105 protein-coding genes, 8 tRNA genes, 2 pseudogenes and 1 riboswitch are annotated in these 115343 nt (G+C 52.4%); of the genes and pseudogenes, 59 read left to right on the top strand and 56 right to left on the bottom strand.

The window, feature by feature from the left end; all coding sequences use genetic code 11:
* Window positions 1-488 precede the first annotated feature (488 nt).
* From ACIDEJ_RS11190 to ACIDEJ_RS11180, 3 genes are all read left to right on the top strand, one after another.
* Entirely contained in the window at window positions 489-1778 is a 1290-nt protein-coding gene (locus ACIDEJ_RS11190; RefSeq protein WP_411988149.1) for an NCS2 family permease, read from the top strand.
* A 136-nt stretch (window positions 1779-1914) separates the two neighbouring features.
* The gene (gene proB / locus ACIDEJ_RS11185) at window positions 1915-3033 is read left to right on the top strand and encodes a glutamate 5-kinase (RefSeq protein ID WP_411988148.1); all 1119 of its coding nucleotides are present in this window, start codon (window positions 1915-1917) and stop codon (window positions 3031-3033) included.
* On the top strand, window positions 3030-4289 hold the full coding sequence (locus ACIDEJ_RS11180) for a glutamate-5-semialdehyde dehydrogenase (protein WP_411988147.1): 1260 nt from the start codon (window positions 3030-3032) through the stop codon (window positions 4287-4289). The genes proB and ACIDEJ_RS11180 overlap by 4 nt, the downstream gene beginning before the upstream one ends.
* 84 nt (window positions 4290-4373) lie before the next feature.
* Here the strand turns inward: ACIDEJ_RS11180 and ybaK are convergent, their stop codons facing one another.
* Both ybaK and ACIDEJ_RS11170 read right to left on the bottom strand, forming a co-directional pair.
* A complete protein-coding gene (ybaK, locus tag ACIDEJ_RS11175) occupies window positions 4374-4850 on the bottom strand; it encodes a Cys-tRNA(Pro) deacylase (RefSeq protein ID WP_411988146.1) in 477 nt (158 codons plus the stop codon).
* Window positions 4851-4900: 50 nt separating this feature from the next.
* Entirely contained in the window at window positions 4901-5818 is a 918-nt protein-coding gene (locus tag ACIDEJ_RS11170) for a DMT family transporter (RefSeq protein WP_411988145.1), read from the bottom strand.
* Between the two features lie 282 nt (window positions 5819-6100).
* Here ACIDEJ_RS11170 and dnaK point away from each other — a divergent pair, with 282 nt between their 5' ends.
* Entirely contained in the window at window positions 6101-8029 is a 1929-nt protein-coding gene (gene dnaK, locus ACIDEJ_RS11165; RefSeq protein ID WP_411988144.1) for a molecular chaperone DnaK, read from the top strand.
* Window positions 8030-8121: 92 nt separating this feature from the next.
* Window positions 8122-9258 carry a molecular chaperone DnaJ gene (gene dnaJ / locus ACIDEJ_RS11160; protein ID WP_411988143.1) on the top strand — a complete coding sequence of 379 codons (1137 nt, stop codon included), beginning with the start codon at window positions 8122-8124 and terminating at the stop codon, window positions 9256-9258.
* Window positions 9259-9338: 80 nt separating this feature from the next.
* Here dnaJ and ACIDEJ_RS11155 read toward each other — a convergent pair whose 3' ends face one another.
* The 3 genes from ACIDEJ_RS11155 to pepA all read right to left on the bottom strand — a co-directional run bounded on the left by ACIDEJ_RS11155 (window position 9339) and on the right by pepA (window position 15308).
* Window positions 9339-10502, bottom strand: coding sequence for a pyridoxal phosphate-dependent aminotransferase (locus ACIDEJ_RS11155; protein WP_411988142.1), 1164 nt, complete (start codon window positions 10500-10502; stop codon window positions 9339-9341).
* 269 nt (window positions 10503-10771) lie between these two features.
* A complete protein-coding gene (locus tag ACIDEJ_RS11150; RefSeq protein WP_411988141.1) occupies window positions 10772-13048 on the bottom strand; it encodes a TonB-dependent receptor in 2277 nt (758 codons plus the stop codon).
* A 751-nt stretch (window positions 13049-13799) separates the two neighbouring features.
* Window positions 13800-15308, bottom strand: a complete 1509-nt coding sequence (gene pepA, locus ACIDEJ_RS11145) for a leucyl aminopeptidase (protein ID WP_411988140.1) — start codon at window positions 15306-15308, stop codon at window positions 13800-13802.
* Between the two features lie 314 nt (window positions 15309-15622).
* Here pepA and lptF point away from each other — a divergent pair, with 314 nt between their 5' ends.
* Window positions 15623-16735, top strand: a complete 1113-nt coding sequence (gene lptF, locus ACIDEJ_RS11140; protein ID WP_411988139.1) for an LPS export ABC transporter permease LptF — start codon at window positions 15623-15625, stop codon at window positions 16733-16735.
* Window positions 16735-17790: an LPS export ABC transporter permease LptG gene (lptG, locus tag ACIDEJ_RS11135; protein ID WP_411988138.1), complete on the top strand. Its 1056-nt coding sequence runs from the start codon at window positions 16735-16737 to the stop codon at window positions 17788-17790. The genes lptF and lptG overlap by 1 nt, the downstream gene beginning before the upstream one ends.
* Window positions 17791-17948: 158 nt before the next feature.
* Here the strand turns inward: lptG and ACIDEJ_RS11130 are convergent, their stop codons facing one another.
* From ACIDEJ_RS11130 to ACIDEJ_RS11115, 4 genes are all read right to left on the bottom strand, one after another.
* Window positions 17949-18458 carry an RDD family protein gene (locus tag ACIDEJ_RS11130; RefSeq protein WP_411988137.1) on the bottom strand — a complete coding sequence of 170 codons (510 nt, stop codon included), beginning with the start codon at window positions 18456-18458 and terminating at the stop codon, window positions 17949-17951.
* Window positions 18458-18703 (bottom strand): DUF2960 domain-containing protein, encoded by a 246-nt coding sequence (locus ACIDEJ_RS11125; RefSeq protein WP_411988136.1) that lies wholly within the window; start codon window positions 18701-18703, stop codon window positions 18458-18460. The genes ACIDEJ_RS11130 and ACIDEJ_RS11125 overlap by 1 nt, the downstream gene beginning before the upstream one ends.
* A 304-nt stretch (window positions 18704-19007) precedes the next feature.
* Window positions 19008-20171 carry an NHL repeat-containing protein gene (locus ACIDEJ_RS11120; RefSeq protein ID WP_411988135.1) on the bottom strand — a complete coding sequence of 388 codons (1164 nt, stop codon included), beginning with the start codon at window positions 20169-20171 and terminating at the stop codon, window positions 19008-19010.
* Between the two features lie 82 nt (window positions 20172-20253).
* Window positions 20254-20327: riboswitch (cyclic di-GMP riboswitch) on the bottom strand.
* A gap of 369 nt (window positions 20328-20696) precedes the next feature.
* Entirely contained in the window at window positions 20697-21188 is a 492-nt protein-coding gene (locus ACIDEJ_RS11115; protein WP_411988134.1) for a GNAT family N-acetyltransferase, read from the bottom strand.
* A 431-nt stretch (window positions 21189-21619) separates the two neighbouring features.
* Between ACIDEJ_RS11115 and ACIDEJ_RS11110 the strand changes: the two genes are divergently transcribed.
* Entirely contained in the window at window positions 21620-22234 is a 615-nt protein-coding gene (locus ACIDEJ_RS11110; protein WP_411988133.1) for an OB-fold-containig protein, read from the top strand.
* Window positions 22235-22258: 24 nt separating this feature from the next.
* Here ACIDEJ_RS11110 and ACIDEJ_RS11105 read toward each other — a convergent pair whose 3' ends face one another.
* The 12 genes from ACIDEJ_RS11105 to leuS all read right to left on the bottom strand — a co-directional run bounded on the left by ACIDEJ_RS11105 (window position 22259) and on the right by leuS (window position 35525).
* Entirely contained in the window at window positions 22259-23557 is a 1299-nt protein-coding gene (locus ACIDEJ_RS11105) for a DEAD/DEAH box helicase (RefSeq protein ID WP_411988132.1), read from the bottom strand.
* Window positions 23558-23747: 190 nt separating this feature from the next.
* Window positions 23748-24887 carry a serine hydrolase gene (locus ACIDEJ_RS11100; RefSeq protein WP_411988175.1) on the bottom strand — a complete coding sequence of 380 codons (1140 nt, stop codon included), beginning with the start codon at window positions 24885-24887 and terminating at the stop codon, window positions 23748-23750.
* A gap of 213 nt (window positions 24888-25100) precedes the next feature.
* Complete coding sequence (locus tag ACIDEJ_RS11095; protein WP_411988131.1) at window positions 25101-25910, bottom strand: septal ring lytic transglycosylase RlpA family protein; 810 nt, start codon at window positions 25908-25910, stop codon at window positions 25101-25103.
* Window positions 25897-26883 carry a lytic murein transglycosylase B gene (mltB, locus tag ACIDEJ_RS11090; RefSeq protein ID WP_411988130.1) on the bottom strand — a complete coding sequence of 329 codons (987 nt, stop codon included), beginning with the start codon at window positions 26881-26883 and terminating at the stop codon, window positions 25897-25899. Before mltB ends, ACIDEJ_RS11095 begins: the two co-directional genes overlap by 14 nt.
* A 10-nt stretch (window positions 26884-26893) precedes the next feature.
* On the bottom strand, window positions 26894-27994 hold the full coding sequence (gene rodA / locus ACIDEJ_RS11085; RefSeq protein ID WP_411988129.1) for a rod shape-determining protein RodA: 1101 nt from the start codon (window positions 27992-27994) through the stop codon (window positions 26894-26896).
* Entirely contained in the window at window positions 27981-29822 is a 1842-nt protein-coding gene (gene mrdA, locus ACIDEJ_RS11080; RefSeq protein ID WP_411988128.1) for a penicillin-binding protein 2, read from the bottom strand. Before mrdA ends, rodA begins: the two co-directional genes overlap by 14 nt.
* A gap of 44 nt (window positions 29823-29866) precedes the next feature.
* Window positions 29867-30337 carry a 23S rRNA (pseudouridine(1915)-N(3))-methyltransferase RlmH gene (rlmH, locus tag ACIDEJ_RS11075; protein ID WP_411988127.1) on the bottom strand — a complete coding sequence of 157 codons (471 nt, stop codon included), beginning with the start codon at window positions 30335-30337 and terminating at the stop codon, window positions 29867-29869.
* A gap of 5 nt (window positions 30338-30342) precedes the next feature.
* Window positions 30343-30666, bottom strand: a complete 324-nt coding sequence (rsfS, locus tag ACIDEJ_RS11070; protein ID WP_411988126.1) for a ribosome silencing factor — start codon at window positions 30664-30666, stop codon at window positions 30343-30345.
* Between the two features lie 72 nt (window positions 30667-30738).
* Window positions 30739-31395: a nicotinate-nucleotide adenylyltransferase gene (gene nadD, locus ACIDEJ_RS11065; protein WP_411988125.1), complete on the bottom strand. Its 657-nt coding sequence runs from the start codon at window positions 31393-31395 to the stop codon at window positions 30739-30741.
* Window positions 31395-32426 (bottom strand): DNA polymerase III subunit delta, encoded by a 1032-nt coding sequence (gene holA, locus ACIDEJ_RS11060; protein ID WP_411988174.1) that lies wholly within the window; start codon window positions 32424-32426, stop codon window positions 31395-31397. Before holA ends, nadD begins: the two co-directional genes overlap by 1 nt.
* Window positions 32426-32935, bottom strand: a complete 510-nt coding sequence (locus ACIDEJ_RS11055; RefSeq protein ID WP_411988124.1) for an LPS-assembly lipoprotein LptE — start codon at window positions 32933-32935, stop codon at window positions 32426-32428. The genes holA and ACIDEJ_RS11055 overlap by 1 nt, the downstream gene beginning before the upstream one ends.
* 10 nt (window positions 32936-32945) lie before the next feature.
* Entirely contained in the window at window positions 32946-35525 is a 2580-nt protein-coding gene (gene leuS / locus ACIDEJ_RS11050) for a leucine--tRNA ligase (RefSeq protein ID WP_411988123.1), read from the bottom strand.
* A gap of 122 nt (window positions 35526-35647) precedes the next feature.
* Between leuS and ACIDEJ_RS11045 the strand changes: the two genes are divergently transcribed.
* A complete protein-coding gene (locus ACIDEJ_RS11045) occupies window positions 35648-36148 on the top strand; it encodes a zinc ribbon-containing protein (protein WP_411988122.1) in 501 nt (166 codons plus the stop codon).
* 127 nt (window positions 36149-36275) lie between these two features.
* Here ACIDEJ_RS11045 and ACIDEJ_RS11040 read toward each other — a convergent pair whose 3' ends face one another.
* The 6 genes from ACIDEJ_RS11040 to miaB all read right to left on the bottom strand — a co-directional run bounded on the left by ACIDEJ_RS11040 (window position 36276) and on the right by miaB (window position 43467).
* Window positions 36276-37463, bottom strand: coding sequence for an AMP-binding protein (locus tag ACIDEJ_RS11040; protein ID WP_411988121.1), 1188 nt, complete (start codon window positions 37461-37463; stop codon window positions 36276-36278).
* 445 nt (window positions 37464-37908) lie between these two features.
* Window positions 37909-39480 (bottom strand): apolipoprotein N-acyltransferase, encoded by a 1572-nt coding sequence (gene lnt / locus ACIDEJ_RS11035; RefSeq protein WP_411988120.1) that lies wholly within the window; start codon window positions 39478-39480, stop codon window positions 37909-37911.
* Complete coding sequence (gene corC, locus ACIDEJ_RS11030; RefSeq protein ID WP_411988119.1) at window positions 39480-40358, bottom strand: CNNM family magnesium/cobalt transport protein CorC; 879 nt, start codon at window positions 40356-40358, stop codon at window positions 39480-39482. The genes lnt and corC overlap by 1 nt, the downstream gene beginning before the upstream one ends.
* Before the next feature lie 30 nt (window positions 40359-40388).
* A complete protein-coding gene (gene ybeY / locus ACIDEJ_RS11025; protein WP_411988118.1) occupies window positions 40389-40850 on the bottom strand; it encodes an rRNA maturation RNase YbeY in 462 nt (153 codons plus the stop codon).
* Window positions 40840-41907 (bottom strand): PhoH family protein, encoded by a 1068-nt coding sequence (locus ACIDEJ_RS11020; protein WP_411988117.1) that lies wholly within the window; start codon window positions 41905-41907, stop codon window positions 40840-40842. Before ACIDEJ_RS11020 ends, ybeY begins: the two co-directional genes overlap by 11 nt.
* Before the next feature lie 129 nt (window positions 41908-42036).
* Window positions 42037-43467 (bottom strand): tRNA (N6-isopentenyl adenosine(37)-C2)-methylthiotransferase MiaB, encoded by a 1431-nt coding sequence (gene miaB / locus ACIDEJ_RS11015; RefSeq protein ID WP_411988116.1) that lies wholly within the window; start codon window positions 43465-43467, stop codon window positions 42037-42039.
* A gap of 509 nt (window positions 43468-43976) precedes the next feature.
* Here miaB and ACIDEJ_RS11010 point away from each other — a divergent pair.
* The 10 genes from ACIDEJ_RS11010 (at window position 43977) to ACIDEJ_RS10965 (ending at window position 47882) form a co-directional block, all read left to right on the top strand.
* Window positions 43977-45119 carry an FAD-dependent monooxygenase gene (locus tag ACIDEJ_RS11010; RefSeq protein ID WP_411988173.1) on the top strand — a complete coding sequence of 381 codons (1143 nt, stop codon included), beginning with the start codon at window positions 43977-43979 and terminating at the stop codon, window positions 45117-45119.
* Between the two features lie 104 nt (window positions 45120-45223).
* The gene (gene pth, locus ACIDEJ_RS11005; protein ID WP_411988115.1) at window positions 45224-45811 is read left to right on the top strand and encodes an aminoacyl-tRNA hydrolase; all 588 of its coding nucleotides are present in this window, start codon (window positions 45224-45226) and stop codon (window positions 45809-45811) included.
* An 85-nt stretch (window positions 45812-45896) separates the two neighbouring features.
* On the top strand, window positions 45897-46988 hold the full coding sequence (gene ychF, locus ACIDEJ_RS11000; RefSeq protein ID WP_411988114.1) for a redox-regulated ATPase YchF: 1092 nt from the start codon (window positions 45897-45899) through the stop codon (window positions 46986-46988).
* 174 nt (window positions 46989-47162) lie between these two features.
* A tRNA-Met gene (locus ACIDEJ_RS10995) sits at window positions 47163-47239 on the top strand.
* A gap of 35 nt (window positions 47240-47274) precedes the next feature.
* Window positions 47275-47359: transfer RNA gene (locus ACIDEJ_RS10990), tRNA-Leu, on the top strand.
* Between the two features lie 48 nt (window positions 47360-47407).
* Window positions 47408-47482 (top strand) — tRNA-Gln (locus ACIDEJ_RS10985).
* A gap of 19 nt (window positions 47483-47501) precedes the next feature.
* Window positions 47502-47576, top strand: a tRNA-Gln gene (locus ACIDEJ_RS10980).
* Window positions 47577-47583: 7 nt separating this feature from the next.
* Window positions 47584-47660: transfer RNA gene (locus ACIDEJ_RS10975), tRNA-Met, on the top strand.
* 53 nt (window positions 47661-47713) lie between these two features.
* Window positions 47714-47788, top strand: a tRNA-Gln gene (locus ACIDEJ_RS10970).
* Window positions 47789-47807: 19 nt separating this feature from the next.
* A tRNA-Gln gene (locus ACIDEJ_RS10965) sits at window positions 47808-47882 on the top strand.
* Between the two features lie 199 nt (window positions 47883-48081).
* On the opposite strand, the gene ACIDEJ_RS10960 is transcribed toward ACIDEJ_RS10965, so the two are convergent.
* From ACIDEJ_RS10960 to lolB, 3 genes are all read right to left on the bottom strand, one after another.
* Entirely contained in the window at window positions 48082-49029 is a 948-nt protein-coding gene (locus tag ACIDEJ_RS10960; protein WP_411988113.1) for a ribose-phosphate pyrophosphokinase, read from the bottom strand.
* A 76-nt stretch (window positions 49030-49105) separates the two neighbouring features.
* Window positions 49106-49960 (bottom strand): 4-(cytidine 5'-diphospho)-2-C-methyl-D-erythritol kinase, encoded by an 855-nt coding sequence (gene ispE, locus ACIDEJ_RS10955; RefSeq protein ID WP_411988112.1) that lies wholly within the window; start codon window positions 49958-49960, stop codon window positions 49106-49108.
* Window positions 49960-50616, bottom strand: a complete 657-nt coding sequence (lolB, locus tag ACIDEJ_RS10950; protein WP_411988111.1) for a lipoprotein insertase outer membrane protein LolB — start codon at window positions 50614-50616, stop codon at window positions 49960-49962. The genes ispE and lolB overlap by 1 nt, the downstream gene beginning before the upstream one ends.
* Window positions 50617-50890: 274 nt before the next feature.
* Here lolB and hemA point away from each other — a divergent pair, with 274 nt between their 5' ends.
* The 8 genes from hemA to ACIDEJ_RS10910 all read left to right on the top strand — a co-directional run bounded on the left by hemA (window position 50891) and on the right by ACIDEJ_RS10910 (window position 58633).
* Window positions 50891-52141, top strand: a complete 1251-nt coding sequence (hemA, locus tag ACIDEJ_RS10945) for a glutamyl-tRNA reductase (RefSeq protein ID WP_411988110.1) — start codon at window positions 50891-50893, stop codon at window positions 52139-52141.
* Window positions 52142-52154: 13 nt separating this feature from the next.
* Window positions 52155-53240, top strand: a complete 1086-nt coding sequence (prfA, locus tag ACIDEJ_RS10940; protein WP_411988109.1) for a peptide chain release factor 1 — start codon at window positions 52155-52157, stop codon at window positions 53238-53240.
* A 37-nt stretch (window positions 53241-53277) separates the two neighbouring features.
* Complete coding sequence (gene prmC / locus ACIDEJ_RS10935; protein ID WP_411988108.1) at window positions 53278-54123, top strand: peptide chain release factor N(5)-glutamine methyltransferase; 846 nt, start codon at window positions 53278-53280, stop codon at window positions 54121-54123.
* Window positions 54124-54257: 134 nt separating this feature from the next.
* Window positions 54258-54653 carry a SirB2 family protein gene (locus ACIDEJ_RS10930; protein WP_411988107.1) on the top strand — a complete coding sequence of 132 codons (396 nt, stop codon included), beginning with the start codon at window positions 54258-54260 and terminating at the stop codon, window positions 54651-54653.
* Complete coding sequence (locus ACIDEJ_RS10925) at window positions 54653-55444, top strand: transglutaminase family protein (RefSeq protein ID WP_411988106.1); 792 nt, start codon at window positions 54653-54655, stop codon at window positions 55442-55444. Before ACIDEJ_RS10930 ends, ACIDEJ_RS10925 begins: the two co-directional genes overlap by 1 nt.
* 77 nt (window positions 55445-55521) lie before the next feature.
* Window positions 55522-56766, top strand: a complete 1245-nt coding sequence (locus tag ACIDEJ_RS10920; protein ID WP_411988105.1) for a DUF819 family protein — start codon at window positions 55522-55524, stop codon at window positions 56764-56766.
* A 54-nt stretch (window positions 56767-56820) separates the two neighbouring features.
* Window positions 56821-57669: a 3-deoxy-8-phosphooctulonate synthase gene (gene kdsA, locus ACIDEJ_RS10915; RefSeq protein ID WP_411988172.1), complete on the top strand. Its 849-nt coding sequence runs from the start codon at window positions 56821-56823 to the stop codon at window positions 57667-57669.
* A gap of 91 nt (window positions 57670-57760) precedes the next feature.
* Window positions 57761-58633, top strand: a complete 873-nt coding sequence (locus ACIDEJ_RS10910) for an EamA family transporter (protein WP_411988104.1) — start codon at window positions 57761-57763, stop codon at window positions 58631-58633.
* A 10-nt stretch (window positions 58634-58643) separates the two neighbouring features.
* Here ACIDEJ_RS10910 and ACIDEJ_RS10905 read toward each other — a convergent pair whose 3' ends face one another.
* Entirely contained in the window at window positions 58644-59552 is a 909-nt protein-coding gene (locus tag ACIDEJ_RS10905; RefSeq protein WP_411988103.1) for a ketopantoate reductase family protein, read from the bottom strand.
* Window positions 59549-59914 carry a VanZ family protein gene (locus tag ACIDEJ_RS10900; protein WP_411988102.1) on the bottom strand — a complete coding sequence of 122 codons (366 nt, stop codon included), beginning with the start codon at window positions 59912-59914 and terminating at the stop codon, window positions 59549-59551. The genes ACIDEJ_RS10905 and ACIDEJ_RS10900 overlap by 4 nt, the downstream gene beginning before the upstream one ends.
* Before the next feature lie 144 nt (window positions 59915-60058).
* On the opposite strand from ACIDEJ_RS10900, the gene ACIDEJ_RS10895 reads away from it, so the two are divergent.
* Window positions 60059-60544 carry a YajQ family cyclic di-GMP-binding protein gene (locus ACIDEJ_RS10895; RefSeq protein WP_411988101.1) on the top strand — a complete coding sequence of 162 codons (486 nt, stop codon included), beginning with the start codon at window positions 60059-60061 and terminating at the stop codon, window positions 60542-60544.
* A gap of 103 nt (window positions 60545-60647) precedes the next feature.
* Here ACIDEJ_RS10895 and ACIDEJ_RS10890 read toward each other — a convergent pair whose 3' ends face one another.
* From ACIDEJ_RS10890 to ACIDEJ_RS10875, 4 genes are all read right to left on the bottom strand, one after another.
* Entirely contained in the window at window positions 60648-62051 is a 1404-nt protein-coding gene (locus ACIDEJ_RS10890; protein ID WP_411988100.1) for an AmpG family muropeptide MFS transporter, read from the bottom strand.
* A gap of 117 nt (window positions 62052-62168) precedes the next feature.
* Window positions 62169-62495 (bottom strand): hypothetical protein, encoded by a 327-nt coding sequence (locus ACIDEJ_RS10885; RefSeq protein ID WP_411988099.1) that lies wholly within the window; start codon window positions 62493-62495, stop codon window positions 62169-62171.
* A 129-nt stretch (window positions 62496-62624) separates the two neighbouring features.
* A complete protein-coding gene (locus ACIDEJ_RS10880) occupies window positions 62625-63209 on the bottom strand; it encodes a peptidylprolyl isomerase (RefSeq protein ID WP_411988098.1) in 585 nt (194 codons plus the stop codon).
* 24 nt (window positions 63210-63233) lie between these two features.
* The gene (locus ACIDEJ_RS10875) at window positions 63234-63782 is read right to left on the bottom strand and encodes a YajG family lipoprotein (protein WP_411988097.1); all 549 of its coding nucleotides are present in this window, start codon (window positions 63780-63782) and stop codon (window positions 63234-63236) included.
* 165 nt (window positions 63783-63947) lie between these two features.
* On the opposite strand from ACIDEJ_RS10875, the gene ACIDEJ_RS10870 reads away from it, so the two are divergent.
* Window positions 63948-65006, top strand: coding sequence for a DUF2804 family protein (locus ACIDEJ_RS10870; RefSeq protein WP_411988096.1), 1059 nt, complete (start codon window positions 63948-63950; stop codon window positions 65004-65006).
* Window positions 65007-65082: 76 nt separating this feature from the next.
* Here the strand turns inward: ACIDEJ_RS10870 and ACIDEJ_RS10865 are convergent, their stop codons facing one another.
* From ACIDEJ_RS10865 to ACIDEJ_RS10850, 4 genes are all read right to left on the bottom strand, one after another.
* Window positions 65083-66339 (bottom strand): DUF3300 domain-containing protein, encoded by a 1257-nt coding sequence (locus tag ACIDEJ_RS10865; protein WP_411988095.1) that lies wholly within the window; start codon window positions 66337-66339, stop codon window positions 65083-65085.
* 112 nt (window positions 66340-66451) lie between these two features.
* Window positions 66452-67837: an ATP-binding protein gene (locus ACIDEJ_RS10860; RefSeq protein WP_411988094.1), complete on the bottom strand. Its 1386-nt coding sequence runs from the start codon at window positions 67835-67837 to the stop codon at window positions 66452-66454.
* Window positions 67834-68523, bottom strand: a complete 690-nt coding sequence (locus tag ACIDEJ_RS10855; protein WP_411988093.1) for a response regulator transcription factor — start codon at window positions 68521-68523, stop codon at window positions 67834-67836. Before ACIDEJ_RS10855 ends, ACIDEJ_RS10860 begins: the two co-directional genes overlap by 4 nt.
* A gap of 13 nt (window positions 68524-68536) precedes the next feature.
* Window positions 68537-68857, bottom strand: a complete 321-nt coding sequence (locus ACIDEJ_RS10850; RefSeq protein ID WP_411988092.1) for a PepSY domain-containing protein — start codon at window positions 68855-68857, stop codon at window positions 68537-68539.
* Window positions 68858-69024: 167 nt separating this feature from the next.
* Between ACIDEJ_RS10850 and ACIDEJ_RS10845 the strand changes: the two genes are divergently transcribed.
* From ACIDEJ_RS10845 to ACIDEJ_RS10830, 4 genes are all read left to right on the top strand, one after another.
* Window positions 69025-69882, top strand: coding sequence for a choice-of-anchor H family protein (locus ACIDEJ_RS10845; RefSeq protein WP_411988091.1), 858 nt, complete (start codon window positions 69025-69027; stop codon window positions 69880-69882).
* Window positions 69883-70078: 196 nt separating this feature from the next.
* Window positions 70079-70318: a hypothetical protein gene (locus ACIDEJ_RS10840; RefSeq protein ID WP_411988090.1), complete on the top strand. Its 240-nt coding sequence runs from the start codon at window positions 70079-70081 to the stop codon at window positions 70316-70318.
* Window positions 70319-70433: 115 nt separating this feature from the next.
* Window positions 70434-71411, top strand: a complete 978-nt coding sequence (locus ACIDEJ_RS10835) for a hypothetical protein (protein ID WP_411988089.1) — start codon at window positions 70434-70436, stop codon at window positions 71409-71411.
* A gap of 67 nt (window positions 71412-71478) precedes the next feature.
* On the top strand, window positions 71479-71712 hold the full coding sequence (locus ACIDEJ_RS10830; protein ID WP_411988088.1) for a hypothetical protein: 234 nt from the start codon (window positions 71479-71481) through the stop codon (window positions 71710-71712).
* A gap of 65 nt (window positions 71713-71777) precedes the next feature.
* Here ACIDEJ_RS10830 and ACIDEJ_RS10825 read toward each other — a convergent pair whose 3' ends face one another.
* Window positions 71778-72911 (bottom strand): methyltransferase, encoded by a 1134-nt coding sequence (locus ACIDEJ_RS10825; protein WP_411988087.1) that lies wholly within the window; start codon window positions 72909-72911, stop codon window positions 71778-71780.
* Window positions 72912-73055: 144 nt separating this feature from the next.
* On the opposite strand from ACIDEJ_RS10825, the gene ACIDEJ_RS10820 reads away from it, so the two are divergent.
* The 14 genes from ACIDEJ_RS10820 (at window position 73056) to dinB (ending at window position 86577) form a co-directional block, all read left to right on the top strand.
* Complete coding sequence (locus ACIDEJ_RS10820; protein WP_411988086.1) at window positions 73056-73667, top strand: alpha-ketoglutarate-dependent dioxygenase AlkB family protein; 612 nt, start codon at window positions 73056-73058, stop codon at window positions 73665-73667.
* Window positions 73668-73752: 85 nt separating this feature from the next.
* Window positions 73753-74052 (top strand): BolA family protein, encoded by a 300-nt coding sequence (locus tag ACIDEJ_RS10815; protein ID WP_411988085.1) that lies wholly within the window; start codon window positions 73753-73755, stop codon window positions 74050-74052.
* Between the two features lie 79 nt (window positions 74053-74131).
* Window positions 74132-74641 carry an S-ribosylhomocysteine lyase gene (gene luxS, locus ACIDEJ_RS10810; protein ID WP_411988084.1) on the top strand — a complete coding sequence of 170 codons (510 nt, stop codon included), beginning with the start codon at window positions 74132-74134 and terminating at the stop codon, window positions 74639-74641.
* 610 nt (window positions 74642-75251) lie between these two features.
* Entirely contained in the window at window positions 75252-76586 is a 1335-nt protein-coding gene (locus tag ACIDEJ_RS10805; RefSeq protein ID WP_411988083.1) for a Na(+)-translocating NADH-quinone reductase subunit A, read from the top strand.
* Entirely contained in the window at window positions 76583-77782 is a 1200-nt protein-coding gene (locus ACIDEJ_RS10800) for an NADH:ubiquinone reductase (Na(+)-transporting) subunit B (RefSeq protein ID WP_411988082.1), read from the top strand. The genes ACIDEJ_RS10805 and ACIDEJ_RS10800 overlap by 4 nt, the downstream gene beginning before the upstream one ends.
* Window positions 77775-78560: a Na(+)-translocating NADH-quinone reductase subunit C gene (locus ACIDEJ_RS10795; RefSeq protein WP_411988081.1), complete on the top strand. Its 786-nt coding sequence runs from the start codon at window positions 77775-77777 to the stop codon at window positions 78558-78560. The genes ACIDEJ_RS10800 and ACIDEJ_RS10795 overlap by 8 nt, the downstream gene beginning before the upstream one ends.
* A complete protein-coding gene (locus ACIDEJ_RS10790) occupies window positions 78560-79192 on the top strand; it encodes an NADH:ubiquinone reductase (Na(+)-transporting) subunit D (RefSeq protein ID WP_411988080.1) in 633 nt (210 codons plus the stop codon). Before ACIDEJ_RS10795 ends, ACIDEJ_RS10790 begins: the two co-directional genes overlap by 1 nt.
* A 5-nt stretch (window positions 79193-79197) precedes the next feature.
* A complete protein-coding gene (nqrE, locus tag ACIDEJ_RS10785; protein WP_411988171.1) occupies window positions 79198-79806 on the top strand; it encodes an NADH:ubiquinone reductase (Na(+)-transporting) subunit E in 609 nt (202 codons plus the stop codon).
* Window positions 79807-79850: 44 nt separating this feature from the next.
* Window positions 79851-81107, top strand: coding sequence for an NADH:ubiquinone reductase (Na(+)-transporting) subunit F (gene nqrF, locus ACIDEJ_RS10780; RefSeq protein WP_411988079.1), 1257 nt, complete (start codon window positions 79851-79853; stop codon window positions 81105-81107).
* Window positions 81108-81338: 231 nt separating this feature from the next.
* The gene (gene nqrM / locus ACIDEJ_RS10775) at window positions 81339-81563 is read left to right on the top strand and encodes a (Na+)-NQR maturation NqrM (protein ID WP_411988078.1); all 225 of its coding nucleotides are present in this window, start codon (window positions 81339-81341) and stop codon (window positions 81561-81563) included.
* A gap of 367 nt (window positions 81564-81930) precedes the next feature.
* On the top strand, window positions 81931-82404 hold the full coding sequence (bfr, locus tag ACIDEJ_RS10770) for a bacterioferritin (protein WP_411988077.1): 474 nt from the start codon (window positions 81931-81933) through the stop codon (window positions 82402-82404).
* Window positions 82405-82416: 12 nt separating this feature from the next.
* Window positions 82417-82884 carry a bacterioferritin gene (gene bfr, locus ACIDEJ_RS10765; RefSeq protein ID WP_411988076.1) on the top strand — a complete coding sequence of 156 codons (468 nt, stop codon included), beginning with the start codon at window positions 82417-82419 and terminating at the stop codon, window positions 82882-82884.
* Between the two features lie 503 nt (window positions 82885-83387).
* Entirely contained in the window at window positions 83388-85394 is a 2007-nt protein-coding gene (locus ACIDEJ_RS10760) for a methyl-accepting chemotaxis protein (protein ID WP_411988075.1), read from the top strand.
* Window positions 85395-85506: 112 nt separating this feature from the next.
* On the top strand, window positions 85507-86577 hold the full coding sequence (gene dinB, locus ACIDEJ_RS10755) for a DNA polymerase IV (RefSeq protein ID WP_411988074.1): 1071 nt from the start codon (window positions 85507-85509) through the stop codon (window positions 86575-86577).
* A gap of 171 nt (window positions 86578-86748) precedes the next feature.
* Here the strand turns inward: dinB and ACIDEJ_RS10750 are convergent, their stop codons facing one another.
* Entirely contained in the window at window positions 86749-87087 is a 339-nt protein-coding gene (locus ACIDEJ_RS10750) for a zinc ribbon domain-containing protein YjdM (RefSeq protein ID WP_411988073.1), read from the bottom strand.
* Between the two features lie 30 nt (window positions 87088-87117).
* The gene (locus tag ACIDEJ_RS10745; RefSeq protein WP_411988072.1) at window positions 87118-87384 is read right to left on the bottom strand and encodes a hypothetical protein; all 267 of its coding nucleotides are present in this window, start codon (window positions 87382-87384) and stop codon (window positions 87118-87120) included.
* Here ACIDEJ_RS10745 and ACIDEJ_RS10740 point away from each other — a divergent pair.
* A pseudogene (locus ACIDEJ_RS10740) lies at window positions 87372-87521 on the top strand (IS256 family transposase); the annotation flags it as partial. The gene ACIDEJ_RS10745 and the pseudogene ACIDEJ_RS10740 overlap by 13 nt on opposite strands.
* 136 nt (window positions 87522-87657) lie before the next feature.
* Here ACIDEJ_RS10740 and ACIDEJ_RS10735 read toward each other — a convergent pair.
* Window positions 87658-88395: an SDR family oxidoreductase gene (locus ACIDEJ_RS10735; protein ID WP_411988071.1), complete on the bottom strand. Its 738-nt coding sequence runs from the start codon at window positions 88393-88395 to the stop codon at window positions 87658-87660.
* A 111-nt stretch (window positions 88396-88506) separates the two neighbouring features.
* Here ACIDEJ_RS10735 and ACIDEJ_RS10730 point away from each other — a divergent pair, with 111 nt between their 5' ends.
* A complete protein-coding gene (locus ACIDEJ_RS10730; RefSeq protein ID WP_411988070.1) occupies window positions 88507-89394 on the top strand; it encodes a LysR family transcriptional regulator in 888 nt (295 codons plus the stop codon).
* A 133-nt stretch (window positions 89395-89527) separates the two neighbouring features.
* Here the strand turns inward: ACIDEJ_RS10730 and ACIDEJ_RS10725 are convergent, their stop codons facing one another.
* Together ACIDEJ_RS10725 and ACIDEJ_RS10720 are read right to left on the bottom strand one after the other, a co-directional pair.
* Entirely contained in the window at window positions 89528-90097 is a 570-nt protein-coding gene (locus ACIDEJ_RS10725; RefSeq protein WP_411988069.1) for a hypothetical protein, read from the bottom strand.
* A gap of 165 nt (window positions 90098-90262) precedes the next feature.
* Complete coding sequence (locus ACIDEJ_RS10720) at window positions 90263-90535, bottom strand: NUDIX domain-containing protein (RefSeq protein WP_411988170.1); 273 nt, start codon at window positions 90533-90535, stop codon at window positions 90263-90265.
* 536 nt (window positions 90536-91071) lie between these two features.
* Here ACIDEJ_RS10720 and ACIDEJ_RS10715 point away from each other — a divergent pair.
* From ACIDEJ_RS10715 to ACIDEJ_RS10700, 4 genes and pseudogenes are all read left to right on the top strand, one after another.
* Window positions 91072-93456 (top strand): ABC-three component system protein, encoded by a 2385-nt coding sequence (locus ACIDEJ_RS10715; RefSeq protein ID WP_411988068.1) that lies wholly within the window; start codon window positions 91072-91074, stop codon window positions 93454-93456.
* Window positions 93446-94015 (top strand): hypothetical protein, encoded by a 570-nt coding sequence (locus tag ACIDEJ_RS10710; protein WP_411988067.1) that lies wholly within the window; start codon window positions 93446-93448, stop codon window positions 94013-94015. The genes ACIDEJ_RS10715 and ACIDEJ_RS10710 overlap by 11 nt, the downstream gene beginning before the upstream one ends.
* Entirely contained in the window at window positions 94008-96755 is a 2748-nt protein-coding gene (locus ACIDEJ_RS10705) for an AAA family ATPase (protein WP_411988066.1), read from the top strand. The genes ACIDEJ_RS10710 and ACIDEJ_RS10705 overlap by 8 nt, the downstream gene beginning before the upstream one ends.
* A 185-nt stretch (window positions 96756-96940) precedes the next feature.
* Window positions 96941-97144: pseudogene (locus ACIDEJ_RS10700) on the top strand (transposase); the annotation flags it as partial.
* A gap of 295 nt (window positions 97145-97439) precedes the next feature.
* Here the strand turns inward: ACIDEJ_RS10700 and ACIDEJ_RS10695 are convergent.
* The 5 genes from ACIDEJ_RS10695 to rpsU form a co-directional block, all read right to left on the bottom strand.
* Window positions 97440-97516: transfer RNA gene (locus ACIDEJ_RS10695), tRNA-Ile, on the bottom strand.
* A gap of 177 nt (window positions 97517-97693) precedes the next feature.
* Window positions 97694-99541 carry an RNA polymerase sigma factor RpoD gene (gene rpoD / locus ACIDEJ_RS10690; protein ID WP_411988065.1) on the bottom strand — a complete coding sequence of 616 codons (1848 nt, stop codon included), beginning with the start codon at window positions 99539-99541 and terminating at the stop codon, window positions 97694-97696.
* 138 nt (window positions 99542-99679) lie between these two features.
* On the bottom strand, window positions 99680-101398 hold the full coding sequence (gene dnaG / locus ACIDEJ_RS10685) for a DNA primase (protein ID WP_411988064.1): 1719 nt from the start codon (window positions 101396-101398) through the stop codon (window positions 99680-99682).
* An 87-nt stretch (window positions 101399-101485) separates the two neighbouring features.
* Window positions 101486-101929, bottom strand: a complete 444-nt coding sequence (locus ACIDEJ_RS10680; RefSeq protein ID WP_411988063.1) for a GatB/YqeY domain-containing protein — start codon at window positions 101927-101929, stop codon at window positions 101486-101488.
* A 9-nt stretch (window positions 101930-101938) separates the two neighbouring features.
* Window positions 101939-102154 carry a 30S ribosomal protein S21 gene (gene rpsU, locus ACIDEJ_RS10675; protein WP_006080725.1) on the bottom strand — a complete coding sequence of 72 codons (216 nt, stop codon included), beginning with the start codon at window positions 102152-102154 and terminating at the stop codon, window positions 101939-101941.
* A 204-nt stretch (window positions 102155-102358) separates the two neighbouring features.
* Between rpsU and tsaD the strand changes: the two genes are divergently transcribed.
* Window positions 102359-103372, top strand: coding sequence for a tRNA (adenosine(37)-N6)-threonylcarbamoyltransferase complex transferase subunit TsaD (gene tsaD, locus ACIDEJ_RS10670; RefSeq protein WP_411988062.1), 1014 nt, complete (start codon window positions 102359-102361; stop codon window positions 103370-103372).
* A 13-nt stretch (window positions 103373-103385) separates the two neighbouring features.
* On the opposite strand, the gene plsY is transcribed toward tsaD, so the two are convergent.
* Entirely contained in the window at window positions 103386-103985 is a 600-nt protein-coding gene (gene plsY, locus ACIDEJ_RS10665; RefSeq protein WP_411988061.1) for a glycerol-3-phosphate 1-O-acyltransferase PlsY, read from the bottom strand.
* A 230-nt stretch (window positions 103986-104215) separates the two neighbouring features.
* Between plsY and folB the strand changes: the two genes are divergently transcribed.
* From folB to ACIDEJ_RS10650, 3 genes are read left to right on the top strand one after another with little or no spacing between them, the layout of a single operon-like run.
* Window positions 104216-104566, top strand: coding sequence for a dihydroneopterin aldolase (gene folB, locus ACIDEJ_RS10660; protein ID WP_411988060.1), 351 nt, complete (start codon window positions 104216-104218; stop codon window positions 104564-104566).
* Window positions 104567-104578: 12 nt separating this feature from the next.
* Entirely contained in the window at window positions 104579-105076 is a 498-nt protein-coding gene (gene folK / locus ACIDEJ_RS10655) for a 2-amino-4-hydroxy-6-hydroxymethyldihydropteridine diphosphokinase (protein ID WP_411988059.1), read from the top strand.
* A gap of 15 nt (window positions 105077-105091) precedes the next feature.
* Window positions 105092-105895: an undecaprenyl-diphosphate phosphatase gene (locus ACIDEJ_RS10650; protein WP_411988058.1), complete on the top strand. Its 804-nt coding sequence runs from the start codon at window positions 105092-105094 to the stop codon at window positions 105893-105895.
* 215 nt (window positions 105896-106110) lie between these two features.
* Here the strand turns inward: ACIDEJ_RS10650 and ACIDEJ_RS10645 are convergent, their stop codons facing one another.
* Window positions 106111-106377 carry an Lpp/OprI family alanine-zipper lipoprotein gene (locus ACIDEJ_RS10645; protein WP_411988057.1) on the bottom strand — a complete coding sequence of 89 codons (267 nt, stop codon included), beginning with the start codon at window positions 106375-106377 and terminating at the stop codon, window positions 106111-106113.
* A 540-nt stretch (window positions 106378-106917) separates the two neighbouring features.
* Complete coding sequence (locus ACIDEJ_RS10640; RefSeq protein WP_411988056.1) at window positions 106918-108150, bottom strand: multifunctional CCA addition/repair protein; 1233 nt, start codon at window positions 108148-108150, stop codon at window positions 106918-106920.
* Between the two features lie 149 nt (window positions 108151-108299).
* Between ACIDEJ_RS10640 and ACIDEJ_RS10635 the strand changes: the two genes are divergently transcribed.
* Window positions 108300-109916 (top strand): ExeA family protein, encoded by a 1617-nt coding sequence (locus ACIDEJ_RS10635; protein ID WP_411988055.1) that lies wholly within the window; start codon window positions 108300-108302, stop codon window positions 109914-109916.
* Window positions 109916-110878: a general secretion pathway protein GspB gene (locus ACIDEJ_RS10630; RefSeq protein ID WP_411988054.1), complete on the top strand. Its 963-nt coding sequence runs from the start codon at window positions 109916-109918 to the stop codon at window positions 110876-110878. Before ACIDEJ_RS10635 ends, ACIDEJ_RS10630 begins: the two co-directional genes overlap by 1 nt.
* A 70-nt stretch (window positions 110879-110948) precedes the next feature.
* Here ACIDEJ_RS10630 and nhaD read toward each other — a convergent pair whose 3' ends face one another.
* Window positions 110949-112196, bottom strand: coding sequence for a sodium:proton antiporter NhaD (gene nhaD / locus ACIDEJ_RS10625; protein ID WP_411988053.1), 1248 nt, complete (start codon window positions 112194-112196; stop codon window positions 110949-110951).
* Window positions 112197-112510: 314 nt separating this feature from the next.
* A partial coding sequence (locus tag ACIDEJ_RS10620; RefSeq protein ID WP_411988052.1) for an Ig-like domain-containing protein occupies window positions 112511-115343 on the bottom strand: 2833 nt, incomplete at its 5' end.

Below are 115343 nucleotides of genomic sequence, written 5' to 3'. Positions count from 1 at the left end.
CTGTTGCCTGTTATCCGTTCAGGAAGCGTCCCCAATCTATTCTCTGGCAGGTAGCGTAAGGTGCAGTGTTAACTGTCATGTTAAGCCCCTCATTTAACCAAGGCGGCCGGGAACCGGAAGTGCTCCATCTTCCATAGTCAGTCCCCATCACTATTTTTAACCTCTATAGTGGTTACTTGTGGATACGGATTTTATGATGAGAAGCTGAACTTCTTGTTTGAGTATGCAAATAGTCCCCCCAAGGCTATGGGCGATGAACGTATCTTTTTTTTACCTGCTCTTTTGAGCAGGTTTTTTTTGCCTGAAAAACAGTAATGGTCATTTTGTGATCAATTGGGCAATTGCATAAATACAGTTTTTTCACTGCATATTTTGGCTGGTGCCCAGGGGGCAAAGTTCCTATAATCGGCCGCTGTCAAAACAGTATTGTTAAATAACTGTGACAAACCTTTCCCCTACAATAAATCATATTCAAGGAACCTGGTTCCATGTTGGAAAAACTATTCAAACTCAAAGAACACCACACTACATTGAAACAGGAAGTGATTGCCGGTATCACCACGTTCCTGACAATGGCATACATCATTTTCGTTAACCCCAGCATGTTGGCCAGTGCGGGGATGGATCAGGGCGCCGTATTCGTGGCTACCTGTCTGGCAGCTGCCGTGGGTTGTCTGGTCATGGGGCTGTTGGCCAACTATCCCATCGCCCTGGCACCCGGCATGGGGCTTAACGCCTTTTTCACCTACACCGTTGTAGGCGAAATGGGCTACAGCTGGGAAACCGCTCTGGGGGCGGTATTTTTGTCTGGCTGCTGTTTCCTTATCCTGTCACTGGTACGCATTCGCGAATGGGTGGTGAACTCCATTCCGGTTTCACTGCGGATGGGGATTGCCGCCGGTATCGGTTTGTTTCTGGCGTTGATTGGCCTGCGTGGCGCCGGCATCGTGGTGGACAATCCGGCCACGTTGGTGGGGCTGGGAGATTTGACCTCCTTCAATTCCATCATGGCGGTGCTGGGCTTTTTGTTGATTGTGGCTTTTGTGCAGCGGGGCTATAAAGCGGCAGTGATTATGAGCATTCTGGCCGTGACCATTCTGGGGCTGTTGTTTGGCGATGTACAGTATACCGGTGTGGTGTCCATGCCACCTTCCATCGCGCCCACTTTCATGAAAATGGATTTAAGCGGCATGCTGGATATCAGCATGATTTCCGTGGTATTTGCCTTCTTGTTTGTGGATTTGTTCGACACATCAGGCACCTTGGTGGCAGTGGCGCACCGGGGGGGATTCCTGGATAAAAACGGCCGTTTGCCCCGATTGAACCGGGCCTTGAGTGCCGACAGCCTGGCAACCATTGCCGGTGCGGCACTGGGGACGTCCACCACCACCAGTTATATTGAAAGTACCGCCGGGGTGAGTGCGGGTGGCCGTACCGGCTTGACCGCCGTGGTGGTGGGCCTGCTGTTTGTGGCGGCGCTGTTCATCTCGCCGCTGGCGGGTATGGTGCCCGCTTATGCTACCGCTGGCACATTGTTTTATGTGGCCATTTTGATGACGTCCAGCTTGTTGCATGTGGAGTGGGAAGATCTCACTGAAGCGGCGCCTGTGGTTGTGGCAGCATTGATCATGCCGTTCACCTACTCCATCGCCAATGGCATCGCCTGTGGTTTCATTACCTATGCGGCAGTGAAATTACTCTGTGGCCGCTTTAAGGAGCTGAACCTTGGGGTGGTTGCCCTGGCCCTGCTGTTTATTGCCAAATTCGTGTGGGGTTAAGTTAACCCCTTTTCAAAAGCCGTCCGCTGGGCGGCTTTTTTATGCCTTTTCGAGGCGTTCAGCACTCAAGCCGCTAGGAATCTGGGCTCAGATTGGGTATAAAATTAGCCTCTGATCCATTCCTTTAGCGTAAACAATGAACCTTTCTACCTCCCGCTACAAACGGGTTGTTATTAAACTGGGCACCAGCGTGCTGACATCTGGCAGCAACAAGCTTGATAAGGCGCACATGGTGGAGTTGGCCCGACAGATGGCTGCACTGATGCGCAGCGGTATCGAGGTGGTGCTGTGTACCTCCGGTGCCATTGCCGCCGGCCGTGAGCATCTGTTGTATCCGCAACTTCCTGACACCATTGCCAACAAGCAGTTGCTGGCTGCCGTGGGGCAGAGCCAGTTGATCCTGGCCTGGGCGCAATTGTTCAGCATTTATGGTTTGCATGTGGGGCAACTGCTGCTCACCCGTGCCGATTTGCATGACCGTGAGCGCTACCTCAATGCCCGCGATGCCCTTAACGCCCTGCTGGCACAGAACATCATCCCCATCATCAATGAAAACGATGCGGTGGCCACCAATGAGATAAAAGTGGGCGATAACGATAATCTTTCTGCCCGGGTGGCCTTGTTGTGTGATGCGGATTTATTGCTGCTGCTAACCGATCAGAAAGGCCTGTTTGATGCCGATCCCCGCACCCATCCGGATGCCCATCTCATCAGTGAAGTGGCCAATATTGACGACAGCCTGCGGGAGATGGCAGGCGCCTCGGTCTCCGGATTGGGAACCGGCGGCATGACCACCAAGCTGCAAGCGGCGGATATTGCCCGCCGGGCGGGCATTGAAGTGATTATCGCCTCAGGTCATCATTCGGACGTGATTGTCAAAGTGACCACCCATCAGCGGGTGGGCACCCATTTCAGTCCCATTGAAAACCCGCTGGAAAGCCGCAAGCAATGGATTCTGGCCGGCCCCAAGGCCAAGGGCAAACTGGTGCTGGATGAGGGCGCGGTCAGGGCGGTTTGCGAAAAAGGCCGCAGCTTGTTATCCACCGGCATCACGCGGGTGGACGGCAATTTTGAGCGCGGGGCAACCGTTGAAATGTTTGATGCGCACGGTCATAAGATTGCCCGCGGCATTTGCCGCTACAGCGCGCTGGCATTGCGCATCATTGCCGGTAAGCATTCAGACGATATCGAACCGTTACTGGGCTATGATCACGGTAACGCAATTGTGCACCGCAACGACATGGTGGTTTTATGAGCGAGTCCTATCTGCAACAGCTTGGTCAACAGGCCAAAGCGGCAAGTTTTGCGCTGGCAAATTTGTCCAGCCCCGAAAAGCGGCAATTATTGTCAGTGATTGCCCAATCGCTGCAGAACGCCACCGATACGATTCTGGCAGCCAATGCACAGGATGTGGCGGCGGCCAAAAATGCCGGTTTGGACGAGGCGATGATTGACCGGCTGTTGCTGGATGAGCCGCGCCTCAACGGGGTCATTGCCGATATTGCCAAGGTGGCCGCATTGCCGGACCCCATCGGCCGGGAGTTTGACTCGCAACTGCTGGATAACGGCATACGTTTATGCCGTCGCACCGTACCGTTAGGGGTGATAGGGGTGATTTATGAGGCCCGCCCCAATGTGACGGTGGATATTGCCGTGCTGGCACTGAAAACCGGCAATGCGGTGATCCTGCGCGGTGGCAAGGAAACCCTTAACTCCAATCTGGCGTTAGCCGCCGCCATCCGTGCCGGACTGTTGGCATTCGGGCTGCCGGAAAATGCGGTGCAGCTGGTGGACAATCCTGACCGGGCGTTAGTGACCGGTTTGCTCCGGCTGGATCAGTACGTGGACATGATTGTGCCCCGGGGCGGTAGCAAATTGCAGCGTTTATGTGCCGAACAGGCCACTATACCGGTGATTTTGGGCGGCATTGGCATTTGCCATCTGTATCTGGATGCTGCAGCGGATTTATCCCGCTCCACCTCGGTGATTGTCAACGCCAAAGTGCAGCGCCCTACGGTGTGCAATGCGCTGGACACCTTGTTGGTTCATCAAAGTGTTGCCAAGCGGTATCTGCCTCAATTGGCGGCGGTATTGACCGCCCAAGGGGTGAAAATGGTGGGGTGTGAGCAAACCCGGCAGCTGTTACCCGCTTATGACATCATTGCCGCCAGTGACGAGAGTTATGCCACCGAATGGTTGTCCTTGACCCTTGGCATCAAAGTGGTGGCCGATGTGGATGAAGCCATTGCCCATATTCGGCGGTATTCCAGTGGTCACTCGGAGGCGATTCTCACCGACGATATCACCACCGCCAACCATTTCATGGATGAGGTCAACTCCGCTGCGGTTTACCTTAATGCCAGCACCCGCTTTACCGATGGCGGTCAGTTTGGCCTGGGGGCAGAAGTGGCCGTGAGTACCCAAAAGCTGCACGCCCGTGGCCCCATGGGACTGGAAGCGTTAACCACCTATAAATGGTTGGCGGTGGGAGATTACACCTCACGCAGCTGATGTGGGTTATATCACCACGGTTTTCAGGTGACATGTTGCGACAAGGACCCGTTTATCGGGTCTTTATCGCAACGCTGCAGAGAACTATTCGCTTTTTATCTCGGCAAAACTGCCGCGACACAAACCTGCCAGTACATCTGGCGCCAGACAAATCTCCAGCCCTCGCCGTCCGGCACTGACATACATTTGCTCAAAATTCTTGGCGCTGCTGTCAATAATGGTCGGCAGGGCTTTTTTCTGTGCCAGCGGGCTGATGCCCCCCACCAAATAGCCGGATGACTTTTGTGCCAGTTGGGGATTGGCCATGACCAGTTTTTTCTGTTTGATGGCTTTTGCCACCGCTTTCAGGCTCAGGTGATGGTTTACCGGCACCAGTGCCACGGCAAGGGGGGCACTTTTTTCATCCGTGCTCACCAGCAAGGTTTTAAACACCTGATCCGGATTGAGCCCCAGGGCATTTGCGGCTTCTTCGCCGTATGATGCAACATTCTTGTCGTGATGGTATTCATGAACGGTAAAGCTAATCTTGGCTTTATGGGCAAGATCGATTGCGGGTGTCACGCGGGCCTCCTAAACATAATTCTTTACAATGATTTTTCGTGGTTGCCACATTACAGGCTGCGACGAATGCGTGGCCGCCGATGCTTGCCGATATGTGGCAACAATTGCTGCAGTAACAGCGCCAAAATAATCAGCCCCAGTCCCAGCAGCGTGGAGGGCATGATGGTTTCCCCCAGGATCAGGGCGATAAAACACATGGACAACACCGGTGACAGAAACACCAGATTGCTGATACTGGCGGTGCGGGTGGCTTTTTTCAGCGCCAGCAACCACAACACAAAAGTGATGCCCATTTCAAACAGCCCCACATAAGCGCCTGCCAACAGCGCGGTAAAACTCAGCTGGGGCAACGACTGGGTGGATATCAGCATCAGGGTGATGCAGGGCAAGGCTACCAGAAAACTCAGCAACAGGCTGACCACCGGATCACCTTTATCCTTGGTGTTCACAATCCAGTAAAGGCACCATAACAGGGTGCCGGTAAAGCACAGGGCAATCCCCAGCGGGTGCTCAAATTCCAGGGTGGCAATATGGCCCTCGGTGGCAATTACCAGCACCCCGAAATAGGCGATTAATGCGGCGATGATGTCCGATGCCCGTAATTTCTGTCCCAGCATGGGCACCGACAACAACGGCAGCAAAATCCCCCAGGTGTAATTGAGAGACAGCGCCTGCTGGGCCGGCAAGATGTCGTAGGCCTTGAACAATACCTGATAATAAAGGAACGGGCTTATCAGGCCGGTTTGCAGATACAGTAGCGGCCGGGCACGAAACTGCTGCCACAAAAGGGGCAATTTGCGCTGGTATCCCAATAACCCCAACAAACACAATGACGACACCAGAGTGGCCACAAACACCAGCTGCAGCGGTGTAAAAAATGTCAGGGCGATTTTAAAGGCAGTGGCAACCGTGGACCACAGCAAAACCGCCCCAAGACCATAGGCATACGCCTGAGAGGATGTTTTCAATTATCGCTACTCAACTCAAACTCAAGATTATTGGGATAACAACCGGCAACAGGTGATATTGCCGTGGCAAGCCGAGCGTATTTTAGTCGCAGTTTGTAAAAAAGGTTGAGTTTAAGGTCAATTTTTTCATTTGAACCCTTGTAAAGCGAAATTGCGCCCCTATATAGGGGTTAAGGCGCGATTTGGGTAATTTGGCAAGGGCCTTTAAATCAATAACTTTGCCCCCAGATCCATAGCAGATGATTAGTTTAGTTCGAAAGAAAAGATTTTTCGGAGGACCTCATGGGTAAAATTATTGGTATCGACTTGGGCACAACCAACTCTTGTGTCGCCGTACTTGAAGGTGGCAAGCCTCGGGTGTTGGAAAATGCCGAGGGTGATCGTACCACCCCGTCTATTATCGCTTATACAGAAGATGAGACCCTGGTAGGTCAGCCCGCAAAACGTCAGGCCGTGACCAACCCTACCAATACCTTCTTCGCCATCAAGCGTTTGATTGGCCGTCGTTTCACTGATGATGAAGTACAGCGTGACGTAAGCATCATGCCGTTCAAAATCATCAATGCCGACAACGGCGATGCCTGGGTGGAAAGCCGTGGCAAGAAAATGGCACCTCCGCAGGTATCTGCCGAAGTGCTGAAAAAAATGAAGAAAACCGCAGAAGACTATCTGGGTGAAGCCGTTACTGAAGCCGTTATCACCGTACCTGCATACTTCAACGACTCCCAGCGTCAGGCCACCAAGGATGCCGGCCGCATTGCCGGGCTGGAAGTGAAACGTATCATCAACGAACCTACCGCTGCCGCACTGGCTTACGGTATCGACAAAAAACAGGGCGACAACGTAATTGCCGTGTTTGACTTGGGTGGTGGTACTTTCGATATCTCCGTGATTGAAATCGACAACAACGATGGCGACCAGACCTTTGAAGTGCTGGCAACCAACGGTGATACCCACTTGGGTGGTGAAGATTTCGATAACCGCTTGATTAACTATCTGGCCGACGAGTTCAAAAAAGAGCAGGGTCTTGACCTGCGTAACGACCCTCTGGCCATGCAGCGTCTGAAAGAAGCCGCTGAAAAAGCCAAGATTGAACTGTCCAGCACCAACCAGACCGAAGTGAACCTGCCGTACATCACTGCAGATGCCACAGGTCCTAAGCACTTGGTGGTTAAAATCACCCGTGCCAAACTGGAAGCCCTGGTGGATGACCTGGTACAGCGTTCACTGGAACCTGTAAAAGTTGCCTTGTCTGATGCCGGTCTGTCCGTGTCTGACATCAACGAAGTGATTCTGGTGGGCGGTCAGACCCGTATGCCTAAAGTGCAGCAGGCCGTGGCTGACTTCTTCGGCAAAGAACCTCGTAAAGACGTGAACCCGGATGAAGCCGTAGCCGTAGGCGCTGCCATTCAGGGCGGGGTATTGGCCGGTGACGTGAAAGACGTACTGCTGCTGGACGTGACACCACTGTCTTTGGGGATTGAAACCATGGGCAGCGTGATGACCAAGCTGATTGAGAAAAACACCACTATTCCTACCAAGGCGCAGCAGGTGTTCTCAACCGCAGACGACAACCAGAGCGCCGTGACCATTCACGTGCTGCAGGGTGAACGTAAACAGGCCAGTGCCAACAAGTCACTGGGTCAGTTCAACCTGGAAGGCATTGAACCTGCACCACGTGGCATGCCACAGATTGAAGTGACCTTCGACATTGACGCCGACGGCATTCTGAACGTGTCTGCCACCGACAAGAAAACCGGCAAGAAACAGGCCATCACCATTAAGGCTTCTTCAGGTCTGTCTGACGATGAAGTGGAAAAAATGGTACGTGATGCCGAAGCCCATGCCGAAGATGACAAGAAGTTTGAAGAGCTGGTAAGCGCCCGTAACCAGGCTGACGGTCTGGTACACGCCACCAAAAAACAGGTGGCAGACGCCGGTGAAGCCTTGAGCAGCGATGACAAAGCCAAGATTGATGATGCCATCAGCAAGGTGGAAACCGCCGTTAAGGGCAACGACAAGGAAGCCATTGAAACCGCCACCCAGGCGCTGATTGAAGCCTCTGCCAAACTGGTTGAAATTGCCCAGGCTCAGGCCCAGGCACAGCAGGCTCAGGGCGGTGCGGAATCTGCCCAGCAAAGCAGCCATAATGCCGCAGCCGACGATGTCGTGGATGCCGAGTTTGAAGAGGTTAAAGACGACAAGAAATAATCGGACATGATGTCTGATTAATTCCAGGCGGGCGTTACGGGGCAACCCTAACGCCCGTTCGTTCTGCTCCAGCCAAGAACGCGTGAGAGATTATGTCAAAGCGAGATTATTACGAAGTATTGGGTATCGCTCGTGATGCCAGCGAACGGGATATCAAAAAGGCTTACAAACGCCTGGCGATGAAATATCACCCCGACCGTAACCCCGGCGATAAAGAAGCCGAAGCCAAATTCAAAGAAGTCAAAGAAGCCTACGAAATCCTGACCGACGACAACAAACGTGCCGCTTATGATCAGTTTGGTCATGCCGGGGTTGACCCGAGCCGTGGCGGCGCTGGTGGTTTTGGTGGCGGTGGTGCCGATTTCAATGACATCTTTGGTGATGTGTTTGGTGACATCTTCGGTGGTGGCCGTCGTGGCGGCGGACACCGGCAACCCGCTCGTGGTGCCGACTTGCGCTATAACCTCGAATTGTCCTTGGAAGAAGCGGTACGTGGCGTCAATCGCGAGTTGCGCATCCCCACACTGACGACCTGTGATCAGTGTAACGGCTCCGGGGCCAAGAAAGGCACATCGGCCACCACCTGTGGCACTTGTCACGGCAGTGGTCAGGTACAAATGCGCCAAGGCTTTTTTGCCGTGCAGCAAACCTGTCCGACGTGTCATGGACGTGGCAAGATCATCAAGGATCCTTGCAGCAAATGTCATGGCGATGGCCGCGTGGAGAAAAGCAAAACCCTGTCGGTCAAAATTCCGGCCGGGGTGGACACTGGCGACCGCATCCGCTTGGCGGGTGAGGGCGAAGCCGGCGAATTCGGCGCACCGGCCGGGGATCTGTATGTACAGGTAACCGTGCGGGAGCATCCGATTTTTGTGCGTGACGGTAATAACCTTTACTGTGAAGTGCCCATCTCCTTTGCCAAGGCCGCGTTGGGCGGCGAGGTGGATGTGCCCACACTGGAAGGCCGTGTCAGCCTGAAAATACCGGCAGAAACCCAGACCGGCCGCATGTTCCGCTTGCGTGGCAAAGGGGTGAAATCCGTTCGCAGCCATGCGGTTGGCGATCTCTTGTGCAAAGTGGTGATGGAAACTCCCGTCAACCTGTCGGAGCGGCAAAAAGAGCTGCTGCGTGAGTTTGAAGGTACGCTCAGTGGCAGTGGCAAACACAGTCCCAAAGCCGATGGCTGGTTTGACGGCGTGAAAAAATTCTTCCAGGATTTGAAAAACTAACGTTCATTCCTTGCGGATGATGAAAAAATGCCAGCATTCTCATGCTGGCATTTTTGTATGCTTGTGTTGGCAAATCGGGGTTAAATCCAGCCTTTTTTGGCAAAATCCAGCATGACGGATGCCACATGGGTCATCTCTTGTGGTGTGCCTAATGATACCCGGCACCAGTTGTCAGCGGGTGGGAAGGCGCGCCCCACAATAATGCCTGCCTGCTGCATGTGAGCCTGATATTCTGCCAGCGGCACGTTAAGCTGATGGAAAATGAAGTTGGTGTTCGACGGCAGGTACGGAATTTTCAGGGTATTGAGTGCCTGCAGCAAGATCTGGCGCGATGTCTGGTTACTGGTGCGGCTGTAGTCGATAAACGCTGTGTCCGTCAACGAGGCCATGGCGGCTTTCAATCCGCAGTAACTGAGCATGTTATCCCCGATTCTGGTTTGCATTTTGGCCACCAGTGCCTCGGTGGTCACCGCATAACCCACCCGCATGCCGGCCATGGCAAACAGTTTGGAGAAGGTTTTCAGTAGCACGATATTGTCGGCACCGGCACTGAGCAAGGGCGTGACAGAGCGAAACTTGGGGTCATCGGCAAATTCGGCATAGGCCTCATCCAGCATGAACAGGGTGTTGGCAGGTTTGCTGTTAATCCAGGCTTCCACTTCATCTGCATGGCAGATGCTGCCGGTGGGGTTGTTGGGATTCACCAGATAGACCAGGGATAGCCCTTGGTAGTCATCCACGGCCTTTTTCATGGCGGCAAGGTCAATGCCCCAATTGGCCGCCATGGGAATGCGGGTGATGGTTACGCCGTTGAAGCGGGCGTAATCCTCGGCGGCGCTGAAGGTGAGTTCCGGCGTGACCAGTTGTACTTGTGGCCCGGCAAGCGCCTCAATCACAATCCTGATGGCTTCGGTGGCACCCAGGGTGAGGATAACGGATTTTTCCGGCACCTTATGCTGCATGGCAAGTTGCTTGCGCAGCATCTGCATTTCATCCATGGGATAGCGGTTGGCCATGCTGACGGTTTCCCTGGCAACTGCCTGGGCTTTGGGCGACATGCCCAGCGGGTTTTCATTGAAGTTGATGCGGATGGGGTGGGCGGCGCTGGGTGGCGTGAAATCGGCAAGCGCCGGTTGGGCCTGCACTGACGGACTCAGACCGCCAAGGGCGCCACCGCCCATCAGCACACCGGACAGTTTCAAAAAGTGACGACGTTGGTGACGAATGATGTCGCTATCTTCCATTGAATATACTCCTTGGGTGAACAACAACGCAGAACTGTGGAATAGGGTGCTCGCCAGCAATCCCTGGCATGTCATGGGCGGCATGCGCTGCAAACGCGTGTTGAATGTTGCAAAACTGTGTCTAACAGTGGGCCAAATCTTGTCATAGAATGCAACAAGTTTTTAGCTTGATAAACATGAAATATTTAACGAAAAGGTTTTTGGGGTAAAAAAATGGAGCCATTTGGCTCCATTTGGTAATGATTAAATATCAATCATATGGTTTTTCATCAGAAAGTATAATTAACGCCCAGCATGATGTTGCGTCCCATTAACGGCGCATAATCTTTCAGCAGCGAGGTGTGAGGCCGCGCCTGTTGATTGGTGAGATTGTTGCCTTTGAGGTACACCAGCATGTCGCCGTTATCGGTAAACAGGCGGTAGGTGATGGCGGCATTTACCAGGGCGTAACCTGTGCTTTCGGTTTCATTGGCAGCCACATCCTTCTGGCGGGAATAGGCAATCATGCCCACATCTGCATGCCATTGATCCCTATCGAAATTCAAGGTGGAGCCAAAGCGCAGCGGGGAAATGCGCGGCAAATTGCCGCCATCCACCAACTTGCCGCGGGTATAGTCGCTGAACAGATCCAGTGATAACAGCTCAGTAAGGGGAATATTGGCCTGCGCCTCTACGGAGTACAGCTCGGCATCTGCCTGGGCATACTGATACACTGGCAGATCCCCTTCTTCATCGCCGTTGATCAAATCGGCAGCCACCATACCGGTATTGGCTTCGTAGAAGAAGTTGTTCACCCGGTTGTAAGCCATGCTCAGCGCCCCGGTCCAGCTGCCTTCCAGTTTGCGCAGGGTGACGTCGATGTTATTGGCAATCTCTTTATCCGCATCACCGGCATTGACCACTATCTGGCCATTTTCAATACGGAACTCAGAGCCCAGCTCAAAGCTTTGGGTGGCATCGTGTGGGCCGTAGCTATAAAGCTCTTCTGCAGTAGCGGAACGCTCTGCACGGGTTAATGCCACACTCAGGTTGTAGGCAGGATGGAAATCCCACACCAGTCCGGCTGACAGCGTGGTATTGACGTCGCTTACTTCTTGCGGCTGATATTCGGTTTCACCGGCGCGGGTTTCCAGCGCCATGGCATCTGGCGACAGGCGGTAATCTTCCACCCGAGCCCCCAGCTCGATGCGAAAATCGTTTATCTTGCGCTCCTGCACAATGAAGGCTGCCAGGGTCTTGGTGGTGCTGTTGGGGGTGAGCTGCTCTTCCCCATCAACGGAAAAGTCCCGGTAACTGGCATGCAGCCCCAGGGCGCCCTGCCACTCGCCCCAAGGGTTGTTGTTCAGGGTCAGGCGGGCTTCTTTTTGCTTGTTGTAAAAGAAGGTGTCAGCGTCACCGTTTTCCTGCTCGCCATGTTGGTAGTCGGTATAACCGGCATCCAGGCGGATGCGGGAGAAACCGGCGAAAGGATCCAGCAGGCCGCCATGGAGTTGCCAGGCGGTTTTTTTCAAATCAATGGTGATGTCGGGCGCGTCTGGTTCTCCGCGGCCGGGGATGCCATAGTTGGATTCGGTGCGAGCGCCGGAAACACTGATAAAGCCTTTGTCGGCGGTGTATCCCACACTGGCGGCATATTCATCCAGTTCCAGCTGGCTGTTGGCCACGGTGCCGTGGCTGCTGGCATCCGCTGCAATGGCATTGCCGGGAATGTCATAATCATTGGTGCGGCGACGGGTGCCGTCAACATGCCAGTTAAACTGGCCGTTGCCGCCATTGAGGTCGGCATTGAGGGTTTTGCCATCATTGCCACTGTCGTAACGGGCACCCACATTACCGTTAAAACGCTCAACGGCCTGTTCTTGCGAACGTTTGTCCACCACATTCACCACACCGCCAATGGCACCATTGCCATAAAGCAAGGTGCCTGGGCCACGCAGGATTTCAATCTGCTGGGCTGCAGCGGCTTCAGCGGTAACGGCATGATCCGCCGATACGGTGGAGGCATCCCCCACTGACAAGCCGTTTTCCAGCACTTTAACCCGGGGGCCATCCATGCCGCGAATGATGGGACGGCTGGCACCGGCCCCGAAATGGGAGGCCTGTACCCCGGGCAGTTTGTCCAGTGTGTCGCCCAGTGTGGGTTCAGTATTGAGTTTGAGCTGATCATCGCTCAGCACGGTAACGGGGGTGCTGCTCTCAAGTGCCGAGCGCCCCAGTGGCGAGGCGGTGACCACAATGTTTTCTATCTGGCTGGCACTGAGGGTGAAATCTTGGGTGAGGGTGCCGCTGCCCACCTGCAAATCCACTTCACTGTGCTTGAATTGGTTGCTACTCACATGCAGGTGCACATGGCTATTGTCGGCCACGGTGAGTTGGTAATGTCCTTGATTGTCCGCATTGACCTGGTGTCCGCCATCAACGCTCACCCGGGCACCGGCAACAGGGTTGCCTTGAGTGTCAGTGATTTTCCCTTGTAATTGGGCAGCAAATGCCCCGGAGCTTACGCCAGCAGAAGCCAGCGCCACACATAAAACAGCAAGTTTCATTTTGCCTTTCCTTTTTGATAAGCAATAAAAATACGTTGGTTTTTTTATGGAATATCAAAAACGGTGGGGGGCGCCCGTGCCAGAAGGGTTTGCAGCCTGGGCAGGCTTGGTTGGTGGTAGGTTGCCTCTGGGAGCGGGCTTACCAGGGTGGCTTTAAGCGTTACTGGCAAAACGGCCGCGGGGCCACTGCTGGGCTGATTGTCAAAATTACACAGCAGACAATTGGAATGCTCATGAGCCAAGCCGTGTTCGGTTGTATGCACCGCCGCTACCGACTGCAGGACAGTCAGCCAAACACCCAGTAGCAACCAGAGCCACTTTCTGTTTTGCGGAAGAATTTGATGCAACATTATGTGATTCAGGTCAATCGTTTATAACGGCTGAACGTTACTTGTTTCCTGGTGTGGCGTCCAGTGAAGATTTGGTAACAAAGTATGAAGATAACGCCATTGCCCAATGAAATAGGCCATTTAACCGTATGAATTAAATTAACTTTACATTAATCAGTAGGTGCTGAAGCAATGGGCGTTGTATGTGGGGGGATGGGTTATCCTGAAGACAAGGGGTTGTTTGTAGGCAAATGGCGCGTTTGCAACGGGGAGGTACCGTGGTGGCAGACGGCGGCTTTTACATAAAATGGTAACATCACGATCGACATAAAAATCGACATAAAAAAGCGAAGCCTTTCGGCCTCGCTTTGTGAGCATTATCTTGCTGTAGCGTTTACCCATGGCCACAGCAAAAGCGATGCTTATTCGCCTTGTTCCACCCCAGAGCGGTTCAGAATAAACTGGGTCAGCATGGGCACCGGGCGGCCGGTGGCGCCTTTGTTGGCACCACTGTTCCAGGCGGTGCCGGCCACATCCAGATGGGCCCAGTTGTATTTTTTGGTGAAGCGGGACAGGAAGCAGGCCGCGGTGATGGAGCCTGCCGGACGGCCGCCAATATTGGCCATATCGGCAAAGGGGCTGTCCAGTTGTTCCTGATATTCATCCCACAGCGGCAAGCGCCAAGCGCGATCACCAGCCTGCTCGCCGGCATTGAGCAGCTCATGGGCCAGCGGATTATGGCTGGAAAACAGTCCGGATGCATGTTTGCCCAAGGCAATCACACAGGCGCCAGTCAGGGTGGCAGTGTCAATCACCAATTCCGGATCAAAACGCTCCACATAGGTGAGGGCATCACACAGTACCAGGCGGCCTTCGGCATCCGTGTTAAGCACTTCCACGGTTTGTCCGCTCATGGTGGTCAGGATATCCCCGGGGCGATAGGCGTTACCGGCTGGCATGTTTTCGCAACCTGCCAGCACCCCGATTACATTAATGGGCAGCTGCATTTCGCAAATGGCCTTCATGGTGCCCAATACCCCGGCCGCGCCACCCATGTCGTATTTCATTTCGTCCATGCCGGCACCGGGTTTCAGGGAGATCCCGCCGGCGTCGAATGTGAGCCCCTTGCCCACCAGCACGACAGGCTTGGCGGTGCTGTCCACGGCGCCCTGATATTCCATGATGGTCATGATGGATTCATTGGCGCTGCCTCGTCCTACCGCCAGATAGGCATTCATGTTGAGCTGGGCCATCTGCTCTTCACCAATGGTGGACACTTTCAGCTTTTCATGCACTTCTGCCAGCTGTTTGGCCTGCGAGGCCAGATACGCCGCATTGCAGATGTTAGGTGGCATGTTGGCCACGTTACGGCATAATTCTGTACCGGCAGAAATCCCCAAACCATGGGCAATCGCCCGTTCCCCTACGGCCAGTTCCCGGCGGGTTGGCACGTTGAATACCAGTTTGCGCAGCGGACGGCGGGCTTCCCCTTTACGGCTTTTCAAGGCATCAAAGTTGTACAGGGCCGCATTGGTGGTTTCCACGGCTTGGCGCACTTTCCAGTAAGTGTCACGTCCCTTGACATGCAGCTCTGTGAGAAAACATACCGCTTCCATGGAACCGGTTTCATTGAGCGTGTTGATGGTTTTGGCGATGATCTGTTTGTACTGGCGTTCATCCAGTTCCCGCTCTTTGCCGCAGCCCACCAATAACACCCGTTCACTCAAGACATTATCAACATGATGCAACAGCAGTACTTGTCCGGTTTTCCCTTCCAAATCCCCACGACGTAAAAGATTGCTGATATAGCCGCCGCTGATTTTATCCAACTGCTCTGCAATACCGGACAGGCGGCGCGGTTCGTAAACGCCAACCACGATACAGGCGGAACGCTGTTTCTCCGGACTGCCGCTCTTTACGCTAAACTCCATGAGCTCTCCTAGATTCTTTTAAAGACAAACTTTTTGATTTATTGGATAATGTCAGCTTGTATTTCTTTGCTTCGGGGCAAGTTTCAGCCGCGCCGGCCGCAGAAGAAGCTGGAGCATTTACCGACAGCGATGGGGGCACTTTGGCCACAGAGACCTTCTACCGCCTGGACTTAGCCCGGAAATTTCATTAGCTGAGACCCAGTCAGTGAGTATCGGCACCGCCTGTTAAGACAGAAAACTGCCAAAAGTTAACAGTTTACATAAAAGATACTCTGATATCAGCAAAAAGATAAGTTTAGATACAGGACCCGCCTGTGATTGTATTCAGATACCTAATCCGTGAAGTGCTCAAAACCCAGGTCGCCGTACTTGCCGTGCTGCTGGCGATTTTCGTGAGTCAGCAGTTTGTCCGTATTCTGGCAGATGCCTCCGACGGCGAGTTTCCCTCCTCTTTGGTGATGACCCTCATCGGCCTCAATTTGCCGGGGCTGGTGGTGCTGATATTGCCTTTGAGTTTATTCCTGGGCGTTTTGCTGGCTCATGGGCGCATGTACGCCGAAAACGAGATGGTGGTACTCCACAGTGTGGGGCTCAGTGAATGGTATGTCACACGGGTAACTCTGCTGCTGGCGCTGGCGAACGGTTTGTTTACTTTTTGGTTATCCATGTATGTGGGCCCATGGGCTGAAGAGCAGCAGCGCTTGGTACTGGAAAAAGCCAAGTCAGAGGCCGGCTTGGCCGCGTTGGTACAAGGGCGGTTTCAGACCAGTCCCAATGGCCGAGCAGTGATTTTTGTTGAAAAAATAAGCAAGAATAATGAGCTGGAGAACGTATTCGTAGCCCAAATGCCAGAAACCGGCAAAGAGTCTGGCCAGGCCAATCTGGTGGTGGCCAAAAGCGGCCGGGTGACAGAAGATAGCAGCGGCGCCGAAAACCTGACGCTGGATAATGGCGTGCGTTATCAGGGGGCTGCTAACCGTAAAGACATGCAGGTGCTCGAATTTGGCAGTTATAAAACCCAGATTAAAGAGCAGGAAGTGGATGAAGGTCGCCGGCGGATGTCTGCATTGTCCACAGAAGAGTTATTGCAGCGCAGCGACAGCACCTCGGTGGCGGAAATGCAGTGGCGCTTGGCCATTCCCATTGCCATCCCGCTGATGACGCTGATTGCGGTACCACTGGCCAGGGTCAATGTACGCCAGGGTAAATTCGGCAAGTTATTTCCGGCCATTTTATTGTACCTGGGATATTTCGGCCTGTTGGTGGCCGGGCGCAAGGCCTTGCAGGACAACGTGATCCCCCTGTCATTGGGGATGTGGTGGATCCACGGCTCAGCGCTGTTGCTGGGGATATTGTTGTTAAGCAAGGAGAGGCCGTTGGGAAGCCGGATTGCCGCATTGCTGCGTCGTCGGGGAGAAGCTGCATAATGAAAATTCTTGACTGGTATATTGCTCGGGCCTTACTGAGCTCCTCTGCACTGTGCTTGCTGATTTTGACCGGGCTCTCCGGGATCATTAAATGGGTGGATCAGCTGCGGTTGGTGGGCAAGGGCAGTTACACCATGGTGGATGCCGCCGTGTATGTGATGTACCTGATCCCGCGGGACATTGAAATGTTTTTCCCCATGGCGGTACTGTTGGGAGCGTTGATAGGCATGGGAATGCTGGCCTCCAATTCGGAATTGGTGGTCATGCAGGCATCCGGACTGTCCCGGCTGCAAATCACCCTTTCCGCCATGAAAACCGCCATTCCGTTGATGCTGCTGGTGATGGCACTGGGCGAATGGGGCGCGCCGGTGGCGCAGATGAAAGCCAGTGAGCTGAAAGCCACCAAGATTTCTGGCGGCAACTTGATTAAATCCCACCGGGGGGTTTGGGCAAGGGATGGCAATCTGTTTGTGAATATCGGCCAAATCAATACGATTAACCACCTGAGCGATGTAACCCTGTATGAGTTTGACAATCAACGATTGCTGAATGTCACCCATGCAGACAGCGCTGTTTACACCCATGATTACTGGCAGTTGCGGGACGTGCGTCGCACCAGTATCAAGAACGAACAGGTGGTGGTGCATGAAACGCTTGAAGATCGCTGGCCATCGAGCCTGACGCCAGACAAGCTCAGTGTGGTGTCGGTGGACCCCGACTCTTTGCCCATTAAGGGATTGGCCGGCTACATGGATTACCTGAAAAGCAATAACCAGGATGCCAGCCGCTACGAACTGGCGCTGTGGCACAAGCTGATGCAGCCCGTGACCGTTGCGGTGATGATGCTGGTGGCCTTGTCTTTTGTGTTCGGGCCATTGCGCAATGTCACCATGGGCGCCAGAGTGTTGCTGGGGGTGGTTGCCGGTTTTGTCTTTCATATCAGCAACGAGATTTTTGGTCCCATGAGCATTGTGTACAACATGCCGGCGGTTGTGGGGGCGATTATGCCAAGTTTGCTGTTTACCGGGGCGGCGGTGTATTACATCCGCAGATAACGGCGTGAATGCTCAGGCCATCACACAGGCTGAAACGGGATGGGGCTTGTGGTATTTGCACAAAACCACGGAAACTTACCCGCAGGTGATGTTCATGGCACGGTGTTGCTGCCCTCATCCCTTATAAAGTGTCTGTTGCGGTATTTCTCGGGTAGGTTTCACCGGGAATGATGGCGCTGTGTGGGCAATACCACGACTTCAGAGCCCGTGAGCCAATCCTGCAAGGCCAGTTGCTGCCTGCCCAATAATAACCACAGGTTGCCGAGCCCAAGCAAGGACCAGACGCATCTGGCCAGTGCGGTAATGATGCTGAGATTTTGGCCATTGCAGTGTTGTACGCGCAGGCGCCATGCCTGCATGCCCAGCGTTTGGCCGGCGCGGCTCCAGAAGTAGCCGTAAAATCCTGCCACGGCACATAATAACCAGCACTGATATAGCCCGTGATAGAGGGAGTTTTGTCGTAATGCATCGGCCAAGGACAGCGAGGCTGGCACCGATATCAGTCCGGCACGGGCACATAAGGCAAACAGGGCAAAGCCGATAATGCCGGCAAAGGCATAAACCGCTAGCGCCAGCAATGCATCATAAATGCCCGCACCAAGCCGTTTGCCAAAACCTGCCCGGGGCAGATTGGCCAGTTGATAATCGGGACCATGCATGGAGGACATCACTCTTCCGTTTTCACTAAACGCACATTGGTAAAGCCCATGCGGGCAAATTCGTGTTGGCGGAAGTTTTTCACGGCGCCGCCCCCTTTGGCGGTCAGTGCCACTTGCTGTTCCATTTTCAAAAAGGCACTGATATCCACGCCTTCCGCGGCCGCGGCGGCTTCAAAAATGTCCCGGTATTTATCAAAGGCGAAATTAACGGTTTTTGCTTGCCCGCGAAATTCGTAGGTTACCAATCTGGCCATGACGGCTCCTTGTTGTGTCGGTTGTTGCATGAGTCAGCACTCAGGGGGAAGCCACTTGCGAGTAAACATCCCAGCAACAGGAGATGCACTTGAAGGCGCAGCGCTAAAGTATGCGGCACTATAAGCAATGACATGGCTTGTGGCAACTGTCACCATGGCGTTGGTGTGGGCATCATGGTGACAGTTGTTGGTCTGGGTATTGTTATCGGTAATTTGGCAACTAAAGGCGTAGGGCTACCCGACATTTGAAAAGGCCATCCGGTGAAGAATGGCCTTTGGAGAAGCAGGCTTGCTTGGTCAATCTTTATTCATCGCAGTGGTTACTTTCGTTAAAGCCGGTTACTGCTTCAACCAATGCAGAATATTGGGCTCTGTCCGCCTTACTGACAACATCGTCGAAGTTTTTGCCTTCAAGAAACGCTTCCGCTTCATTGAGCATATCCATACTGTAGGAATTGTTGGTGTTGAGCTTGGCGGCAATCAGCTGGGCATAGAGCATGCTGTAGGTTTTGCCCTTGGCGCGCCAGAGTATGCCGGTATAGGGTTTGTCGCCATAATCTTTGTCACCGAAGCGCCCATCAGTTTCCGTAATCGGCTGGTCATTAATGGAAACAATTGCCCCGTTCCAGTCATGGTTTTTCCAGTAACCGATGGTTTTGGTACAGAGCACCAGAGGCCCGGTGGTCATGTCGCCATAGGTGTGATCAAAGGGCTCGCCATTAAGGAACATGGGATAGATGGCCACCTGGGAGGCATCAACCACACTGAGCTCACTGATTTCGTTGTCATTACCGTTGGAGCCCAGCAAGTTGCCCAATCCGCCGGCACGGAATGCAAGCCCGGTGAAACGATCTGAAACCGGCCCCACCTCCTCGGCAATGATATCTCCCGGCGTGGCGGGCAGGGTCAATTCATACAAGGCTTGCTGGTTGACCAAAAACAGTGCGCCATATTGGTCAAAGGCAATATCGCCGCCATTGGTGGTGGCACCTTGTACAGTCCCTACCAAGGTTGCATTGGCAGTTGACTTGTCAATGGTGTAAAGCCTGTTGCCGGTTTTACTGGTGACATAAAGAATGCCATCGGGTGACACTGCCGCTTGATCCGCATCGCCGCTAAAACCGCCCATTGGTCCGACGGTTTCAACAATCCCGTTGGCTACCGTGTATTTGGCCAGCACATTATTTGCCATGCCGGAAGGTTGCGGGCCGGAGTTGATGAGCCACAGGATGCTGCCGTCTTGCTCGGCTGCCAGTGCATCAACATGGTTGTAATCCACCATGCCACCTGGCAGCAGCGTAAGATTGGCGATGCCTGCGGGATCAATTTCAACGCGATACAGGGCAGATAAGCCGTCATCACCGTTGAAATCATTGGTATCCGAAAGATAAATCACGTCATTGACGGCATAGGCGGCAATCGCAAAGCTGGCCAATACCGCAGCGGATAACACACGAATCTTTTTCATTTCCTACCTCCTTGTCTGTCCGGTCATGGACGAAGACACTGTGGCCCGGATAAAAAGCACCGGTTGCCGTGGTTGGGTATCTGTCGGCAACCCGGCTATCTTGAAAGACCCGTGGTTTTGCGTCCCTGCATTGCTGCAGGTTTGCCTTTTCGGTAGAGGTATAACACTGACTAAACGCAATATAATTATATAACATTTTTGCAACATTCAAGGTAAAAACCACATAGATTGAATGGTTATATAGCGTTTGGATATTGGGTTATCCATGGGCTTTATGGGTAACTTTATGAGTATTCGATAAAATTTATTGGATTATCTTGTGATAACCAAAATATTGGATTTGCGAGTCATCTCAAAAAGTGACAATGGTTTTGTGATGTAAATGCAGTGAATGCGATAGGGAAAATGGCAGGATCGCGCAGCTAGGTAACAAAACGGGATGATGCCCGGCGCGCAAGGGGTAAACAATGCCTATCTCCCAGCGTGGGGGGATGGCATTGTTTACCGAACGTTTCGGATATGCGCTTAGGCGTCCCGGGAGAGGGCGTAGGTCATGTAACAGGCATCATCGGTATAACTGGCGAGGGATTTTTCTATGTCACAAGGCGAAAACCCCAGCATTTTCCAGTAATCGGAGGCGCCCTGTACTGCCACCAGGGAGAGGGTGGGCAGTTGCCGCTGCAGGGCAAATTGCACCAGTCGGCGAAATGCCTGGGTGGCAAAGCCGTGGCCTCTAGCCTCGGGACTGACGGCAATATCGTGCAAATAAAGGGTGTCTGCATCGGGGCATGGCTCGAGCATGCTGTAGAGTGCTGGCGGTTGCTGCAATTTCCAAGGGTGTGCCAAACAGTACCCCTGTACCTTGTCCCTCAACTCCATGACAAAACAACTTTCTGGTGACAGCTGCCATTTGTTTTGCAGTGCGGCTAAAGGTTCAGGCGCCAAATCGTGATAACACTGCTTTTGCACAGCAGCAATGACCGGCCAGTCACCGGGTTTAATCGCTCTAATCAGCATGGTAAAAGATCCAAAAGATGCGTGGCGCCATTATACCAGTTTCTGCTGGCGGATTAACGCAGCCAGCAGAAAACCCGATGTAAGGTAACACGCAATGCTTGGTAATGGGGAAACGGATGAATGGCTCAACATGAGCGTTACCGACTGTTTCCCATCGGAAAACCGGGTTGCCACCCAAGGCAATATGACGTGATAACCTCATGATGTAAATGACATTAAATTTATATCTCAGTGCTTGACCTGTACCGGAGACGTGCTGTTATCATGGCTTGCTATCGTGCTTAAAAAGCGGTTCCCCGGGCTTGTTGGAACACAAGCCGTTAACTAGCGGGGCGATAGGCCAGGGTCTAGACTTAAGATGTTGGCGATTAATGGATTAAGTAGCGAGACAACTGCAAGATGCAGTGCAGTATGCCTCAAGGAGGAGGACAATGCTGGATTTCATTCTGGCCAATGACAACTTACCTTACGTGGTGGGCGCGGCAGTGGTTGCCATGCTCGGCATGATTGAGATGATGGCGCGGGTGGCTGGCGGCAGTTTGTGGATGCTGATGGATGAGCCATTAACCGTACAACAGGGTGATGAAACAGCGTCCGACACATCTTCGCTGACTGCTTGGTTGGCTCTGGACCGCTTGCCCGTATTGCTTTGGTTCATTCTGGCACTGGTGTTTTTTACCCTCAGTGGTTTTTCACTCAATCTGGTACTTTGGCTGAGCGCAGACATCATTCTGCCTCAGTCGATATCCGTGTGGCCGGCATTTGCCATGGCGGCGGTGAGCTGTCATTTCGCCGGTCGCTGGTTTTCATGGTCATCGGTCATGGATGACGATAGTGAAAACCTGTGTGGCAACATCGGCATTCTTACCCTGGGCAAGGCCATCAAAGGCAATCCTGCCGAGGCATTGGTGCATGATGAATGGCAACGCATTCATTATGTATTGGTGGAGCCGCAAGAAGACAATACGGCATTTGAGGCGGGAACCCGCGTGTTATTACTGCGCCGGGAAGGGATGATCTGGCGCGCGATTCGGTTTGAACCCTAGCGCCAGTGCCTGTTGCACAATCGCTTATTTCAGCTTTTTGGGCGGCTGGCGATTGCCTCCTACTTTCACTTTCACCCGCCGGTCTGACATGGCTTTTTCAGCGGCCACCTGTTCGGTAGCACTGCTGGCACCGGGTTTGTGTTTACCAAAACGCCGACGTTGCAACTGCTTTAGCAACACATCCCGATTGCTGACCTCATAGCCTGGCATCATGATGCGTTTGAGCCGTTGCCCAATCAATTTTTCGATGTCTGCCAGAATGCGTTCTTCTTCTCGGCTGACAAACGAGATGGCCACTCCGGATTTGCCCGCCCGTCCGGTACGGCCAATGCGGTGCACATAATCTTCTGCCAGAAACGGCATGTCATAGTTCACCACGTAATCGAGTTCCGGAATATCCAGCCCCCGGGCGGCCACTTCGGTGGACACCAAGACCCGGAGCTTGCCTTCGGTAAACTCTTTCAAGGAACGGCGCCGTTTGCCATGGGCTTTTTCACTGTGCACCGCTGCGGTGGGAATGCCGTCCTGATTCAGCTCCAGTGCCAATTGGTCGGCATCTTCCCGTGTGGCGGAAAACACCAGCACCTGATGCCAGTTTTTCCGGCCGATAAGCTCTGATAGCAGCTCACGTTTGCGCCGTTGCTCCACAGGATAGACCACCTGGCTGACGGTAGCTGCTGCGGTGTTTTGCCTGTCGGCCGCCAGCACTTTGGGACGCTGCAGGATTTGTTCGGCAAGGTGCCTTACACCGCCGGTGAATGTGGCGGAAAACATCAGGGTTTGCCGGGTTTTGTTGGTCGCTTGCAGGATTTTCTGAATGTCCTTGATAAAGCCCATGTCCAGCATGCGGTCGGCTTCATCCAGTACCAGCACTTCTACCTGGGACAGGTTGACATTGCCTGCTTGCAGGTGCTCCATTAAACGGCCGGGTGTGGCAACAACCAGCTCAGCACCTTGCTTGAGCTTATTGGCCTGGCCACTGGTTTTGACCCCGCCAAACAACGACACCACCTGTACGTCAAGATAGCGGCTGTAAGCTTTGGCGTTGTCGGCCACCTGGGCTACCAGCTCGCGGGTGGGGGCGAGAATAAGGGTGCGGGTAACCCCCGGCTGCCTGGCAATGGGGGTATCGTGGCAGCGTTGCAGCAATGGCAGCACAAATGCTGCGGTTTTGCCGGTACCGGTTTGGGCACTGGCCAGTACATCCTGGCCACGGCGGATGGGAGGTATGGCCAGTTTTTGAATCGGGGTCATGCGCTCATAACCACATTCGCTAACGGCGCGAATGATTTCTGGGGCAAAACTGTAAGATTCAAATTTCATGTCACACTTCCTGTCATCATAGAGTGCCATCGTTGAATTATGGATTACAGCGGCACAGGCGGCCGCGGAGTATAGCAAAAATAGTGCGGGCTGGAAATCTTATCCGGCAGGCATCATGGGTTCTTGGCTTTGTCGCGTGGTTATGCTTTTGGGCATAAAAAAACCGCCTATTGGCGGTTTTTCAAATTCATCAGTTAAACCATCCGGCAAATAACTGCTTGAAATAATCAATCAATTTACTGAACCAGCTGCCTTCTTGCACATCATCCAGTGCCACCAGTGGATATTGGGCAATGTCCTGACCATTCAACTGGAAGTACAGCCGCCCCACGGTTTCACCTTTGGTGATGGGGGCTATCAGTTCTTTGTTCAGCTCAAAGTTGGCTTTGAGGTTTTTGGCCTGGCCTCTGGCAATGGTGATGGGAGTATCGGTGACCACACCCAAATTGATGCTGTCTTTGTCGCCATACCAGATTTTTTGGGTAACAAAGCTGTTGCCTGCCTTGTACGGGGTAACGGTTTCAAAGAAGCGGAAACCGAATTCCAGCAGTTTCTTGCTTTCTGCCTTGCGGGCGGATTCGCTCTTGGTCCCCAGCACTACGGAGATGAGGCGCATGCCATCCTTGGTGGCAGAGGCCACCAGGTTGAAACCGGCTTCTGAGGTATGGCCGGTTTTAATGCCGTCCACGTTCAGGCTGTTGTCCCACAACAGGCCGTTGCGGTTGTACTGTTTGATGCCGTTGAAGGTGAACGATTTTTCGTCGTAAATCTTGTACTCTTCAGGTACGTCGCGGATCAGGGCCGCCCCCAGCAATGCCAAATCAAAGGCGGTGCTTTTATGGTGATCGCCATGCAGCCCGTGAGCATTTTCAAAATGGCTGTCTTGCATGCCCAGCTGTTTGGCCCAGCCATTCATCAAATCTACAAAGGCGCCTTCGGTCCCGGCAATGTGTTCGGCCATGGCCACGCAGGCGTCATTTCCCGACTGGATGATAATGCCCCGGTTCAGATCAGACACTTTCACCTGTTTGCCCACTTCAATGAACATTTTTGATGAGTCAGGGAAGTTCTTGGACCAGGCATTTTTGGAGATGGTGACTTCATCATCCGGAGAGACATTCCCCCGTTTGATCTCCTGCCCGATAACGTAACTGGTCATCATTTTGGTCAGGCTGGCAGGGTTGAGCAATTCATGGGAGTTGCTTTCTGCAATGATCTGCCCTGAATGGTAATCCATCAATACATAAGCTTTTGCCGCCACACTGGGCGCATCTGGGATCACCATGGGTCTTGGAGAGGTCAGGGCGGGAGAGGCGTTGGGGATCGGCATCTGAGAGACCGGATCAGCCAGCGCGCCTGCGGAAATAACGCCGGTGAACATGAACAGTGCTGTTGCGGTTTTCTTTACAAAATTCATCATTGACTGGATACGTTTTTATGGTTGGAGTGAAACTGCCTCGGTAGCAGCGAGTATATCATTTGTCGACCTGTGATATTAGTGAAGGTTCCTTCATTAGTACAGTCATGGACAAATAATCACCAGTTATGGCGCTTTGTCGCGCACCAGATAGCTTTGGGGATGGCCGCCGCTGCGGATAGTGTCCAGCATGCGGTTTGCCAGCGCTTCGTTGGCGATAGGCCCCAGTTGCAGGCGGTACAGGTTGTCAGCGGCGGTAATGCGGCTTTGCAGCTGGAACGCCTGGGTTAATGCGGGCGCCATGGCCTGCAGTTTCTCTTTGGTGCTTGAGGCCACAATCTGTACGTAATACACCGAAGGTTCAGTGCCTATGGCCGCCACGGCCTGATGCTCAGGACTGTCGTTATAGATGACTTCCAGCCGTACCGGCGCCGTACCGGTTTTCAGCATGTCCAGTTTGTAGGCGGCAGCGTATGACACATCAATGATGCGGCGGGAGTGAAACGGCCCGCGGTCGTTCACCCGCAGGATGACGCTTTTATTGTTGCGAAGATTGGTGACCCGCACATAGCTTGGCAGCGGCAGGGTTTTATGGGCACCGGACATGGCGTACATGTCATACACCTCGCCGTTGGAGGTATAGTGCCCATGAAATTTTGAGGCATACCAGGAAGCTTGCCCCTCTTGCACAAAGCCTTTGCCGCTGGGCATGACGCGATAGGATTTGCCCAGCACCTCATAATTTTTATTGCCCTGTTTGCTGTAAGGCTCGTAACGGGGCACCGCATCCTGCACCCGGGAAAGATCCGGTGGATTTTGGGGCGGTTTGTCGTGCTGCATGCTGTAACGGCCATCATTACGATTAACCGGTTCACTGGCGCAGCCGGCCAGCATGAGCAGCACGCAAAATGGCAGCAGTTTGTTACTGTGTCTCATGATGTTGTCTCAACTGTTGGCTAAATTGATAAACCGCCATGGCATAGAGCGGGCTGCGGTTATAGCGGGTGATGACATAAAAGTTGTTCAACCCCAGCCAGTACTCGGTGGCATCGGCTTGTTGCAGGGCAATCAGCATGGCTGGCTGGGCAACATCCAGATCCTGCGACTGCGCCAGCGCCACATCGGGCGCGAGAATGTCCGCCACGGTTTGCGTTAATTTGTCCTGGGCCTGCCAAATGCGGGCATCGGGTTTGCTGGCAACTGTCAGGGGAATGGCCACCGGGTGGCCTTGTTGCCAGCCATGCTGGTGAAAGTAGTTGGCCACACTGCCAATGGCATCATCAGCGCTGTTAATCAGATCCCGTTGCCCGTCATGATCAAAATCCACCGCATAGGCGAGATAACTGGAGGGGATAAATTGACCCAAGCCCATGGCACCGGCATAGGAGCCGTGAAGCTGCTGGGCCGAGAGCTTCTCCTGGCGTTGCAGCTGCATCAGTTTTCCCAACTCCCGGCGAAAGAAATCCGCCCGGGGCGGATAGTAAAAACCCAGGGTGTACAGCGCATCGATAACGGGATAATTGCCCAAATACTGGCCGTAATAGGTTTCGATACCAATAATGGCCACAATGATTTCAGGTTCCACCTGATACTGCTTTGCCGCCTTGGTAATGCTGGCCTGATGTTGCTGCCAGAAGGCAAGGCCCGCTTGCAAGCGTTTGTCGGTGAGGAAAATGGGGTAATACTGGTGCCAGGGTTTGGCTTCCCAGGGCCTGGAAATGGCATCCAGCACCTGTTGGTTCTTGTGGGCGCCAGCAAGAAATTGTGAGACTTCCTCGGCGCTGAATCCCTGTTGCTGCTGTTGTGCAATGAATTGTTGCTGCAATTGGGCCACACTGGGTGCTGGCGTTGCCAGTGCCTGGGACGATAGCAAAAACAGTAACAGCAGCAAGAACGGGTATGCGGGCATGGCGGCGTTCCTATCGGTCGATAAAGCGTCTGTGGGTGTGAATACTCATTAGAATGCCAAAACCGGCCATCAATGTCAGCATGGAGGTGCCACCATAACTGATGAGCGGCAGGGGAACGCCCACCACCGGCAAAATGCCTGACACCATGCCGATGTTCACAAACACGTAAACAAAAAACGTCAGGGTGATGGAGCCTGCCAGTAACCGAGCAAAGCTGGTTTGTGCCCGGGAAGCAATCACCAGCCCGCGGCCAATCACATACAGGTACAGCGCCAGCAGGAACAAACTGCCCAGCAGGCCAAACTCCTCGCCAATCACCGCAAAAATGAAATCCGTGTGGCGTTCCGGTAAAAACTCCAGCTGGGATTGGGTGCCGTCCAGCCAGCCCTTGCCCCACAACCCCCCAGAGCCGATGGCGATTTTCGACTGGATGATGTGATAACCGGTGCCTAACGGGTCAGCTTCCGGATTTAACAGCGTCAGTACCCGGTTGCGTTGGTAGTCATGCATCAGGAAAAACCACAACACGGGTAAAAATGCCAGCACGGCGGCAATAACCCCTCCCACAATGGTCCAGCTCATGCCTGACAGGAACAACACAAACACCCCGGAAGCGGCCACCAGAATGGAGGTGCCCAAATCCGGTTGTTTGGCAATCAGCAGGGTGGGGATGGCCAGCAGTATGGCGGCACCTGCCAGGTAGCGTTTTTTCGGCGGCAGGGGAAATTTGCTGATGTACCAGGCCATGGTGATGGGAAATGCCAGCTTCATGAGCTCTGATGGCTGAAACTCCATAAAACCCAGATTGAGCCAGCGTTGCGCCCCTTTGTTGATTTCGCCGAAAAAATGCACCGCCAGAAGAAATGCCACCCCGGCGAGGTAAATGGGCAGCGCCCAGCGGCGATACACCTCCGGATTGATTTGTGCCAGTACCAGCATCAAGCCCAATGATAATCCCATGCGCACCATTTGCCGCTCCAGCATGGCGGGGTCTTCACCGCTGGCAGAATAGATCACAAACAGGCCAAAACACATCAGGGCCAACAGGCCCAGCAGCAGTGGCAAATCCAGATGTAGGCGTTGCCAGAAGTTAGGCTTATGGCTGTGCATCGGTCAGCTCCCATTGATCTCGCAACAGATATTCATCCATCATGGCCCGTGCCACCGGGCCGGCATTCTTGCCTCCCCAGCCGGCGTTTTCCAGAATGACGGCCACCACCATTTTGGGATGTTCAAACGGCGCATATGCCACAATCAAGGCGTTATCCCGCAGGTGTTCATCAATGGTGTCCGCATCATATTTGGCATCTTCCGCCACGCTGAACACCTGGCCGGTACCGGTTTTCATGGCGGCGGAGTAGTGGGCATCGTTAAAACGGCTTTTATGGGCGGTTTGGCGCATGGCATCGGCAATGGTATGCCAGTGCCGGGTGTTTTTCAGGGTAACGGGAGGGCGCTCTTCTACCGGCGGCTCAATCATCGAGGTGCTGTCTTTGATGGATTTGAGCAAATGGGGCGGCAAGCGGCGGCCCTGGTTGGCCAGTACGGTGGTGGCGCTGGCCAGTTGCAGCGGCGTGGTGGTCCAGTAACCCTGCCCGATGCCCACGGAGATGGTGTCGCCAATATACCAGGGCTGATTGTAGCGCAGGCGTTTCCAGTCCCGTGATGGCATGTTCCCCGGTGATTCTTCGTAAATGTCCACGCCGGTATTTTCACCAAAGCCGAATTGGGTCATGAAGTTGGCAATCCGGTCGATGCCGCTCTTATAGGCCAGATCGTAAAAATAGGTGTCGCAGGAGTGCACCAGCGCGCCGTACACATCCACCCAGCCGTGGCCCCAGCGTTTCCAGTCGCGGTATTTGCGCTCCACGCCGGGGATTTGCCAAAAGCCCGGATCCCAGATGCGGGTTTTTTCCGTAATGATGCCATCTTCCAGCCCCATGAGTGCCAGTAAGGGTTTTACGGTGGAGGCCGGTGCGTATTGGCCTTGTGTGGCCCGGTTGATCAGGGGGCGGGCGCGGGAATTTAACAGCTCGCTGTAGGCTTTGGTGCCAATGCCGTGTACGAACTGGTTGGGGTCGTAACTGGGGCTGGAGGCCATGGCCAGAATGCCGCCATCTTGCGGATCAATGGCCACAATGGAGCCGCGCCGACCATCCAGTAACTCCATGGCTTTTTGTTGCAGGGCCAGATCTATGGTCAGGTAAATATCCTGCCCCGGCTCCGGCGGCTCCACTTTCAAGGTGCGAATATGCCGCCCCAGGTTGTTGACCTCTTCTTCCAGATGCCCGGGCTTGCCGTGGAGCAGGCCTTCGTAAAATTTTTCCACCCCTTGTTTGCCGATATCATGGGTGGCGGCATAGTCAGGCCAGTTGCCAGACAGCTCCAGCGCTTTTTGGTCGCGATTATTGATGCGGCCCACATAGCCCAGCACATGGGTCAGCAGCTCGCCATAGGGATAGTAACGGTTAAGACCGGCTTCCACCGATACGCCCTCAAAGCGGTATTGATTGACACTGAACGTGGCCAGTTGTTGCTCTGACAGATGATTTTTCAGCGTCAGCGGCTTGAAACGCCGGTGAAATTTCAAGGCATCGGTGAAGTTTTGCCGCTCTTCATCAGACAGGGGAATGACCGTGGACAGTTCATCGAGCATGCGCTGCATGTTTTTGACTTTTTCCGGGATCACTTCCAGCGAGTAGAAGGGCCGGTTTTCCGCCAGAAGCTTACCGTTACGGTCGTAAATGAGTCCACGGCTGGGAGGCAAGGGAACCACGCGGATGCGGTTGTCGTTGGAGCGGGTGGCGTAATCCTTGAAGGAGGTAATCTGCAGGTGATACAGGTTACCCATCAAGACCAGCAGCAACAGGGTAACGCAAATGAACGTGAATAATGCACGGCGCCGAAACAGGGCCGATTCGGCAGCATGGTCGTGCATTGTAACGCGCTTTCGTTGCTGCACTGCAAAGTCTCCGTTGGCGATTATTCCCGGTGGTAGGGATGGTTGTTATTAATGCTCCAGGCGCGATACAGGCTTTCTGCCACAATGACCCGCACCAGCGGATGGGGCAGGGTCAGTGCCGATAAACACCAACTCTGGGCCGCCGCCTGTTTGCACGCCGGTGCCAACCCTTCCGGGCCGCCCACCAACAGGCTGACATCCCGGCCGTCGAGCTGCCATTTTTGCATGTTATTGGCGAGTTCCGGGGTGGTCCAGTTTTTACCGGGAAGATCCAGCGTCACAATATGGTTGCCTTTGGCAACGGCTGCCAGCATGGCTTCGCCTTCTTTATGGAGGATGCGGGCAATATCGGCATTTTTGCCCCGTTTCCCTGCCGGGATCTCCACCAGTTCCAGGGGCATGTCCCGGGGGAAGCGACGCTGGTATTCGGTAAAACCATGACAGACCCAGTCGGGCATGCGGGTGCCCACGGCAATGAGTTGCAACTTCATGGGCGTTACACTTCTGTCCAGAGTTTTTCCAGTTGGTAGTGTTCCCGTGCCTGGGCCAGCATGACGTGCAGGATCACGTTCCCCAAGTCCACCAGTACCCAGTCACTGCTGTCCCGGCCTTCCACACCCAATGGCAGCAAACCTGCCTGTTTGGCTTCACCAATCACGTGTTGGGCAATGGCACTGATGTGGGTTTGTGAGGTGCCGGTACACACCACCATGTAATCGGTAACATTGGATTTTTGCTGTACATCCAGCACCACAACATCCTTGGCTTTGATGTCTTCGACCTTATCCACAACGAATTGTTTCAACTCAGCACTTTGCAAGCGGCTGTTCCTCTTTGACTGTATTTGTATCAGGCGCCGTAGTATATACCGAAACCGGCGCCGGAATCAGCCTTAGTTGCGGTAAAGCTGTTGGGTGGTGATGTAATCCAGCACTGAGGCCGGGATGGCATTCTGGCAAGGCTCAAGCCGGTTGTCGGCCAGTGCCTGGCGCAGGGCGGTGGAAGAGTATGGCTGGGGTGCCACATCCACCATGATGATGTCGCCGCTGGAAGGTGCAGTCGCGGGAGGGCAGTTAGCCAGATGTTGTGCCGGCGTGGTTTGCCGCTGTTGCCATTGGTTGTACACCGGGTTGTCGGGCTGTAGTTGCCAGCCCGCCCGGCGGCAAATCACCAGATGGCATAAATCAAACAGTTCCTGCCAGCGTTGCCAGGTGGTCAGGGTGACCAGCGAGTCGGTGCCCATAATGAAATAAAAGGTGTCTTGCGGGTATTCCTGCCGAAGCTGTCGCAGCGTGGTAACGCTGTAGGACAGGGTGGCACGTTCCAGCTCCACCGCATTGATTGAAAATTGCGGAAACGGCCCGGTGGCCAGCTGTAACATCTGCAGGCGTTGTGCCGCGCTGGCACTGGCCTGCTGTTTGTGGGGGGGAATGTTGTTGGGCATCAGCCACAGCTGATCCAGTTGCAGCAATTGCAGCACTTCTGCTGCGGGGCGCAGATGTCCATAATGCACCGGATCGAATGTACCGCCTAAAATCCCTATTCGCATCAGTTTAATCCAAATTGCAATAATTGCCGGTGCGCTGCTGCATCAAACATTAGACACAGATGGCTGACGCCGACCCAATCTTCACGTCCCTGTTGTTTTAATGCCAGTTCCAGCTGTGAGCTGAACGCCAGCATGGCTTCGATGGCCTCTAACGATAGTCGGCCAAGTGCTTGTTGATATAACGGTTTTCGCTTATCCCAGATCCGATACTGGCTGAACAGTTGCCCCAGATTGTGACCGGCGGTTAATGCCGACTGCAACTGCCATAGCTGTGTCAGTTCCTTCTGCAATGCCCAGTGCACAATCGGTAATGCCATATCCTCCGCTTTCAACTGCGCCAGCATGTGCTGTGCCTTGTCCTGTTGGTTGGTCAGCAGGGCATCGGTGAGTTGAAATACCGTGAAGCGGGACTGATCTTCAAAGTAACGGGATAATTCGTTGGCATCCACCGTTTGGTTGCCTGCCAGTAGCTGCAGCAATTGCAGTGCCTGATCCGCGGCCAGCAAATTCCCTTCATAGAGGTTAATGAGCATTGCCCGGGCATCTGCTTGCAGATTCAGTCGGTAAAAGAGGATGCGTCCATCAAGCCAGCGCTTAAATTGCGGGCCTTCCGGTGTGGTGCAGGGCACGAAGATGCCGTTGCTGTCCAGTTGTTTGAACCATTTACTGTTTTGTTGCTCTTTGCCTAGCTTTGAACCTGTGAGCAACAACACAGTATCAGGATTTTGTTGTTGCAGCAATGTTTGCAACATGTTAGCGCCATCGTTGCCGGGTTTTGCCTGAGGCAGGTGCAGTTCAATAACGCGGCGGCTGGAGAACAGACTCATGGCATGCCATTCGTTGTACAGCTGTTGCCAGCTGAAATTATTGTCTTGCTCCAGTTGGATGCGCTCTGCAAATCCCTGGGCTTTGGCGGCAGACACCACTGCGGATTTCGTGGTGTCCAGTAACCAGGGATCGTCCCCAAATAATAAGTAACAGGGCTTTAGCGAAGAGAGATGGTGGGTGAGCTGATCCGGATAGACCCGCATCATTCCACCTCGGTGGCGGCCAGTGTCTGAATAATGTAATCCGCAGCCTGGATGCGCATCTCTTTGACCAGCAGTGCCATTTCCCGGCTTTTGGCCAATGCGGTGCGGGGATCATCCTGATAATCACGGCGCACTTCCGCGGTAAAGGCCTGAGCCTGCTTACCCGGCATGGCAACGCTGAATTGCACTTGGTAAATCAGCTCATATTCAGCCACGTTACCGGTGGGATAAATCGACAGTGTGGAGCGCTCCAGCGCATCCTTGAGCAATGTGAGCCGGGGCAGAGCATCGCTGGCGGGCTGGATACTGATGTTGTGCAGTCGCAGCCTGTCTTGCACCAGACGGCTTAATTCACTGTATTGATCCGGCGAGTTCAAACTGAGGGTCCTGAGTTGTGGCGGTATGGAATAACTGCCTTGCAGATGAAATCCACAACCGGCACTGGTCATGACGACCAGTGCCAGTGTTGAAAACATCAGTTGCCGGAAACCCTTGATAAATGTCGGCATGAATGTCCTGTTAGTTGGCTACGATATTGAGCAGTTTTCCGGGGACATAAATCACTTTGCGTACGGTTTTGCCGTCCGTGTGTTTTTGTACCTGTTCATCTGCCAGTGCCAGGGCTTCTACCTGCTCTTTGGTGGCATCGGCCGCTACGGTGATTTTGGCGCGCAGTTTACCGTTGACCTGCACCACTACCAGTTTGCTGTCTTCCACCAGGGCGGTTTCATCTACTGCTGGCCAGGCGGCGGTTTCGATATCTCCGCCATTGCCCAGCGCCTGCCACAGGCTAAAGCTTAAATGGGGGGTGATGGGGTACAGCAATCTTACCAGCGCAGATAATGCCTCATCCAGCAAGGCCCGGTCTTGAGCCGTTTCTTGCGGGGCTTTTTGCAAATGGTTCATCAGTTCCATTACGGCGGCAATGGCGGTGTTGAACATCTGGCGCCGTCCGATATCGTCGGTGACTTTGGCAATGGTTTTGTGCAGTTCGCGGCGCAGGTTTTTCTGGGCAGTGTTCAAACTGCTGCTGTCCAGCGCTGGCGCAGGCCCTTGATTGATATGTTCAATGGCCAGTTTCCACAACCGCTTGATGAAGCGGTGAGCCCCTTCCACGCCGGATTCCTGCCATTCCAGTGTCATTTCCGGCGGTGCGGCAAACATCATGAACAGCCGGACGGTGTCCGCGCCGTATTTTTCCACCATCAGCTGCGGGTCAATGCCGTTATTCTTGGACTTGGACATTTTGCACATGCCGGTGTACACCAGTTCGTGCCCTTCGTTGTCCACGGCCTTGGTGATGCGGCCCTTGTCGTCACGCGCCAGAATGTCAGCGTCCAATGGCGATACCCACACCCTAGCACCTTTTTCATTGGTGTAATAGAAGGCTTCTGCCAGCACCATGCCCTGGGTCAGCAGGCGTTTGGCCGGCTCGTTGCTGTTCACCAGCCCGGTATCGCGCAGCAGTTTGTGGAAGAAGCGGAAATACAACAGGTGCATACAGGCATGTTCGATACCGCCAATGTATTGATCCACCGGTAACCAGTAATTGGCCTTGTCGGTATCCAGCATCTGGTTGGCCTGTGGTGAGCAGTAGCGGGCGTAATACCAGCTGGACTCCATAAAGGTGTCAAAGGTGTCGGTTTCCCGCAGGGCTTCCTGGCCGTTTACCTGGGTTTTGGCCCAGTCTTTGTCGGCCTTGATGGGGCTTTGAACGCCGTCCATGACCACATCTTCCGGCAGGATGACCGGCAGTTGATCTTCCGGTGTCGGAATGACACTGCCATCAGGCAGGGTGACCATGGGGATGGGGGCGCCCCAGTAGCGCTGGCGGCTGACACCCCAGTCACGCAGGCGGAAGTTCACCTGGCGCTTGCCTTTGCCTTCATTGACCAATTTGTCGGCAATGGCATTAAAGGCGGCTTCAAAATCCAGGCCATCAAATTCGCCAGAATTGAACAGCACGCCTTTTTCGGTGAAAGCTTCCTGGCTCAAGTCAGGTTCGCTTTCGGCATTTTTAATCACGGCCTTGATGGGCAGGCCATATTTGCTGGCAAATTCATAGTCGCGCTGATCATGACCAGGCACGGACATTACCGCTCCGGTGCCATAATTCATCAATACGAAGTTGGCGGCCCAGACCGGTACTTTATCGCCGGTGAGGGGATGGATGGCATAAAGGCCGGTGGCCACGCCTTTTTTCTCCATGGTGGCCAAATCAGCTTCAGAGGCGGAGCTTTGCTTGCACTCTTCAACAAAGGCGGCCAGCTGGGGATTATGTTTTGCGGCTTCAAGCGCCAGCGGGTGGGCGGCGGCAATGGCCACGTAGGTCACGCCCATCACGGTGTCCGGGCGGGTGGTGTAGATGTCAAAACTGGCATCGCTGTCGGCCACCTGGAAAGTCATTTCCACCCCTTCGGAGCGGCCAATCCAGTTGCGCTGCATGGCTTTTACCTGATCCGGCCAGCCATCCAGGTTATCGATTTCGCTCAGCAGTTCTTCGGCGTAGGCGGTGATTTTGATAAACCACTGGGGGATCTCTTTTTGTTCCACTTTGGTGTCGCAGCGCCAGCAGCAGCCATCCACCACCTGCTCATTGGCCAGTACGGTCTGATCGTTAGGGCACCAGTTAACGGAAGAGGTTTTTTTATAAACCAGGCCTTTTTCATAAAGCTTGGTGAAAAACCACTGTTCCCAGCGATAATATTCCGGTGTGCAGGTAGCAATCTCACGGCTCCAGTCGTAACCGAATCCCAGCATTTTCAGCTGGTTTTTCATGTAATCGATATTGGCGTAAGTCCAGGGGGCCGGAGCCGACTTGTTTTTGATGGCGGCATTTTCAGCAGGCAGGCCAAAGGCATCCCAACCAATGGGTTGCAGCACGTTTTTGCCCTGCAAGCGCTGGAACCTGGCAACAACATCACCTATGGTGTAGTTGCGTACATGCCCCATGTGCAGGCGGCCTGAAGGATAAGGAAACATCGAGAGACAGTAAAACTTCTCTTTTGTATCATCTTCGGTAACTTCAAAGGTTTTTTTCTCTGCCCAGTGCTGTTGAACCCGGGCCTCAATTTCCGAGGGATTGTATTGCTCTTGCATCAGGTTTTTCGGCAGTGCCGCCCATAATTTGAGATATACACGCTATGCAGCGCATTTTAAATCTGCATAGAATAAACCAGAAGTGAGTCATTCACCAAGACTCGTCTTAAAGGAGTAACGCTATGAGCGATAAAAATAGGGAGTTGTTGGAGTTATATCAGGCATTGCTGGACAAGGTGAAAGAGATATATCAGCAGGATAATTCTCTGACCGTGAAAAGTTTGCTTACCACCATCAAGGAGGGTAAGGAATATCTGGCACTGAAGCGCCATGCCGATGAAACTCAATTGCAGTTGGTGGAAGAGTTTTTAAAACGGGATATCGCCAGCTTCATTGCCGTGCAGGCAGAAGATGATTTGAGTTACAGCCCTACCGCCATCACCCTGGAAAACACCTTGTGGCACTGGTTAGGGGAGGTGAGTGACCGCAGCCAGGTGGAATGGCATGAGTTGGCGCGGCAATTCAATCAGCAGGGGGTGTATCACAGTGGCGAGATTGTCACTCAAGGCACGCTTACCTGCACCCATTGTGGCTACAAGATGAACATTGAGTTTACCGACGTGATCCCGGATTGCCCGGAATGCGATCATGGCGAATTTACCCGGGAACCGTTAATGCCTTGATGGCCTGGCGGCATACCGCATTAAACGCAGTGTGAAACTGCGTTTAATGCGAGGAGTGCACAATATTGAATGCCCGCCTTGAACACCAGCATTGCACCTGGGTTTGGGTACAAAAAGCCTGAGTGGGTTAACCGGGTTTGTGTCCGCTAAGATGGGTCAAAGCGTCATGGTATAACGCGTTGCGCCGACCATTAATGGATAACCAGCCATCATCACAATACCCCAAGTCGCCGGTGTGGATTTCGTTGGGGTACCAGCTATCACTTATCCCCAAATACCCCAGATGACAGCTGCCGCTGATAATCACCTCTTGTTTGTCAATGCGAACCTGGCAATGGGGCAGAATTTTTCCGGCGGTACCATTACGGACATGCTGTGGCGTATTGATGGACACAATAGAGCCGCACTCTGACAATACATATCCTTCATATACCGGAATGCCCTGTTGATGGGCACGGCTGAGTAGTTGCGGTGTTACCGGCGCACCACCGACCACGACAAACTCGAGGGAGTCTGGCATTTGCCATTGTTGCTGCTGGGTGCTGTCGAGCAATGATTGCAGCCGCGTTGGCGTGAGGATCATCGATTGGGGCTGTATCTGGTGCAGCTGCTCCAACAGGGTGGGTGCCATGGCGGGTTGATGCATGTTGCCGCCATCTGCCGGCATGACAACCGTGCCGCCATTGAGTAATGTGGCGTAAACGCCGACCACGTTTTCCAGTTGGGTGCTCAGCGGCAGTAAACAGACATGGCGGGGATTGCTGATAGGCGTGGTTGCCGCCAGCGCCCTGGCGACCCGGCATTGATGCTCCCGGCTAAGGCACACGCCTTTGGGCATGCCGGTAATGCCGGCGGTAAAGGCGATTTTTTGGGTGGCTTCCGGCAGGTGACCGCTATGGGCATAGGGTAATTCCCAGCAATGATAGCGCTCTGGCAGTGCCCAGGCGGCAATGCCCGGCAGTGCTTCGTTATCATCCAGCCGGCACTGCCCTGGCAGCAGGATTTGCTCGCTTAACAGTAGCTCGGCTCCTGCTTCGGCAACGCAGTGATGAATTTGCTGGGCAGACAATGAAAGCGGCAGGGACAGGCAGGTGATATTGGTGGCATGGCAGGCCAAATCGACAATCACCCAGTCAATGCTGTTAGCGCCGTGCAACGCCACGCAGGTTGTCTGCTGCTGTTGCAACCAGTGGCTAAGTGCGTCAACACGTTGCAGCAGTTGCTGATAGCTGAGCTGGTGGCGGTTGTCTTCCAACGCCGTTTTCTGGGGGCATGCCAGTGCTGTCTGGCGCAAGTATTCCACAATATTTTTCATGCTACCTCACTTACAACGGATTACTGCCAGATGAGAAATTTTGCGGCTCGCAGTAATGTTACAGCCCATGGCGGTATGCAATCTCCAAAAAATAAGTTAGTTATCCCGTTATTTTTTGGCGTTTGATGACGCTTTTGCACTATGGGCAGGCTGCATGGCCGTGCAGATGATGCCCTCCGTCCCTAGCTGTATCGGCCTTGCCCCGTTAACCGCCTCGAGGCGCCGTGCTGTCTTCCGTTTTCAGTGCTCCTACCACATCTTGATGGCAGTTTGTCAATATTGTCCAAGAAATGATGGCTTATTTTGCTCAGGATGCAATGGATAAATTTAAATTTGTGAGCCGAATTAATGTTTTTTTCAGCATCTGCTGGATAACGTTTTTCTTAAGTGTTCCTAGCTTGGCCAGGTAAACTTAAGAAATGCTTAGGGGAACGAACATGATGGATTAATGCGGTTGCCGTTGTTTGAGCAGGCTTATCAATAGCAGTAGCAGGCAGCCAAACAGTAAGGGCTTTTCTCCCCAGCGGCTAAAAGGCGTTTGGCCCTGGACCAAGGGGACGTCCGCGCTCAGCACCCCTTCGGTAAATTGAGGGAGTTTGGCGCTGATATGGCCTTTTTCATCCACAATGGCCGTTACGCCGTTGTTGGTGCCCCGCAGCAGCGGTCGGCCCAGCTCCGCGGCACGCATCTGGGCAATTTCCATATGCTGTAGCGGGCCGTTGGAGCTGCCAAACCAGGCATCGTTGGAGATGGTCAGCAGCAGTTGGGTATCCGGGGTGATGTTGTGCCTGAGTTGCTCAGGAAACGCGATTTCATAACAGATGGCGGGGGCCAGCTGATGCCCGGTGGCCTGCAGGTTGGGCTGAATGTAATTTCCACGGCTGAAGGAGGACATGGGCAGGTTGAACAGCGGCGCCAAGGGGCGCAGTAATGACTCCAGTGGCACGAATTCGCCAATGGGCAGCAGATGGTGCTTGCGGTATTGGTTGGCGGTTGCTGCAACCTGGTAATCCCCGTGGGGCTGAGCATGTTGCCGGGCATTGCCCAACACCACCACCGCATTGTAAAAATTCGGTTGGGTCAGGCTGATAATGCCGGTGACAATGGCGGTATCATGGAGATTGGCCACCTTGTCGGCATTATCGAGAAACTCCGCCACCATGTGCTCAGGCGCGGGAATTGCCGCCTCTGGCCAGATCACCAAATCTTTGTCCAAATAAGGACGCGACAGCTCCATGTACTTGAGTAACGTGGGCCAGAGCGCTTCTGGTTGCCATTTCATGCTTTGGGGGATGTTGCCCTGCACCAGCGCCACACTTACGGATGCTCCGGTGCGCGCGATGCCGTTGTGCAGCGGTGCTTGCCAGATACTCAAGGCAAGCAACAGTGTTAACAAGGGCATGGGCAACCACCGTTGATGCAGCAGTAAATGAAGGCTGCCTGCCAGCATGGCCAGCAACAGGCTTATGCCTAACGTGCCGATATAACTTGCCAGTGGCAGTAATGGCCCAGACGCTTGGCTGTAACCGGCCCATAGCCACGGGAATCCCGTTAATACCCAGCCGCGCAACCACTCGGTTAACACCCACAATACCGGAAACAGAACCAGGTTGTTCCAATAACTGTTGCCGGAGGCAGACGTGGCACGTTTCTTTTTGCGCAGGCCAAACCGGCACCAGCACATGCCGGCCAATGCCGGATAAAGTGCCAGATACAGGGCCAGCAGTGCCATCAGCAGCATGGAAACCGCCAGCGGCATGCCCCCGAAATGGTAGATGCTGACATGCACCCAACTTATGCCGAAGACAAAACTGCCAAAACCAAAGCTGAGCCACAAGCCGAAGGCCTGTTTGGGACGGCTTTGCTCCGTCAGCCATAAAAGGGCGGCCAACGCCAGCGGATACAAGGGCCAAACGTCATAAGGGGCAAACGACAGGGACGTGACGGCACCGGCAATGAATGCCAGTACCGTCTTAAGCCAGGTGTGTTGCCGGATACGGCAGCCAAGGGAGATCACTAGGTATCGCTTTCTTCTGTATCGTGCTCGTCAGGCAGTTTTACCCGCAGTTGCAACAGGCGGCGGTTATCGGCACTTATCACCTTGAATTCCAACCCCTGTATCGTGATTTTTTCATTGCGCTCCGGCAAATGGCCAAAGGCATGACTGACCAGTCCGCCAACGGTGTCAAACTCTTCATCACTGAATTGGGTATGGAAGGTTTCGTTGAAATCCTCAATGTGGGTGAGGGCCTTGACCATGTAGGCCTTGCTGCTCACCTTGCGAATGTCTGGCTCTTCTTCCACGTCGTGGTCGAATTCATCCTCAATTTCGCCCACAATCTCTTCCAGAATGTCTTCAATGGTGATGAGGCCTGACACGCCGCCATACTCATCCACCACAATGGCCATGTGGTAACGCTGGCAGCGAAACTCTTTGAGCAATACATCAACCCGCTTGCTTTCCGGCACAACCACTGCCGGCCGGATGACGGTTTCCAGCGAAAACGGCTCATCGCTGTGATTGAAACCGTATTTGATGAGATCTTTTGCCAGCAAAATCCCTTCGATGTGGTCTTTATCTTCATTGACCACTGGAAAACGGGAGTGGGCTGACGAGATAACAGTATTGAGTACCTCTTCTACGGAATCGTTGTACTGAATGGCGACAATTTGTGCCCGGGGGATCATGATATCCCGGACTCTCAGGTCAGACACTTCAAGTACACCCTTGATCATCTCGCGGGTGTCCTCGGTGATTAAATCGCGTTGCTCCGCATCCTGAATCACTTCGACCAATTCGTCTCGATTCTGGGGTTCGCCCATGAACAACTGGCTGACACGTTCAAACCAGCCCTTCTTGTGGGCGCCGGTACTCGGGGGGATATCATCACTCATAGTGGTTCGCAGTTCGTGGAAGTCGAACTTTTATTGCTCCTTGTAAGGGTCAGAAAAACCTAAGCTTTCAATGAGTTCTGTCTCAATGGCTTCCATTTCTTCAGCTTCGGCGTCGTTAATGTGATCATAACCTAGCAGATGCAGGCATCCATGCACAACCATGTGGGCCCAGTGTTCTGCCAGCGTTTTATGCTGTTCTTGCGCTTCATTCTCAACGACCGGGGCGCAAATGACAAGATCTCCAATCAGTGGCAGTTCGATCCCTGGCGGCGCTTCAAAGGGAAAAGACAACACATTGGTGGGTTTATCCTTACCCCGGTAATCAAAATTAAGCTGGTGGCTTTCGGCTTCATCCACCAGGCGGATGGTCATTTCCGCCTCATCCAGCCGTCCTGTCAGGGCGGTGGTGGCCCACAGGGTAAATTCGGCCTCGGTGGGAAGTTGGGTGGATTCAGAGGCAATCTGCAAATCCAGTGTCAGTTCAAGACTCATTTTCAGAAGGTTCCGTAATCTCTGCAGTTTCTGCCAGTTGGTACTGGCTGTCATGGCGACGGCCGCTGGCGGCCTGCTGGCGTTGTTCGTAAGTCTCGTAGGCTTCCACAACGCGGGCGACCACCGGATGGCGTACCACGTCGCCGGCTTGGAAAAAGTTAAAGCTTATCTCGTCCACATCGCTTAGCACTTCAATGGCGTGGCGCAGGCCGGATTTGGCATGGCGTGGCAGGTCTATCTGGGTGATGTCGCCGGTAATCACCGCCTTGGAGTTAAAACCAATGCGGGTCAGGAACATTTTCATCTGCTCCACGGTGGTGTTTTGGCTTTCGTCCAGGATGATAAATGCATCATTAAGGGTGCGGCCGCGCATGTAGGCCAGCGGCGCAATTTCAATCACGCTGCGCTCAATCAGGCGCTCGACTTTTTCAAAACCCAGCATTTCAAACAGTGCGTCATACAAGGGGCGCAGGTAAGGATCCACTTTCTGGCTTAAATCCCCGGGCAGGAACCCCAGTTTTTCACCGGCTTCCACTGCCGGACGGGTCAACAGGATGCGCCGCACTTCCTGGCGCTCCAGTGCATCCACCGCAGCCGCCACTGCCAAATAGGTCTTGCCGGTACCGGCGGGGCCTATGCCAAAGGTGATATCGTGACGCACAATGTTCACCACATATTGGCCCTGATTGGCATTACGGGGTTTTATCACCCCTTTGCGGGTTTTGATAAAGTGTTCCTGGGGCGCCTCGTCGCTGTCGTAGGCTTCCACCGAGAGGGCCTCTTGAATGGCGATATGGACTTTTTCAGGTTCCAGATCCGGTGTGCTGCCCTTGATTGGTGCGGTTTCCACATACAGCGTGCGCAGCAGGTTGCTGGCGGCAAGGCAGCCCCGTGGCTGGCCGACTATCTTGAAGTGATTGTTACGGTAACTGATCTCGACACCAATCCGCCGTTCCAGCTGTTTGATGTTGTCATCAAATGGCCCGCACAGCGATGCCAGGCGGCGGCTGTCTGCTGGTTCCAGATACAGATCCATCGCGGTTAATTTATGAGACAAACGAAACTCCGGTATTGTGTTTCACGGTTACGGTTAAGTTTACGAGTCTGACCGGCGAAATGCCATGGGAAAACACGGGCATCCTGCGGCCATTCATAAGGTAAAAGGCGACTCGAGGCCGCCTTTTCATCATGCTTTTGGTGTGTAATGTTTGACCCCAAGGTCATCTTCGGTTTTGTGTTTGGCCAGAATTTCCTGGGGATGAAGCTGGCGGCGCAGATCCATTTCCTGTTCGCTGCGAACCAATTTGCCGCGCAGGGAGTTGGGATAAACATCCACGATTTCCACATCCACAAAGGTGCCGATGTGCTGGGGTTGCCCCTCAAAGTTCACCACGCGGTTGTTTTCGGTGCGTCCGCGCAGTTCCATGGGGTTTTTCACTGACGGTCCTTCAACCAGAACGCGCTGCACCGTGCCCAGCATTTGGCGGCTGTAACGCATGGCCTGATGGGTAATGGTGTCTTGCAAGCGTGCCAGGCGTTGCTTTTTCTCGTCCATCGATACATCGTCCGGCAGATCGGCCGCCGGAGTGCCGGGACGGGCACTGTAGATGAAGCTGAAACTGTGATCGAAGTTGATCTCTTCAATCAGTTTCATGGTGTCTTCAAAGTCTGCGGCGGTCTCACCGGGGAATCCCACGATAAAGTCAGAACTTATCTGGATATCCGGCCGCGCTTTACGCAGCCGGCGGATAATGGATTTGTACTCCAGCGCCATGTGTCCCCGTTTCATCAGGGTCAGAATGCGGTCAGAGCCGGATTGCACCGGCAGGTGCAAAAAGCTCACCAGCTCCGGGGTGTCTTCATATACATCGATAATGTCCTGGGAGAATTCAATGGGATGGCTGGTGGTAAAGCGGATGCGATCAATGCCGTCAATGGCGGCAACATAGCGCAAAAGCTCGGCAAAGCTGCAAATGTCCCCATCGTATTTGGCGCCGCGATAGGCATTCACGTTCTGTCCCAGCAGGTTGACTTCGCGCACGCCTTGCTGTGCCAGCTGCGCCACTTCCAGAATGACGTCATCCATGGGGCGGCTGACCTCTTCACCGCGGGTATAGGGCACCACGCAAAAAGAGCAGTACTTGCTGCAGCCTTCCATGATGGAGACAAACGCGGTGGGGCCTTCGGCGCGGGGCTCTGGCAAGCGGTCAAATTTTTCGATTTCCGGAAAGCTCACGTCAATCACGGCCGGATTGCCGCTGTGCACTTCGTTAATCATTTCCGGCAGGCGGTGCAGTGTCTGGGGGCCAAACACAATGTCCACGCAGGGGGCGCGATCCTTGATGGCTTTCCCTTCCTGGGAGGCCACGCAGCCGCCCACACCGATAATGAGCCCGGGATTCTTGTCCTTGAGGTTTTTCCAGCGGCCCAACTGATGGAACACCTTCTCCTGGGCTTTTTCACGAATGGAACAGGTGTTCAGCAAAAGCACATCGGCTTCTTCCGCTGCATCTGTCAGGGTATAGCCTTGAAATTCGCTTAACAGGTCGGCCATCTTGGCTGAGTCATACTCATTCATCTGACAGCCCCAGGTTTTGATATGGAGTTTCTTGCTCATCAGTTTTGCGCCGCTCTCACGTACCTCTGGAAAATAGCGCGCCATTTTACCCGCACAGGCGCCCGCTTGCCAATGTTTGCCGTGGCAAAACTCCGGGACTTTTCATGATTGCCGGCATGTGGCCAAGCCAATGTCTGGATTTTCAATTCGTTGCCGGGGGGCAAACGGGCGTAACGGCAGGCGGCGAGACCGCCCTTGGCTTGATGATCATCACCGGGGTGTGGCATAGGGCACTGTCATGCCCGGCTGCCAGTTGTAAAATCGAAGATTCACACAAAATTTTCGTGGGCTATCCATATTAAGGCATAATTGGCCGCAGTTTTGCGGCGCTGGATGTGTCGCATGTGTAACTCATATCAGTAAAACCCATGCCTGTCAGCGTCAGCAGGCGGCAGGATGTGCTTATATACAAAGCGCCTCTTTTGGACATAGCAAAGCATTACAACAGCAGGAAAGCAGCAGTGACAAAACAACATCAGCAGCAGGATATTGTCATTATCGGTGGTGGCATGGTGGGAGCCGCTGCCGCGGTGGGGTTGGCCCAACTCGGGCTCAAAGTGGCGGTGGTGGAAGCCCAGACACCAGAACCCTACGAAGTCACACAGCCGCTGGATGTCAGGGTGTCTGCGGTGTCGCTGGCCTCTGAAAACCTGCTGGCAAGATTGGGCGCTTTGGAGGCACTGCTGCAAATGCGGCAAGTGGCTTACCGGGGGCTGGAAACCTGGGAGATGGAAGGCTGCATTACCCGTTTTCATGCCGAGCAGCTCAAGTTGTCCCATTTGGGGCACATTGTGGAAAACCGTCTGGTGCAACAGGCGTTGTGGCAGCAATTTGATCAGTACGACAACCTGACCCTTTGCTGCCCGTCGCGGGTCAATCGCATGGTACGCTCCTGTCGCGGCATTGAAGTGAGCCTGGACGATGACCGGGTGCTGGATTGCCACTTGCTGGTGGGCGCCGATGGCGCCAACTCCCTGGTGCGTCAGTGGGCGGGCATCGGGGTGGCCGGTTGGGATTACAGTCAGGCCTGCATGCTGATCAATATTGCCACGGCCGAAGATGAACAGGACATCACCTGGCAGCAGTTTACCCCCAAAGGGCCTCGCTCGTTATTGCCGTTACCGGGGAATAACGCGTCATTGGTGTGGTATGACGATGCCAACACCATCAGCAACCTGATGACATTGTCGGAAAAACAGCTCAAACAGGCCATTGATGACAATTTCCCCGCCCGCCTTAACCGGGATTTTACCGTGGTCTCACGAGGCAGTTTTCCGCTGACCCGGCGCCATGCCAAACAGTACTACCGGGATAATCTGGTGCTGTTGGGGGATGCGGCCCATACCATCAACCCGTTGGCGGGGCAGGGAGTGAATCTGGGCTTCAAGGATGTGGATGCCCTGCTTGAACAGTTGGCAAGCGCCCTGAGCCATCCTGAAGCGGAGTGGTGGAACACCACCGTGCTGGCGGATTATCAGCGCCGGCGCTGGTACGACAATCAACTGATGATGACCGGCATGGATCTGTTTTATGCCGGTTTTAGCAACGATATCTTGCCGTTGAAACTGATGCGCAATCTCAGCCTGAAACTGGCGGATATCAATACGCCGGTAAAACAGCAGGTACTGAAATATGCCTTGGGACTTTCCTGAGGCAATTTGCTGATTTGTTGCCGATGCCTTTGCAGTGTTAAAATGCCGCGCTTCCACCGCGGCATTGTTTTTTCCGCGGGCAGTAAGTAAGGCAAACAGGAAAAATGACCACGATAAAACTGATTGTCGGGCTGGGAAATCCCGGCGCCGAGTATGCGCAGACCCGGCATAATGCCGGCGCCTGGTACGTGGAGCAGCTGGCCCGTCTCCATGGCAGCAGCCTGACAGCGGACAGCAAATATTATGGGCTGACCGCCAGAATCACGATTAAGGCACGGGATGTGCGTTTGTTGGTGCCCACCACTTACATGAACCTCAGTGGCAAAGCCGTTGGGGCTCTGGCCGGATTTTTCCGCATCGCGCCGGAGGAAATCCTGGTGGCCCATGATGAGCTGGACATGCCACCGGGGATTGCCAAATTCAAGCAGGGTGGCGGTCATGGTGGTCATAACGGCTTAAAGGATATTATTGCCAGCCTGGGGAACAGCAAAAATTTTTACCGGTTGCGGATTGGCATCGGTCACCCCGGAGATAAAAACAAGGTAAGTGGTTACGTACTGGGAAAACCGCCACAATCAGAACAACAACTGATTGACGCGGCTATTGACGAAGCGTTGCGGGCCACGGATATTCTCTATGCGGAAGATATGACCAGAGCCATGAACCGGCTACATGCGTTCAAGGCGGAATAACTTCATTAATGACATTTGGCTGTGGGGATTACCTCGGCCGCCCGACCATCATCGTTGGGAATTACAGTGAGATAAGGTAACTATCATGGGTTTTAAATGCGGCATCGTTGGCTTGCCAAATGTGGGTAAATCAACTCTGTTCAATGCGTTAACCAAAGCAGGTATTGAAGCGGCTAACTTCCCGTTTTGTACCATTGAACCAAATACCGGCGTGGTGCCCGTGCCGGATCCCCGCCTGCAGGTGCTGGCTGAAATTGTCGTGCCGGAACGGGTTTTGCCCACCACCATGGAGTTTGTGGATATTGCCGGACTGGTGGCCGGGGCATCCAAAGGGGAAGGCCTTGGCAATAAATTCCTGGCCAACATCCGTGAAACTGACGCCATCGGTCATGTGGTTCGCTGTTTTGAAAACGACAACATCGTGCATGTGGCGAACAAGGTGGATCCTGCCCATGATATTGAAGTGATTAACACCGAATTGGCGCTGGCGGATCTGGACAGCTGCGAACGGGCGCTTCTGCGCCAGCAAAAACGTGCCAAGGGTGGCGATAAAGACGCAAAATTTGAAGTGGCGGTATTGGAAAAACTCAAACCGGTACTGGATGAAGGCCACATGCTGCGCACACTGGATTTGACCAAGGAAGAGCTGGAAGCGGTTGCCTATCTCAACTTTCTGACCCTCAAACCCACCATGTATATTGCCAACGTTTCCGAAGACGGCTTTGACAACAATCCCCATCTGGATGTGGTGCGGGCCATTGCGGAAAAAGAAAAAGCGGTAGTGGTACCGGTATGCGCCGCCATTGAGTCAGAACTGGCTGAAATGGATGATGCTGACCGCCAGGAATTCATGGCGGACTTGGGCCTGGAAGAACCCGGCCTTGATCGGGTGATCCGTGCCGGTTATGAGCTGCTGGATTTGCAAACCTACTTCACCGCCGGGGTCAAGGAAGTGCGCGCCTGGACGGTTTCTGTCGGGGCCACCGCGCCTCAGGCAGCAGGTAAAATCCATACGGATTTTGAACGGGGTTTCATCCGGGCCCAGGTGGTTTCCTATGAAGACTTTGTCCAGTACAAAGGGGAAAACGGCGCCAAAGAAGCCGGTAAACTGCGGGTGGAAGGCAAAACCTATATTGTGCAGGATGGCGATGTGATGCACTTCCTGTTTAACGTTTAAGGCTGATAAAGCGTTTGCCAGACTGCCATCATTGCGTATCTGATGTGCAGTTTGGTGAGATTCTAAGCGAACGGCGGTGAAGGTGGACTCCTGCCCTAAAAAGCTGTTGACCTGCCATAGCTGAATAAGCATAATACGCCCCGTCCTCTCGTAGAGGGGGTAAAATGTTATCATGGCTATGTAGCTCAGCTGGTTAGAGCACAGCACTCATAATGCTGGGGTCGCAGGTTCAAGTCCCGCCATAGCCACCATTCCCGTTTTTTTTGGGAATGCGCCCATAAAGTATGCGGGAGTGGTGAAATTGGTAGACACGCCAGATTTAGGTTCTGGTGCCGTAAGGTGTGAGAGTTCAAGTCTCTCCTCCCGTACCATACACTTTCCTATCATTGCATAGGGAACTTTGTGAGATAACATGCAGTTGGGGTATCGCCAAGCGGTAAGGCACCGGGTTTTGATCCCGGCATACCCAGGTTCGAATCCTGGTACCCCAGCCATTTTTCAAAACAGATTTTTTGGGGTATCGCCAAGCGGTAAGGCACCGGATTCTGATTCCGGCATACCCAGGTTCGAATCCTGGTACCCCAGCCAAATATACGGCTATGTAGCTCAGCTGGTTAGAGCACAGCACTCATAATGCTGGGGTCGCAGGTTCAAGTCCCGCCATAGCCACCATATTATACTGTTGATGCCGGCAACAGATTGGCATTTACGGTTAAACGTGTTTTTGGGGTATCGCCAAGCGGTAAGGCACCGGGTTTTGATCCCGGCATACCCAGGTTCGAATCCTGGTACCCCAGCCATCATTCCAAAACAGATTTTTGGGGTATCGCCAAGCGGTAAGGCACCGGATTCTGATTCCGGCATACCCAGGTTCGAATCCTGGTACCCCAGCCATCGCAGAAAGCCCGTCTTCATGACGGGCTTTTTTGTGTCTGAATGCCAGAAATGCATCATTTCTACCAGATGGGCTGTTTCACGGTGTCCAGGGCGGGATAACCACTTAATCAGGCACATAAAAAACGCACCCTGCGGGTGCGTTTTTGTGTCAATGAGCATGAACAGCTGCTCTAGGTTAGCGAGCAGCAAGCAAGCGTTATTGACGGAACATGGCAGAGATGGACTCTTCGTTGCTGACGCGGCGGATGGCTTCAGCCAGAATGCCGGACATGGTCAACTGTTTTACCTTGCCGCTGGCCGCAATTTCAGGGCGCAACGGAATGGTATCGGTAACGATGATTTCATCAATGACGGAGTTCTTGATGTTTTCCAGTGCGGAGCCTGAGAATACCGGGTGAGTGGCATAAGCAAATACCCGGTTGGCACCGTGCTCTTTCAAGGCTTCAGCCGCCTTGCACAGGGTACCGCCGGTATCAATCATGTCATCCACAATGATGCAGTCGCGACCTTGCACGTCACCGATAATATGCATTACCTGGGCAACGTTGGCTTGGGGACGGCGCTTGTCGATAATGGCAAGATCGGTATCATCCAGCAGCTTGGCAATGGCACGGGCACGTACCACGCCGCCAATGTCAGGAGAAACCACAACGGGTGTTTCCAGTTTCTTCTCCAGCATGTCTTCCAGCAGTACTGGACTACCAAAGGCGTTGTCCACGGGAACATCAAAGAAGCCCTGGATTTGTTCTGCATGGAGGTCACAGGTCAATACGCGGTCCACACCAACGCTGGAGAGGAAATCGGCCACGACTTTCGCGGTAATCGGCACACGGGCACTGCGGACACGGCGGTCCTGGCGTGCATATCCGAAATAGGGAACTACCGCTGTAATACGACCTGCAGATGCACGGCGTAACGCATCTACCATCACAACCAGTTCCATCAGGTTGTCGTTAGTTGGTGCACAGGTGGATTGAATGATAAAGACATCAGCACCACGAACGTTTTCGTTGATCTGGACACTGATTTCTCCATCGCTGAAACGGCCTACCGTGGCGTCTCCGAGCTTACAAAACAGGCGGTCTGCTATCTTTTTAGCGAGACTGGGGGTAGCGTTCCCAGCAAAGAGCTTTATGTCGGGCACTTTAATGAACCTCAGGCGTTTGCATTATTGTGATCTGGAGGAACGCAGTGACAAGCTACGCCCCTGAAGAAACTGTTCAGCACCGTTCAAGACGGTGTTGTAACGGCGAAATATTTGTTCCTTTTGCCACAAATCCGCTGAATGTAGCCGGCATTTTTGCCAGGCAGTCCAGCGCTTGTTGCTGTGTGTTGAACTCCCCGAACACGCAAGCGCCTGTTCCGGTCATTCTTGACGGTGCATATTCTAGCAGCCACGCCAACGCCTTGGCAACTTGAGGAAAGCTATTGCTGACCAGCGCCTGACAGTCATTTTTCCACTGAGCGGACAATAGTTCTGATAGCGCAACTTTGGGAGTATCTCTTGGTAACTCTGGATGCTGGAAAACATCGGCGGTAGAAACATGGACATCCGGTGCGATGACCAGATACCAGTGTTCCGGAATATTAACAGTATGAAGTTTTTCACCCACGCCTTCGGCAAAAGCGGCATGGCCATGAATGAAGATGGGCACATCGGCGCCAAGGGTGAGCCCCAGCGCCGCCAACTGGTCATTGTTAAGGCCGCATTGCCACAGATGGTTAAGGGCGACCAGGGTGGTGGCGGCATCTGAGGAGCCCCCACCCACACCGCCGCCCATGGGCAGTTTTTTATCCAGCCAGATTTCAGCGCCTTGTGAGCCATGACAGTGTGTCTGCAAGCATTTTGCCGCCTTGACAATCAGGTTGTCGTCATCGGCAATGCTGCCATCGAGATTGCTGTGAAGGGTGATTTTGCCGTTGTCGGTAATTTTAAAATCCAGCAGATCGCCATGATCCAGAAACTGAAACAGGGTTTGTAGCTCATGGTAGCCATCCTTGCGGCGACCGTTAACATGGAGCATCAGGTTGAGTTTGGCCGGTGCAGGCCACCCCAAAGAAAGTGACTGACTCATCATTGGTTATTGTCCATTGGCACCTGGAAACTGGCCAGTGCCTGCCATTGGGTTAATTGGATTTTCAATTGCAGCGTGCCGCGATTGAGCCGCAGCAGCCGGGGGATTTCTGTACCGCTTTGGGTTTGCCAGCTTTGATATTGAATGCGCCAGGGCGGCAAGACGCTGCTGTCGGTGAGTTGCAGCGGCCGGCCGTCAGGGTCACGGCTGAGTTGTTGGGCATCGTTGCCGACAATGCCAAGTATCCACTGCGGCAATTGTGTCAATGGAAATTGCCAGTGGCTGAGCCGGTTCAACAATGCCTGGGGATCCTCCCCTTCGTAGCTGCTGCCGTTCACTTCCAGCTTGGCATAACCTTTTTGGCTTGTGAGGGTTAACACACTGGTGCCCAACATGGTGGTGAGCCTGACATCGTCTTTATCCGGGGTGTGTCGCCAGTACAAATGGGTACTGAAACTCTCCTGTGGCGATTTTACCGCCAGCTTTCCCCGTAATTCCCAGGCTTGGGCCTCCTGAGGCTGAGACACGGTCACCGGTGTCCAGTTGTCCGCCAGCGTGCTGCAACCGCTGACCCACCACAGGCAGGCACCGCATAACCATAGTGGTCGCATCATGTTACGGAAAAGGTAATTTGTGATACTGATCAAGATATTCATTAACCATCGACCCAAAATGTTGGCCTATGATACGGGGGGCAGGCTGTCAGACACAACCTGTGAATGGGGGGCTTTTTATCGGTAACCGGGTTTGGCCGGCGGGCCTGCGTGTGCTTGGCTTAATGAGGCCAATGGGTAATTATCTGATAAAATTAGCCCTTTATTGAGTCATTAACCTTTATTCGGTTTTGTTAAGCGTATTCTGTTTTTAGCGGGGGTTATTCAGTAGAATGGCCGCATCTTAACAAGACGCCAAGAGTCAAGAACGAGTCAGATGAGCCTTGTAGCAATTGGTATTAACCACAAAACTGCCACTGTTGACCTGCGTGAAAAAGTAGCCTTTGCCCCGGACAAGATCCACGAAGCCATGAGAAGCCTCGCGCAAGAGACGGCTTCAGGCGAAGCGGTCATCGTGTCTACTTGTAACCGCACGGAGCTTTACTGCAACACGCAAAACGTGGCGCAGGTGGTGACCTGGTTGGAGCAGTATCATTCTCTGAGTCACGATGAAGTGTCGCCGTGCCTGTATGAGTTTGAAGGCCAAAAAGCCGTACAGCACCTGATGCGTGTCGCCTCGGGGCTGGATTCACTGGTGCTGGGCGAACCGCAGATTCTTGGGCAGGTGAAGCAGGCTTTTGCCAAGGCGAAAGAATCCGGCACCGTGGCCATGACTATGGACCGCTTGTTCCAGAACACTTTCTCCGTGGCCAAAAAAGTGCGCACGGAAACGGAAATCGGTACTGCTGCCGTGTCTGTGGCTTTTGCCGCGGTGAGCATGGCCAAACACATCTTCTCTTCACTGACCACCACCAAGGCCTTGCTGATAGGCGCCGGTGAAACCATCGAGCTGGTGGCCCGTCACCTGAAAGAAAACGGGGTGGCCAGCATGGTGGTGGCCAACCGCACCCTGGCGCGCGCCGAAGCCATGTGTGAAGAGTTCGGGGCCCAGGCCATTACACTGGAACAAATTCCGGACTTTCTTCCCAAAGCCGATATCGTGATATCCTCTACCGCCAGCCCGTTGCCCATCCTGGGTAAAGGGATGGTGGAAAAAGCGCTGAAGCAGCGCCGTCATCAACCCATGTTACTGGTTGATATTGCCGTTCCCCGAGATATTGAAGCAGAAGTGGCTGAGCTGGATGCGGCCTATCTGTACACGGTTGACGACCTGCACAGCATCGTAGAACAGAATATGGCCTCCCGACGTGAGGCCGCCGAGCAAGCGGAACTTATCACTGAAGAGCAGTCACTGCAGTTTATGGAGTGGGTGCGTTCGCTGCAGTCCGTTGACAGCATCCGTGAATACCGGACGCATTGTATGGATATCAAGGATGAGCTGTTGGAGAGGTCCATGAACAAGTTGGGGCAGGGCGCTGATGCCGAAGAGGTATTGCGTGAACTGGCCAACCGCCTCACCAACCGCTTGATCCATGCCCCGACCCAGGCACTTACCGTTGCCAGTCGTCATGGGGATCTCAATGCGCTAGGTCAGTTAAGAACCGCGCTCGGCTTGGATAAAGACTAAGGTTAGCGACTGCATGAAGGATTCCGTTATCCGCAAGCTGGAAGGCTTGCTGGAGCGTTATGAAGAAGTACAGGCTCTGCTGGGTGAAGCAGAAGTGATTAGCGATCAGGACAGATTTCGTAGTCTGTCCAAAGAGTATTCACAGCTTGAAGACGTGGTAAAAGGGTTTCGCCAGTTTCAGCAGGCCCAAGCGGACCTGCAAACCGCCGAAGAGATGCTGCAAGAAGATGATCCTGACATGCGCGAAATGGCGCAGGAAGAACTCAAGGCCGCCAAACACCGCTTGGAGCAACTGGAAGACGAGCTGCAAATCCTGTTGTTGCCCAAAGATCCCAACGATGACACCAACGCCTTTCTGGAAGTTCGTGCCGGTACCGGCGGCGATGAAGCCGCATTGTTTGCCGGCGACCTGTTCCGCATGTATAGCCGTTATGCTGAAGCCCGCCGCTGGCAGGTAGAGATTGTCAGCGCCAACGAAGGCGAACACGGCGGTTTCAAGGAAGTGATTGCCAGAGTCAGCGGTGATGGTGTTTACGGGCGATTGAAATTCGAATCCGGTGGTCACCGGGTGCAACGGGTGCCAGAAACCGAATCCCAAGGGCGGGTGCATACCTCCGCCTGCACCGTGGCCGTGATGCATGAAGTGCCAGAAGCGGCGGCGGTTGAAATTAATCCTGCCGACTTGCGCATTGACACGTTCCGCTCCTCCGGCGCAGGTGGTCAGCACGTGAACAAAACCGACTCGGCCATCCGCATTACCCATTTGCCTACCGGGTTGGTGGTGGAATGCCAGGATGAGCGTTCACAACACAAAAACAAGGCCCGGGCACTGAGCGTACTGGCGGCACGCTTGCAGGCGCAGGAAGATGAAAAACGCGCCAGCGAAGAAGCCTCCACCCGTCGCTCACTGGTGGGCAGCGGCGATCGCTCCGAGCGCATTCGTACCTATAACTTCCCTCAGGGACGAGTGAGCGAACACCGGATAAACCTGACGTTGTACCGTCTTAACGAAGTGATGGAAGGCGATTTGGATCAACTTATCGATCCGTTGCTGCAAGAACATCAGGCAGATCTGCTGGCTGCACTTTCTGACGACTAACCACTTCTGATGTTTAAGACAACTAAGGATTGATGCCTTGACCAGAATCACGATTGCACAAGCGCTGTCTCAGGCAGCGTCAGTGTTGGCAACGAGTTCAGAATCCGCACATGTGGATGCGGAAGCCTTGTTGCTGCACTGCTTGGGAAAACCCCGCAGTTTCATTTATGCCTGGCCGGAGCGCCAGCTGAGTGATGAACAGCATAAACAGTTACAGCAGATGGTGGCCCGCAGGGCTGAAGGGGTACCTGTTGCCCATATCGTGGGCGAGCGGGAATTCTGGTCTCTGCCCTTTATCGTGAATGATTCCACGCTGATCCCAAGACCCGATACGGAAATCCTGGTGGAAACGGCGTTGAATCTGCCTTTGGCGGAAAATGCCGCCGTACTGGATTTGGGCACCGGCACTGGCGCCATTGCCTTGGCATTGGCTCATGAGCGCCGCCAGTGGCAAATGACCGCTGTGGACAATGTCAGCGGCGCGGTGGAGCTGGCAAAGGCCAATCGGCATAACCTGCAGCTGCCCCAGGTGGAGATTTTGCAAAGTGACTGGTTTGCTGAGCTAAGCGGGCGCAAGTTTCAGCTGATTGTGTCCAACCCGCCTTACATTGAAGAAAGCGATGAGCATCTGGCGCTGGGGGATGTGCGCTTTGAGCCCCGCAGCGCATTAACCTCCGGACAACAGGGCTTTGCCGCCTTGTTCCATATTGCGGAACATGCGCGGGAATATTTGTGCACCGGCGGTTACCTGTTGCTGGAACACGGTTTTACCCAAGGTAAACGCTTGCGGGAAAAACTCAATGAACTGGGTTACATGCAAGTGGCCACCGTGCGCGATTTTGGCTCCAATGAGCGCTGTACCCTGGGCTTCTGGCCCGGTTAACCCGCCTGCCACTTGAAATCCCGCCCTTTTACCACCATGTAAACTTCATGGGGCTCGTTGCCGGACAATCCGTTTGGAGACGAGCCATCCATAGGGTAAACTGGCGCCTCATTTTCCCCGTCGGCAGTTTACAAATGGATTATTTTTACAGTCTTTACCCGGGAGTTAAGTATTTTCACTTGCTGATGATTGGCCTGAGCGTCATGTTCCTCAGTGTGCGTTTTGTGCTGAAACTCGCGCAGTCGGCATGGATGGAGCGAAAACTGCTGAAGGTTGCCCCTCATGTGATTGATACCTTGCTGCTGCTCTCCGGTGTGGTGCTGTGCTTTATGATTAAGCAATATCCGTTTGTGGATGCCTGGATGACGGAAAAGCTGGGCGCAGTGGTGGCTTATATTGTGCTGGCCATTGCCGCGATGAATAGCGCCCGCGGCAAAACATTCCGCATCTTCGCATTTTTGGGTGCCTTGGGATGGCTGGTATTTGCGGCCAAAGTAGCTTACGTCAAACAAGCGGTATTTTTTGGGTAATGCAAAGATTTTCTTCAGATGACAAAGCGTTTTCTTTACCAGAAACCGTTTTTGAGCTGTGCCAATACCTTGGTTTCAGCGAAATTAAACAGGCACAATGGGCCTGGTATGAACTTTCCGGTGCAGTGTTAAGCCAGTACCTTTTTGATGAAAACCAGCGTTTTTCAGCATTGCTGACGTGGTTTTATCAGGAACGGCGCTTTTGTGAAAAAGCGGAATATTTCTCCATTGATGCTGCAGATTTGGGTCGCTGCCTGCTGACACGGCAAGGTAACAGCACCACCTTGGCCACCGCCCTGATGTTGTTGGGGCGGGAGCTGGATTTGAACACATCACTGTTATTGTTGCCGGGCACTACCGTGATGGCGTGCCGTATTGGCACCGAGGTGCATTATGTTGACCCCTTGAGTGGCAAGCGTTTGTCGCGGGAGCAGCTGCATGCCCTGGTGCGCGGCGAGCTGGGCAACTGGGCGCCCATGAAGGACAGTTACCTGAAACCGGCAACGGTACAACAGGTGCTGACCCGCATGTTGCATGAATTAAAAGCGGGCTGCATTGTGGAACGCCAGTTCGAGGCTGCCTTGGCGTGCTGTAACGTGATTCTGGATTGGGAGCCGGACGATCTCAACCTGCACCGGGAGCGGGCCTTCATTGCCCAGCAACTGGGCGCCATCAAGGTGGCCAGCGCGGATTTGCAGTATTTTATTGATAACAACCCCCACGATCCCATTGTGGAACTGGTGAAGATGCAATTGCAGGAACTGGGGGAAGAACAGCAGGTATTTCATTGATATTCAACGGCCAGAGCGCCGGTTAAGCTATATACCCACACTCATGATGATAACTACTTAGAGAGAGATTTCGCCTTATGACGACCGCTCTGGTTACCAACGACGCTACAGCGCTGGGCATTTTGGCCGCCATACTGGGATTTGTGTTTTACACCAATAGCAGTAACCATCCATTCTGGCAAAAGTTTTATCGCTTCATACCCGCCTTGCTACTGTGTTACTTCCTGCCGTCGCTACTGAACACTTTCGGGATTGTGGACGGACACACCTCCAAACTTTATTTTGTGGCATCGCGTTACCTGCTGCCAGCCTGTCTGGTCTTGCTGATCCTCAGCGTGGATTTAAAGGCCATTCTCAGCTTGGGGCCAAAAGCGCTGGTGATGTTTCTTACCGGTACTTTTGGCATTGTCATCGGCGGGCCGATAGCCTTGCTGCTGATGTCATTACTGGACCCGTCATTGACCGGCGGTCACGGGCCGGATGCGGTGTGGCGCGGCATGACCACGCTGGCGGGCAGCTGGATTGGCGGCGGGGCCAATCAGGCCGCCATGAAGGAAGTCTATGAAGTGGGCGGCAACATCTTTTCGGTGATGGTGACGGTGGACGTGATTGTGGCCAATATCTGGATGGCCGTGTTGCTGTTTCTGGCCTCCAATGCCAACGCCATCGACACCAAAACCGGCGCTGATACCCGTGCCATTGATGAGTTGCGCCATAAAGTGGAAAAATATCACGCCGAAAATGCACGCATTCCCAGTTTGCGGGACTTGATGCTGATTGTGGCCATCGGGTTTGGCGTTACCGGCATCGCCCATATGGGGGCCGACTGGCTGGCGCCATTTTTTAGCGAGCATTATCCCTGGACCGAGAAATACAGCCTGACCTCCTCGTTTTTCTGGTTGGTGGTGATTGTGACCACCGTGGGGCTGGCGTTGTCCTTTACGCCAGCGCGGCATCTGGAAGCCGCCGGGGCCTCCAAGGTGGGCTCGGCATTCTTGTATGTGCTGGTGGCAACCATCGGTTTGCATATGGACGTGACCAAAATCATGGATACCCCGGAGTATTTCCTGTTGGGGATTATCTGGATGCTGGTTCACGCCGGGCTGATGCTGCTGGTGGCCAAACTCATTCGTGCACCGCTGTTTTACATGGCGGTTGGCAGTCAGGCCAATGTGGGCGGCGCTGCATCAGCACCTGTGGTGGCTGCGGCATTTCATCCGGCGCTGGCACCCGTTGGGGTGCTGCTGGCGGTGTTTGGTTATGCCCTGGGCACCTACATGGCCTGGCTATGTGGCCAGTTACTGCAGGTTGTGGGTAATTGATTAAGACTAATGAACAGTACGGGTTGGCTGACAGCCTTTGAGAGAGATGCGGTGATGACCATTAAAAACATCAAGCTCGGTAATATTGATATTGCCAATGACAAACCTTTTGTGTTGTTTGGCGGCATGAATGTGCTGGAGTCCCGGGATTTGGCGCTGCGGATTGCCGAAACCTATGCGGAAGTGACCCAGAAACTGGGCATTCCCTATGTGTTCAAAGCGTCTTTTGACAAGGCTAACCGTTCATCCATCAACTCCTACCGCGGGCCGGGGATGGAAGAAGGGTTGAAGATTTTCCAGGAGATTAAAGACACCTTCAATTTACCGTTGATCACCGATGTGCATGAACCTTACCAGTGCGCGCCGGTGGCGGAAGTGGTGGACATTATCCAGTTGCCGGCGTTTTTGGCACGCCAGACCGATTTGGTGGTAGCCATGGCAAAAACCGGTGCCATCATCAATGTGAAAAAACCCCAGTTTTTGGCGCCCCATGAGATGCGCCACATCATCAAGAAATTCAATGAAGCCGGCAATGACCACATCATGCTGTGCGAACGCGGCAGCTGTTTTGGTTACAACAATCTGGTGGTGGACATGCTGGGCATGGATGAGATGAAACAAAGCGGTTATCCGGTGATTTTTGATGCCACCCATGCCTTGCAGCGGCCGGGCGGCCGGGCCGATTCCGCCGGTGGGCGTCGTGCCCAGGCCACTGAACTGGCACGTAGCGGCATGGCGTTGGGGCTGGCCGGTTTGTTTATTGAAGCGCATCCAGACCCTGATAATGCCAAGTGTGACGGCCCCTGTGCCTTGCCGCTGCATTTGCTGGAAGCCTACCTGACCCAGATGAAAGCCGTGGATGATCTGGTGAAATCCTTCCCGCAGCTGGATACCAGCAAATAACTGTTCGCTGTTGGTGTCTGTGATATGCTCAAATGCCCGGCTTGTGCCGGGCATTTTGCATTTGTCTCCCACAGCTTAACGGATTGTGCTCATGTGGATTTTCTTGACCTTAATGGCCGCGTTCATGCAGGCCTGGCGCAATGCCTTTCAAAGTCAGCTGAGCCGGGAGGTTAACGTTGCCGGCGTTACCCTGGCGCGGTTTGTGTATGCCAGCCCGCTAGCCGCACTTTACCTGGGGTTGCTGTATGTGTGGCAACCTGCACCTTGGCCGCAACTTTGGGGCGCTGGCGGCGGTTACATTGTGGGTGCGGCCCTGATGCAGATTGTGGCCACCGCATTGATGGTCAAACTGTTCAAACTGAAAAATTTTGCCGTGGGCGCCGGGCTAGCCAAAAGCGAGGCGCTGGTGGCGGCCATTCTGGGCACATTACTGTTTGGCACCCATCTGAGCGTTACCGGCTGGATGGGTGTGCTGATTGGCGCCATGGCGGTGTTTTTGCTCAGTGCCAGTGGCGGCTGGCGCCAGTTGTCCTGGCCCACGGTACTGCTTGGAATAGCCTGTGGCAGCAGCTTCGCGCTGACATCCCTGTGGGTGCGAGAAGCCAGTTTGCAGCTGGACTTGCCCTTTCCACACCGGGCGGCGTGGGTGTTATTGCTGGTGATCCTGTTGCAGAGCATACTGTTACTGCTGTGGTTGCTGTTGGCCGACCGGCCGACCTTGCAGGCATTATGGCAGCGACCCAAGCTGACACTGGCAACCAGTGTCAGCAGCTTTGTGGGCTCGCTGGGCTGGTTCAGCGCCATGTCACTCACCGCCGTGCCCTATGTGAAAACCCTCGGGCAGGTGGAGGTGTTTTTCATGATGCTGATAGCTTTCTTTTGGCTGAAAGAGCCGGTCAAAATCAAGGATGTTGGCGGCCTGCTGCTGATAGCGCTGGCCGCGATACTGGTATTGTGGACATGAGTTTGCAGCGTTACAGGGCTGCCTCACGCTGCTTGATTTGCCGGGTCAGCTTTTGGTTGATGGGAAGCTCAAGGCCGTGACGCTGGGCCAGTTGCACCAGATAACCGTTAATGGCATCAATTTCACTGGGGCGGCCATGGAGCAGATCCTGACGCATGGAGGATGAGTTGTCTGCCGTAAGCTCAATTACATCCCGTACCCGTTTGAGTAAGGCGTGCGCTTGCAGCTGCAAGCCCTCTTTGGCTGCCACCTGCACCAGTTCATGGATGATGGCGTCAATGGTGGGCTGATATGCCGCTTCAGCCAGGCGGCCATTGGGCACATCATCAAGGGCCGTGAGCGGGTTGATCGCCGCATTGACCGCCAGCTTGCCCCATAAGGCGGGCAGAATGTCCGCCAGCCATTCGCTGCCGGGTATGGCCCGCAACAGCAGTGCCTTGTCATTATCAGCCAAAGCGGGGCCGGCAAAGTGTCCCAGCTGGGTCAGTCCTTTGCCTGTATGGCGGATTTGATGGGGCCCTAGGCGCAGCGCTCCCTGGCTGGTGGTGCCAAGGGACAGCCCGCGGCCATCAAGCCGGGGCTGCAATTTGCTGTGAGGCCCAAGGCCGTTATGCAGCAGCAAGATATGGCAACCTAGCGGCAGCTTGGGCAGCAGTGCCTGCAAGGCATCCAGCACCTGATAGGCTTTTAATGTGACCAGCAGCAAACGGCAGTGTGTAAACGCGCTGGCGGGCGCGTCCAGGGTGCACTGGGAAAATGTTTGCAGGCTTTCACCCTCTGGGGTGAGACAGCCAAACGATTGTGATGCCGAACATGGCTTACCCGCTTTGAGCAGCAATGTGGGTGCCGCTCCGGCTTTGGCCAACTGGTGTGCCAGCAACTGGCCAATGGCACCGGCACCGAGAATCGCGATATTCATTTTTTTGCTCCTGCATGGCAAAAATTTTGCCAGCCGCGCCAGCTCCCCAATAACAGGTAAAACAGCGCCACGCCGCTCATGTCGGCAATGAAATCCTTCATGTCTGCACTGCGGTAGGGCAGGTAGGACTGCACCGCTTCAATCAACAGGCCATAACAGGCCAGCTCCAGTACAATCCAGTACCAGCGGGGGCGGTATGCCAGCCAGGCCAGCCAGGCCAATATGAAAAAGCTGCCGATATGGCCGACTTTGTCCATATGGGGGAGCAGTTGCGGATAACCGGGTCTGGAAAACACCAGATAACTTACCAGCAACAAGGTGGCCAGCAGCGCTACCCGAAAAATGAGCTGTCGTTTAATCACATTCACGTCAGGGTCAGGAGAAAACTGTCACTCATGATATGCAAAAGCATTGCTGACTGTCATCCGTAAACGCACATCAGTTCAGTTGATCTTCAACATGCAGTAAAATTGGTGGCAAAATTTAGCAATTTACAGGGTTTTCCCATGCCATCATTTGATATTGTGTCCGAAATCAACGCCGTGGAGCTGCGTAATGCCACCGATAACACCCGCCGGGAAATGGACTCCCGTTTTGATTTTAGGGGCGTGGAGTATGCTGTGGAGCTGAAAGACTTTGTGGTGAGTTTGTCATCCGAATCAGACTTCCAGTGCAAACAGATGGTCGACATTTTGCGCACGCAGCTGAGCAAACGCAATGTGGACCCCAAAGCCATGGAAGTGGATGAAAAAATTGTGCACACCGGGAAAACCTTTGCCCAGAAAGTACGCTTCAAGCAGGGGATTGAAACGGAAACCGCCAAGAAACTGGTGAAACTCATCAAAGACAGCAAGCTGAAAGTGCAGGCGCAAATTCAGGGGGATTCGGTGCGGGTTACCGGTAAAAAGCGTGACGACTTGCAGGCGGTGATGGCACTGGCGCGCAATGCCGAGTTGGGGCAACCTTTCCAGTTCAATAACTTCCGGGACTGATCTTCCCCCGCGGTGGGCGCCGGCATTGCTGCCCACCGTTTGTCAGTAGGGTTGTGTCTTGCCATAACAGGCGATTTTCGTCCAAACCGCCACTGCTGTGGGGTTACTGGGCCGGCGGTGTAGGCGTTTTGTCATTGTGGTCATCGGTCTTTTTGGGCAACTTGCCATCCGCCAGTTTTACCAGCAACAACACTGGCAAGCCGATGATGCTGGCACTGATGAAGAAATTGACATAGCCAAAGGCATTGACCCATTCGCCGGAAAATCCCGCAATGAATTTGGGGAACAACAGCATGATGGATGACAGCAGGGCATACTGGGTGGCGCTGTAGCCACTGCCGGTAAGCCCGGAAAGATAAGCGATGAATGCCGCCGTTGCCAGACCGCCGCTGAAATTGTCTACCGAAATGGCCAGGGTAAGCAGCGGCACGTTGTATCCCACATGGGCCTGCAGTGCAAACAGCAGATTGGTGGTGGCCACCAGAAACGCCCCCAGATAGAGAATTTTCATGGTGCCGTAACGGGCCACCAGCACGCCGCCAACCGCTGAGCCCACCAGTGTCATGATAAGCCCGTATATCTTGCTTAACGTGGCGATTTCCTCCTTGGAAAACCCCATGTCCACATAAAACACATTGGCCATAATCCCCATGACAATATCTGAAATGCGGTAGCAGGAGATCAGCAGTAATATCACAATGGCATGACGACCATAACGCTGGAAAAAATCAATGAACGGCAAGGCCACAGCGGCATACAACCAAGCCAGCAAACCGGCAACCGGTCGGGAATATTGCTGTTTCAACTGGTGTTTCATGCGTACTTCATCGCGGCAGGCCGCCTGCATGTCCACTTGGGGCTCACTGGCAAAAAAACTGGTGACAAGGCCGATGCACATCAGCCCGGCCATGGCCAGATACGCGTTTTGCCAGCCGACAAGATCGTAACTTTCCGGCGTGTCGGACACCCAGGCGGCAATGGTCAGGGCCCCAGCCGTGGCAATAATCATGGCGCTGCGATAACCCACCTGATAGGCGGCGGCCAGTGCTGCCTGCATGCCTTCCGGGGCGGATTCAATACGAAAGGCATCCACCACGATATCCTGGGTGGCAGAGGCGAAGGCCACTGCCAGGGCACAGATGGCCAAATGGCCCAGATCGCTGCCCGGATCACTGGAGGCCATGCCCAGAATGGCCAGAATCAACATTGATTGGGACAGGATCATCCAGCTTCGCCTCCGGCCAAAATGGCGGCTCAGCAGCGGTAGTGGCAAGCGGTCTACCAAGGGGGACCAAGCCCATTTGAACGCGTACATCAGGGCTATCCAGCTGAAATGCCCGATAGCCGCCCGGTCAACACCCGCCTCGCGCAACCAGAAAGACAGGGTGGAAAACACCAGCATTAACGGCAGGCCGGAAGAAAACCCCAGTAACAGCATGACCAGCACCCGGCGATGCAGATAGATGCCTAAAGCGTTTTTAAGGGCAGTAAAACGGTGACTGGACATGGCGATGGGGCTGGAAAATGGAAAGACTAGCTTAAAAGTCTGCGCCAACCACTGCAAGGCAAGCGGCGCAATTATTGGCGTTGACGGTGAAAATCCCGGCGCACGCCGGGATTGGGCTCAGGCTGCTGGCCGCACGCCTTGGCAATCTTTGGGAAACTGACCATGACCGCTGAGAAAATCGCAGCACTGGTGCAACTGTTGGCGCAGGTACTGGTTGCCCAGCAACGCCCATTCCGGCCATTTTTCAAAACTGTAAAGCACAAACCAGAAAACCCGCTCGGTATCCGATTGGGCCTCGCCGTTGCGTCCCAGGGCATACCACTCTTCCAGCGTGTCCCAAAGGTATAACCGCAACTCGGAGAGCGGAATTTGCTGTTGGTAGAACCCTTTGCCATAAGCGGCCAGTTGCGGCGCTTTTAGCTGAATGAAATCATCTGTCGTCATTAAACTCCAACCCTTATGATGAGTTTGTTATGAGTATAGTTGCTGTGGCATTTGTCACGGGGCATAAATCATTTTGGTTGTGGCCCGTCCGCCGGCAATTTCTCTCGGTAAGGCACACCTCGCCTGGCGTTAATTCATGGGCAACAGCCGGGCCTTTTTCAGGATGATGGGGCTTAAGGGCACATCATCCCATTGCAGTGCGGCATTAGGGCCAGTGGCAACTTGTGCCATTTGCTGCAGCACTTGCAGGCCTTCTGTTACCTCGCCAAATACCGCATATCCCCAACGTTTGGGCGACGGGTCAAGTTTGCGGTTGTCCGCCACATTAAAATAAAACTGCCGGGTGGCACTGTGCGGGGCGCTCTCCCGTGCCATGGCAAGGGTGCCCATGCTGTTGGACAGGCCATTACCCGACTCGTTCACCACCGGTTTGTCTTCTGCCAGTGGCTGCAACTGGGGGGTGTAACCGCCGCCCTGCACGACAAAATTGTTAATGACGCGATGGAAAATCGTGTTGTCGTAATCGCCGCGCACCACGTAGGTGAGGAAATTATCCACCGTTAATGGCGCCCGGCTTCTGTCCAGTTCCACCACGATGGTGCCCATGGTGGTTTCCAGTGCCACCTGGGGGTACATATTGTTTTGCTGTATGTCCAGCGCCCACAATTTTGGCGAAAACAGCAGCACCAATAGCGCAATAACACCACGGCTCATCATCAACTCCTTGGGTTTGGTAAATTAACGGGGCTGCAAGAACTGGTTGAGTTCGGCGTCATTGATAATCTTCCCCGCCAGTTGGGATATCAGGTTGTTGATGTCCAGCTCCAGTGTGGCGAAATCCGCATTAAGCGGTCCTTTCAGGCGGCTACTGGCAGAATAACGCTTACTGAAGGTGCGGTTATTGTTGCTTGCCTGTACGCTCATCAGCAACTGGGTGGTGGCGTTAAAGCCCAGCATTGACTCTTCCACATCCGTTTGCAGCTGCTCCAGCGTTATCTCAAGGGTAAGGCCGCTGGCCGGGTCTATCTGATAGCCGGCCTGGGTAAAGCCTTGACGGAAAAGTTGCTCCATCACCGTTTGCATGTTTTGCATGGTGCCTACCAAGCGTGGCGGCTTTTGGTCATTAAAGCGCACCACCTCTGCCATCTGTCGCCTGTCTGTTGCGGTCAATGCCAACGGGGTTAACTGCTGGACTTGCAATTGTATTGGGGGAACATTAGGGCTTAGGGCAATACGCTCGGGCGTTTGGCTGGCGCAGGCTGCCAATAACAGGCTGGCTGCCAGCATACTTACTATCGATTTTATCTTCATAACAAACATGAATGAGTGACAAGGCAGGCTCACAGCATAACAGATTTCAAGGGGGGCTGTAGCCCGGCTTTATGCCGCGGCTTTTAATGTGGTTAAGGGCAGGTTAGAGTGATGTGAGTGTTAGTCAGATGAGGTGTTTGCATGTGCCCTGAGGACATTGTACCGGTTAAAAATCCTGCTTGCGGGGTCTTCACCCGGGAAGCGCCGCAATCGTTGATCATGGGGGGCATTCCCATGTTCGGCCATTTTGATGGCATGGTTAATACCTTGGGGCTTAAGGACTTTCGCCTGACCAATGAGCGGGATAAACCCTTACCCCGCTGGCAGCAGCAACTGCAATTCAAACAGCAGGAGTTTATCTCGGTGCACAGCCGCCGCTACTTGCTGGGAGTTGGCCTGGGGCAGATGGGGGTGGGCCTCAGTGGTTACTGTTATCTGTTCGATGTGCAAAAAGGCCGCTTGCTGCACCGTGACTGGCAGTGGCCATTCGTCTGGCAAAGGTCGCTGAGCCATTCTCCCTGGCAAGGGCTCAGTGGCAGTAAAGGCATCAGTATCCAGCGTGAACGGGGTCAGTGGCGGCTGATATTGGATTTTTCAGTGCAAGGTGTTGCATTGAAAGCGGATTTAACCCTGCATTCCGGTGCCTTGAGCTTGCCCATGAGCCTGTGTTGCCCCGAAGGCTACAACGGCTGGCGTTATGCCCAGCAGCACAGCGGGCTGACGTTAAGTGGCACGCTGTTTATCAACCATGAGCCGCAGCCGTTATCCCGGGCGTTGGCAGGTTACCTGTTTGAAGCCGGTTATAGCGCCAGGCAAAGCCGTTGGCGCTGGTTGTGCATCAACGGAGAACCCGGTTCACCGTTAGCGCTGAATCTGGCCAGCGGCATCAATGACACCGGCTCTTGCCAGAATGTATTGTGGCAGGCGGGCATGCGCCATCTGTTAACGCCGGTGCACTTTAATGTGGATCACCGCCCCGGCTCGGAGGGGCGCTGGCGCATCTGGTCTGAACGTGAAGAACTGGATTTGTGGTTTACCCCCACCGGCCATTTTCAGCAGCATCAGCGCGGGCTGCAACACCGTTTGCTGCGGCGCCATTACATGGGGGTTTTTGATGGCTGGGTTCGGGATGGCACCGGAAAAATGCAGTCAATCAAACAGCAAGCCGGAATAGCGGAAGACGCATTTGTGACGGGCTAAGCCCAATCCACCATCGCCATGAAAAGGGACGGGCTGGAACCCGGCCCGTCATGGGGTGATGATGGGCGTGATGTCATTACCTTTCCCGTTGCCTTGTAGCGTTATCCCTGGATTTTACTGCCGGTACCTGTCGCCTCTCTGGCGCTTGGCGGCGTTCCACGCGCTCCATTTTCGCGGGTGTTTGTCGCAGCGGCCGATGTTGCATGGCCTGCCCCTTATCCCGTTGAGGGCTCGCGCTGTTGTGTGCTGCCATCGTATTGGGCTTGATGGCCTTCATGGCAGGCTTTGGCTCATATCCCCGAGCGTTTTGTCTGTGTGTTTGCCCCTGGGCATTCAGTGGCGCCCGCGCTTTTGTTTCATGGTTTATCACCCGGCGCTCCTTAAGTGACTGAGCGTGATGCAATTTATGCTGTAATTGCACCTGGCGCCGGATGTCATGGCGGGGGTGGCTGGGGGCATAGCGTTGTTGCACGCTTTGATGACGGTAATGCACTCCCCGGCGGTGCTCCATCTGGTGGCGCCAGCGCTGGCCGCCACTGCTGATACTGCTGCGATAAGGCTCATAACGGTAATGGTTGCGGCGATAATCTACCCATACATTGCGTTCGTGCCAGTGGAAACGGCTGAAAAAAAAGTTGAATGAGATGCGGATGCCGCTGTTGTACCAGTAAAACCGGGTGTGAGGTGCCACCACATAGCCCGGGAAGGGATCCCAGTAAAATGGCGGGTAGCTCTGCCAGCGCCAAGTGCCGTATACAATCCTTGGGTCGTAATAAGGCACCCAAATCACCTGGGGGTCGGCAGGGACAATCACAATGCGGTTGTTTTCCCGTTTGGTCTGGATTTGACGGACATTTTGCAAACTGTCGGCATCCTGGGCCGCTTGCCGCAAGGTCTGGATACTGTCCATCACCCGCCCTTCGTCGGCCACAAAGGCTTCACCCAAATCGGCAGTCCAGTTCAAGTCATCACTCATTTTGTCCAGAATGTTGGGAAAGGCCAGCAAGGCCACCACGCTGGGATCCCAGCCCTGTTTGGCTCCTTCACCAGTTAGCCGGTTATTGCTCCAGCTGGCGTGTTGCTGACGCCAGCGCTGGGCGGCAACCACTTCCAGCGGATAGCTGCTGGCAATCAGTACATGGCTGAGTAAGGTATCGGGGTACAGGGCAATGGGCGCCAGCATTTGGGCCAGTTGCGCGTCGGGATAATATCGGCTTTGACTTTCGTTGCCACTGACCGCCGGCTGGCTAAAGCTGCCCAATGTCAGCAGTAACAATAACCACAGCAACATTTGGGGGGCCAGGCGTTTGGCGTTCGGACTGGGAATATGCATAACTGCCTCCGCTTTCAAGCTGGAAACCGGCAACAATGCATGCCGGCCTTCTGGGTATTGATGTTCAGCTTAAAGAACGCAAGATGAACATCAGCTGAAAGCGCCAGGCACTTTACTGCGCTTGACGATAATGGGGCAGGATAACGCTGAACCGGGCGCCGCCCAGCGTTGGGGAGTCGTCTATCTGCCATTGCCCCTGATAGCTTTGCAGCAAATCCTTTACAATCGCCAGCCCGATACCATGGCCGTGTTCGTAGGTATCTGCCCGTACGCCCCGCTGAAAAATCTGCTGGCGTTGCGCCGTATTTACGCCGGGTCCGTCATCTTCGATTTGCAGCTGCAATTGCTGTTTGTCACTGTTGATGGTGATGCGAACCTGATGCCTAGCGGCCTTGAAGGCGTTGTCCAGCAGATTGCCGAGCAGCTCACTGAAATCGGCATCATCCCCGAAAAACAGCGCGTTATTAGTCATGTCAGCGGTGACGCTTAATGATTTATGCTGGTAAATCTTGTTGAGGGTGCGCAGCAGTTTGCTGGCAATGGGCTGCACGTTAATGCCTTGATGCCAGGCACTGTTGCCGGATGCCTGCGCCCGTTTCAACTGGCGGCTGATATGGGTGTTAATGTTGCTGATGGGCTCTTGTGCTTCCGGCGGGAGTTTTTTTATGCTGCTTAATACCGCCAGCGGCGTTTTCAGGCTGTGGGCCAAATCCGCCAGCGCGTTGCGGTAGCGCTGGCGCTGTTGCAGTTCATTGCTTATCAGCGTGTTGAGCTGTTGGGCCACTTGTTGCAACTCTGCCGGGTAGGCATCGCCAAGATGCTGTTGCCGTCCTTGTTGCACCGCTTGTAACTCTCGGCGAAAACGCGCCAGTGGCTTGAGTGTCCACCATAACCAGCCGCCCTGAATTAACAGCAAGACCAGCAGTAACAACGCCAGCCATTGCCACAATTGCTGGCGAAACTCCTGTTGGGTGGCTTCAAAGCTGTCGGTGCTTTTCAACACGTAAACACAAAAAGGCAAATCCTGCCCGCCGGGTGAGGCCGGGGCAAAACTGGCGCGAAAGCTGTAAATGAAATGGGGTGCACCATTAAAGGTGATTTGGCTGAACAGGCTTTCTCCCGGCGCGGGTGCCGGCAGCTGTTGGGGCAAGGCTAAGCCGATAAACGACTGGGAGTGCCATAACAGTTCACGTTGATGGGCATCGGTGATAAGGGCATAGCGGCCGGATTGATCCACATTGAACTGCTCATCCTGTAAATGCTGGGGCAGGGTGAGCGAGCCCTGTTCTACTTCGGCCAATGCCAGAATGCCGTATAACGTGGCGCTGAGCTCATCCCTGACGGCCGTGGTCAGTTGTACCCGAAAGGCGTCTGCCAGCGTCACGCCGATTAACGGCAGCAGTACCAGGTTGAGCAGCACCGCACTGGCTATCAGCCGTGCCTTGAGGGAGCTCGTGAGCCACTGCCAGTGCTGGGGGGCGGTTTGCTTGCCGCTCATGGGGTATTCCCGTGGCTGACGTCATTCATCCGGTATCCCTGGCCGCGCAGGGTTTCTATCAGCCCCAGGCGGTTATCCGGGTCAAGCTTGCGGCGCAAGCGGCGAATGAAAACCTCAATCACGTTGGAGTCCAGATCAAAGTCCTGATCATAGAGATGTTCAATCAGGATGGATTTGGACTGTACCGCCCCCTGGTGCAGCATCAGGTATTCCAGCAGGCGGTATTCCGAGGCGCTCAGGTTGATGAGCTGTTTGTGCATGCGCACTTCGGCGGCACTGGTGTTGATGCTTAGCGGCCCATTGCTGAGAATGGGGCTGGCTTTGCCTGCCGAACGGCGGATAAGGGCGTTAATCCGCGCTTGCAACTCCTGGGGATGAAACGGCTTGGTCAGGTAATCATCCGCTCCCGCATCCAGCCCTTCCACTTTGTCCTGCCAGCTGTCCCGGGCGGTTAAAATCAGCACCGGATAGTCAAGCTGTTGCTGCCGCATGGCTTCAATGAGGGCAATGCCATTGAGCTTGGGCAGGCCCACATCAATAATGGCCGCGTCATAGGGGTATTCCCTGGCCAAAAACAGCCCCTCTTCACCATCGGCGGCGCAGTCCACCCCAAAATTGGCGTCTTCCAGATGTTGCTTTAGGTTGTCTTGCAGTGATATGTCGTCTTCAACCAGCAGTAAACGCATGGGATGTCTCCGGTCAGTTTGCCGTGCGGCCGTTTACCGCGTTCACTGAAACGTAAATAATGCGGCCATTGTCGGTCAGCAGTTTTACCCGGTAACCGGGAGCCCCTGCCACACTGGCGGATTTCACTGCCAGCACTTTGCCGCCATAACGGCTTTTAACGATTTGCGCAGCATGATTATTACTGCGCACCATCAGGGTTTGCGGCTTGCCCTGTTGGGTATGGTGAGGCTGTTTGGCCTGTAGCAGGAAGCTGGATAACGATAAGCTCAGCAGCAGAAACACACTGCATAAACGCAGCGTTCTGAGCGGGTGGTGATGTGGCTTGCAACTCATGCTGGAGTCCTGTGTAACGGGATAAGCCCAGTGTAAAAGATCCTGCGTGGCGTGAAAACCTAACGGCATTCATCCTTGTGGTGGTGGGGTATCAAAATTATCCCCGGTTAAGATGAACAGACGCTGAAGGTTTTCATTCATCTTGTGTTCATGGAGCGCTCGCTTTAATGGCAACAAGACTTGTGCCAGAAGAGGCGATGCAGATGTATAACACTACCATGTATAAACTCATCCCGGTTAAGCTGTGCCGGATTATTCCCTTGGCGTTGCTGCTGTTATGGAGCGGCGTCGGGTACGGTGCCACCAGCAAGTCGGTGGAAGCCCCCTTGACCCGCAATGCCGATGAAACGCAGTTGCGGCAAGCCGCTGCAAAACAATTGCAGCAGGGAGGGCGGGTGCAGAACCTGCTCAAAACCCGCGAGCAGGTGATAGCGGAAAAAACCGCTGCCAACAGCCCTGATGGGATGATTAAACCCTCCCTGCGGATTGCCTCCCCCACGGCTCACAGTTATTACCATCAGTTCAGTTTTTACGATGTGACCACGTATCTTTTGGATGACAACAATTACGACGGTTTTTATCACAGTTTTTCGGTGAATATTGATGCCGATGTCTATGGTGCCAGTGCCGCTGCCAGCGTGCCTGTTTATGCGGAATTATACCTGAGCCGTAATGGTGGCGACTGGATGCATTTTTATTCCACGGAGGTGTTTTACCTGCAGGGAAACAGCACTTACGACAGCTATCAGGTGAGTACCGCCCTGCAAAGCGGCTATCCCACCGATCATTACGATGTGCTTATCGATCTGTATGAGGTGGGCTACAACGATATTGTGGCAACCGTCAGCAGTGATGAACTCAACAGCCTGTATGCCTTGCCGCTGCAAAGTCAGGACCGGGACGGCTATGACACTGATGGCGCCGCCATCACCGTAAGTGGCGGCAGCGTGTCGGTATTGGCACTGGCAGGCTTGCTGTTATTGGCTTGGCGTCGGGGCAAGTCCGGTGCGGGTGCAAAGTGGTGATGAGTTATGAGTTATGAGTTATGAGTGATGATGAGTGGGCGCCGCAGCGCCATGGTTGCAGCTCAGTTGCGGCGCATGATGAAACCGGCGCGCCTTTCCCCTGAAAGGGCGCCGCATCTGCCAGCGCCATGAACCGGAACTAGAACCAGAACCATGAAACAAGTGCATAGCGCTAAACGCCATGCGGCCGCAAGGGATGAATGAAAGTGGGGGTTGGCTACCGTTTTTTTGTGTGCTTGCCAAAAATCACCTGATTGATACCATCCATTATCTTGATTTTTCATCTATCCATCAGATTATTATTGATATTTTTCCATTTTTACTTTTCTTGAAAGGCCTGCACAAGTACACTTGGCAGCGCTGTTTTGCAGTCATTTATAACCATTTTCTGCCTTTTGATGCGGATGCTGTCTTAACGGATGATTTTCAGCTGTAAATGCCAATAAAACCGCTACTGAACATACTTGTCGCTCTGGGCGCACTGGGCATTGTGGCGGTGGCACTACTGGTGACCGGCAGGCGCAACACTATCAAGGCAAAGGGGATTTTACGTGTTTAAAACAATTGAAGAAGATGAGCGGAACCCTTTGATTCACGGTATTGCTATCATCTTCGCAGTGATCTGGTTAGTCGTCATCATTAAGGGCGGTTATCTGTTTTTTACCGAGGAGGCGCTGGCGCGGCCACTTTTCACGTTTACCAATCCGGCCTGGGCGCTCTTTTTACTGCCGCTGATCTTAATGGGGTTAAATGTTTACCCCTTGCTGATCTGCTTCACCCTGTTTGCCTTGCCCATATTGGCATCAGCCACTTTTTCGATGATTTATTGGCCAATGAGTCACTTTGTGCTGGGGGCGGACATGCTGCCATTCGGGGACATGACCCGTTGGTTTGTAACCCTGGCCTATGGGCCTTTGGCAGAGCAGATGAACTATTTTGCCGTAGGGAACCAGCTGTCGAGCATGGGAGCTTACAAATATTTCGTGCCGTTGTTAATGGCCTTCGGCGCTTTGGGGGTGATGGCCATTTTGCCCACGGCTCACCATGCGTTGGCGCAATCCCTTGCCGAGCGACGAGAACTGGAGTTGGACATTCCATCCCCGCTCCCGGTAATGCTTGAGTATTTGCTGCGTTTTATCGGGCTAGGGCTCTTTTATAACGTTATTTACCCCCTGTTTACTTTTGCCGGTAGCTTGCCTGCCGGGCTCAATTATCTGGCCATATGGAGCTTGCTGTTAATGCCCATCATGGGCATGGGGCTGGCATCACTTAACTGGTCTCGCCCGCGGCAGGAAAAACTGGCTACCGGTGTGGTGATCTATTTTTGTGTGGCGCTGGTGGTGCTGTTGTTGGCCTATGTGGGCATTAACCGGGCGGCATTGCTGCAGCAGTTTACCGGCATGTTGGCGGGTAAGTGGCATTTGGGCTGGAACTTGATGTTTTTGCTAAGTGGCTTGTTTGCTGTGTTCATGGGGCTGAGCGTCCTGCGTCAGGGGGCGGGCGCCTCTGCCGACATCAGTGATGACTAAGGATTCATGCCTTGGGTGACAACTGGCGTACAGCCGGATAGGCAGATGGATAAAAAAGGGGGGGGTGATGAGTGTGATAACATCGTGGGTCGTGAACACGGGCCAGCGCATTTGCAACAGGCTTTGTCCCGCCCTTGCGGCCAACCGCGCATTGGTGTGGCTGGTGGGCGTGATGTGTTGGGCGCTAGTGATTGGGGTTACCTGGTTTGGCCTGCAGTATGCGGCAACGTTTCTGGCGGTGGATGAATGTCTGGATGCGGGTGGCCGTTTTGATTATCAGATGCAGCAGTGCGATTTTTAAGCGGGTGCCATCCGCGCTTCCTTGCCGGCCAGGCGATGAGAGAAGCGCGGATGGCAACGCTGGCATCAAGCCTTACGTGCCTGCAAAATCACGAATTTCTGGTTGCTGGCCACCGTTTGGCAGTTGCCAAACAGGCGCTTGAGCTTGACGTGATAGCCCAAATGGCGGTTGCCCACCACCTGCAGCAGTCCGCCGCGCCGTAGCCGCTGACGGGCATCACTGAACATCTGCCAGGCGATATGATCCGTAATGGCTTCTCCCTGATGAAACGGCGGATTGCATAAAATGAGATCTGCACTCACGTCAGGTGGCAGATGGGTCAGGCAGTCATCCCAATAAAAATGTCCCTGTGCTGCCACCAGGCCATTTTGCTGCCAGTTTTGCCGGGCGGAGGCTACCGCCTGGGCCGAATCATCCACAAAATGCACATGAGCCTTGGGATACAGTTGCCCGGCCCTCAATCCCAAAATGCCATTGCCGCAGCCAAGGTCAATCACCTGCTGAAACTGCCCCACAGGCAGATGCTGCAACATCAAGCGGGCACCGATATCCAGTTTGTTGGCGGCAAACACGTTACTCAGATTGCGCAGTTGCAGCGCGTATTCCGCTACCGGCCATTGTTGTGGTTTGGGCTCAGTACGGGGCTTGCCGTCGGCAACGGCGGTGATCACCCGGGTGTTCTTCCAGGCAAGGCTGGCAGTGGCCGGGCCAAAATGGCGCCCTATCAGTTGCAGCAGCGACTGATTAATCACCTTGGCCTTGGCCCCAATCCATATCTGGCTGCCTTTGGGCAACTCCCGGGCAAGCCGTGTTAGCTGCCAGGCAAAATAGTTAAGGTTTTTCGGCAGCTTCATCAGGGTTAGCTGCGTGGGCATGAGCGGGGCGGCAGGTTGCTGCAGCCAATGAACGTCATGCGCTGACAAGCGATTTTGCAGCAGATTTTGTTGGGCGCCATAACGGGCGGTGGCCGCATCCGATACCCACTGACAGGGTAACTCGGGGTGTCTGGCCTTGATGCCGCAAAGCAGTGCGCCAAAACTGTCATTAAGCAGCATCATTGCAGCGGGAAGCGGTTGTTCACCGAGCTTTTGCAACAGATGTTCATCAGCGGCATCCCAAGCTTGCAGATTGTTGTGTTGTTGGGCCGGAAAACGCTGCAGTGTCAGTAACTGGTCGGCAACGGCAAACTGAGTCATCATAACGGGATAGGGGCTTGAAAATTTTGTGGCGAATTATCGCAAAAGCCTGCGCCAATAGCGACACTCATCCACTGCGGGGCTTTTATATTTGCCAATATCGAACGGATGGCAAGATAAAACCGCACCATAAGGGACAATCAGCGAATGCACGGTTTTGACAACGGTTTGCACGGTACCCCCTTTGACAGTCCGCCCATGCTGTTGGTGAGGGATTACCTCAACAAGGCGCAGCAACAGGCGTTATGGCATGAGGCCCGGCACTATCCGCTGCGGCAACCGCAAGTAACGGTTTTTGGTCAATCCCATCCCATTCCCCGGCGTCAGGTCTGGTTTGCTGATGATGGCTGCGATTATCTTTATTCGGGATTATTGGTCCGGGCCCAGCCTTGGCCCAAATATGTTGCGCGATTGCGGCAAAAATTGTGGCGGGACTGGCAATTTAGCAGCAATGGGGTGTTGGTTAACCATTATGCCAACGGCCAGGAATGCATGGGCTGGCACAGCGACAATGAAGCGGAAATCCAGCCCTGCAGCGACATTGCCTCCATCACCTTGGGCGCCGCGCGGGATTTTGTCATCCGGCATCGGCGCACGGGGGAGAAACTCACGCTGTTATTGGCGTCTGGCGATTTGCTGTTGATGCGCTGGCCCATGCAACAGCATTGGCAGCACGCCTTGCCCAAACGCCTTAAGGTGAAATCTCCCCGGGTGAATTTTACTTTTCGCCTGCTACAGCCCGGGTTTCATTCCCATTAAAACCGCCATGCCCTGTGGCGGCGATTGATCTTTGGTGGCTGAGCAAGTAACCTGCCGCCAGTTTACACCCGTCGGGGAAAGAGTCATGTCAGTTGCTGAAACCATCCAACAGAAATTACAGGCCGCATTGCTACCGGAGCATCTCGAGGTTGTCAATGAAAGCCATAACCACCACGTGCCACCCAACTCAGAAACCCATTTCAAAGTGGTCATTGTCAGCCAGGCCTTTGACGGCCAACGGCTATTGGCCCGCCATCGTCAGGTGAATGAAGCCCTGGCCCATGAACTGGCGAATGGCGTTCATGCCTTGTCCATGCACACCTATACGCCCCAAGAGTGGCAGGCACAGGTAGCCGTGCCGGATTCACCCAAGTGCCGGGGTTAACCATTAGCGTATGGCTAGCGCATGACAGTTGCCTTGGCACTGTTAACGATTGCTCAATGTATTGATTAGGGAGGCAGTTATGCCATTGTTAGACAGTTTTACCGTGGATCACACCCGCATGGAGGCGCCTGCCGTACGGGTGGCCAAACAGATGAGCACCCCAAAAGGGGATGACATCACCGTATTCGATTTGCGCTTTTGTGTGCCCAACAAAGCCATTTTGAGCGAACGGGGCATCCACACGCTGGAGCACCTGTTTGCCGGTTTCATGCGGGATCACCTCAACGGAAACGGCGTGGAGATTATTGACATTTCTCCCATGGGTTGTCGTACCGGTTTTTACATGAGCCTGATTGGCACTCCGGATGAGCAACTTGTAGCCAATGCCTGGCTGGCAGCCATGCAGGATGTGCTGCAGGTAAAAAGCCAGGACGACATTCCGGAGCTGAACCGGTATCAGTGCGGTACCTTTACCATGCACTCACTGGATGAGGCGCAGCAGATTGCACAAGCGGTTATCACCTCCGGTATTCGGGTGAATCACAATGATGAGCTGAAACTCGGCGATGACATTCTGAAAACCCTTTAAGTGTTGTTCCGTGCCCGGTAAACACTGAAGTTTTTTGCATCGCTCCTGTGGCAGCGAACGGCATAAAGCGTGGCTTTATGCCGTTTTTTATTGTCATTTTGGATGGCTGCGTGCGAAATCGCGGCATAACTGACTAAAGTGGAATGGTAATACCAATGACATTACGGTGTACTGGACGGGTTGTTCAGGGATGATGCCGGCAGGAAAAACCGCGGGGATGAACCACGTAAACATGCTTGCTGGTGGAAAAGTGTGATCTGCTGCAAGTTTATTTTTTGTCTTGACCGGTATCACAAAAAAATTCTTTTTTTTAGAAAAATATGATTTATCAACACCACTGCAGTGGGCCTTTTGGGCTTGTTGTTGATAAAAAGATACAAATTTGTTGTTTAATTTAGCTTTTTAGGAATTTCAGAGACCACAAAAATACTACAATTTTCGTGGCTATGGCGTTTCAATTGGGGTAGAATGCCCGCCGAACAACGTGATTGCGATCGCATTTCTGAGATAAATCTGCGCTAACTCAATGCTTGGCATATTTGTTGTGTGATGCCCTGGATTGGCAGGAACGCGGCGCATTGTCTTTCCTTCAACCGTAGTGCATGTGGATATGATTACAATCAAGAAAGGATTGGACTTACCTCTTGCAGGTAAACCAAAGCAAGTTATCCATGATGGCCCAGCCATTAAACACGTTGCTACATTGGGTGAAGAGTATATTGGCTTACGTCCAACGATGAAGATCAAGGTGGGCGATAAAGTAGCGAAAGGCCAGGTTCTGTTTGAAGACAAAAAGAACCCCGGCGTCAAATATACCGCTTTTGCCAGTGGCACTGTTGCAGACATCAACCGCGGCGCCAGACGCGTTTTGCAGTCGGTCGTGATCGAAGTGGAAGGGAACGAATCCGTCTCTTTTGCCAAGTACGACGCCGCCGCTATCGACTCCCTTGATGCCGGAAAAGTCCGGGAAAACCTGATTGAGTCAGGTTTGTGGACGGCATTTCGCACCCGGCCTTTCAGTAAGGTTCCCGCAGTAGACACTACTGCTGCCGCCATTTTTGTTACCGCCATCGATACCCAGCCTTTGGCTGCGGATCCCCAGGTCATTATTGCCGAACATAAAGACGCGTTTGCCACAGGCCTGAAACTGCTGTCCAAGCTCGCCGGCAAGGTGTTTTTGTGCAAAGCGCCTGGGGCGGATATGCCGGCGGCCAATGCCCAAGTGGAAGAGTTTGCCGGCCCGCATCCTGCGGGGCTGCCAGGCACCCATATCCATTTCCTGATGCCGGCATCGTCCAAGCGCACGGTTTGGCACATTGGCTATCAGGACGTGATTGCCATGGGGCAACTGTTTACCACCGGTGAGCTTTATTGCCAGCGGGTGGTGGCGGTTGGCGGCCCTAAAGCCAAATCACCACGCCTTATCCGTACTGTCTTGGGGGCAAGTACCGATGAGCTGTTGGCCAATGAAAAGGCGGATGGTCAGGTACGGGTCATTTCCGGCTCGGTCCTGAACGGCGAAACCGCCGTAGGGCCTCATGCCTATTTGGGGCGCTATTCATTACAGCTCTCTCTGGTAGAAGAGGGAACCGAGAAAGAATTTTTCGGTTGGGTCATGCCCGGCAGCAACAAGTTCTCCATTACCCGGGCATTCCTGGGGCACCTGACGCCTTCCAGGCTGTTCAACATGACCACCAGTACCGGCGGCTCCGAGCGGGCCATGGTGCCGATTGGCAATTATGAACGGGTGATGCCTCTGGATATTCTGCCTACCATGCTGTTGCGGGACCTGGTGTCTGGCGATAGCGATGGTGCCATGGCACTGGGTGCGCTGGAGCTGGATGAAGAAGATCTGGCGCTCTGCACTTTTGTTTGCCCCGGTAAGTATGACTATGGCTCCTATCTGCGTGATTGCCTGGAGACCATTGAGAGGGAAGGCATATGAGCTTGAAAGATTTTCTCGAGCGTATTGAACCGCAGTTTGAAAAAGGCGGTAAATACGAAAAATGGTATGCCCTTTACGAAGCGGCAGCGACCATTTTTTACACGCCAGGCAAGGTGAACAAGGGCCGGACCCATGTGCGCGACAACCTGGATCTGAAACGCATGATGATCACCGTGTGGGCCTGTACGTTCCCCGCCATGTTTGTGGGCATGTACAACATCGGCTTGCAGGCGCAGTTGGCGCTGATTGCCGGACACGGCACGCCGGACGTCTGGCAGGTGGGCTTGTTCCAGTTATTTGGCGCTGAGTTAACCACCAGTGCCGGCTGGAGTACCCTGATGTGGTACGGCGCCTGTTTCTTCCTGCCCATCTATGCGGTGACGTTTGCCGTGGGGGGAATTTGGGAAGTGCTGTTTGCCTCCGTGCGCGGGCATGAAGTGAACGAAGGCTTCTTTGTGACGTCCATTTTATTCGCGCTGATTTTGCCACCTACCATTCCGTTATGGATGGTTGCCCTGGGGATTACCTTTGGCGTGGTTGTGGCAAAAGAGGTGTTTGGCGGTACCGGGCGCAACTTCCTTAACCCGGCACTGGCTGGACGGGCATTTTTGTTCTTCGCTTACCCGCTGAACATGTCCGGTGACACCAACTGGGTGATTGCCGACGGTTACTCTGGCGCCACTGCCTTGAGCCAGGCGGCTGCCGGCAAGCTGGAATACGCTTTTGATCAGAGTTGGTGGGATGCGTTCTTCGGATTTATTCCCGGCTCTACCGGTGAAGTCTCCACTCTGGCGATTTTAATCGGCGGTTTGGTGATCATTTATACCCGTATTGCCTCTTGGCGCATTGTGGCCGGGGTACTGGTGGGGATGATTGGAGTCTCGTCACTGCTGAACATGCTGGGGTCAGACACCAACCCGATGTTTGCCATGCCTTGGTACTGGCATCTGGTCTTGGGCGGTTTCGCGTTCGGCATGATGTTCATGGCCACCGATCCGGTATCGGCTTCTTTCACCAATAAAGCCAAATGGTCTTATGGCATTCTCATTGGCGCCATGGCGGTGTTCATCCGGGTCATTAACCCTGCCTTCCCTGAAGGGATGATGCTGGCCATTCTGTTTGCCAACCTGTTTGCACCCTTGTTTGACCATTTTGTGGTACAGGCAAATATCAAGCGGAGGATTGCTCGTGGCTAAGAATAAAGATTCATTTGCCAGGACTTTGTCCATAGTTGTCGGCTTGTGTCTGGTCTGCTCTATTTGCGTGTCCACCGCTGCCGTATTGCTCAAGCCTACCCAGCAGGAAAACAAGCTGTTGGATAAGCAGAAATACATTCTTGAGGCGGCCGGGTTGATTGACCCAAGCGCGCAGCTCAACAAGAAAGACATTCTCAACACCTATAAAAAGTATGTGGCTGCCAAGGTGATTGACCTGAAAACCGGCGCTGTAGTGCCGGAGATTGACGGCGATACCTATGACCAGAAAAAAGCCGCCCGTGACACGGGTACCTCATTTGTTCCCGAACATGATGTGGCGTCGGTAAAACGCGTGGCCAAAAATGCCGTGGTATATCTGGTGCGTGATGATGCCGGAGCCCTTACCAGCGTCATTCTGCCCGTACATGGCTATGGCCTGTGGTCCACCATGTATGCGTTTTTGGCGGTAGAGCCGGATATGAACACCGTGCAGAACCTGGTGTATTACGACCAGGGGGAAACCCCAGGGCTCGGTGGTGAGGTGCAGAATCCGAAATGGAAAGTGAAGTGGAACGGCAAAAAGCTGTTTGACGAACAGGGTAACATTGCAATTCAGGTAACCAAAAACCCTGCCGTAGCGGCCTCTGATTACGGTGTGGATGCGCTGTCAGGTGCCACACTGACCAGTAATGGGGTGCAGCACACCCTGGTGTTCTGGTTGGGTAACGAGGGTTTTGCCCACTTCATTGAAAACGCCCGCAATGGAGGATTGAACTAATGGCTGATACCAAAGAGCTGAGACAGGTTCTTACCGGACCTATCCTCAATAACAACCCGATTGCACTGCAAGTGCTGGGGGTCTGTAGTGCGCTGGCGGTCACCAGCAAGCTGGAAACCGCTGTGGTGATGGCCATTGCGCTTACTGCCGTAACCGCGTTTTCCAACCTGTTCATCTCGTTGATCCGCAATCACATTCCCAGCAGCGTGCGCATTATCGTACAGATGACCATTATCGCCTCCTTGGTAATTGTGGTGGACCAGTTACTGCAGGCTTATGCCTATAACGTGTCCAAGCAGTTGTCAGTGTTTGTGGGATTGATTATTACCAACTGTATCGTGATGGGACGCGCCGAAGCCTATGCCATGAAGTCACCGCCACTGATGAGTTTCATGGATGGTATCGGTAACGGTTTGGGCTACGGGCTGGTGCTGTTAACCGTGGGCTTCTTCCGTGAGTTGCTCGGCAACGGTTCCCTGTTTGGTGTTCAGATCCTGGAGAAAATCTCCGATGGCGGCTGGTATCAGCCTAACGGCTTGCTGCTGCTGCCCCCAAGCGCCTTCTTCCTCATTGGTTTGCTGATTTGGGTGATCCGTACTTACAAACCCGAACAGGTTGAAGCGAAAGGATAAGCATGATGGAACACTATCTGAGTTTATTGATCCGTTCGATTTTTATCGAAAACATGGCACTGTCCTTCTTCTTGGGGATGTGTACTTTCCTGGCGGTTTCCAAAAAAGTGAAAACCGCCATGGGGCTGGGGATTGCAGTGGTGGTGGTCATGACCATCTCTGTGCCCGTGAACCAGATCATTTATCAGGGCTTGCTGGCGCCGGGTGCACTGGCGTGGGCAGGGTTCCCGGATGCTGATCTGAGCTTCCTGAAATTTATCACCTTCATCGGGGTCATTGCGGCGCTGGTACAAATCCTGGAAATGACACTGGATAAGTATTTCCCGCCACTGTACAACGCATTGGGGATTTTCCTGCCGTTGATCACCGTAAACTGTGCCATCTTCGGGGCGGTTTCCTTTATGGTGGAGCGTGATTACACCTTGGGTGAAAGTGCTGTATTTGGTTTCGGTTCAGGTATGGGCTGGGCACTGGCCATTGTCTTGATGGCGGGTATCCGTGAGAAACTCAAATATGCGGATGTGCCAGCGGGTTTGCGCGGCTTGGGGATCACCTTCCTGACTGCCGGCCTGATGGCTTTGGGTTTCATGTCGTTCTCTGGGGTGTCGCTGTGATGCGACCAGTGGCTTCCTGAATCGGACCTTCTAAGGATAAGTGAATGGATATTCTTGGTATTTTTAAGTCCACTCCACTGGAGGTTTACCTCGGTGTGAGTATGTTCACCGCCATTGTACTGGTGTTGGTGTTGGTGATTTTGTTTGCCAAATCCAAACTGGTATCCAGCGGTGATATCACAATTGCAATTAATGGCGACCCGGACAAAGCCATTAAAACCCCGGCTGGCGGCAAACTGCTGGGAGCACTGGCAGATAACGGCATTTTCGTCTCGTCTGCCTGTGGTGGCGGTGGCTCCTGCGGTCAGTGCCGGGTCAAAGTAACATCGGGTGGCGGCGACATTTTGCCCACTGAGCTGAACCATATCAGCAAGGGTGAAGCACGTGAAGGTTGCCGTTTGTCTTGTCAGGTGAATGTAAAATCTGACATGGAAATCGAACTGGACGAATCCATTTTTGGTATCAAAAAATGGGAATGCACCGTGGTTTCCAACAACAACAAGGCCACCTTCATCAAGGAGCTCAAGCTGGCCATTCCCGATGGCGAGTCAGTGCCATTCCGGGCGGGGGGTTATATTCAGATTGAAGCCCCGGCACATCATGTGTACTACAAGGATTTTGATATTCCTGAAAAGTACCGCAAGGACTGGGAACACTTTGGTTTCTTCAATCTGGACTCAAAGGTGGACGAGCCGGTGATCCGCGCTTACTCCATGGCAAACTATCCGGAAGAGTTTGGCATCGTGATGCTGAACGTGCGTATTGCCACACCGCCGCCACGTAACCTGAGCCTGCCATGCGGTAAGATGTCTTCCTATATCTGGAGCCTGAAACCCGGCGATAAAGTGACGATTTCCGGTCCCTTTGGTGAGTTCTTTGCCAAAGACACTGATGCAGAAATGGTCTTCATCGGTGGCGGTGCAGGCATGGCTCCTATGAGATCCCATATCTTTGATCAGCTCAAGCGCCTGAAAACCAAGCGCAAGATGAGCTTCTGGTATGGTGCCCGTTCGAAGCGTGAAATGTTTTACGTGGAAGACTTTGACATGCTGGCTAAAGAAAACGACAACTTTAACTGGTATGTGGCCCTGTCGGATCCCCAGCCTGAAGATGACTGGGACGGCTACACCGGCTTCATTCATAACGTATTGTATGAAAACTATCTGAAGCACCACGAGGCACCGGAAGACTGTGAGTTCTACATGTGTGGCCCGCCAGTGATGAACGCTGCCGTTATCGCCATGTTGAAAGACCTTGGCGTAGAGGATGAAAACATCCTGCTGGATGATTTCGGCGGCTAAGCCACAAAGCCCCGGCGCGGCATTGGCAGTGCCGGGGCTTTAGCGTTATTGGTGTTAAAGCGCGCCCTTTTGCCGGGCAACATCCTTACCATGACCATTGATGATAGGCCTTCCATAGGACGTTGTTTTCCAAAGGGCACATTGCAGTAACCGCTTTACGTTGGTGTGAGTGAGTGTTTTACTTACCATGCTAAACGCAAAAAGGTGACTTAAAACAAAAGGAACGATGAGATGAGTACATTCATAGCCGCTTTTCTGTTTCTGTTGGTGTTTTTCCTGTTGATGTCTGTCGGCTATCTGATTAAGCGCAAAGCCGTTCAGGGCAGTTGTGGCGGATTGGGGGCACTGGGCATTGAAAAAGCCTGTGATTGTGATGAACCCTGCGATCGGCGCAAAGCCAGAGAAGCAAAAGAAGCGGCGCGGCAGGAACGCCTGGCCCAGCACCGCATCATTTAACATTATCACTTCCCACATGCGCAGCATATCCGTAGCCGCATAAGGCTATGTCACTGGTGATTGTATGGCTTTTGCAAGAGCACACAATGACCGCATGCACGTGCTGCGCATCAATAACCTCAATACTCGCGCTTGGTATGCCAAAAAGCCCATGGTGGAAGCCGTGCCTGGCTATTGTTGATGTGCTTTCCCCCCCCCAGTGGCGGTATCGGGCTATCCTACGCCATTTCATCTTTATCCCATAAGTAATAATAAGAATGCTTATCTTTATTAACCTTATGAAATAAAAGCATAATTTGCTATTTCCTAACGCAACGGTTAGGCTTGTGTATTGATATAGATCAAACCTTACACAAGGAACTGCGTTATGAAAGGCCAACCCAATGTTGTTTCAGCGCTCAACAAGGTGCTGACCTGCGAGCTTACCGCCATCAATCAATATTTCCTGCATGCCAGAATGTTTAAAAACTGGGGACTGGAAGGACTCAATCAGCGCAGCTACAAAAAATCCATCCAGGACATGAAACATGCCGACAAATTGATTGAACGGGTACTGTTTCTGGAAGGCTTGCCCAACCTGCAACAGCTGGAAAAATTGCAAATAGGTGAACACAGCGAAGAGATGCTGATCTGTGACAAACGCATGCTGGAAGCCCAATTACAGCTGTTACGGACGTCGGTGGCATTGTGTGAAGCTGAACAGGATTACGTTAGCCGGGATCTTCTGGAAGACTTGCTGGAAGATGAAGAGGAACACCTGGATTGGCTGGAAGCCCAGTTTGAACTTATCCGTCTCACCGGAATTCAGAACTATCTGCAATCTCAACTGAATGAAGAATAAGAGGTTTATGTCATGAAAGGACATCCGCAAATTATTGAAATGCTCAACAAGCAGCTTACAGGGGAGCTCTCCTCCATGGATCAGTATTTCGTGCATGCCCACATGTACGAAGACTGGGGGCTTAATGAACTGTATGAGCGCATTAATCATGAATCTCTGGATGAACGCGGCCATGCGGCCAAACTCATTGCCCGCATCTTGTTTCTTGAAGGCAAGCCTGATGTGGCAAGTCGTGAGCCGTTAACCATCGGGGCCGATGTTGCCCAGATGCTGCATAACGATTTGCAGTATGAGTACAAAGTGGCAGATTCACTGCGCAAGGGCATTGCCCTGTGTGAGCAGCTTAATGATTACCCCACCCGGGAACTGCTTGAAGAGTTGCTGGTAGATACGGAAGACGATCACATGTACTGGCTGGAAAAACAGCTGGGGCTGATAAAGCAGATAGGGTTGGCAAATTACCTGCAGTCCAAAATGTAAGTTGGCTATCCATCTTGCATCCATGCCCGCATTGTTGCGGGCATTGTTGTTTGGCATCCAGCTTGGCACTGCTGTTTGCATGGTGCAGCGCCATGGGGCACCACTCTCGCATAACATCTGTATTGAGATTAAGGCAAACTGTCATGCTTCCTGAAGCCGGAGCATTTGGCATAAGGCTTTAGCTTGTATTAACCCTTAACAATGCCCAGAAAACCGCTTTTATGTTATTTCCCTACCAAACTGAAGGTTTTGCTACTTTATTTCCTTTGAATATTCCCGTGTGCCGTTAAGCAAATTTATTGCAGAACCATGGCATATCCGCACTTGCAGGGCATTTGTGCCACATTTGTGCAGAATAACTAACGTTAGGATATTCAGATGGCGTTATTTTTTACATTTATAAGAATTTAAACACCTTGTTACGTAAATTTTAACTAAACGTAAGCTGTAGCTTTTGATACATTGTGCGTTCCTCAATAACAAAAGCAAGAACAGGAACCCTGATGTTACAGATCAAACGTTCATTAAGCCGTCAGTTGGTTGTGGCCATTGCCGGCGCGTTGGCCATTTTGCTCACCACCATTGCCGCTTTTATGGTGAAAACCGACAGTGATTCAACCCGTGTGCGTATCGATAACGATATTGCTGCCATGCTGGAATTGAAAGCCCAGGAAATTGGCAACTATTTTTATGCCAAAGGGCAGATTATCCACACCATTTTTGCCAACCCCTGGGTGGTTAACTGGTTTGATGGTTACCAGCAACGAGGAGCCGATCTGAGCCAGGACGAGCAATATCAGGCACTGGTGAAGTATTTCCGCTTTTTCTCTGAACGCAACAAAGACATAAAGTCGGTGTTTTTAGGCTCGGCCCATACCTTTGAATATTTCGATCTCAATGGCCGTTATGAGGATGACCCCGATTATTACACCAACAAACGCCCCTGGTGGCAGGAGTCCATTAATAAAAACGGCTTGTTTGTTGCCGACCCTGCCGTGGATGCCAACGATGGTACCGTGTCGGCCACGGTGAAAACCGTGGTTAAAAACCCCGCCGGCCAACTGGTTGGGATTGGCGGCATGGACATTCTTATCGATACCATAGGCAAACACCTGTTATCCCCCATTAAATACCAGGGAGAAGGGCAAGCCTTTCTGATGACCGAGCAAGGCAAACTGGTGTATTTTCCCGGGTTTACTCAGTCTTTCATGCCGGGCAGTGACATTGCCCAAGTGGATGCCCAACCGGGCGATAACAGCGGTTTTGCCGCGCTCAAACAGCAAATTCAGGCACGGGGACGCGGTATTGCCGAAGTGATGTATCAGGGGCAATTGCAACATGTCAGTTTTGTCAGCATCAGCAGCGATTATCCCCAAGTGCGCTGGTATCTGGGCTTTATGCTGCCAGATGGCGTATTCCAGGCGCCGGTTAAGCAAAAAGTCTGGCAAACCACCCTGTTATCCATTGGCATTATTTTGTTGGTGGGGCTGGTTGTTACCGTGGTACTGCAACCGTTTCGCCGCCATTTGAGGGAATTGCTGCATGCGCTGGAAGATATTGCCGATGGCGAAGGCGACTTGTCACGGCGTATTGAGATGAAACGCGAAGATGAATTGGGGCGCCTGAGCGCCGCCTTTAACAAATTTGCCGCCAAAGTGGAGGGCATGCTCAAAGAAACCCGGCAGCTTACCGATGAAGTGGACAAAGGCGTGGATGATTCCGTGGCGGTGTGCGAGCAATCACTCAGCTCCGTCAGGGCGCAAAAACAGCAAATTGCCTCCGTTGCCACCGCTGCCACCGAAATGGCCCATACCAGCCAGGAGATGGCAGCCGGGGCGCAGCGCACGGCAGATTCTGCCGATGCCGCCCATCAACAGGCACTGGCAGGTGTAAGTACCGTGCAACAGGCGGCAAACGGCATGCATTCCTTGTCTGAACAGGTGCACTCTGCTGCCGGCGTTATTCGGCAGCTTAAAAGCAGCTCAGAAGAGATTGGTGAGGTGCTGAGTGTTATCCGTGCCATTGCGGAACAAACCAACCTGCTGGCCCTCAATGCCGCCATTGAGGCGGCCAGAGCCGGTGAACAGGGGCGTGGTTTTGCGGTCGTGGCCGATGAGGTGCGCACCTTGGCTTCCCGTACACAAGACTCCACCAGCAACATTCAGGATATCATCCAAACCCTGCAAACCCAGGCGCAACAGGCAGAGCAGGTGATGGAGGCAGGTGTAACACAAGCCGAAAACGGCCGGACACTGACCGTACAAGTGGAAGCGGTACTGGATGAAATCACCAGTGCCATTAATGACATTCAGCAGCAAACCGCTGAAATCACATCCGCTATCGGGCAGCAGGCCGTCGTGGCCGAAGAGGTTGCCCACAACATTGAAGAGGTGCGCGAGCATTCTGATGAAACCCTTACTGCCAGTGAGGCGCTGGTGGAACAGATGCGGGCCTTTCGCACCGTGAGCCGGGCATTGACCAGTAACATCAATCAATTCCGTACCAGTTAACGCGGTGGCTTATCGTTTATTAAAGAGGGGAGCTTGGCTCCCTTTTTTTATGGCTTTACTTTGATACTGTTTGTTTATACAGTATTTGTATGATGGGTTACCAAATCATGGCATGAAGAAAATCATTCACATCGACATGGACTGCTTTTATGCCGCCGTAGAAATGCGTGACTTTCCTCAATATCGGGGAAAACCCCTGGCGGTGGGGGGCAGTCGTGAACGTCGCGGCGTGATCAGCACCTGTAATTATGAAGCCAGAAAATTCGGCATCCATTCCGCCATGGCCACCGCTTATGCCTTGAAACTGTGTCCTAACCTTATACTGCGGCCAGGGCGGATGGCGGAATATAAAGCCATATCCCAGCAAATTCGCGAGATTTTCCTGCAATATAGCGCGGTGATTGAACCGTTATCATTAGATGAAGCGTTTCTGGACGTCTCGGATTGTGCCTTGTTTCAGGGCTCCGCTACCCGTATCGCCAGCGCCATTCGGGCCGATATACTGCAGCAAACCGGCTTGACGGCCTCGGCAGGCGTGGCACCGGTAAAATTTTTGGCAAAAGTGGCCTCGGACATCAACAAGCCCAACGGCCAGTTTGTGGTAACGCCAGAGACCCTGCCATCCTTTGTGGCCTCGTTGCCACTGCATAAAATACCCGGTGTGGGCAAAGTAACCGCCGCCCGTTTGGCTCAATGGCAACTCTATACCTGCAAAGATGTGCAGCGCTTTCCCGAGCATCAGCTGGTGGCGCAATTTGGCAAATTCGGCCATGCATTGTACCAACGGGCATTTGGCATTGATGAACGGGCATTAAATCCTCATCGGGTGCGTAAATCCGTGGGAGTGGAAACCACACTTGCACAGGACATTTTCACCCAGGAACAGTGCTGGCAGGTGCTGCAAGGCTTAATCAAGGAACTGGCAAGCAGGTTGCAACGCTACGCTGCCGGACGCCAGATAGGCAAGCTGGTGGTTAAATTGAAATTTGCCGATTTTCGCCAGACCACCATTGAAAGCCGGGCAACAGCTTTATCCCCCTATCTGCTCAGCTCATTGTTAACCCAGGCACTACAGCGGGCACAGGGGCGGGGCATTCGTCTTGTGGGGATTGCCGCCGGGTTAAGCGCGGGCGTTGAGACGTTACACGGGCAGCATGAACAGCAACTTGAGCTGAATATTTAGCCGCACTTGTGACTACGGGCACTTACCGCGAGAACAAGCGACAGCATTGGCGTGATGGGCATTACCGGGTATCAGCCGCCAATTAAACGGATTGAATTGGGGGCTGACCAAACGGGCACCTTGTTACCCGGTTGATTGCGTCACACCGGATAACAACATGCTTAAGGGTTTTTAGACTTTTTTGACAAACTCTGATTTAAGCTGCATGGCGCCAATACCGGCAATTTTGCAATCGATATTATGATCGCCATCCACCAGACGGATATTTTTCACCTTGGTACCCACTTTCACCACAAGTGAAGACCCCTTTATCTTCAGATCCTTAATCACGGTTACCGTATCACCATCATTCAGTACGGCGCCGTTGGCATCTTTTACACTGGCCTCTTCTTCAACGTGTTCTTCAGCATTGAGAGACCACTCATGACCACATTCTGGGCACACTAGCATTACACCATCTTCATATGTATATTCGGAATTACATTTTGGACAAGGTGGTAAACTGCTCATAAATCTATTTTCCTATTCATTATCAATATATTAAATGCATTTTGTTAAACGTATGCCGCCTCGGGTCAGGAGGATATGCATAAACCGTGCAAACATAAAATAACCGACAACGCCCCAGAATGGAAATTTAGTGCAGTAATGTGTTAGCCATCCCCCGCTTTGCTCCGGGTTTACACCGCTTTTATGGACACGTTGCAAGCCATTGGCCACAGGCTGTTCATGCCCGTAGCCAATGGCTATGCCAAACATGATGTCACTGATAAAAACATCGGCAATTCCCGTAATCCAGACGGTCATTCCCGAATGATGAGGCGGTAATGAAGTTGCTGTATCTGGCGTTACACCAGATAGCGAAAAAGTGGACAATGCCTCTAAGGGACCGGAAGCCAGCCATGACACGGTTCATGGGCATGTACGGTAACCGTGTATGGTGATGAGCAACAGCCATTTACACTAAATATTTTATGGCCTCTGCTCTGGTGTAAAGGCTTCGGCAGGTTCAAACGTCATATGCCCAAATCCACTAGATGAACCAGTAACCAACATGATTTTTTTGACATCGTTCACCCCTTAAATGACGCCGCCATTGGCACGCAATACTTGACCATTAACCCATCCCCCATCTGTACTTGCGAGGAACGACACTACCGATGCAATATCATTTGGTGTACCAAGTCTCTCAAGCGGATTCATTTTGGCCATACGGCCTATCAACTCGTGCGTTTTTCCGTTTAAAAACAGTTCAGTTGCTGTCGGTCCCGGAGCAATCGCGTTGACCGTAATATTTTTACCTTGCATCTCTTTGGCCATGATCGCTGTGAGTGTTTCTACCGCCGCCTTTGTTGCGGCGTAAACACCATAATTCTCAAGCTTGAGACCGACAACACTGGTCGATAAGTTGATCACACGTCCACCATTGTTCAGTCGTACTGAAGCCTCTCGCAGTGTGTTGATTGTTCCCTTGAGGTTAATATCAATTTGCCTATCGACATGTTGCGTATCCGCTTTGGCAAGAGGTTGAAGTTCCATGATCCCGGCGTTATTCACTAACACATCAACATTCCCCCATGTGGATTCCACATGGTCGAACATGGCACTCACCAAAGCGGCATCAGATACATCAGCCTGGTAAGCAATTGCCCGGCCACCAACTTTTGTAATTTGCGCGACGACTTCTCTTGCAGCGATTTCACTGCCGGCATAATTCACTACAACTGCAAAACCATCACGTGCCAAGCGCTTTGCGATACTGGCACCAATGCCTCGTGACGCACCGGTAATTAAAGCCACTTGATTAAAATCTTTCATCACTATTCCTCAGAATTGGTTGTTCACTAGAGCGACTGAGAAAATATCATTCTTAATATTTCTAATAATTAGCTACAATTCGGAATCACTATCCGAAAAATATGAACAATTATGGACAGAATCGATGCAATGCGCGTGTTTACGCGGGTTTTGGAGAGGCAGAGCTTTACCGCAGCTGCTGAAGATTTGAATATTGCCCGTTCGACAGTCACGGATGTTGTTAAGAGGCTTGAAAAAAGAATTGGTGTTGTTTTACTTGAGCGCACAACCCGACAAGTCATCCCAACCATAGATGGCGATGCATTTTACCGACGGTGCTTATCGATAATCCAGGACGTGGAAGATGCAGAAACCGTGTTTTCAGGCATAAAGCCCAAAGGCGTTTTACGGGTCGATGTACATGGCACGCTGGCTCGCCACTTTTTAATGCCTAAACTCCCCCAGTTTTTATGTGCATACCCAGATATTGACCTGTATATGAGTGAGGGGGACCGATTTTCAGACGTTATTCGTGAGGGTATTGATTGTGTCATCCGGGTTGGAACACCGAAATCAGAAGACTTAGTGGCCAAAAAAATTGCGTTATTGGAAGAGGTTACAGTGGCTTCTCCTGAGTATCTGAAATCATTTGGTACCCCACATGATATAAGTGATCTCAAAACCCATAAAATGGTAGGCTTCCGGGCAACAGGGAGCAGCGTGGCAATGCCGCTGGAGTTTAGGCTTGAAAAGACGGTTAAAACTGTTTCTCTAAAAGTGTCACTCACTGTAAACGCTGCGGAAACATTAGTGGCGGCAGCGAGACTTGGCTTAGGTATTATCCAGGTTCCCCGTTACCATGTTCAATCCGATATAAAAAACGGTATGCTGACTTCAATACTTGAAAATTATCCATCCACTCCTTCTCCGGTATCTATTTTGTACCCGCGTAATAGGCAGCATGCTTCACGGGTAAAAGTATTTATTGAATGGCTGGAGACTGTGTTTTCTGATGGTTAACAAAACGGCTATTGTTTTTTGAACGTTGGCTCTCTTTAATACAATGCACTGAGGAATCCCCTGATGATTTTTATCTAAATCATCAGGGGATTCCTCAGTGCTAAGCACATATTAATTAAGACAATGGTTTATTTTAATTACAATTATTTGCATCTCTTAAGTTATCTGTTTTAATGTTATCTAGAAATATAAAAAAATCATCTTTAATCGATGTTTTCAAATATACATCAATAGATTCATTAATGTAATTATTATTTTGTCCAATAGAACAAGCAGATAAAATTTCAAGATTCATACTACCAGCTCCTTCTGAGCTATTAGCACGATACTCTCTGACTTTTTTTAATTTTGAATTTAAATTTTTAACATCATCTGGAGATAACTTCAAAAAAACAATATGGTTATCACTTTTTGATATGTGTGAGAGTTCTTCAGAGTAAATAGGATTTGAACTAACCTTCACATAATAGCGATCATTGAAATTCATATTGGGATTGTCAGACTTAAACTTTATAGTTAAAACAACATCCCCATCTTTAACCCCTATGTATTGTGGTGAAACGACCGCAACAGCAATCTGTTCAGCATCAATGCTGAGCGGATTTATGCTATATAGTTTAAACATAGTACTTATTGGCATGCTACTGCATGAAATTAAAAATATAAATAAAACAGGAGGGATGATTTTTTTAAGTATAGCCATTTTTATTCTCTATAATTAAATATTAACTTTTATTACAAAAATTAAACTGTAAGAATTTATCAAACAAAAGACTAAACCATGGAGTATAGCTTTGAGAATTTAAAACCAGATCTTCTTTTAATGATTTCAGTTCGACCCACTTATAATCTTCAACTTCTAAAGGGTTTATACATGGAAACTCATAAAAAAACCATACAATACATGAGTTAGCTCATTTTCAATAAGATTGTTGTCACATTTTAAATTATATTGTAATGTAAAAATTCTACGGAGTCCACAAGATATTCCCATCTCTTCTTTTAACCTACGGTTAGCAGTATTTTTAATATGTTCATTAATATTAGGGTGACTGCAACAGGTGTTTGACCATAACCCTCCTGAGTGATATTTATCTTTGCATCGCCTTTGTAGAAGGATTTGATTTTTATTATTTAATATAAAAATTTAAAATGCTAAATGAAGACTTCCTTCAAGGTGAACTTTTAGCTTCTCATCACTTCCGATACTCTGACCCAAAGTATCAACTAATAGTATCATTAATTTATTCAAAATTTATCCTTTTAACTCTGCTTATTCAGCTTTTTATTATTGATGACAACCGAATAAAGTATCCTATAAAATAGTCTAAATAGTAAATAGTAAATAGTAAATAGTAAATAGTAAATAGTAAATAGTAAATGGTAAATAGTAAATAGTAAATGGTAAATAGTAAATAGTAAAAGATACATGCCATACCATTATCTACCGAAATCAATTCAGTCCTTACCAATCCGAATGACAAATCATATATAAAATAAAAAATATTTTGTGGCAGATTAATTATTGTATAAAACTGATTGTGATATATAATAATTACACTATTTACCTAAAAAACACGATAGGGAATATGAATGTAGTGTTACAAAGCATTCTTTCAGTATGTGCGAGTTTGTCTTATCTGTTATAAGTACTATTCAATAATTAGGAAAATGATTTTGTCTACAATTGATTGCTTACTCTCGAGCAAAGAAGAAGATGATGCATTGCGTAACAGCAACCCGAAAACTCCAGATGTGTTTGCTTTTGACTGTGGGCAGCTTCCTTTTGAAAGAATGGGGGATGATCACTTTGAGTTAATGCTGGCAGACCTGTTTACTGCTCGTGCAGATGGTGGAAAAGAGGATTGGTTTGACAAAGCTTGTCGTTTGAACGACGGCGCAGATCAAGGCCGAGATGTCATCCTTCTTCAAGATTCGCTTCCTGTTGGCGTAATTCAGTGTAAGCGCTACAAAGGTAATGTAGGGCGTCCTCAAATCATACAAGAAATATGCAAATTCTTCATGTACGCCAAGATCATGCCACAGATAGCACCCGCTCCTGGTAATGAGTTTAGATATTATGTAGCGGTTTCTGACGGGGCGACGAGAGATTTATTCGAGTTCATGACAGGTAAAGATCAAAAACGATTTAATGACTTAAGGGCTGAATTCGAAACAAAAGCGTTAGTAGCGCGCAACGCATCCCAGAAATTAAAGAAGCACGCCGCTCTTAAAGATCTAAACGGGAAACAATTATGCGACATTGTCTGGGAACGAATCGCTAATCTTCATACTGAACTACTCAAGAAAGATAGCTTGTCTCGGATGATCGCAGACTATCCTAGTATAAAATCAAGTTATTTTAGGCTTGAATCAGATACGGCGAAAGTCGTTGATGAGTTAAAGAAATTTTTGAGTTCCCGTGGGGCTACGCTGTCTGATAACGACACAAAAGTTGCCTCAGATATGCGTACTGAGTATATAGAGCTTACGTTAAGCAGCAGCAATATTTTTAACATTGGGCTAATCCAAGGTAATGAGTTACTTCCTTTTCTTAGAGATATGTTAGAGCCAAACTCAGGTACTTTATACACTAATTTCGGTTCTCGTCCAGCTATTATAACTGCAGGCGCTAAGGCGGCAGAGATTAGCCAATGGAGTAAAATAAATAAGCTAGTTGAGTGTTACCCATACCCACTGATCTTCAGTGTCGGTTGTGGTGACGTATTTGGTTCTACCCTCCTAGAATGGACAGAGTCTGATGATATGTCTTGGCTAGAACCAAAATGGAAACCTGCTTCTGCTCGTCTTTACAAGGCTGGTTGGTGCTGGGTGAAGAATCCAGAACATGAAACTCATGACTGTTATATCCTGGTCGAGAATGAGACTGGAGATCAAAAATACGATCATGCGAATATGATGTTAAGGTTAGCATTCGAGGATGTAATTTTATGGCCAACTTTAGGGAATGACTTTACCAATTCCATTGGTAACTCAAAATCGCTACTGAGGCGAATAATGGCTAGTCAAACTGAAGATAGAGCCGCGCGGCGTAACCTAGTTTTAGCTTCTCAACATATTGATAATATAGATAAAGTGTTAGCATCAATTCCTGATTATCATGGTCAACGTTGTCAATCTCCTATCGCCATTACTATCGCAAACAGCGGACGACTGCATGACTGTAAATTCGACCTTTACAGTGCTACAGGTATATTCCCAGCTATCGATACCAACAACGAGACTCGTGCGACTCCTCCAACAGTCCAACCTCCTAGTAGAGTAATACGACGAAGTTGCAACGGCGCGCTAACGCTGACCCTAAAATGGACAACCGAACTAGCCCTTGAGTTCATCCACGGCTATCGCTTGATTGGGAATGAAGTTAAAAATGAACTTTCACCAGAATCCCTTGAATTTCATGAGCTATTTGATCGGCATCCGCCGATAAAGGGCTACCTTGCATCCGTGAAGAAAGAATTGGATGACTTGGATCTATTGGTTCAAAACGAAAGTCTTGCTGATTTGAAGGGGTTTACCTATCGGACGAAGTATGGAGTGATGCAAAATCAGTCATTTTCGTTGGATGATATGTCAGCCTTCGGTGAGGATGTTATGCAAGCTGTTCAAGCTCTGAGTTATATCAAATCTCACAAAAGCACTAATTGGGTCGTCGATTCTGGACGAAATGCTCATATTGAGTACAAGGATCCAACATCCGGTGAGTTTAATGTCTTGGCTTGGACTAACCATCGATATCCAGTGAGGCAAATGGAAGCAGATCTATTTAGATGGGCGAGAAAACCATCCTCTAATCCTTGTTTAATTGTGTTTGCAGATGCTAAGGGACGTGTAAATGATAAAAAACCGAGTCATGGACGCCATGACTTTACTAGCCCTCCCCCTCTAAAAGACGCAATCACAGAAGCAGAAGAACCTAGTAATGTATATATCTTTGATCTAGGCGAAATTGAATCGAACTACGATAATGTCGAAGCTCCCTCAGTTGAACAATTTATGAATGATATATTAGAGCGTAGGAAGAAACTAGATGGTAAGTAATTTGATCAACATTCTTCGTGAACGAGCTGAAGCCGCGGGTTTTAGAGAGCCAAATGGCGGTAAGTTGCAGTTGTCGAATGATGAAAACTGGCCAGAGGCAGCGCTCGAAAACCAGCTTCTTTACTGCTATAGCGACTTCGCATCTATCCTTGTAGTCGATATATCATCTGATACACCTGCCGAGGCTTTGAAGCTTGCTAAACGTTCTGAAACGTATCTTGACGCAGCCCTTTTACAAAGAGAGCAAAATAGTTCCGTAATTGATGGCTATCTTGTTTTAGCAATGACAAAATTTGATGATAGCTTCAGACGTTTCATCATACAAATCGAAAAAGACACAAGATTTGTCAGAAAGCATGTGGTTTTTCATGGGGAAAACGGGTGGGAGCGATATCAGCGTATAACTCCGTTAGGGCTTGTAAATTCACCGTCTGAAGCACAACTTACTGAATTTATTCCCGACTGTATAGAGTCTTCCGAACTTTTAGAGTCGTTGTCCAAGCAAGGTAGTACCCAACTCGCAAGGATACATGGGCAAGAATGGAATCTAAATGAATAATCAATCAATTAAGTTTCTTTCGGTTACGATCCGAAATTTTCGCGGTATACCTGATGAATTAATCATTCCTCTAGATGCTCCATTAACTGTTATACATGCTGCCAATGGCACAGGGAAAAGTACTGTTTGTTATGCATTAGAGTGGTTGCTCACTGGGAAAGTAGAAGATCTGGCTAACACGTCAGATTTTTCTTGCCAATGGGGGATGGGAGATACCTCCGTGTCAGCGACTTGCTTGATCGGCGGAGGTTTGCATGAACTTACTCGTAACAAGACATCAATATGGATTTCTCTCAAAGGAGGAAAAAAGAGGAGGATTAAAGATTCCGACTTACTAAATTTACTTACTCCTACGACGGTATCAGGAAAAAGCTCCCAAGCTATTAGCAAAGCTAAGCGTGGCTGGCTTAGAAATAGTCGTTGGTTATATTCTAACTCTCTATCTTTGTTAATTGATAATAATAAGGCTGAAGAGCGGCAACAGATATTTGCGGATATCCTTGGGCTGGGGCATATAACAAGTACGTTGCGAGATTTACGTGACTATCGTAATCAATTACCTAGCACAAAAGGCCTCCAAGATAGAGTTAATCGTCTTCAAACTGAAATCTTAGATATTGAGAATAAATTAGCGGAAAGTACACCTTGTAAAGAACAAGCCTCGATTCATCTATCCAAAATACTTGAGGCATTCCCTGTAGTGGCGACTAGGAATCTTGAAGAAGATTTTAGGTTAGCCCAGCTGCAGGTCAGTATTTTTGATCAAAGAGTACAGCATTCTCTTGAAATCCTCCGACTTCTATTAGAACAATGGGAACAATATAATTCGGAAAAAAATCAGCTAAACAATCTGCTACAAAGGCTTACTGACCTTTCACAAAGAAACGAAATTCAAAGTCAAAAACATACAGAATTGTCTGCGGAGCTGTCAGCGGCAGAAGTGAAAGCAGCTGAAGGTTCGCGTTCTGTGATTTGGGCAAAAGAATGCTCGAGCGCGCTTGAACGATGGGAGCAAGTTATATCATCGCAAAGTATAAAGGCATTGAGCTTGTCGGGAGAAGTTAGTAAGAATAATCTGCAACAACAGTTCGTCGAGTTTTCATGGCCAGATGACAAACAAGCGGCTTGGCTTAAATCAGTAAACTACTTGATTCAGAATTCAGCTACAGTGGCAGACCTTGTTCAGCAAAAGAAAGATTTGGTCTCAAATATTCTTCTTCCACCAACTGATATTGTTAACATTAGTCGTCAGGCTGAAGAAGCCAAAGTGGCAAGGGTAAAAGCTGAATCAGAGTTCAATGTTCTCTCAAGTGTATTCGATAAGCTTAAGGCTATAGGCAAAGAAATTACTCACTCACATGAGGGGCAGCTGTGTCCGCTTTGTGATTATGATTGGGGCTCCAGTAATAAGCTGCGCCAGCAGATCGAGAATGAGGCATTACTGACACCAGAACTCAGAGATGCGGCTCAGAAACAGGCGAAAGCTCAGAAAGTAGAAACAGATGCTATAGAACGGCTAACTTTAGCAAATAATCAGAAAGCCGCTTATGATGCTTATATGGCTCGTATGGTTGCCGTAGACAATCAATTGGCTTTTATTGAGCAACGAACAAAATATCTTGAAATTATGAAAGTTCAAGATTTCTCAGGTTTAAATGAAGTTAATCTTCATTACCTTAAGAGCCGTATTGATGTTGCCATAGGCTTAAGGCACATTTTTACAAACTTGGAAAAAGTTGAGAGTTTATTCGAGAGCCCCCTCGTAGAACGAGTTGGACACAGAATAAATACAGCGCGAGAAAACCTCACTAGGTACATAGCTTATTATCAATCACAAGCTGATTTAGCCAACACAGCTAAACTGAGACTTTCCCCTTTGGTCCTCGGAGCAATGGAAAGCATTACCGCTAATTCCCGTGAAATAGATAGGGTAAAATCTAACATCGAGGTAATTACTCATACAATTAACGGCTTCGATGCTCGTTGGAAGGAAATCTCTGGCGAAGAGGTTATCACTCTCAATCGTTTGAACTCGGAGCTCAAAAAAGCTTCGAACGATCAGGCTAAGGTCGTTGCTTTCAAGTCAATGCTAACTGAATGTGAGGCCGTAGTAAGTATTGAATCAAATTCAGAGCAGTTAACTAAGCTAATAATTGAAAAGGAAGAACTAATCAAAAAGCTAGATGCAGGCAATAGATATATAACTGCAGCAGACAATACTATTGAAAGCTATGCAAACCACGTTCAGGCGTTAACTTCTTCCAGTCTCGCACCGCTTCTTGAGCCCGCAGGAGAACTATTCTCTCGCATGCATGCAAATGAGGTTTATAAAGGCTTAAGTGTATCAGCAGGAGAAGCACTTAAATGGACCGTATTCGCTGATGGGCATGAGTTTGCTTTGGATGCAGAGGAACGGTTCAGCCAAGGACAGCGTCAAGATCTTGCGCTATCACTCTATCTTGCTAGAGCGAGAAATACGGGGGGCAGTTTTTTTCTGGACGAACCTATTGCTCATTTGGATGACCTCAATCGGGTTGCTATGCTGGACATTTTGAGACTTGTTGCGACGTCTATGTCGAATATGAACTTAATTCTAACCACTGCGAGTGACTCTCTTGTTCGACATTTGGAGCAGAAATTTTCAAGCATCATTGATAAACATCTGCTGAGCGTAATACGGTTGGAAGGTAACCCCCGGACTGGAGTATTTCAGTCTTTAACAACAAATCTGCCCAACTGAAGGGATAGTTTCTGTCTAATTATGCCTGTAAGTAGTGATTGAACTCGAGCAAAGTAACATTATATTGCTCGAGTTCAATATTGAATTGTATTAACCGAATATAGGCCTGTTTTGTAATAGCCCCCAATTAAAACGGACACTCATTAGTTAAGCGATAGGCTTAGACCTATCTTTAAGGAGTGTCTATGGAACGTATTGAAATTATTACTGGCGAACAACGTCGCCGTCGTTATACTCCGCAAGAAAAAGCAAAGTTCGTTGCCATGACTATGCAGCCGGGCTATTCGGTTTCGCTGGTTGCCAGGCAAAACGGTATAACCCCGAGTCTATTGTTTAAGTGGAAAAAGCTCATGCAAGATGGTGGTATGTCTGCTATCCAGTCTGGCGAAATAACACTCAAAGAGTTAATCACTACGGATAAGCTCTTTCGTGTACGTTCAGGCCGTTGTTGGCAGTTATGGATTTTGCGCAAGGGAATTGCTATGCCTGTGATGCAGAGGAGGGGAGGTTGCTTTGTGGTGAGTATTGAGGTTACTGAATTTAGTGCAAACCAAGAAATGCTGTGTTAGTTTCGTCGGTAGCACAGAGGTAGCACCAGCAAAAAATGCTAATTTTTTGGCATTTTGATAAAGAGGGCCACAAAACAAAAAAGCCTGTAAAAACAGGCTCTTTTGAGGAATTTGATGGTGGCCCCTCACGGACTTGAACCGTGGACCTAACGATTATGAGTCGTGTGCTCTAACCAACTGAGCTAAGGGGCCGGGCTGATAGTGCACCTATCAAGCGTGTGAGAGTATACGAACTTTACTTCGGCTTGTCACCCGTGTTTTGGGTGTTATTGAACTGCTGTGCTTTCAATTGGTTATCTGTTACCCAGTGACAGCTGTACCGATAATAAAAAACCCGCGTGAAGCGGGTTTTTTTCGGATCTTTCCGGATTATTCATCCAGGAAGGATTTAAGGATTTCCGAGCGGCTTGGGTGGCGCAACTTGCGCAGTGCCTTGGCTTCAATCTGACGGATACGTTCACGGGTTACGTCAAATTGTTTGCCCACTTCTTCCAGTGTATGGTCGGTGTTCATGTCGATACCAAAACGCATGCGCAGCACTTTGGCTTCGCGGGCGGTAAGGCCGGCCAGCACTTCGTGGGTTGCCTGTTTCAGACTTTCGCTGGTAGCGCTGTCCAGTGGCAATTCCAAGGTGGTGTCTTCAATAAAATCCCCCAGATGCGAATCTTCATCATCACCGATAGGGGTTTCCATGGAGATGGGCTCTTTGGCGATTTTCAGCACTTTGCGGATTTTGTCTTCCGGCATCATCATGCGCTCGGCCAGCTCTTCCGGTGACGGTTCACGCCCCATCTCCTGCAGCATCTGGCGGGAGATACGGTTGAGCTTGTTGATGGTCTCAATCATGTGTACCGGAATACGGATGGTGCGTGCCTGGTCGGCAATGGAGCGGGTAATGGCCTGCCGGATCCACCAAGTGGCGTAAGTGGAGAACTTGTAACCACGACGGTATTCAAATTTGTCCACGGCTTTCATCAGGCCGATGTTGCCTTCCTGGATAAGGTCGAGGAACTGCAAGCCGCGGTTGGTGTATTTTTTCGCAATGGAAATTACCAAACGCAGGTTGGCCTCTACCATCTCTTTCTTGGCTCGACGGGCTTTGGCTTCACCAATGCTCATGCGGCGGCTGATGTCTTTGATGGCGCTGATGGACAGACCGGTTTCCGCTTCAACGGCCGCCAGTTTTTGATGGCAGCGAATGACGTCTTCTTCCATGCTTTTCAGTACGTCGGAATAGGACTTGCCAGCGGCAATTTCGTTCTGGAACCAGGTGATGTCCGTTTCGTTGCCACCGAATAACTTGATGAAGTTTTTCTTGGGCATTTTGGCCTGTTCCACACACAGCTTCATGATCAGCCGTTCTTGCACACGCACTTTGTCCATCATGGAGCGCATGCTTTTGACCAGGCGATCGAACTGTTTCGGTACCAGGCGGAACTCTTTGAAAATTTCGCCGATTTCAAACAGGGCACCAATGGCCAGCGGATGGTTGCGGCCTTTTTCTTCGATGATTTTCAGCGAGTTTTCATAGGCGGTACGCAGCTGGGTGAAGCGTTCGCGGGCTTCTTCCGGGTCTGGACCTTTGGCGCTGTCATCATCGTCATCGTCGTCATCATCATCGTCATCGTCGTCCAGATCGTCTTCATCTTCCAGATCGTTGTCTGACAGTTCGGAACCGATGTGAGTGGCAGCGGGGCCCATGGTGTCTTCATCAGGATTTACAAATCCAGAGATAATGTCAGACAGACGCAGTTGATCCGCTTCAAACTGGTCGTATTGTTCGAGGATCATGGAAATGGCCTGGGGGTATTCGGCCACTGAACCCTGTACTTCGTTAATCCCTTCTTCAATACGTTTGGCGATCTGGATTTCACCCTCACGGGTGAGCAGCTCCACGGTGCCCATTTCACGCATGTACATGCGTACGGGATCGGTAGTGCGGCCCAGTTCATTTTCCACGGAGGCCAATGCGGCTGCGGCTTCTTCTGCTGCATCGTCATCGGTATTGTCTTCTGACATCATAATGTCATCGGCGTCCGGCGCTTCTTCAAACACCCGAATGCCCATGTCATTTATCATCTGGATAATATCTTCGATCTGGTCTGAATCGACCATGTCGGCAGGTAAGTGATCGTTCACTTCTGCATAGGTTAAATAACCTTGCTCTTTACCTTTTGCGAGCAACAGTTTAAGTTGCGACTGCGGAGTATGATCCATAGATATCATCCAATTTGGTAACTGTTACAACGATAAGCATCGGCAAATGCGGGTTGCCGTGCAAACCATCAATTATAACTATCTGCACAATGCTGTGCCAGCCTGTTGCACCACCTGTGTGAGGAAAACACTCTTTTTTTACGGTCGTTTCATGGCCGCAATCAGCTTTTTGAGCTGTAACTTTTCTTCCCTTGTCAGGTGTTGCTTGAGGCTCAATTCCTGGTAGCGCTGTTCAATATATTGATTGTTCAGCCACACCAGGGCAGTTTTGAACTCTTGCTGGACGTTTTCATCCGCCACTTGATGTTCCCATTGGGCTAATTTGCTTAAGATCGGGTATTCTTCCGTATCTCTAAAATATTCAAGTAGTTGTGCGCTGTTTAACGTCTGTTTTTGCGTGAGTTCCAATAAATTCACCAGCAATTCAACGCCGGCCATCTTCAAAAACGCTAATGCCGGTTGCGGCATTAAATTAACCCCTAAACGGGGATGCTGTACCAGCAGGGCAATCGCCAGTCTCAGTGGTGTCCCCCTGCCTTTTAATGTTTGTTGTTGCTGTGTTTGCACGACCGTTTTGGGTTGAAATCCCAAGCGGCGCTTCATCTCTTCCACGTTGCCCATGCGCAACCGGTAAGTGAGATTTTCCAGCAATATGTTCTGCAGTACGCTGTCTTGTATGCCCTCAATCAGGGCGATGGCCTGTTTGGCCAGTGCGGCTTTATCGCTGCCGTTACGTGCTGTCAGTGTGTCAAACAAAAACACTTCCAGTGGCTGCGCTTGCCCTATCAGCGATTCAAAGGCGTCTTTACCGGTTTGGCGCACCATGGAGTCCGGGTCTTCGCCCTGGGGCAAAAACATGAAGCGCACGTTATCGCCGGGTTTCAGCATGGGCAGGGCGGTTTCCAGTGCGCGCCAAGCGGCTTCGCGGCCGGCATTGTCACCGTCGTAACAGCACACCACGTCTTTGGCACTGCGCAGCAATAACTGGAACTGCTCTGCGGTGGTGGAGGTGCCCAGCGAAGCCACGGCGTAGTCCACCCCGAACTGTGCCAGTGCCACCACGTCCATATAGCCTTCCACAATCAGAATGCGTTCGGGATCCCGGTGTTGCTGTCTCAGTTCGTAAAGGCCGTACAGCTCACTGCCTTTATGAAATATGGGCGTCTCCGGTGAATTCAAGTACTTTGGCGTGCCATCGCCAAGCACCCGGCCACCAAAGGCTATCACCCGGCCCCGTCTGTCACGGATGGGAAACATCAAACGGTGACGAAAGCGGTCATAACGGCGGCCTTGCTCATTGTTGATGAGCATGCCTGCGGTGAGCAATTTTTCTTGTAGCTGGGGTTGCTGGGCATATTGCCCCATGAGGTTATCCCAGCCATCGGGGGCGTAACCTATGCCAAAGCGTTCCACCACTTCGGCCGACAGACCCCGTTGTTGCAGGTAATCCTGTACTTGCTGTTTTTGCGGATGGCTGCGCAGCTGCTTTTGAAAGTAGCGGCCAGCATCTTCCATCAGCTGGTATAAATCCCGGCTGATGCCTTCATCCGGGCGGCGGCCGGATTCTCTTGGCACTTCAAGCCCCAATTGCCCGGCCAGCTCGGCAATGGCATCGAGAAACTCCAGCCGTTCATATTCCATGACAAAGTCAATGGCGTTGCCGTGGGCGCCACAACCAAAGCAGTGATAGAACTGTTTTTCCCGGCTGACGGTAAATGAAGGAGACTTTTCACTATGAAACGGGCAACAGGCCGCATAGTTTTTGCCGGCTTTTTTCAGCGGCACTTTGCGGTCGATGAGATCGACGATATCGGTGCGAGCAATCAGCTCGTTGATAAAATCTCTAGGTATTGCCATCTATTATCTGACCAGTCTTTGCCTGTAGACCGATGTAAACAAACAAGCCGCGCTGGTGCACGGCTTGTTTGCAAAACAACGACCAGATTACTGTAGCTTGGCTTTTATCTGTGCGCTAACAGCGCCCATATTGGCCCGGCCCAATACCTGGTTTTTGACTAAGCCCATTACTTTGCCCATATCCGCTATGGACGACGCACCCGTGGCTTTAATCGCAGCTTCAATGATTTGATGAAGTTCATCATCGCTCAAAGGTTGCGGCAGGAATTCTTTCAATACCAGAATTTCTGCATCTTCTGCAGCGGCTAACTCAGGACGTCCGGCGGCTTGATACTGCTCGATTGCATCACGCCGCTGTTTTACCATCTTGGTCAGCACAGCTATTACCTGCTCATCGGTCAGGGTTTCGCGGGTGTCCACTTCAACCTGTTTGATTGCAGCAAGCGCCATTCGAATCGTGCCAAGACGCGCCTTTTCTTTGGCTATCATGGCTTGTTTCATTTGCGCTTTAAGCTGTTCTGTTAGGCTCATAACAGGAACTTAGTACAAACGTACGCGACGAGCGTTTTCGCGAGAAAGCTTTTTAGCCAGACGTTTTACCGCAGCAGCTTTGGCACGTTTACGTGCAGTGGTGGGTTTTTCATAAAACTCACGAGCACGTACGTCAGCCAGAATCCCAGCTTTTTCACAAGAGCGCTTGAAACGACGCAGAGCAACGTCGAATGGTTCATTTTCACGTACTTTAATAATTGGCATACGCCATCACCCCTTAGGTGGTAATTGTATCGAGCCATCGAAATGACTCAAGGTGGATTAAAAATGGTGCGAAATTTTAAACCGATTGGCCACGGTTTGTAAAGGGCTTGTGTGGTTTGTTTCTACCGAAGCGGTTGGATATTCCCGTGCAATCACAGTAGAATTGGCGCCCATTATGAGGGTTGTTGGACAGTAATAAGTACCATGCGGGTATTAGGTATTGAAAGTTCCTGTGATGAGACAGGTATTGCCATTTATGACGATAAGTTGGGTTTGCTTTCCCATGCGCTTTACAGCCAGGTAAAACTGCACGCCGATTATGGCGGCGTGGTGCCGGAGCTGGCGTCGCGGGATCATGTGCGCAAGATAGTGCCGCTGATCCGCGAGGCGTTGGCCAAGGCCGATACGAGCATTGAAGCGCTGGACGGGATTGCCTACACCAAAGGCCCGGGGCTCATCGGTGCCTTGCTGGTGGGGGCTTGTGTGGGGCGCTCACTGGCATTTGCCTGGAACAAACCCGCGGTAGGGGTGCATCACATGGAAGGGCATTTGCTGGCCCCCATGCTGGAAGCGGAAGCGCCGCAGTTTCCGTTTGTGGCATTGCTGGTGTCAGGTGGTCATTCCATGCTGGTGGATGTGCAGGGCATTGGCCGTTATCAGGTGCTGGGTGAGTCCATTGATGATGCCGCCGGTGAAGCGTTTGACAAAACCGCCAAGCTGATGGGGCTGGATTATCCCGGCGGCCCCCGGTTGTCCCGCCTTGCCGCTCAGGGCGAACCGGCGTGTTATAAATTTCCCCGTCCCATGACGGACCGACCCGGTCTGGATTTCAGTTTTTCCGGTTTGAAAACCTTTGCCGCCAATACCATTGCCGCGGAAGCGGATGACGAGCAGACCCGTGCCAATATTGCCCGGGCGTTTGAAGAGGCGGTAGTGGACACCATGGTGATTAAATGCCGCCGGGCACTGGAGCAGACCGGTTACCGGCAGTTGGTGATTGCCGGTGGTGTCAGTGCCAATCAACGTTTGCGGGCGTCGCTTGCCGAGTTGATGGGGCAGCGCGGCGGCCGGGTATTTTACCCCCGTGGCGAATTTTGTACCGATAACGGCGCGATGATTGCCTATGCGGGGCTGCAGCGCCTGAAGGCCGGATACACCGAAGATTTGGCGATAAAAGCCCAGCCGCGCTGGCCGCTGGACGCTTTGCCCGCAGTGTAGTGATGCCCAGGGGCTAGCGTTTTTTACTGCGGAATATTTTGGACTCTTCGCCGTTGAACAGACGGCGAATGTTGTCTTTGTGGCGCCAGATAATCAACGCCGACAACATGGTGACCGGCAGGGTGAACCTGTCGTCAAACCACAGCGTATATACCGGTGCCAGCAGGCAGGTGACAATGGCTGCCAGAGACGAATAGCGGGTGATGAACACCACCACCAGCCAGGTGCCCATCAGGCTTACCGCCATATAACTGATGGGGGCCATGGCGCCCAGTGCCGTGGCCACGCCCTTGCCGCCCTTGAAATCAAAAAACAGCGGAAACATGTGACCCAGACAGGCGCTGGTGGCAATCACCCCCAGCCAGATCCCGTGAATACCCAGCACATAGGCACCATAGGCAGGCAGCGCGCCTTTTAGCATATCGAAAAAAAACACCAGCGCGGCGGCACCCACCCCGCCAATGCGCAGTACGTTGGTGGCGCCGGGGTTTTTCGAGCCCTTGCTGCGAGGATCGGGCAAGCCTTTCAGACGGCATACCAAAATGGCGCTGGAGATGGAGCCGAGCAGGTAGGCTACAGCTATCATGACAACAATCAGCACTACGGTATTCAAATTGGTTTCCTTACTCGTCTTAAGGTATTATCGCGCTCACAATTCCCGGCGGCCCAACAAACTGTTGCAGAGCATCCCGGCATCTGGCTCGGGCGTCTCCATCAGCGTCTTATCCTACTGAAAGTTACTTCAGTGAGGAAGCGCTTGCCGCTAATATCGGAGGAAAGGGCGGATTATACTGGCTTTGGGCCATACAGCTTATCTGACCTCCAGTACCATCAAGGAAAATTATGGATAAGGTCCTGATACACGGGCTGCAGATAGACACGGTTATCGGCATCTATGATTGGGAAAAACAACAGCATCAACGGTTGTTGCTCGATTTGGAAATGGCTTGGGATAACCGCGCGGCCGCTGAGTATGATGACTATGGTAAAGCGCTGTGTTACGAAAGCGTCAGTAAACGGCTGACCCAACTGATCACCGCCGCCCCCATCGAGCTGATTGAAACCGTGGCCGAGCGCTGCGCCGCCTGTGTGTTGCAGGAGTTCGGGGTGCAATGGGTGAAAGTCCGGGTAATGAAGCCCGGTGCTGTGGCCACTGCTCAGGCCGTAGGCGTGGAAATCGAGCGCAGCAGGTAAGTGCACACCACCATGACTCAAATATTTATCAGCTTGGGAAGCAACATCAACCCCGCCCATTACTTACAAGCCGGTTTGCTGGAGTTGCAGGCAATTTTTGGCGAACTGCAGTGCTCATCGGTGTATGAAAGTGAAGCGGTGGGCTTTGACGGGGATAACTTTCTCAACATGGTGGTAGGGCTGCACACGGCGTTACCGGTGGCAGAGATAGTCCGTTGTTGCAAAGCCATAGAGTTACGCCACGGGCGCGAGCCTGATGCCAAAAAATTCGCCTCAAGGACACTGGATCTGGATCTGCTGCTGTACGACCGTCTGATCTGCCAAACCCCTGCCGTGTTGCCCCGCACCGACATATTGATGAATGCGTTTGTATTGTGGCCATTGGCTGAGTTGGCCCCCGCGCTCACCCATCCGGTAACGGGGCAGTCCTACGCCCAGTTGTGGGCACAATATGACAAATCGCGCCAGAAGCTCTGGCCGGTAACGATAGACTTTGGCCAGCCGGCTTAAACTGCAAGAGGTTATATGGATATTATTGAAGTTATCATTCTGGCGCTTATTCAGGGGCTGACGGAGTTTTTGCCGATTTCGAGCTCGGCGCATCTCATTTTACCGTCTCAGTTGCTTGGTTGGCAGGATCAGGGGTTATCTTTTGATGTGGCGGTCAATACCGGCTCGTTACTGGCAGTGGTGATCTATTTTCGTCATGAGTTATACCGCATGGCAACCGCGTGGCTGGGCAGTATTGTCAGCCGTGAATCCAACAGCGAAAGCCGTCTGGCCTGGTGGATTATTCTGGCCACCATCCCCGCAGTGTGTTTCGGTTTTCTGGCAAAAGATGTTATTGAAACCCATTTTCGCAGCGCCGGGGTAATTGCTTTTACCACCATCGCGTTTGGGCTGTTGTTATGGTGGGCTGACAAACATGCCCGTTTATCACTGACCGAATATCAGTCAGGCTGGCGCAAGGCGCTGATGATAGGGTTGGCTCAGGCGGTGGCGCTCATTCCGGGTACGTCACGTTCTGGCATCACCATGACCGCGGGATTAATGCTGGGGCTTACCCGAGAAGCCGCAGCCCGCTTCTCCTTTTTGATGTCAGTGCCAGTGAGCCTGGGCGCGGCGATTCTGGTGGGTAAGGATTTGGCTGAAAGCCCGGATCCGCTGGATATGCGTGCATTGGTTGTGGGCACTGTGGTCTCTTTTGTGGCGGCTTATCTGTGCATTCATTACTTTTTGAAAATCATCAGTAAAATGGGGATGACACCGTTTGTCATCTATCGTTTGCTGCTGGGTGTGGGATTGTGCGTTTTCATCTGGCTTCACTGAGGTGCCATGGCCGTGCAAAACGGCATTTAGTGGCATGGGACGGGAGCTTGGCTAATTAAAATCAGCCGGTATTTGTGGAACGGGGATTAGCCCCGGCGCATGAATGGCCGGTGTGCACCAAATGCTCGACCTGGGACCTAGTCCGAGGGCAAGGGCAAAAAAAATCGGCAACATTAACATGTTGCCGATTTCGCTGGTACCAGAGACCATCATGATTACTTTTTATAGCGAGTAGCCATGTTGTCCAGACGGTCGTTAGCGCGTTTGGCTTCAGCCTGAGCGTCCATGGCAGCAGCTTTGGTGTCTTTAACGTCAGCGGCCAGTTTGTTCTGGTCAGCTTTCAGAGAGCTTACTTCTGCAGACAGCTGGTCAACTTTGTTACCCAGATTAGCTACGCTTTCTTCCAGGGCAGTGGTGTTTGCACAGCCACCTAACAGAGCAGTCATTGCTACGCCAGCAATCATCAGTACTTTTTTGTTCATGAAGAAATCCCTTTTGAAGGTTTGGTTTTTTAATCATTCGGCTGCTTGGCAGCCGAGTCGGGTTTATTATCTCATAGTCAATGTAATTTGCTATGAATATTAAGGAAAACTCTTTTTACCTTATCCGATATGATCAGAAATGCAAGTTTCAATGTGAAAATATGGGTTTCTATGTGAATTTGCATCCAAATTCACATAATAAGCATACAACTCAAGGGAAAACAGTGACAGAAATGTAACAATATCATGGTCATCAGGCTTATTTAGCGTGGCATTGTTAAGCATGTTCTTGAATGGTTCCCATGCGTCTTTAATGCGTTTGGCGGGATGTTATCTGTGGCTTAATCCGGATGGAAAGGCTGCGTTGAATGTCCGGTGCACGTGATTGGCTAGCGCCAGTGAGAATATTGGACATAAAACACATTATCCATATTTCCCTCTTGGCAGGTGTCCCACTCTGCCAGATGCGCTTGTCTGGCAGGTTGGACCCATGCATTGCCACATCATCATTTGATGGGATGGATCACTGCACAAGGTGATTTATTGCGGGTGAGGCTGCGCACAAGTTTTTACCTGTTTAATCACTCTCACTTTTTCCCTGTCCATGGCATCTTTGATGGCTTTGCCCTGAAGTCCCTGTTCAATAAAGGGTTTTGCATTAACCTGCTGGCAGGCGTTTGCGGCAAGACGCAAAAAGTCGGCCTGGGGATAGTGTATGTGCTCATGACCAAGGCGCCCTTTGAAGTCGGCTTCGCAGGTAATGAGAAAATCTTCAAACTCCTGGGGTTTGCGCCATAAGTCCAGCTGATTGAACAGGGCCAATACCGTGGTGGGTTTCAATTCGAGGGCACGATGGCTGTGCAGATGAAACTGGCACACCTTGAGGGCCAGCTGTTTGTGGTCGTTGGGCACTTTCAAGCGGTTGCAGGATGTTTCAACCAGTGGAAGCCCTTTAATTTCGTGCTGTTTGTGGCTAGGGAGTTCATTTGGGGGTGTGATGCCTTTGCCAAGATCATGGCAAAGTGCTGCAAATCTGATGGTGGTTTTAGAAGATAGCTGTGCTGCTTGTTGCAATACCAGCATGGTGTGTTCCCCGGAGCAGATCTCCGGGTGATGGCTTGCTGGATTGGGAATGCCCCACAAGGCATCGAGCTCCGGCCAGATGATGCCCAGTGCATTGGCTTGCCGCAGTACATGGAAAAAAATTTCAGGATGATCTTCTGTGAGGGCGCTATGCAGCTCTTGCCATACCCGCTCAGGGGTTAAGTCGGCCAATTCGCCACTGGCCGCAATCTGTTGCATTTCTTCCATGGTTTCCGGGGCGATGCTGAAGTTGCTAAAGCGCGCGGCAAAGCGGGCCACCCGTAACACCCGCAATGGGTCTTCCACAAAGGCTGGTGATACGTGGCGCAAGATGCGTTGGTTGATGTCGCGCTGGCCATGAAAGGGGTCGTGTAAATTGCCGTTCTCATCCATGGCAATGGCATTAATGGTGAGATCGCGTCGCAACAGGTCTTGCTCCAGCGTGACATCCGGGCTGGCATAACAGCTAAAACCGCCATAACCCCGTCCGGTTTTGCGCTCCGTGCGGGCTAATGCGTATTCTTCCTGGGTTTTGGGGTGCAAAAATACCGGAAAATCCTTGCCCACCTGGCGGTAGCCCTGTGCCAGCATTTGTTGCTCGGTTGCGCCCACGACCACATAATCGCGGTCTTTCATTTTTCGTCCCAGTAACTTGTCTCGTACGGCGCCGCCCACCAGAAATATTTGCACTTGCCATTCATCCTTTGTTAACACGATGACAAGAGAATAACACAGGCGGGAGTATCTGCCTCTTCGCACAATTACGCCCAAGTGGTTTTGACAAACATCTGCCTTGTCTTAAACTGGGATGTCTCTTTCAATCAAGGATTGCCTAGCCCATGTACAAGGCGTTTTACGGACTGAGTGATAACCCGTTTTCCATTGCCCCCAACCCCACCTACCTGTTTTTGAGTGAGCGGCACAGAGAAGCGTTGGCCCATCTGAAATACGGCTTGGGTGAAACCGGCGGTTTTGTACTGCTGACTGGCGAAGTGGGTACGGGAAAAACAACAGTATCCCGTTGTTTGTTAAGGCAACTTCCTGAAAATACCGATACGGCGTTCATTCTGAATCCGTCCCTGACAGAAGCTGAATTGCTGGCAACCTTGTGTGATGAGCTGGGGATCCATTATGGCGATGCTCCCACGCTGAAACAGCTTACCGATCTTATCAGTGGTTTTTTGCTTAACAATCATCAGGCTGGCCGTAATACCGTGATGATTATTGACGAGGCGCAGCATTTGCGGCCGGAAGTGCTGGAGCAGCTGCGCTTGCTGACAAATCTGGAAACCGACACCAAAAAATTGTTGCAGGTGATCCTGATTGGTCAGCCGGAATTACAGCAACTGCTCAGGCGTCAGGAACTGCGGCAGTTGGCCCAGCGCATTACCGCCCGTTATCACCTGTTGCCGTTAACCGAACAGGAAGTGGGCTTGTATGTACAGCACAGGTTACAGGTGGCCGGGCGCCAGGAGCCTTTGTTTAACAAAGGAGCCATTCGCGCGTTGCATCGCTTCAGTGGTGGCATACCCCGCATTATCAACCTGTTATGTGAACGCGCCTTGATGGCCGGTTATGGGCAGTCAAAAACCCCCATTGATCGCAAAATGGTGCATGCCGCAGCGGCAGAAGTGCTGGGCGATTTACCGGCACCGCGTCGCTGGTGGATCCCTGCCGGAATAACGCTGATTTGTGCCTTGGCATTGGCTGGTGGCTATTTGTGGCTTAATCATAACCTGCCTGGCCACTTGCTGCAGGCATCAGAAAAAACAACTGCCGCGCCTGACATGACGACTGCCCAGCCTGAGGCTACCGTGGCAGCAGATAAGGCCACCGCCCTGACAACACAGGTATTGCACAATTCCATGGCACACAGCCGGGTGATTGATACCGCGTTTGCCGCGTTGTTCGACTTGTGGCAAAAAGCCCCTTATGCAGGGGTATCTGCTTGTCAGTCAGCCACCCAACTGGGGCTGGCCTGTTACCAGCAGCAGGGCAGTTTAACGGCGCTTTTGGCTTTAAATTATCCGGCAGTGGTGTACATGAACGATGATGCCGGACAGGCATTTTACGGGGCGCTGGTGGCCCAAGCGGACGGGCAGTTGCTGCTGCAACTTGGAGAGCAGCAATTCTGGGTGACTCAGGACTGGTTTGAGCAGCATTTTAGCGGCATGTTCGAGCTTTTGTGGCAGCCCACAACTTGGGTGCAGCATCCGGTTACCACCGCTTCCAGCCTGGAAAAAGTGCAATGGCTGGAAAACGCCCTGGCCGGTGTTGAGCAGCGCCAGCCCCGGGTGATGAGTTACTTTGATACAACACTGGCGCAAGCGCTTAAGCACTTTCAGCAACAGCATGGCCTACCGGTGGAAGACCACGCTTCAGTGGCGACCCTTACCCTGTTGGGGATTTACCAGCATTCGGCCGGACCATTGCTGCAGCGCGGGGGAAATCGTTAATGTCGATTTTGCTAGATGCGGTTACCCGCGCCAAACAGCAACAGCTGGATGATAATCTTGACCCGGTACTGGCGCCGCGAATGCCATCCCCCGTATCGGCTCCATGGCCCTGGCTGCGCCTGTTGGGCGGGCTTGGCGTATTATTGCTGGGCGTCGTCTCTGCCTGGTGGTATTGGCAGGCGTCCGCTCCCGGGGGGGCAAGCGCCCAGCGGGTGACGGTATCTCCTCCACCGTCAAATCCTTCGGCGGGGAATAAGCCTGCCACGGCAGAGGCGTCCGTTATTGTGACACCCAAAGCCGATGTGCGGGTGGCAGGCCGGGCAGCATTGCCCATCGCGCAGCCGTTACCGGTAAGAACCGCTGAGCCATCATCAGCGTTATTGGCATCATCCCAAGCGGTGCTGCCATCCACACCCGTTGCGGCAACAGGGCAACATCAAGCGGTGCCGGCAGATGGCCAGAAGACGGTATCAAACCAAGAGCTTAATGATGGTAACGCCCCGATTATTTTGGGCGCCAAGCCCAACCAGCGGGGGCTGGAAGTGCTGCAAAGCCTGCAACAGCAAACTGCCGCTAAACATGAGGTCCCCAGTGAAAGTACCCCAGCGCCCCAGCCTGTTGCAGCGGATGAGCAGCAGGCGTTAATTGCAAAATTCCAGGCCGCACTGAGTGAAGTGGAGCGGCGCAATGCCCTTGATAACACCGCTGCACCTGTTACTGCTGCGCAGCCACAATATCCCTCTTACGGCAATTTGCCAGCGAGCCTGCAATTGCAGGTGCCGGAATTCAATATCATGGCCCATATGTATGCCACCAATCCGGCCAAGCGCTGGCTGAATGTGGATGGTCAGGAGTTGCGCGAAGGGGATAAAATCAAGGGCAGGTTGCAGATTATCGAGATCCGTCCCCGGGATGTGATACTGGATATTCAGGGCACCCACTTTAAAGTGCCAGCCATTTAGCCTGGCCTTGCTGTTAGCACTTTCCCGAAAGGCGTCATGGTGCCTTTCGGGAAGGGAAGCCCACCATAGGTTACGGGTTCAGGTAGTGCCCCAGCATTAACGTGAGCCCATAGCCGCAGCAGTAAGACAATAACAGCGCGGGAACGTATTTCAGGTAGGCCACAAATGTCAGTTCCTTTACCTTGCTCATGGCAATGATGCCGGCGGCAGAGCCAATCACCAGCAATGAACCACCCACCCCCACGGCATACGTCAGCCCCAGCCAGCCAGAGAGCTGCAGCTGTGGATCGGCCTTTAACAAGGCGGCCGTCAGCGGCACGTTATCCAGCAATGCTGACGCCATTCCGGTGACAAAATTGGCTATGTCTGGATTATGCGCGGCATAAACCTGCGCTAGTTCGTCCAGAACGCCAATCTCTTTGAGCATGCCAACCAGCAGCAAAATACCCAGGAAAAATAGCAAGGTATCGTATTCCACCTGCCTGATGTATTCCAAAATGCGGATCTCTTCTTTATCGGTATGCACGGTTTTACCCACCAGGAACATCACTGACAGTCCGGTCAGGAAGGTGAGTACCGGCGGGATCCCGAACAGGATATTCAGCGCCATGGTCAACATAATGGTGCTGATGAAAATAAGGGCAATCAGCAAGTCCACCGTTTCATAATCCTGTGGTACTGCCTGGGCGGTGACCGTGCCTTTGGCATTGAATGAAAACAGGATTGCCAGCAGGATCACGGCTAAAGAGGCTGGCAGTATTAACAGCAGCAGATCAGCCATGTGCACATGGCCGTCCAGAAAGATCATCAAGGTGGTGACATCCCCGGTAATTAGCGATACGCCGCCGGAATTCACCGCAAAGATTATCAGCACCGCCATGCGCCGCTTCAAATGGCTGTCCAGCTGGAAGGTGGTTAACAAGCCAAGTGATACCAGCGTGGCGGTCACGTTGTCACAGATGGCAGACAGGCAGAGCGAGAACAGCGCCACCAGGATCATCAATACCCGCACACTGAGCTGGTGGGGAAACAGTTTGCTCACGATTATCTGGATCATGCCTTTGGCGTTGAGGTAGGCCACAAAGGTCATGGTGGACATCAAAAACAGCCATAGGGTGGCAATTTCCAGCAGGTTTTCAGACAAACGCTGCTGCATCAGTTGCTGGTGGCCACTGTCCCCGGCTGCCATGAATAAGGCTATCCAGGAGATGCAACCAAGAAACAGCGTGGTTTTGGCTTTGTTGATGTGGGTGACTTCTTCAAAAATGATGCTGAGCAGTGCCAGCACGGCCAGAATGAGCAAAAATGTATGCAGCATGGGTGTTCCTGCCAAAACATTAACCAGCTTGCATTGGCTGTTACATCACCTATCAAGCGCTAATTAAGGTTTGTATGATATGTGACGCAGATCTCAACATAATGCGGCGGCCAATGCAATTGGCTAAGCGGGCGAATACAGGGGGACTTTAGTCGGGTAGTGCCGCATTTTTCTGGCAATAGGCGCCGTGAGGCCCAATGCATGATGGGCAACTGGGAAAAGTTTAGGAAAGGGCTAACGCTGAAGCTTGTCTGCCACGAAAAAGCCGGGAGGCATGGCTCCCGGCTTTGAGGTTGTTGCTAAGCGGTTACGGATTAATCAAAGTGCCAGCTAAGCTGCAATGACCACATGGTCACATCATTTTGCTCGATGAAATAGTGATCCACCCGGGCGCCGACTTGCCATTGGCGGTTGAGGCGGTAATCCGCACTCACCCCCAAGTAGGGCGCCAGGCCATGTTCACTGCTGCGCAGGTGCTGCCCTTGATATTCACTGTCAAAGTCTGCTCGCCAGCGAAAGGCCCCCACCCGTGTCTGTAGCGCATAACGTTCACTTTGAGACAGGTTGTAAGCCATATCCAGCGCCACCCCATTGGCCAATACCGGGGTGACTTTGGCGACTTGGGCATGGTACTCGTCCGGCGCCATGTGGGGATCGGGCCGCAGGCTTGCATGGCCTTCACCCAAATCCAGATAGCGTGCGGTGGCGGCCCAGTCCGAAGATAGCTGGTAGCCCAGCCCCAGGGCCCAAGCGCGGTCCTGGTTATCGCTTTGCAGGCGCTGCGCTTCTGCCACTGACAATTGGCCATGAGCCTGGCTGAAACCTGCATCCGCCTGCAGATACCAGTGGGCCTGGCTGTTAAAGCTAAGCAACGCCAGCACCATGGCCGCCAGTTTGCCACCGTAACGGCGCAGTGCGCCCCACAGTCCCAAACATAACACCAGTAGCCCGTCCATACTCCCTCCTGCCCGGTTGTTGACATTGCCACCGGCCGACGGGGTCACATGCACGGTCACCTGGGCATGGGCCGTACCGCCGTTATTGTCGGTAACGCTGTAGTGAATGGTATCTACGCCCTGGAATTTATCGGCCGCCTGATAGGTGAGCATGCCGTTTTCCATGGAGACCTGACCAAAGTGGGCGCTGGCACTGACCAGTGTCAGCCGGTCGTTATCGTCGTCATGGTCGTTGGCCAGTACGTCAATTTGCAAGCTGCCGGCCACGGTTACATAGACTTCATCATTGACGGCTGCCGGCAGGGTATTGGCCGACACGGTGGCCACACCGCCCGGATCCACAATACGGCCGTTGGCCATGCCGTCATCATCGTTGGGCCCGCCATCTTCAATGGTGAGCTGTACGCACCAGTGGCCTTCGGTCAGGCCGGGACGCCAGGCGGCATCCCCCGGTGGTGGACAGTAGCCGCCTTCCCCTGCGGTGGAGGACACCAGGTTGTTGGCATCCTGCTGGAAGTCACTCCAGCCCGCCTGTCCACGGTATTTACGGTATACCGCACCGGCAGGAATGGGCAGCCGTTGGGGGAAGACCACCTGATAGGTCTGCCCGACAGTGGGCAAGCCATAGGCGACAAAGTCGAAGATCCCGCCGATGTTGGTGGCGCCAGCGTCCGCCGTTAACTCATGGTGCAGCAACTGGGCACCGCCGGTGGCGTTATTGGCTAACGTCACCCCTTTGCGCAGGCAGACGCCGGGCTCGCCCTCAACCAGATAACGCTGCGACTCCAGGGCTTGCTCCTGAATGACGTTGCATTCATCAATGGCATCCTGATAGTCCAGAATGCCGTCGTTATCACTGTCGCCAAGGCCTTCCTGATTGTCCGGGATCAAATCGCCGTCGCTGTCTTCATCTCCCAGTACGGTTAACTCGGCCACCACCTCGAAGTACACGTCGGTGGTGACGCTTGCGCCTTGGCTGTCGCTCACCGCCAGTTGCAGCTGATAGTTGCCTGGGGTTAATCCCTGCGGCGAAAAGACAAACTGTGCCTCCTGCTGGCTGATGTTGGCCAACTGGGGATTGTCGTTAATCCAGTGATACTGGTGGTCATCATTGGCATCGGGATCGCTCACCGTTGCCGTCAGTGTCACCAGTTGCTCGTTGTTGACGATCAGTGGCCGCAACTCGCCTTGCTGGGCAACCGACACACTCACTTCCGGTGCCACGTTGTCTTCGTACACCGTCAGGGTATATCGGGATTTACTCCCGAGGTTCAGCTGTTTGTCCAGCGTGATCTGCAAGGTTTCGGTGCCTTCAATCTGATCATCGGCCTGCAGGGTGAAGCTCAGGCTGCCCTCCGTGCCCTCATTGATCACCACTTCGCCATCGGTCAGGGAGTGATCGTCACCATCACTGCTGCCACTGACGGTATACGGAATGGTCAGCGGGTAACTGGGGGCTTCACCGTTCAGGAAGACTTTCACCGTATGGGTGGTGCCTTCAATGGTGGTGTCATCCTTGCTGATGGAGATCAGCGGATGCACAATCACTTCCTGACTGGCGCGGGCTTCCAGGCCATTTTCATCCTGGGTGTGCCAGTACACCGTATGGCGCCCGGGCGCAAAGAAGGTGTCACCATCCACTAGGGATACCGGCAACGGCCGGCCCTGACTGTCTTCTGCCACGGCCACGCCCAAATCCACTTTGGTAAACAAGGCGGTGGCATCCACTTCCACGGGCGATGGCGCCACAATGGTAGGCGCCAACGCATTATCTGAGGTGATCTGCACTTTGGCGTGTCCCATGGCGCTGGCGCCGTGGGGATCGGCGATGCCGTACTTGAGGTTGACCTTACCGATTGAGGCGGTTTCCAGCACGATGCTGGCGCCGTCAATGCTGGCTTGTCCCACATCCGTGGTCACCCACAACAAGTGCAACACATCCTGATCAATGTCGGTGTCATTGGCCAGCACATCCAGAACATAACGGCCCTGATCATTGGCGCTAAAGGCAAAATCATTATCATCGGTTGCCACGGGGGCATCGTTGATGCTGCTGACACTGACGCTCACGGTTTTGTCCACACTAAAACCGTTGCCATCGGTCAAGGTGATGACAAAGCTGTCCTCACCATGATAGTCCGCCACCGGGGTGTAGAGGATGTCGGTGCCGTCAATTTGCACGCTGCCATGG

It is taken from the genome of Shewanella mytili, from assembly GCF_046765975.1.
In the GTDB taxonomy this organism is placed as follows: domain Bacteria; phylum Pseudomonadota; class Gammaproteobacteria; order Enterobacterales; family Shewanellaceae; genus Shewanella; species Shewanella mytili.
This window is presented reverse-complemented; position numbering and strand designations above follow the sequence as displayed.

Excerpts from the sequence above, each read along its gene's own strand:
- ACIDEJ_RS11190 (WP_411988149.1), top strand. The coding sequence starts at position 489 with ATGTTGGAAAAACTATTCAAACTCAAAGAACACCACACTACATTGAAA.
- dnaK (WP_411988144.1), top strand. The coding sequence starts at position 6,101 with ATGGGTAAAATTATTGGTATCGACTTGGGCACAACCAACTCTTGTGTC.
- ACIDEJ_RS11180 (WP_411988147.1), top strand. The coding sequence starts at position 3,030 with ATGAGCGAGTCCTATCTGCAACAGCTTGGTCAACAGGCCAAAGCGGCA.
- ACIDEJ_RS10790 (WP_411988080.1), top strand. The coding sequence starts at position 78,560 with ATGGCTGATACCAAAGAGCTGAGACAGGTTCTTACCGGACCTATCCTC.
- ACIDEJ_RS10850 (WP_411988092.1), bottom strand. The coding sequence starts at position 68,857 with ATGAGTTGCAAGCCACATCACCACCCGCTCAGAACGCTGCGTTTATGC.
- ACIDEJ_RS10905 (WP_411988103.1), bottom strand. The coding sequence starts at position 59,552 with ATGAATATCGCGATTCTCGGTGCCGGTGCCATTGGCCAGTTGCTGGCA.
- ACIDEJ_RS11100 (WP_411988175.1), bottom strand. The coding sequence starts at position 24,887 with ATGCCGATCCCCAACGCCTCTCCCGCCCTGACCTCTCCAAGACCCATG.
- proB (WP_411988148.1), top strand. The coding sequence starts at position 1,915 with ATGAACCTTTCTACCTCCCGCTACAAACGGGTTGTTATTAAACTGGGC.
- mltB (WP_411988130.1), bottom strand. The coding sequence starts at position 26,883 with ATGCCCGCATACCCGTTCTTGCTGCTGTTACTGTTTTTGCTATCGTCC.
- ACIDEJ_RS10920 (WP_411988105.1), top strand. The coding sequence starts at position 55,522 with ATGACGACCGCTCTGGTTACCAACGACGCTACAGCGCTGGGCATTTTG.
- ACIDEJ_RS10635 (WP_411988055.1), top strand. The coding sequence starts at position 108,300 with ATGTACAAGGCGTTTTACGGACTGAGTGATAACCCGTTTTCCATTGCC.
- bfr (WP_411988076.1), top strand. The coding sequence starts at position 82,417 with ATGAAAGGACATCCGCAAATTATTGAAATGCTCAACAAGCAGCTTACA.
- ACIDEJ_RS11125 (WP_411988136.1), bottom strand. The coding sequence starts at position 18,703 with ATGGCCAGATTGGTAACCTACGAATTTCGCGGGCAAGCAAAAACCGTT.
- ACIDEJ_RS10760 (WP_411988075.1), top strand. The coding sequence starts at position 83,388 with ATGTTACAGATCAAACGTTCATTAAGCCGTCAGTTGGTTGTGGCCATT.
- dnaG (WP_411988064.1), bottom strand. The coding sequence starts at position 101,398 with ATGGCAATACCTAGAGATTTTATCAACGAGCTGATTGCTCGCACCGAT.
- ACIDEJ_RS10705 (WP_411988066.1), top strand. The coding sequence starts at position 94,008 with ATGAATAATCAATCAATTAAGTTTCTTTCGGTTACGATCCGAAATTTT.
- ACIDEJ_RS11120 (WP_411988135.1), bottom strand. The coding sequence starts at position 20,171 with ATGAAAAAGATTCGTGTGTTATCCGCTGCGGTATTGGCCAGCTTTGCG.
- ACIDEJ_RS11150 (WP_411988141.1), bottom strand. The coding sequence starts at position 13,048 with ATGAAACTTGCTGTTTTATGTGTGGCGCTGGCTTCTGCTGGCGTAAGC.
- ACIDEJ_RS11105 (WP_411988132.1), bottom strand. The coding sequence starts at position 23,557 with ATGAAATTTGAATCTTACAGTTTTGCCCCAGAAATCATTCGCGCCGTT.
- leuS (WP_411988123.1), bottom strand. The coding sequence starts at position 35,525 with ATGCAAGAGCAATACAATCCCTCGGAAATTGAGGCCCGGGTTCAACAG.
- ACIDEJ_RS10630 (WP_411988054.1), top strand. The coding sequence starts at position 109,916 with ATGTCGATTTTGCTAGATGCGGTTACCCGCGCCAAACAGCAACAGCTG.
- miaB (WP_411988116.1), bottom strand. The coding sequence starts at position 43,467 with ATGAGCAAGAAACTCCATATCAAAACCTGGGGCTGTCAGATGAATGAG.
- ACIDEJ_RS11130 (WP_411988137.1), bottom strand. The coding sequence starts at position 18,458 with ATGTCCTCCATGCATGGTCCCGATTATCAACTGGCCAATCTGCCCCGG.
- pepA (WP_411988140.1), bottom strand. The coding sequence starts at position 15,308 with ATGGAGTTTAGCGTAAAGAGCGGCAGTCCGGAGAAACAGCGTTCCGCC.
- pth (WP_411988115.1), top strand. The coding sequence starts at position 45,224 with ATGACCACGATAAAACTGATTGTCGGGCTGGGAAATCCCGGCGCCGAG.
- ACIDEJ_RS10870 (WP_411988096.1), top strand. The coding sequence starts at position 63,948 with ATGTGCCCTGAGGACATTGTACCGGTTAAAAATCCTGCTTGCGGGGTC.
- ACIDEJ_RS11040 (WP_411988121.1), bottom strand. The coding sequence starts at position 37,463 with ATGAAAAATATTGTGGAATACTTGCGCCAGACAGCACTGGCATGCCCC.
- ACIDEJ_RS10865 (WP_411988095.1), bottom strand. The coding sequence starts at position 66,339 with ATGCATATTCCCAGTCCGAACGCCAAACGCCTGGCCCCCCAAATGTTG.
- tsaD (WP_411988062.1), top strand. The coding sequence starts at position 102,359 with ATGCGGGTATTAGGTATTGAAAGTTCCTGTGATGAGACAGGTATTGCC.
- ACIDEJ_RS10680 (WP_411988063.1), bottom strand. The coding sequence starts at position 101,929 with ATGAGCCTAACAGAACAGCTTAAAGCGCAAATGAAACAAGCCATGATA.
- luxS (WP_411988084.1), top strand. The coding sequence starts at position 74,132 with ATGCCATTGTTAGACAGTTTTACCGTGGATCACACCCGCATGGAGGCG.
- ispE (WP_411988112.1), bottom strand. The coding sequence starts at position 49,960 with ATGAGTCAGTCACTTTCTTTGGGGTGGCCTGCACCGGCCAAACTCAAC.
- ACIDEJ_RS10815 (WP_411988085.1), top strand. The coding sequence starts at position 73,753 with ATGTCAGTTGCTGAAACCATCCAACAGAAATTACAGGCCGCATTGCTA.
- lptG (WP_411988138.1), top strand. The coding sequence starts at position 16,735 with ATGAAAATTCTTGACTGGTATATTGCTCGGGCCTTACTGAGCTCCTCT.
- nqrE (WP_411988171.1), top strand. The coding sequence starts at position 79,198 with ATGGAACACTATCTGAGTTTATTGATCCGTTCGATTTTTATCGAAAAC.
- ACIDEJ_RS10840 (WP_411988090.1), top strand. The coding sequence starts at position 70,079 with ATGAATGAAAGTGGGGGTTGGCTACCGTTTTTTTGTGTGCTTGCCAAA.
- ACIDEJ_RS11045 (WP_411988122.1), top strand. The coding sequence starts at position 35,648 with ATGAGCGATAAAAATAGGGAGTTGTTGGAGTTATATCAGGCATTGCTG.
- folK (WP_411988059.1), top strand. The coding sequence starts at position 104,579 with ATGACTCAAATATTTATCAGCTTGGGAAGCAACATCAACCCCGCCCAT.
- ACIDEJ_RS10830 (WP_411988088.1), top strand. The coding sequence starts at position 71,479 with ATGAGTGTGATAACATCGTGGGTCGTGAACACGGGCCAGCGCATTTGC.
- ACIDEJ_RS10805 (WP_411988083.1), top strand. The coding sequence starts at position 75,252 with ATGATTACAATCAAGAAAGGATTGGACTTACCTCTTGCAGGTAAACCA.
- ACIDEJ_RS10875 (WP_411988097.1), bottom strand. The coding sequence starts at position 63,782 with ATGCTGGCAGCCAGCCTGTTATTGGCAGCCTGCGCCAGCCAAACGCCC.
- corC (WP_411988119.1), bottom strand. The coding sequence starts at position 40,358 with ATGAGTGATGATATCCCCCCGAGTACCGGCGCCCACAAGAAGGGCTGG.
- ACIDEJ_RS10860 (WP_411988094.1), bottom strand. The coding sequence starts at position 67,837 with ATGAGCGGCAAGCAAACCGCCCCCCAGCACTGGCAGTGGCTCACGAGC.
- ACIDEJ_RS10820 (WP_411988086.1), top strand. The coding sequence starts at position 73,056 with ATGCACGGTTTTGACAACGGTTTGCACGGTACCCCCTTTGACAGTCCG.
- ACIDEJ_RS11155 (WP_411988142.1), bottom strand. The coding sequence starts at position 10,502 with ATGGAAGATAGCGACATCATTCGTCACCAACGTCGTCACTTTTTGAAA.
- holA (WP_411988174.1), bottom strand. The coding sequence starts at position 32,426 with ATGCGGGTCTATCCGGATCAGCTCACCCACCATCTCTCTTCGCTAAAG.
- mrdA (WP_411988128.1), bottom strand. The coding sequence starts at position 29,822 with ATGCACGACCATGCTGCCGAATCGGCCCTGTTTCGGCGCCGTGCATTA.
- ychF (WP_411988114.1), top strand. The coding sequence starts at position 45,897 with ATGGGTTTTAAATGCGGCATCGTTGGCTTGCCAAATGTGGGTAAATCA.
- kdsA (WP_411988172.1), top strand. The coding sequence starts at position 56,821 with ATGACCATTAAAAACATCAAGCTCGGTAATATTGATATTGCCAATGAC.
- ACIDEJ_RS10845 (WP_411988091.1), top strand. The coding sequence starts at position 69,025 with ATGGCAACAAGACTTGTGCCAGAAGAGGCGATGCAGATGTATAACACT.
- dnaJ (WP_411988143.1), top strand. The coding sequence starts at position 8,122 with ATGTCAAAGCGAGATTATTACGAAGTATTGGGTATCGCTCGTGATGCC.
- ACIDEJ_RS10925 (WP_411988106.1), top strand. The coding sequence starts at position 54,653 with ATGCAAAGATTTTCTTCAGATGACAAAGCGTTTTCTTTACCAGAAACC.
- nqrF (WP_411988079.1), top strand. The coding sequence starts at position 79,851 with ATGGATATTCTTGGTATTTTTAAGTCCACTCCACTGGAGGTTTACCTC.
- ACIDEJ_RS10735 (WP_411988071.1), bottom strand. The coding sequence starts at position 88,395 with ATGAAAGATTTTAATCAAGTGGCTTTAATTACCGGTGCGTCACGAGGC.
- nadD (WP_411988125.1), bottom strand. The coding sequence starts at position 31,395 with ATGCGAATAGGGATTTTAGGCGGTACATTCGATCCGGTGCATTATGGA.
- ACIDEJ_RS10745 (WP_411988072.1), bottom strand. The coding sequence starts at position 87,384 with ATGACCGTCTGGATTACGGGAATTGCCGATGTTTTTATCAGTGACATC.
- ACIDEJ_RS10880 (WP_411988098.1), bottom strand. The coding sequence starts at position 63,209 with ATGAGCCGTGGTGTTATTGCGCTATTGGTGCTGCTGTTTTCGCCAAAA.
- nhaD (WP_411988053.1), bottom strand. The coding sequence starts at position 112,196 with ATGCTGCATACATTTTTGCTCATTCTGGCCGTGCTGGCACTGCTCAGC.
- ACIDEJ_RS11095 (WP_411988131.1), bottom strand. The coding sequence starts at position 25,910 with ATGAGACACAGTAACAAACTGCTGCCATTTTGCGTGCTGCTCATGCTG.
- rlmH (WP_411988127.1), bottom strand. The coding sequence starts at position 30,337 with ATGAAGTTGCAACTCATTGCCGTGGGCACCCGCATGCCCGACTGGGTC.
- ACIDEJ_RS10910 (WP_411988104.1), top strand. The coding sequence starts at position 57,761 with ATGTGGATTTTCTTGACCTTAATGGCCGCGTTCATGCAGGCCTGGCGC.
- ACIDEJ_RS10650 (WP_411988058.1), top strand. The coding sequence starts at position 105,092 with ATGGATATTATTGAAGTTATCATTCTGGCGCTTATTCAGGGGCTGACG.
- ACIDEJ_RS10710 (WP_411988067.1), top strand. The coding sequence starts at position 93,446 with ATGGTAAGTAATTTGATCAACATTCTTCGTGAACGAGCTGAAGCCGCG.
- ACIDEJ_RS10725 (WP_411988069.1), bottom strand. The coding sequence starts at position 90,097 with ATGGCTATACTTAAAAAAATCATCCCTCCTGTTTTATTTATATTTTTA.
- ACIDEJ_RS10645 (WP_411988057.1), bottom strand. The coding sequence starts at position 106,377 with ATGAACAAAAAAGTACTGATGATTGCTGGCGTAGCAATGACTGCTCTG.
- rodA (WP_411988129.1), bottom strand. The coding sequence starts at position 27,994 with ATGCACAGCCATAAGCCTAACTTCTGGCAACGCCTACATCTGGATTTG.
- rpsU (WP_006080725.1), bottom strand. The coding sequence starts at position 102,154 with ATGCCAATTATTAAAGTACGTGAAAATGAACCATTCGACGTTGCTCTG.
- lolB (WP_411988111.1), bottom strand. The coding sequence starts at position 50,616 with ATGAATATCTTGATCAGTATCACAAATTACCTTTTCCGTAACATGATG.
- ACIDEJ_RS10825 (WP_411988087.1), bottom strand. The coding sequence starts at position 72,911 with ATGATGACTCAGTTTGCCGTTGCCGACCAGTTACTGACACTGCAGCGT.
- prfA (WP_411988109.1), top strand. The coding sequence starts at position 52,155 with ATGAAGGATTCCGTTATCCGCAAGCTGGAAGGCTTGCTGGAGCGTTAT.
- rpoD (WP_411988065.1), bottom strand. The coding sequence starts at position 99,541 with ATGGATCATACTCCGCAGTCGCAACTTAAACTGTTGCTCGCAAAAGGT.
- nqrM (WP_411988078.1), top strand. The coding sequence starts at position 81,339 with ATGAGTACATTCATAGCCGCTTTTCTGTTTCTGTTGGTGTTTTTCCTG.
- ACIDEJ_RS10890 (WP_411988100.1), bottom strand. The coding sequence starts at position 62,051 with ATGTCCAGTCACCGTTTTACTGCCCTTAAAAACGCTTTAGGCATCTAT.
- ACIDEJ_RS10800 (WP_411988082.1), top strand. The coding sequence starts at position 76,583 with ATGAGCTTGAAAGATTTTCTCGAGCGTATTGAACCGCAGTTTGAAAAA.
- folB (WP_411988060.1), top strand. The coding sequence starts at position 104,216 with ATGGATAAGGTCCTGATACACGGGCTGCAGATAGACACGGTTATCGGC.
- ACIDEJ_RS10895 (WP_411988101.1), top strand. The coding sequence starts at position 60,059 with ATGCCATCATTTGATATTGTGTCCGAAATCAACGCCGTGGAGCTGCGT.
- ACIDEJ_RS10930 (WP_411988107.1), top strand. The coding sequence starts at position 54,258 with ATGGATTATTTTTACAGTCTTTACCCGGGAGTTAAGTATTTTCACTTG.
- ybeY (WP_411988118.1), bottom strand. The coding sequence starts at position 40,850 with ATGAGTCTTGAACTGACACTGGATTTGCAGATTGCCTCTGAATCCACC.
- ACIDEJ_RS11110 (WP_411988133.1), top strand. The coding sequence starts at position 21,620 with ATGCTGGATTTCATTCTGGCCAATGACAACTTACCTTACGTGGTGGGC.
- ACIDEJ_RS11115 (WP_411988134.1), bottom strand. The coding sequence starts at position 21,188 with ATGCTGATTAGAGCGATTAAACCCGGTGACTGGCCGGTCATTGCTGCT.
- hemA (WP_411988110.1), top strand. The coding sequence starts at position 50,891 with ATGAGCCTTGTAGCAATTGGTATTAACCACAAAACTGCCACTGTTGAC.
- dinB (WP_411988074.1), top strand. The coding sequence starts at position 85,507 with ATGAAGAAAATCATTCACATCGACATGGACTGCTTTTATGCCGCCGTA.
- ACIDEJ_RS11055 (WP_411988124.1), bottom strand. The coding sequence starts at position 32,935 with ATGCCGACATTTATCAAGGGTTTCCGGCAACTGATGTTTTCAACACTG.
- bfr (WP_411988077.1), top strand. The coding sequence starts at position 81,931 with ATGAAAGGCCAACCCAATGTTGTTTCAGCGCTCAACAAGGTGCTGACC.
- ACIDEJ_RS10750 (WP_411988073.1), bottom strand. The coding sequence starts at position 87,087 with ATGAGCAGTTTACCACCTTGTCCAAAATGTAATTCCGAATATACATAT.
- ACIDEJ_RS10730 (WP_411988070.1), top strand. The coding sequence starts at position 88,507 with ATGGACAGAATCGATGCAATGCGCGTGTTTACGCGGGTTTTGGAGAGG.
- ACIDEJ_RS10855 (WP_411988093.1), bottom strand. The coding sequence starts at position 68,523 with ATGCGTTTACTGCTGGTTGAAGACGACATATCACTGCAAGACAACCTA.
- ACIDEJ_RS11010 (WP_411988173.1), top strand. The coding sequence starts at position 43,977 with ATGGTGGGAGCCGCTGCCGCGGTGGGGTTGGCCCAACTCGGGCTCAAA.
- ACIDEJ_RS10885 (WP_411988099.1), bottom strand. The coding sequence starts at position 62,495 with ATGACGACAGATGATTTCATTCAGCTAAAAGCGCCGCAACTGGCCGCT.